The sequence below is a fragment of the Pseudomonas viridiflava genome, from assembly GCF_003702045.1.
GTDB classification, from domain to species: domain Bacteria; phylum Pseudomonadota; class Gammaproteobacteria; order Pseudomonadales; family Pseudomonadaceae; genus Aquipseudomonas; species Aquipseudomonas viridiflava_C.
Map to the genome: position 1 here is coordinate 1 of NZ_RBTP01000065.1, position 113,090 is coordinate 113,090.

A 113,090-nucleotide genomic window follows, 5' to 3' on the forward strand; every position below is an offset into this window, starting at 1 on the left:
AGACAGGGCCAGAGCGCTGTGCTGGAGCGGTTGCGTCACGAGATCCAGTTGGTCGGCAACAGCCCGCTGACCGTGCTGGTCACGGGTGAAACCGGGGTTGGCAAAGAGCTGGTCGCCGAAGCCATTCACCTGCATTCACCCAGGGCGTACAAACCGCTGATCAGTCTCAATTGCGCAGCACTGCCGGAGACACTGGTGGAAAGCGAGCTGTTCGGCCACGTCAGGGGCGCGTTCTCCGGCGCAGTGAATGGCCGCAGCGGCAAGTTCGAACTGGCCGACGGCGGCACACTGTTCCTAGACGAAGTGGGCGAGCTGCCCCTTGCCGTGCAATCCAAACTGTTGCGAGTGCTGCAAAGCGGCCAATTGCAGCGCGTCGGCTCCGACCAGGAGCATCGGGTGGACGTGCGCATCATCGCAGCCACCAATCGCAACCTGGCTGAAGAGGTCCGCAGCGGCAGGTTTCGCGCCGATCTGTATCACCGGCTGAGTGTCTACCCGCTGCAGGTGCCTGCCTTGCGCGAGCGCGGCCGCGACGTGTTGTTGCTGGCCGGATATTTTCTGGAGGAAAACCGGCTGCGCATGGGCTTGCGCGGCTTGCGCCTGAACCCAGAGGCGCAGCGGTTGCTGCTGGCGCACCGTTGGCCGGGCAATGTCAGAGAGCTGGAACACCTGATCAGCCGTGCCGTCCTCAAAGCCCTTTCGGTTCACGCGCAACGGCCGCGCATTCTGACCATCGAACCTCAAGCGCTGGGGCTTGACGGGCCTGTCGAAAGAATGGACTCATCGGCGCTCGCACCGGCTGTTTCATCGCCGATTCACGGGCAAGGGCTCAAGGCGGCGGTGGATGCCTATCAACGCGAATTGATTGCCGATTCGCTTCAACGGCATCAGGGAAGATGGACCGAAGTCGCCCGCGAGTTATCGGTGGATCGCGCCAATTTAAACCGTCTTTCTAAACGCCTGGGGATTCGTTGATATATCCCTGACACTGTTCGTTGGTCGCCGATATTAAAAAAAGAGTGAATTTTTTCATAATGACTTGGGTCACCTATCACTCAAGCCACCACTGAAAAAGGATCAGGCTTTCAATGGCACTGCCTAAGCACTATCGCATTGATTACCTATTGAACGGCTCTTTCAAGAGTTTCTACATACGAACGGAACGTATGGATAACGTCGAGGCCTGGCATTACGCAAGTGTCGACGCAGGTCTTGCACGCATCCCCAAATACCGGCTGGAAAAGGTGCCTCGGGTATCCAAGCCGTACGCCGAACATTTCGGTGTGACGGACGTGGAGTGGGCTCAGGCCTGATCCCACTCGTTGTCCGCTTTAGTCTGGCCGGCTAGCGGTGAGCAATATTTTCCAGCGCCAGATTACGGGTGCGCGGCCCGAAGCTGCTGATGGTAACGATCACGATCAGCATGCTGCTGACGATGAACGCCAGCACGCCGGGCGTCCCGAAATGCTCGAGAAAAATGCCGATCAGCAAGCTGCTGAACACCGTCGACAGACGGCTGAACGAATAGCAGAACCCGACTGCGCGCGCGCGAATATTGGTCGGGAACAGCTCCCCTTGGTATGAATGGTAAGCAAAGCTTAACCAGGCATTACAGAACGTGATCATGACGCCGCAGACGATCAGGCCGATGGCGCTGGTCTGAAAGGCGAACAGCGTGCCAAAGATCATCGACCCCATGGCTGAACCTACGATCTGCCATTTGTTTTCGAACCGATTGGCAAACTTGACGAACAACAGCGGACCCAGCGGATACGCCAGCGTGATTACGAAGGCGTAGCTCAGGCTGTGGGTCACGCTCACGCCTTGGCCCGACAACAGCGCGGGCAGCCAGTTGCCGAAGCCAAAAAAGCCGATGGCCTGAAAGATGTGGAACGCAATCAGCATCAAGGCGCGGCGGCGATAAGGTGGTTGCCACATGTCGGCGAAGCGGCCTTCGCCCTCGACCTTCACGTTCTGTGGCTCGGGCTCATCCAGCGGCTTCTGGTGGTCCTTCAGGCAGCGTGCTTCGATGTTTTCCACAATACGCTCGGCTTCTTCGAACCGTTGCTGCTGTGCCAGCCAGCGTGGCGACTCGGGCAATGCCGAACGCAGCCACCAGACGAACACTGCGAACACCGCACTGCTGATCACCACCCAGCGCCAGCCCGAGTAGCCAAACGGTGCCTGCGGTACCAACCACCACGACATCAGCGCCACACTGGGCACCGCCAGAAACTGAATCGCGAAGGCAAACGCGAAGGCTGAGGTGCGCATGCGCTTGGGGACCAGCTCCGACAGATAGGTGTCAATCGTCACCAGTTCCACGCCCAGGCCGATACCGACCAGAAACCGCATGCCGATGACGCCCATTGCCGAGATTTGCAGCCCCATCAACACGGTGAACAGGGTGTACCAGATCAGTGCGCAGGTGAAGATGGCGCGCCGTCCGAAGCGATCAGCCAGCGGGCTGACGAGACTGGCACCGAAGAACAGACCGAGGAACGTTGCCGAGGCAAACGCAGCCTGATCGGAAAAGCCGAAAAGCCCTTGGGCGCCCGTCGCGAAAATGCCGTCCTTGAGCAGCCCTGGGCTGATGTAGGCAGTCTGGAACAAATCATAGAGTTCAAAGAAGCCCCCCATCGACAGCAGCGCGACCAGTTTCCAGATCGTCGCGACGGCGGGCAGCCGATCCATCCGCGCCGAGATAAGCGCGGCGCGATGCGGATCGACGTTGGGATCAGTGGTTGAAGTAGAGGAGGCCATTGGCAGACTGTCCGACAGTATGGGAGAACGCCATCGTACGCGTTTTACATTCTGCAATACTTGCTAAATAAGGCTATTTAAGACGGTTAATGAGTGATTTATTGCTCATAAAAAAGATTAATTGGTTAAATATGAAGACTGCATGACGATTTTTTTAAACAGGCCACTCAACGCTTTTAACCTTCAAATGCATGATCAGTAGCATATGAAAGGCTGTTTTCGACCTCTGATGTATCAAGATATGTCGCCAAACCCCAGGCCAAACCTTAGGATAGCCTCCTTCGTTTTCCAGCTTTCGGGTTCCCGTGACATACAAATTGCCCACCACTGCGACTGCGCCTTTCTGCCCCTCCGCTACCAGTGACAGCGTTGCCATCCCGGCCAATGCGCCGCTGCTGCGCAAACTGATGCTGTTCATCGGACCCGGTTTATTGGTGTCGATCGGCTACATGGATCCCGGCAACTGGGCGACCGCCATCGAAGCGGGGTCGCGCTTCGGCTATTCACTGCTGTTCGTGGTGGTGTTGGCCAGCCTGTCGGGCATGGTGTTGCAGAACCTGTGTTCGCGGCTGGGTATCGCCACTGGCCGCGATCTGGCTCAGTTGTCGGCCGCCCGCTACAGCCGCAATGTTGCGAAAGGGCAGTGGCTGTTGGCCGAGCTGTCGATCATCGCCACCGACCTGGCCGAAGTCCTGGGCGCGGCGCTGGCGTTTCATCTGCTGTTGGGCGTGTCGATCACCACCGGCGTCGCCCTTACAGCCTTTGACACCCTGATCGTGCTGGCTTTGCAGGGGGCCAATTTTCGGCGTCTCGAAGCCATCGTGCTGGGGCTGATCGCAACCATCGCCGCGTGCTTTGCCGTCGAACTGATTCTGATCAAACCGTTCTGGCCGGATGTTGCCGCTGGCCTCAAACCGAGCTGGGATGTGCTGAGCAGCCAGGAGCCTCTGTACATCGCCATCGGTATTCTGGGCGCCACGGTGATGCCGCATAACCTGTACCTGCACTCTTCGATTGTGCAGACGCGGGTCAATGGTTCAGATCAGGCGAGCAAGGCGACCGCCATTCGTTTCGCACGGCTGGACACCATCGGCTCGTTGAGCCTTGCCCTGCTGATCAACGCGTCGATCCTGATACTCGCCGCTGCGGCGTTTCACAAGACCGGTCATACGGAGGTCGTGGAGATTCAGGACGCGTACCACCTGCTCGATCCGCTGGTGGGCGGTGCCATCGCCAGTGTGCTGTTCGGCATTGCCTTGCTGGCTGCCGGGCAGAGTTCGACCTTCACCGGCACCATCGCCGGGCAAGTGGTGCTCGAGGGCTTTTTGCAAGCGAAGATTCCGTGCTGGCAACGACGCCTGATCACCCGGGCGCTGGCATTGATTCCGGCGCTCATTGGCGTGGTCTGGCTGGGCGACAGTTCAGTCGGTCAGATGCTGGTGCTCAGTCAGGTGGTCTTGAGCCTGCAATTGCCATTCGCGCTGTGGCCACTGATTCGCTTCACAAGTGACAAAGGTTTAATGGGGCCATTCGTCAACAGCCGACGGGTGCAAATCGCGGCCTGGAGTCTGTTTGGCCTGATCTCCGCTGCCAACGTCACGCTATTGTGGTTCTGGATCCGCTGAACTTAGGAAGACACTGACGGCTCTCAATCCTGACATTCCGGTCTGCCGTAAAGGATTCCCGACATGACAACGAACCAGACGCTGGAAAAGGGCAAGGTATTCGAAACCGACTTGCCCGCTCGACTGGATCGGTTGCCGTGGGGGCGGTTTCACACCTTTTTGGTGATAGCGCTGGGGATCACCTGGCTGCTCGATGGCCTTGAAGTGACGTTGGCAGGTTCAGTGGCCGGTGCCCTGAAAGCCAGCCCGGCCCTGAATTTGAGCAACAGCCAGATTGGTCTTGCCGGTGCGGTGTACATCGCCGGTGCGGTGTTGGGCGCATTGTTCTTTGGCTGGCTCACGGATCGCCTCGGACGGCGAAAACTGTTCTTCATTACCCTGGCGCTGTACATCAGTGCGACGTTTGCCACGGCGTTCTCGTTCAACGTCTGGAGTTTCATGCTGTTCCGGTTTCTGACCGGCATGGGCATCGGCGGCGAATACACGGCCATCAATTCGACCATTCAGGAGTTCACGCCGGCGCGGTATCGTGGCTGGGTGGACCTGACCATCAACGGCACCTTCTGGCTGGGTGCCGCCCTGGGGGCTGTTGGCTCCATCGTCTTGCTGGATCCCCAATGGGTGGGCGCTGAACTGGGCTGGCGTCTGTGTTTTGGCATCGGTGCGGTGTTGGGCCTGTTTATTTTGCTGATGCGCCTGTGGCTGCCGGAAAGCCCGCGCTGGTTGATGATCCACGGGCGTTCGGAAGAGGCCCGCAAGATCGTCGAGCAGATCGAAACCGACATGCAACGCCAAGGGCACGTGTTGCCTCCCGTCGAAGGCAAACCCTTACGATTGCACGCACGCGACCACACCCCCTTGGGCGAGATCTTTCACACGTTGTTCGTGTCTTTCCGCCAACGCTCGCTGGTGGGGCTCACGCTGCTAACCGCCCAGGCGTTTTTCTATAACGCGATCTTTTTCACTTACGCGCTGGTGCTGACCGATTTCTACGACGTACCTTCCGAGCGCGTGGGCTGGTATGTGCTGCCTTTGGCACTGGGTAATTTCTGTGGGCCGTTGTTGCTTGGCCGGTTGTTCGACGTCGTGGGTCGACGCGTCATGATCAGCCTGACGTACGGCGTGTCCGGGGTTCTGTTGGCGATCAGTGGCTACCTGTTCCAGCAAGGCCTGCTAGGCGTCACCCAGCAGGCGATTGCCTGGATGGTGATTTTCTTCTTCGCCTCGGCCGCTGCCAGTTCCGCCTACCTGACCGTAGCCGAAACCTTTCCGCTGGAGATCCGCGCACTGGCCATTGCCGTGTTTTATGCATTCGGTACGGGGTTGGGCGGGATTATCGGCCCGACGCTGTTTGGCGAGCTGATCGAAACACATGACCGCAGCAACGTGCTGATCGGTTACCTGATCGGGGCGGGGTTGATGCTGCTGGCGGCGTTCGTACAGTCGATCTGGGGCGCGGCGGCAGAACGCAAATCGCTGGAGGAGGTGGCACGGCCGTTGTCGCAGGCGCAGGATGCCTAGCTGCTGAAAACGCCGCGCAGGCCTACCACTGACGCTGTCAGGCCTTGAATCTGCTCGCTGACCGCAAGGGCCTCGCACGACCGGGCGTTGTTTTGCAGGTACGCCAGATGCCCGGACATGTTGCGCGATACGCGCTCGAGGTCGTCAGCCGTACGCTGAACATAAGCCTGAATGTCTTTTAGATGCTCGATGTGCACGAATGCTGTCCTGTTGGGCGCATCCGAGCGCACTGCTTAAAGAGGGTTCATAAACCCGCTGATTGTGTATCGGCGTTGATCGCGATTTGCTTGAGGCCTGCCCGAAAATAAAAGGGCACCTCTTACTCGTCGTCCTCATCGTCCTGTTCCGCGTCGTGCTCACTGTACGAATCCAGCAGCTCTGCCAGCGCCAGGGTGCGTTTCAGCCCGCTCATACTGGACATGATTTCGGCCACTGCCTGAGTGGCAGCAGCCCTGGCGGCTTCGCGTTCTGCAGCAGTGTTATTGGGCGTGGCATCCTGCGCCGCTTCAATAATCGACTGTTCAAAGGTATCCATGTTGCTCGCTCTCGATAATCAGCCGTCTGTGATACAGACAATGACCCCGGGTTTCAAGACCCATCAGTCCCCTTCATAAGGGAAGTCTTGCAACGTCTGCGTCAAGGCGACTTCCTGCGGCCCTTGCAGGTCGTCCAGCGCCCAGCAGCCGTTGGGGTTTTTGACCAGCCGCAAGCGTGAGGTCTGAGTCGCAGGCGCTTGTTGCGGAGCGTCCCTGTAACCCAGCAGGTAAGTCATCTCGACCACCGCCTGCTTGTCTTCGCTGGACACCTGCTTCCAGTCGATGGGCTTCTGCACGTCGCCGTCCTGCGCGTCGGTCCAGGGGTTGGCAGTGATGGCGCATTGATCTGAGCCCGGACCCTGGCATGTCCAGTCTCTTTTAAGCAGGCTCAGCATCGGTTTCGACAGGTAGTCCGCCGAGCCTTTGCCGTTGATGTAGAAGTCCTGATGTTTTTCATAAATCCATTTCGCCGTGTCGGCCGGTGTCGCGGCAGGGCAGGCGGCCTGAGCGGTGGAAGAGAGCAGGCAGGCAATAGCGATCGCAAGAGGTCGGGACATGTAGCAGGCTCGCAGTCTGATAGGGATGATTGCATCTTGATGACACCGCATTTGTAGTCCAACCCGTCTAAAAAGCAATTGTTTTAAGCCCTTGCCGACGGCTTCATCGCCGCTGGCGCATGAAAGGGTAATTTCCTTCAATACACCTGTGTGCCTGCCTACTTACCTTGAGCCGGTCTTTTTCGATCGTTTCAAGGAGTGTTTCATGAGTCTTTTCATGTCAATGGCAGCCTTTGCACTGGCGTCTTCCATCACGCCGGGACCTGTGAACATCGTGGCGTTGAGCACCAGCGCGCGTTTTGGCTTCAGGCCGGGCATGCGCCATGTGTTGGGGGCAACACTGGGCTTCACACTGTTGCTGGTGCTGATCGGTTTCGGCCTGCATGAAACCCTGCGCCAATGGCCGTTCATGACCCGGGTGATTCAGTGGGCGGGCGTGGCATTTCTGTTGTATATGGCGCTGCGGCTGGCGCTGGACGACGGGCAGTTGAGTGTTGCCCAGCAGGCACGACCTTCGTCGATGCTCAATGGCGCGATCATGCAGTGGCTCAACCCCAAGGCCTGGCTGGCCTCGATAGCCGGTATGGGCGTGTTCGTTGCCAACGGCGAGGCGCTGCTGATCGGCCAGTTCGCAGCCATCTATTTCGTCGTCTGCTATGCCTCGTTAGGCTGTTGGGCGTATGCAGGCAGCTTTTTGAGCCATCACCTGCGCAGCGCCAGCGGCATTCGGATGTTCAACCGACTGATGGCTTTGATGCTGGCGGGGTGCGCGCTGTATCTGATTGTATGAAACCGTGGTTTCAGAATCGGTATTGCCCCGGCGTTGCCGCGACGTGCTTCTTGAACTCGCGCTGGAAATGCGCCTGATCGGCAAAGCCGGTGTCCTGCGCGACATCGGCGATCTGTCGCCCCTCGCGCAGTTGCACGCGGGCCTGTTGAATACGACGGTTGAGCAGGTAGGCGTGAGGCGTCATGTGGTAGCGCTGCTCGAAAGAGCGGATCAGGTAGGACGCCGACAGATTCGCCGCTTCGCAGATGTCGGACAGTTTGATCGCCTGGGTGAAGTGCTCGTTGATGTACTCGGCTGCGCGATTCACGCGGGGCGACGGTTTATCAGGGACTGTGGACTGACCACCCAGCGTTGAGTGCATGAGTGCGAAAAACGACACCGCTGCACAGTGTTTCTGCAAGGTGTCGGTTTGCGTATCCACCAACGTGCGATACAGCGCCGTCAGTGCCTCGAACAAAGCGGGATCGCGGCTGTGGGTCGGCGTCAGGCGTTGGAAAGCAGCGCCTGCGGCTTCGCCCTGGATTGCGCCCAGCCACGCGCTGTCCACATACAGCATCCGATACGACCAAGGCTGATCCTGAATCGGGTTGCAGGCATGTACATCGCCCGGATTCATCAGCACCACGGTGCCTGCCATCACGGGTTGAGCTGTCTTTTCGTGCAGGTAGGTGCTTTGCCCGCCGGTGATGGCACCGATGGAAAAGACCTCGTGGGAGTGACGTGCGTAACACACCTGGCGGCCATCCTGCACCGAACGCGCTTCGATGAACGGCAAACGGTCATCTCGCCAGAAAAACGGCATGGCGTTGTATGGAGCGTCAGGAGGGGTGGTCATGGCGGTGTCCCTTCGGCCGGTGCAGTTGTCAGCGTCAGAAGGGTAGCGTATTGCGCTCGAAGATGGCCAACGAGCCCGATGAAGCGGGAGCGAGCGGTGCAGCGCTCCCGCACATGCGGTTATTTCTTGATCGGTACGATGTCTACGATCTGTCCATTGACCTTCTGGAATCGCACGTACTTGTCATTGATCTGCACCCACTCACTTTCCTTGGCAGGCTCTTCCAGACCCTTGGCTTTCCAGTCTTTAATGCTGGAGTCGCTGCGGCGATATTTCTCAGGCACGCGTGAGCCCATTTCCAGCTCATGGGTGTTGTCCTTGGATTCCGCGACCTTGGGCTCCGGCGCCTCTGCTGCGTGAACGGGCAAGGTGGCGACCGAGAAGCAGCCGAGCAAGGTCATGCAGGCGATCAACGATTTGCTTTTCATGTAAAGACTCCCAGTCTTTGTCGTAATGCGATGGCTTTATGCCTCGTAAAGACTGGGACCTTCACCGGTGAAAATCATTCGATCAGGTTTTCCCGCGTCAGCTTTTCAGGGCTTCGGCGATGGTTACGGACAGTGGTGTAGTCGGGCGGCCAATAAGGCGGCTCAACTGGCGCGTATCATCGAACAGTGCGCCCTTGGCGGCTGCGGCGTCCGAGTCGGCAAGCAGATCGGCGTAGACAGCGGGCAGACCTGCCGTCACCAGCGCTGCTTCAAAGTCGGCTTGCGGAAGATTCACGTAAGGAATGGGCTTGCCGCTCTGCCTGGACAGTTCATTCGCGAAATCGGGCAACGTGTATGACTCATCACCTGCCAGTTCGTAAACACGGCCTGACTGATCCTCCCCGGAGGTCAGTACGGCCACTGCCGCCTGAGCGTAATCGATGCGCCCGGCCGAACTGATGCGCCCTTGGTCCGCGCTGCCGATGAACGCATCATGGGCCAGCGCGCCCGGGATGGAGGCGGCGTAGTTCTCGGTGTACCAGCCATTGCGCAGCAAGGCGAACGGCACGCCGCTGGCGCGCAGGTAGGCTTCGGTTTCGACGTGTTCGTCGGCAAGCCCGAGCTGCGAGCTGTCCGCACGCAAAATGCTGGTGTAAGCAAGCAGTTTGACGCAGGCCCGTTTGGCTGCATCGATCACGGCACGGTGCTGGGGATAGCGCTGGCCTATTTCGTTCGATGAGATCAGCAGCACTTTATCGGCACCGGCGAACGCGCTGTCCAGGGTGGCGGGTTGCGAATAATCGCCCTTGCGAACATGCACGCCCAGCGCCGCGAGGTCGGCGGCCTTTTCCGGGCTGCGCACCGCTGCAACGATTTCTGTCGCGGGGACGGTTTCGAGCAGTTGTTGAATGACGAGACGACCCAACTGGCCGCTGGCAGCAGTGACGACGATCATGCAGAGGATCCTTGTATTGGTGTGAAAGAAAGCCGAGCATAGGCGTTGTGCTTACCTTTCGTAAGTACGTACAAAAAGGTAAGTGCCATGATCAAGTCAGACGCCTCAGCAGCGCCCAGTGCCGGCGAGTCCATGCTGGCCACTATTCGTCAGGGGCATGTCCTCGCCAGTGAGTGTCCTTCCCGAATCATCCTTAACCATGTGTGCGGCCGCTGGGGTGTGCTGGTGCTGATCGTATTGCGCGGCGGCATGCATCGGTTCAGCGAAGTGCGGCGCAAGATCGGCGGCGTCAGCGAGAAAATGCTCTCGCAGACGCTGCAACAGTTGGAGCACGACGGGTTCGTGCATCGCAAGGCGTTGCCCGTGGTGCCGCCACACGTCGAGTACCGGCTGACGTCAATGGGAGAAGAGGTGGCGCTGCAGGTCGAAACGCTGGCCGTCTGGGTCGAAACGAATCTGCCACGGATCATGCAGGCGCGCGCAACGTCGGAGCAGGCTCGTGACGAGGCTCAAGCGGAGTCTGCCTGACCGTTTGCTGACAGATTTTTCATTGAGCGATTGTCGGCTCGGGCCCCCTGCAATCGCGAGTTCTTGGTATGGTGCGCGCCGAAATATTTATTTACATGTTGGCTGTATCGTCACTTTCATCGAGAAGCTGTAGAAATGCCCGAACCGATCCCCCTTAAAGACCACGAAAAAGAGACGCGGCTTGTCAACCAGCGCCTGATCGCCTGTGCCATTCTGGTCGCCGTGCTGGCGGGCTGCCTGATCGCGCGAATGTACTTCCTGCAGGTCACCGAATTCGACTATCACTCGACCATTTCTGAAAACAACCGGGTTCACGTGTTGCCGATCCCGCCCGAGCGCGGCCTTATCTTCGACCGCAACGGCGAGGTCCTGGCCGACAACCGCCCCAGCTTCAACCTGACCCTGACCCGCGAGCGCGCCGGTGACTGGCACAAGGTCATTGATGAGCTGATGACTCTGCTGGCCTTGCCCGATGAAGACCGCATTCTGTTCGATAAGGAACTCAAGCAGGTTCGCCATCCTTTTGAACCCGCGACACTGTTGTACGAGTTGACCGAAGAGCAGATTGCCGTGCTGGCAGTCAATCAGTACCTGTTGCCAGGGGTCGATGTGGCGGCGCAGTTTGTGCGTCACTACCCGCTGGGCGACCACTTTGCCCACTCCATCGGCTACGTCGGGCGCATCAACGAGAAAGAAGCCTCGCAACTGGACAACGAGTATCGCGGCACGCAATCGATCGGCAAGACCGGCATCGAGCGGTTCTACGAGTCCGAGCTGCACGGGCATGTGGGCTACGAAGAAGTCGAAACCAATGCGCAGGGCCGTGTGCTACGGGTGCTCAAACACACCGACCCGGTGCCCGGCAAGAACATCACCCTGAGCCTGGACGTACATCTGCAAGAGGCTGCCGAGAAGGCGCTGGGTGATCGTCGCGGATCGGTAGTGGCGCTGGACCCGGAAACAGGCGAGGTGCTGGCAATGGTGAGCAAGCCCAGCTTCGACCCCAACCTGTTCGTGACCGGTATCAGCTTCAAGCAATACGCCGCGCTGCGCGATTCCATCGACCGGCCGCTGTTCAACCGCGTGCTGCGCGGGCTTTACGCGCCGGGCTCGACGGTCAAGCCGGAAGTGGCGATTGCCGGGCTGGACAGTGGCGTGGTCAATGCCTCGACCAAGGTGTTCGACCCCGGTTATTTCCAATTGCCGGACTTCGACCACAAGTACCGGAACTGGAACCACAGCGGCGACGGCTGGGTGGACATGGACACGGCAATCATGCGGTCCAACGACACCTACTTCTATACGTTGGCGCACAAGCTGGGCATCGACCGTTTGCACGACTACATGACCATGTTCGGCATCGGTCAGAAAGTCTCGCTGGACATGTTTGAAGAGTCCGCGGGCCTGATGCCGTCCCGAGAATGGAAACGCGCCACGCGGCGTCAGGCCTGGTTCCCCGGCGAAACGGTCATTCTCGGTATCGGCCAGGGCTACATGCAAGTGACGCCGCTGCAACTGGCGCAGGCTACCTCGCTGATCGCCAGTAAAGGCGTCTGGCACCGCCCGCACCTGGCGATGGACGTGGGCCATGTGGCGCCGGTGGACGAACACCCGATGCCCAACATCGTGCTGCACGACCCGCGTGAGTGGGAGCAGGTCAACGAAGGCATGCAGATGGTCATGCACGACCCGCGTGGCATTGCGCGGGATGCGGCCAAAGGCGCGCAATACCGCATCGCGGGCAAGAGCGGTACGGCGCAGGTCGTCGCGATCAAGCAGGGCGAGCGTTACAACCGCCTGAAAACACTGGAGCGCAACCGGGACAATGCCCTGTTCGTCGGCTTCGCTCCGGCAGAGCATCCGAAGATCGTCGTCTCGGTGACCATCGAGAACGGCGAAGCGGGCGGTCGCGTAGCGGGGCCTGTGGTGCGCGAAATCCTCGACGCGTGGCTGCTGGACAACGACGGCAAGCTCAAACCGCAATACGCCACGCCGACCAAGGCAACGGGCAACCCGCACGCCTGATCGTGCCTCCACACTGATCATGCCCACCGCTCCGCGTGGGCATGCATCCCGTGACGCTCTGCGCCACAAAAGGCACAGACTGCGGATCGAGTGAACCTTGCGCTCGGCTTCATCTATCTCCGGTTTTCCAATCTGAACACCCTGCAGTTTCCCGGAACTGTCGAGCGCGCATCAGGTCGACCACAACAGGCGCAGCAGAGCGCTGCGCCTGTTTCTTCCAGTATGGAAGCTGAACCCCTTTGCCTCGACAAGGAACCCCGCATGTCCAAGACCATTGCCGACCATCTTGCGCAAACCCTCGCAGCGGCAGGTGTTTCTCACATCTGGGGCGTTTCCGGTGACAGCCTCAACGGCCTGACCGACAGCCTGGAACGCATCGACTCGATTCGCTGGATGCACACCCGCCATGAAGAAGTTGCCGCCTTTGCCGCAGGCGCTCAAGCGGCCAGCAGCGGCAAGCTGGCCGTGTGTGCCGGCAGTTGCGGACCGGGCAACCTGCACCTCATCAACGGCCTGTACGACTGCCATCGCAATCGCGTGCCGGTTCTCGCCATCGCTGCGCACATCCCGTCCTCGGAAATCGGCCTGGATTATTTCCAGGAGACTCATCCGCAGGAGTTGTTCAAGGAGTGCAGCCATTTCGTCGAGCTGGTCAGCAATCCCGAGCAGTTCCCGCGTGTGCTGGAGCGTGCGATGCGCGCCGCGATCAGCCAGAAGGGTGTGGCGGTGATCGTGCTGCCAGGCGATGTCGCACTCAGCGCAGCGCCCGACGTTCCGGCCAAATGGGTCGAGCCCACGCCGCCAACGGTCGTGCCGGCTGAAACCGATTTACAGGCGATGGTCGAGCTGCTCAACGATTCAAAAGCCACGACCCTGCTGTGCGGTGCCGGCTGTGCGGGTGCTCACGAACAGGTCGTCGCGCTGGCCGAAAAGCTCGGCGCTCCGATCGTTCATGCCCTGCGCGGCAAGCAGCATGTCGAGTACGACAACCCGTTCGACGTCGGCATGACCGGCCTGATCGGCTTCAGCTCCGGCTACCACGCCATGCTGTCCTGCGACACGCTGGTGATCCTGGGCAGCAGCTTTCCGTACCGAAACTTCTATCCGGAGAAGGCCAAGGTCATCCAGATCGACCTGGACCCGACCCAGCTTGGCCGCCGCACGCCGGTGACGCTGGGGCTGACTGGCGGCGTGCGGGAAACCCTCGACGCGCTGCTGCCCAAGCTCAAACCCCATTCGGACCGCCGCTTCCTCGACAAAGCCCTCAAGCACTACGCCAAGGCCCGCGAGGAACTGGACGAACTGGCCACGCCGACGCCTGCCGACACGCCGATCCACCCGCAGTACCTGACGCGCCTGATCGACGAACAGGCCGACGCTGACGCCATCTTCACCGTTGATGTCGGCACGCCGACACTGTGGGCGGCGCGCTACCTGCACATGAACGGCCAGCGCAGCCTGTTGGGCTCGTTCAACCACGGCTCGATGGCCAACGCACTGCCCCAGGCACTGGGCGCCAAGGCCGAACACCCTGATCGCCAGGTGGTTGCGCTGTGCGGCGACGGTGGCTTGTCGATGCTGATGGGCGACCTGCTGAGCATTCGTCAGCTCAACCTACCGATCAAAATGGTCGTGTTCAACAACAGCTCATTGGGCTTCGTTGACATGGAAATGAAAGCCGCTGGCTACGTGCCCCACGGCACCGATTTCCACGAAACCAATTTCGCCGGCGTCGCGCTGGGCGCCGGTATCCTGGGCCTGCGCGTACAAAGCGCTGAAGAACTGCCCGGTGCGCTGCGCAAGGCCTTCGACCATCCTGGTCCCGTGCTGATTGACGTGGTGACCGCCAAACAGGAACTGGGCATTCCGCCAAAGATCAAACTCGCCCAGGCCAAAGGCTTCAGCCTGTACATGATGCGCGCCGTATTCAGCGGCCGTGGCAGCGAAGTGCTGGAACTGGCCAAAACCAACCTGCGTTAATCACACAAGGGCAGGGGCTCGTCAGGCCGGTCGGCGGGGTGATTGACCCCGTCACTGGTCTGCACCGGCCCCAGATCGAACGGGTTCACTCCTTCCAGGCACGCGACGTTGTAACCGAATTCGTGCGGATTGGACCGTCGCCGATGGTGCGTATAAACCCCGCATCGGCCACAGAAATAATGCTCGGCCGTGCGGCTGTTGAACTGGTACAGCTTGAGCACCGTCTGGCCGTGAATCACGCGGACACCGTCTTCGGCCACCGTCGCAACGATGGCACCTCGCCGCCGGCATAGCGAACAGTCGCAGCGTCGGGGGGCTACGATGCCGTCCGGCAAATCCAGCTCCAGCACGACCGCGCCGCAATGGCAGGATGCGATGTGGACGGGTTTGATCTCGGTTGGGCCGACTGATTTGATCATGGAGATCCCTCCTTGTTGTGTATTGAGGTTACCCCGCAAGCATTGTTTTACTGACACCTTTGGTCAGGCAAATGACCCGTCGACGCCTATCAAGGACTGCGCCAATCATTCAGGGAATGTGATCACCTCCTCGGCGACATCGGCCCGTAGGAGCGGACTTGTCCGCGAAAAGACCCGTAGCGCTATTCGCGGACAAGTCCGCTCCCGCGAATAATGTTCTTCAGGGTGGGCGAGTTGTTCGATAAGACGCGGACGGCGATTCGATCCTCAAGCTTCCACTCAGCACACCCATACAATCCTCCCGCCCCACATTCGTGCCTACTGACGTCAAAGCCTCGCCTCGCAGGCACCTTGATCATCAGCCCACGGAATCCTTCTCATGAATCGCAACGACCTGCGCCGCGTCGACCTCAATCTGCTGGTGATTTTTGAAGCGTTGATGTTTGAGCGCAATCTCACCCGTGTGGCGGAAAAGCTGTTCATCGGCCAGCCCGCCGTGAGTGCGGCGCTGGGTCGGTTGCGTGATTTGTTCGATGACCAATTGCTGCTGCGCAACGGGCGGGCGATGGAGCCGACGATGCGTGCGCTGGATATCCTCAAGGAGATACGCCCGGCGCTGGACACCATTTCCGGGGCGGTGAGTCGGGCCAAGGAGTTCGATCCTTCGACCAGCAATGATGTATTCCGTATCGGCCTGTCCGATGACGCAGAGTTCGGCTTGCTGCCGCCGCTGCTCTCGCGTCTGCGGGAAGAGGCGCCGGGCATCATTGTGGTGAATCGTCGGGCCAACTATTTGTTGCTGCCTGCGCTGCTAGCCTCTGGTGAGATTTCGGTCGGGGTCAGTTACACCGTGGATCTGCCGGCCAATGCCAAGCGCAAGAAGCTGCGGGACATTGGCTGCAAGGTGATTCGCGGGGACTCGCGTCCTGAACCGTTGACGCTGGACGAGTACTGCGAGCGGCAGCACGCGATGGTGTCCTTCTCCGGTGATCTGAGCGGCAATATCGATCTGGATCTGGCACGCGTCGGACGCGCGCGCAGGGTGGTGTTGGCTGTACCCCAGTTTAATGGCCTTCGGGCGCTGCTGGCAGGCACCGAGTTGATCGCCACGGTGCCGGACTACGCGGCGTGTGCCCTGATTGAGGGCTGTCAGTTGCGTGCTGAAGAGCCGCCGTTTCCGATCGTGCCTGCCGAGCTGTCGATGGTCTGGAGCGGGGTTCACGACAACGACCCGGCCGAGCGCTGGTTGCGTGGACGTATTGCCGAGTACATGGCAGGGCCGCTGGACGTCAAAGCGCCACTGTAAACCGGGCAAAAAAACAAGACAGCACATACGTTCAATTTCTGACGCTGGTTTGACGGCAGTATCGTCGACATCCTGAGCCGTACAGATTCGACTGGCCAGGACCCGATTTCAATTTCTGTTTCTGGAGCCGCTGGCCATGTCCGATCCCATCCGTCTTGATACCGAAGCCCGTGTCGTCGGCAGTGCGGTCTTCAACGAGGTCGTCACCCTGGTGATCAAACACCGGGTCAAGACCGGGCAGGAGAGTGCCTACGAAAGCTGGCTGCGTCGCATCGTGACCATTGCCAGTGGCAAGCCCGGTCACCTGGGTGTCGATGTGATCCGCGCCAAGGAAGGCGGGCTGCAGATGTTCACCAGCGTGCTGCGTTTTCATTCGACGCAGGCCATGCAGGACTGGCTGGACTCCGACGAGCGAAAAAAGCTGGTGCAGGAAGCTGAGCCCATGCTCGCTGATGGCGACCAGACAGTGGTCAATCCGCACAACGAATTCTGGTTCACCCCGACCACCGAAGAAGGCAGTCCGCCGCCGCGCTGGAAGCAGGCGTGCGTGTCGTTCATGGTCATTCTGCCGCTGACGCTGTTCGTGCCCCTGTTCTGGGGACCGATTTTTGCCCGCGTCCCCTGGCTGTCCAGCTACTTCGTCAGCACCGCGCTGGTGACCATCACCATTGTGCTGCTGGTGGTGTACCTGATGATGCCGGCCGCGACCCGTCTGATGGCACCGTGGCTCAACGCATCCGCGAAAAAATCACAAGGGAAGTGATCCGATGACAGACGACAAAACCGATCTGCAACGACGTCGCTTCATTGCCAAAGGCTCGTTGCTGAGTGCTGCTGCGGCCATTCTTCCTTCCTTGTCTTTCTCCGGCCTCGCCGGTGCCTCTCAATCTTCCGCCAAAGGTGTAGCGATGAATGTCGAACTGATTCTGTTCAATGGTCAATTCCATACGGTTGACCGCGAAAAGCCCAAAGCCAGTGCTGTGGCGATTAGCGGCGGCCGGTTTGTCGCGGTGGGCAGTGATGCTGAAGTCATGGACATGCGCGGCAGTGCGACACAGGTGATCGACCTTAAAAAACGCACGGTAATCCCGGGCCTCAACGACTCTCACCTGCACCTGATTCGTGGCGGTCTGAACTACAACCTTGAACTGCGTTGGGAAGGCGTGCCGTCCGTGGTCGACGCGCTGCGCATGCTCAAGGATCAGGCGGATCGCACGCCGACGCCGCAATGGGTGCGTGTGGTGGGTGGCTGGAACGAATTCCAGTTCGCCGAAAAGCGCATGCCGACGCTTGAAGAGCTGAATCAGGCGGCGCCCGATACGCCGGTGTTCGTCCTGCATTTGTATGACCGTGCGTTGCTCAACCGCGCTGCGTTGCGCGTTGCAGGTTACACCCGCGACACGCCGAACCCGCCGGGTGGCGAGATCGTGCGTGATTCGCAGGGCAACCCGACCGGCATGCTGGTGGCCAAGCCTAACGCCATGATTCTGTATTCGACCCTCGCCAAGGGGCCGAAGCTGCCGCTGGAGTATCAGGTCAACTCGACGCGGCAGTTCATGCGTGAACTCAACCGTCTGGGCTTGACCAGCGCCATCGACGCCGGCGGCGGCTTCCAGAACTATCCCGATGATTACGCGGTGATCGAACAACTGGCGCGGGAAAAGCAGTTGACGGTGCGTATTGCCTACAATCTGTTCACCCAGAAACCCAAGGAAGAACTGGCCGACTTTAAGAACTGGACCAGCACCGTCAAGCTGCATCAGGGCGACGACTTCCTGCGGCACAACGGGGCAGGGGAGATGCTGACCTTCTCGGCCGCTGACTTCGAAGACTTCCTTGAGCCTCGCCCGGACCTGCCGCCTGGCATGGAGGGTGATCTGGAGCCTGTGGTGCGGCATCTGGTCGAGCACCGCTGGCCGTTTCGTCTGCACGCCACCTACGACGAATCCATCAGCCGCATGCTGGACGTGTTCGAGAAGGTCAACCGCGACATTCCGTTCAATGGCCTGCCGTGGTTCTTCGACCACTGCGAAACCATCACGCCGAAGAACATCGAGCGTGTTCGTGCGCTGGGCGGCGGTATCGCTATTCAGGACCGCATGGCGTTCCAGGGCGAGTATTTCGTCGAGCGCTACGGTGCCAAGGCGGCCGAAATGACGCCGCCGATCAAGCGCATGCTGTCCGAAGGCGTGCCGGTCGGTGCGGGCACCGATGCCACCCGAGTCTCCAGTTACAACCCGTGGACTTCGCTGTACTGGATGGTCAGCGGACGCACTGTCGGCGGTATGGAGCTGTATCCGGAAGGGCTGCCACGCGAGACGGCGCTGGAATTGTTCACCCACGGCAGCGCCTGGTTCTCGTCGGAGCAGGGCAAGAAAGGCCAGATCAAGGTTGGGCAACTGGCCGACGTAGTGGCGCTTTCGGCGGACTACTTCAGCGTTGAGCCTGAGGCCATCAAATGGATCGAATCGGTGCTGACGGTGGTTGACGGCAAGGTCGTTTATGGCAGCGGTGACTTCGAAGCGCTGGCGCCGCCAACCCTTCCGGTGCTGCCGGACTGGTCCCCGGTGGCCAAGGTCCCGGGCCATTGGCGTCCGACGTCGCCGATGGTTGCCCAGGTTCACCAGTGCAGCGGCCCTTGTGCCGTGCATTCCCACAGCCATGAGAAGGCCCGGCTTTCGAGCGCACCCGTCAGCGATTTCCAGGGTTTCTGGGGCGCGTTCGGCTGTTCCTGCTTCGCTTTCTGATCGAATTACCCAGAGCGCGCGGGGACGCTGCGCCCCGTGCCATTCGCGACAACCTCAAAGGAGTCAACCATGAGCACCGCCACCCCTTACAACCGTTTGAACAAAGACGACGCTGCGGTTCTGCTGGTCGATCATCAGACCGGCCTGATTTCGCTGGTGCAGGATTTCTCGCCTAACGAGTTCAAGAACAACGTACTGGCGTTGGGCGATCTGGCCAAGTTCTTCGACCTGCCGACCATCCTGACCACGAGCTTTGAAACCGGCCCGAACGGCCCGCTGGTGCCCGAGCTCAAGGAAATGTTCCCGGACGCACCGTACATTCCGCGTCCAGGGCAGATCAACGCTTGGGATAACGATGATTTCGTCGCGGCAGTCAAAGCGACCGGTCGCAAGCAATTGATCATTGCCGGTGTAGTGACCGACGTGTGCGTGGCGTTCCCGACCCTGTGTGCACTGGCTGAAGGTTTCGACGTGTTCGTGGTGACCGACGCTTCTGGCACCTTCAACGAAACCGTGCAGAAAGCGGCATGGGCACGCATGAGCGCGGCCGGAGCCCAACTGGTCAACTGGTTCTCGGTGGCCTGCGAGCTGCAAGTCGATTGGCGCAATGACATGGAAGGCCTGGCCAACCTGCTGTCCCAGCGCATTCCGAACTACCGCAACCTCATGAACAGCTACAGCGCGTTTACGGCCAAGTAACGTGCATTTATAACCCCCACGCATCAATGGCGCAGTGACCAACCGGTCACTGCGCCATTTTTTCTATCTTGTCCGACAATTATGTAGTGCTTGAAAAAAATCACTACATAAGCGTTGACGCCCCCGGTTTCCTTTTGCATTATGCAGCTGTCTCCCTGATCGGGAGCACCGCAACGAGGTATTGAACAGGCTCGGCAAGCCGTCGAGATGTTCCCGGATGTAGGCTGCCCACAAGGCAGATTGATGAAGCTGACCTGGCAGGATCGTCGATACAGGCGAGAAGCTGGCGAGACATTCTCATGACGCTTGTGGTTGATCGCTGAATGATCATCAGGCCTTTGGGTTTCGCAACTTCTTCTCTCCGATGACGCTGCTATGTAGTGGCTTTGCATCAAGGCTACCTGCAATTCCTTGAGGGCTGGATCTGTATTCGACGAACACTCCATCGTGTTTCGTGCATGAATTGTCTGGCACATAAACTTGATGTATCAACCATTGAACTGCTTACGAGCGAAGGAGCATCAACATGAACATGAACAATCAACCGAACATTGATGAACTGGCTCGTCTGTTTGCCGCCCGTAAAGACACGCTGGATAACCATATCGCCTGGATCTCCGATTCCGGTGAGGTTCATCTGGACCCCATGAGGCCACATACTCTGGAAGATGAGTTCCGCGACGCTCACCCTGAGCTGCGCGCAGCGCTGGGCATGTTCCGTCGGGGTTTGGGCTACGTCGGCAAGAAGGCGGCGGCTGATCGGGCCTACATGGACAGTACGCTGCAAGCGCTCAAGAACGAGTGGCAGAACAGCCGTCGTCATGCTCAAAGTCGAGTGGCTTGATCGCCTCGGTTTTTCTAACGCCAGGTTGTTCATAGGCGCGTGCGGCGTTCAAACATGTCTGTTCTCTTAATCAGGAGGGAACAGACTGTTCAGTCTGAAACAGCACGTTGGGGTGTGCACTTCGATAACCCTGTGTGCAGTGCCTTTATGGACTCCCTTGTCCCACTTGCATTTTCGCGATGAGCGTTCATGTACAAGACCGCAATGGGTCAGTCCCTGAAAAGGCGCCGATGCGTGTTCTGGAAACGCGATACCCCGTCATGCCGAACGCTTTCAGTAATGCCAATTTTTGGCGTCGCAGGCGCCGCTTGTGTAACAAGGTTGATAAGCGTCTGTTTCAAGAATGAAAAAAAATCTTGTCTTATTGTTGTACAAAGTGTTTTGAGTGGTATAGATTTTTAGTCATGGATCAGCGTGTATGGCGCTGTTTTTGCCGGTTTCGGTATAGACCACACCGCTGATCCACCTCATTTTTATCCGTTGGTGTCGATGCCGACGGGTTCCTCCCGAGGCATACGATGGTAGCGCCCCGATGGTTACTCATCCTTCTATTGCTCAGCGGCGGCGTTCAAGCCAGTTGGCGTGAAGCGCTGCCCGATGCTCAGGTGGTCGGCTCCGGCGAACTCACGCTGTACGGATTTCGAATCTATACCGCCAGGCTCTTGAGCCCGGCCAGTCCCTTTACCGTGGACTCGCCTATGGCGCTGGAACTGACCTATCACCGCGACATTGACCGGGAAGACCTGGTCGACGCCAGCATCGATGAGATCAAACGCATCTCGGGGCCAGCTATCACTGCCGAGCAGGTCAAGACGTGGCGTCAGCAGATGGACAAGGCGTTCGTCGACGTGACCCCTGGCATGAAGATCACCGGTGTTTATCTGCCCGGACGCGAAGCGCGCTTTTACGTCGGCGAGAAGCTCCAGCACGTGGTGCGCGACAGTGCGTTCGCCAAAGCGTTTTTCTCCATCTGGCTGGACCCCAAGACGCGTAATACTGAACTGCGCGACCGTCTGCTGGGCACGGCACCTTGAAAGTCGTTGGAGGGCTTATGCTCAGAAAGTGGTTATTGTTGATGTGCCTTGGGGCGGTGCTGGCGGGCTGCGGCGGTGTACCGGTCAGTCGTTACAGCCAGGAGACGCCAAAACTCGACCTGCGCGACTACTTCACGGGGCGCGTCGAAGCCTGGGGGATGTTTCAGAAACGCTCAGGCGAAGTGACCAAACGTTTTCATGTGATCATCAATGGGCATAGCGAGGGCGAGGTGCTGGTCATGCATGAAGCTTTCAGCTACAGCGATGGCACAAAGCAGGTGCGTGAGTGGCGCTTGCGTCCAGATGGGCCCGGTCGCTGGACCGGTACGGCCGGCGATGTGGTCGGCGTGGCCAGCGGCGAAGTGGCGGGTAACAGCTTTCACTGGCGCTACGTGCTGAGGCTGCCGGTGGACGGCACCGAGTATGACGTCAGCCTGGACGACTGGATGTACCTGATCGATGAACAGACAATGGCTAACCGTTCATCCATGACCAAGCTGGGCGTCGAGGTGGGGCAGATTACCCTGTTCTTCCGCAAGGACGACATGCCGAAGAAATAGCGCAAGACCGGCGTCAGCCGCCGGTCATGTTCATGAAGCGAACCACCTGCACGCCGTCGTCGTGAGTAAAGTTGTGGCTCCACGGCTTGATCTGCATAGCGTCGATGATCGCTTTCTCCAGCTTGTGCGGCTGACCGGGGTTGGCGCGCAGCACCGACTTGAGGTCCACCGAGTGCTCATTGCCAAGGCACAGCAGTAAACGACCTTCCACCGTCAGGCGAACCCGGTTGCAGGTGCTGCAAAAGTTGTGGCTGTGCGGCGAGATGAATCCGATACGAATCCCGGGTGCTTCAGCCAGTCGCCAGTAGCGAGAAGGGCCTTGCGTGGAGTCCGTGGAGGGCACCAGCGTGTAACGTTCTGCGATGCGCTCGCGAACCTGATCGCTGGAGCAGAAGGACTCGGCGCGGCTGTGCTCGCTGATGATGCCCAGCGGCATCTCTTCAATGAACGAGACATCCAGGTTGCGATCGATGGCAAAGGCCAGCAGATCGTTAACCTCATGGTCGTTACGACCCTGCATCACCACGCAGTTGAGCTTGGTATGGGTGAAACCTGCGGCCTTCGCCGCGTCGATACCGGCGATGACCTTGTTCAGATCCCCGGTACGGGTCAGCTCACGAAAGCGGGCAGGGTCCAGGCTGTCCAGGCTGATGTTCAAGCGTGTGACACCCGCGTCGAACAGTGGCTTGGCCAGTCTGTCGAGCTGCGAACCATTGGTGGTCATGCACAATTCGCGCAGGCCGGGCAGGGCGGCGATTCGCTCGCACAGGCCCACGACCCCGGCACGTACCAGAGGCTCGCCACCGGTCAGACGAATCTTGCGGGTGCCCAGCGCCACGAAACGCTCGGCCACCTGAAGGATTTCTTCCAGGGACAGGATCTGTTGCCGAGGCAGAAACGTCATCTCTTCGGCCATGCAATACACGCAGCGGAAATCGCACCGGTCGGTGACCGACATGCGCAGATAATCGACTTTGCGGGCAAAGCGGTCCATCAGGACGGGTTCTGACATTTCACCTTCTTACTTGATCGATCAATGAATTGACTGCCCGATGTTGGACGACAACACACCAAAGGAGTTTGATTTTTCGAGGCAACCGTTAAGACCCATAGTAGTCAAGGGTTACGGCTATTGCACTGGCTTCATGCCAGCCACGCTACCGAGTCGAAATGCCGCAGTCCAATCGCTTGTTCCAATGGCCTGATCGAATTGATCTATGGCCAATCCTTTCAACGTCATTCAGGGGCTGTATTGGCCCGGGAGCTGCGTTCATAACGTTCCAGTAACGGCTGAATACTGATGCCATGCACCAGAATACTGAGTGCAACTACCGAGAGCGTCATGCCGATGACGAGATGACCCACATCCGGGGCCAGCCCATGTGAAAGCGCAAAGCACAGGTAATAAAGGCTGCCGATACCGCGTATGCCGAACCAGCCAACCAAGGCTTTTTGTCGTTTATTGAGCAGGCGCTTGCTGACCAATAGCCAGACACTCACAGGCCGGATAATGCAAAACAGCGCCAGTCCCAGCCCGATGGCGCGCCAATCCCAGTAAATGGCCAGCGCGGCGCCCAGCAGGGTAATCAGCAGCACTTCCATCGCACGTTCCACCAGGCTGCCGAACGCCAGCATGTCGCCCATCATGACCCCGGCCGCCAGTTGAGAGTCGCTCAGATCGTCGGCTTCTGCCAAGGTGCCTTTTTCCAGCGAGGCCGTCATGTGTCCAAGCACTGGTTGCGCCACGTGTTCCGAAGGCACCTCTGAGCGGGTGATGCGTGCTTCCGCCTGGCGCAGACCCACACCGGCCGCGAACACGGATAGAAAACCGAAAGCGCTGACGCTCTGCGCCACCACGTAGGAAAGCGCAATCAATGCCAGCGCCAGGTAGTCATTGGGGGAGGAGGTGCTATCGGCGTTTCTGACGCGCAGGAAAATCATCAAATGCCCAACGCCGCGACCCATTCCATAGCCGATCAGCAGCCCAGCAGGCACTGCCCAGATCAGGTGCTTGAAGAACCACAGTTGCACCCAGTCCGTGGCGCTCTCGCCCGAGCTGAGGTACAGCAATGCGAAGATCACGAATGGGAACGCCGTGCCATCGTTCAGGCCCGCTTCGCCAGACAGCCCGAAGCGCAGACGGTCCTGATCCTGAGCATTATTGACCTGCACCATCCCGGCCAGTACCGGGTCGGTGGGCGACAGCATCGCGCCCAGCAGCAGCGCGATCCCCCACGTAAGGCCAAACAGATAATGCGCAGCGACCGACACGCCGGCGATGGATGCCAGCATGACCGGCCCTGCCAGCCAGTAGGCCGAGTGCCAAGCCTTGCCGCGCAACGGCAAGCGCAACTTGATCCCGGTGCTGAACAATGAAAACAGCACTGCAGCCTCGGTCAGGCGCTCCAGCCATTCATAAGACTCTTTGAAGTCCAGATCCAGCGCACCCAAGCCCATCGGGCCGATACCGAAGCCGAAGGCCAGGCATACCGCCGAGGTGGTCACCGGCATCCAGCGCAGATAGGAAGACGTCAACGCCAATAGCATCAACAGCGCGCCAAGCACGCTCATGCAGACAATAAAACTCATAGTGGGAGGGTCGCCGTGAAAGCGCCTTGAAAAGAGGGCGTAACCTTGGGACTGCACTCAGGGGAAATAAGTTGAAATAATTTGTTCACGGATTGATGAGCGTGCTGTTCGCTGATCATTACCGAGTTCTTACGGGGTAAATGATTGCTCCTAAGCTACTGCTCATTAACGCCGCCCAGGACACTCCGCGTCCGCTTTCGAGTGTGACGCAGAGCATTGTGGGCACGATCAGGGTTGAGACAGACAGTCGTTACTACCGCTCGATACTACGACTCCAGCGCGCATTCCACTCCGGACGGATCTGATTCACCTGATCCCAGTCGATGGTGACAGCCGTTTCCAGGTATTTATTCATCGCCTCGACCTGAGCGCGGGTCTTGTCAGTGGTCGGGGTTTTCGGATTGGACGGGATCTGATCACCGAATTCCAGCGCAGGCGCCTGCGCCTCAGGGGTCAGCAGATAAGCCGCAAGTTTTTGCGCCAGCTCCGGCTGTGTATTGTTGGCAATGGTGCATTCCGCGACGTTCAATACCACCCCGCCTTCCTTAGGTGCTGCATATTCCACCGGAACGCCTTTGATCTTAAGGGCGGTCACTTGGGTTGGGGTGAGCGGGAAGAGGGCGGCCTCGTCGGTCTGCACCATCTCGGAAATTTTCGCCGAGCTTGCGATGTATTCCAGCACATTCGGCCCGACGGTTTTTGGCCATGCCTTGAAGCCCGGCTCGACATCCTTCTCGCTACCGCCCTGAATGCGGTTGAACATCAGAAAACCATGCAGACCGAAGGTCGACGAGGCCAGCGACTGAAACACCACCTTGTCCTTGAAGCGTTTGTCAGCCAGGTCCATCCATGATGTCGGCGCGGCCCAGCCTTGTTCCTTGAACATGCGCGTGTTGTACGCCAGACCCGTCACGCCGAGGCTGACGGCTGCGGCCTGTTCCTTGATTTTCGCTTTGGCTGGCAGGTCGCTGAGCGCGGCGCTGGGTTGCAAGGTGTCGCACAGGCCCATCGAAATTGCCCGGTACATGATGCCGTCATCAAGGAACATGACGTGCATCTGCGGGTTGTCTTTGCTGGCCTGTACCTTGGCCAGAATATCTGCCGAGGTGCCCGGCACGATCACCACTTTCACGTTGTTGGCTTTCTCGAAAGCGGGCAATACCTGATCGGCGTACAGCCGCTCCATCGTTCCGCCGTTCATGCCCAGATAGAGCGTGGTCTCGGCGCTGGCGGGCATGGACGCGAGCAATGCAGCCAAGGGCAGACAAGACAGACCGGTGAGGGCGACACGTTTGGCGATGTTCATAAGGGCGACCTTCCTCTGTGCAATGGGATGACGTTCGAAACGGGTTCAGGGGCAGAGCGGGGTGAGGCGACGAGCGTTGAATCGGTAACGGGTAGAGCCGGCTTAGTCCGGAACCGGCCAATGGAAAACGCATCGAGCGAGATCGACGAGCGGCCGGCGCAGACCCATTCGGCCAGCGCTTCGCCTGCGGCAGGTCCGACCTGGAAGCCAGCGCCCGCAAAACCGAAACCGTGCAGCAGGCCCGGTTGGGTCAGACTGGGACCAAGTATGGGTTCTCGATCCGGCAGATAACCTTCGGTGCCGCTCCAGGTGCGAATCGCCTGGGCGCCCTTGAGCGGCGGATACAATTCAACGGCATTGCGCAGGATGTCGAGCACGGCGGCCTGACCCGGCCTTGCACGCGCCGGATCCAACGCAAAACCCTGACCGCCACCCAGCACGCAATTGCCTCGTGACACTTGGCGCGCATAGATGCCGCCGCCTTCCACCCCGGTGCTGACATCCATGAACATCGGCAGCGGTTCGGTCACCAGCATGGCCGGATGGCCCGAATACATAGGCACCGGCTCGTTGAATTGTGCGGCGAGTTGTCCGGCCCAGGCACCCGCGCAATTGAGCAACCACGGCGCGCGCAATGTCAGGCCGTTGGCGGTTTCGACGGTGAACGCCTGCCCGTCGTGACTGACCTGAATCACCTGCGCCTGCTCGAAGACCTGAGCACCGGCCAGCCGGGCGGCGCGGGCAAACGCCGGTGAGACCAGCCGCGGATTGGCGTGTCCGTCCTCGGCGCACAACGAAGCCCCTACTGCGACATCACCCGCCCAAGGGAAACGTGCGCGCAACTGAGTGCGATCCAGCAACTGAAGATCCAGCCCGAAACCCTGACTGGCTTGCGCATAAGCTCGCAGCGCGTCCATGTCCTGCTCCGAGCGCGCCAGTTTGAGGTGCCCGGAGCGCTGGTATTCGCCCTCTGTGCCGATCAGCTCACGCAGGCTGCCCCAGATCTGATGGGCACGCTGGGACAGCGGCAACTGGGACAGCGGTCGACCCTGGCGGCGAACGCCACCGTAATTCACGCCGCTGGAGTGCGACCCGCAGAAGTCACGCTCCAGCAGCGCGACGCGTTTCCCTTTCAGGGCCAATGCCAGCGCTGCTGAAGCGCCGACAATGCCGCCGCCGATGATCAGTGCATCGGTTTCGATCAGCGTGCTCATGGCTGTGTCTCCACACCAAACGGAATCGGCTTGATCGGCGATTGCCCGCGCAGACGGCCGATCTGCTGCACCGCACGTCCGCTCTCGCAAGCGATCAGCTCTGCCGCCGCCAACCCGCACAGGCGACCCTGGCAGCGTCCCATCCCGACCCGGCACATGGCCTTGACGCGGTTCATCTCCCAATGCCCGTCCTGCACCGTGCGGCGAATATCGCCTGCACTCACTTCCTCGCAGCGGCAAATCAGGGTTTTATCGGGCACTTGAGCAGCCCAGTCTTCCGGGAACGGAAAGGCGGTTTCCAGCCCATGACGAAAGCGCGTGATGCGCTTGAGCTGTGTTTTCAACCGGTCGATACGCTGCCCATCCACCCCGCGGCCACAGTCTTGCAACAGGCTCATCGCGGCCAGTTCACCGGCCATTTCGGCGGCGTCCGCGCCCATGATTCCGGCGCCGTCACCTGCCAGGTACACCTGATCCACGCTGCTGCGCCCGACGTCGTCGCGAACCGGCAGCCAGGCGCGGTTCAAGGCGCTCCACTCGAATGCACACCCCAGCAAATCGGCCAACTGCGTCTCGCTGCGCAATGCGTGGGCAAACGCCACGGCGTCACACGCCAGACGGTTTGTCTGGCCGTTTCGCTCCCAACTGACACCGCCGACTCGTTGGGAGCCCTCGACATGCGTCAGCCGAGCACCCTGATGCACGGGAATGCCGTGGGCCGTCAGCCAGGCGCGGTAATACAGGCCCTTGGCGAGGGTCACGGGCTGGCCTAGCAGGGCGGGAAGGGCGCGGCACTGCGCAGAGAACGGCGCGCTGTCCAGCACCGCCAGTACATTGGCCCCGGCTTGGGCGTATTGATAGGCCACCAGATACAGCAGCGGTCCGCTGCCGCAGAACACCACATGTTCTCCAATGGCGCAGCCCTGATATTTCAAGGCCACTTGCGCCGCACCAAGGCTGTAAACGCCGGGCAGAGTCCAGCCCGGTACAGGTAGAACCCGGTCGGTTGCCCCCGTGGCCACGATCAAGTGGGAATAGTCGACATGCCCGGCACACCCGTCCTGAAGAACGTCGAGCCGACCGTCTTGGGCGCTCCAGACCAGCGTTCGGGGTCGATAGTCAATGCTGTCTGCCAATGCATCCAGCGCCTGATGCACAGCGACAGCCTTGTTCGCCTCGAAGCCGTAAAGTGCCTTTGGCGAACGCTTGAAGTGTTCAGGCTGGCGACGGTAGATCTGCCCGCCACCGCGCAGACCCTCGTCTATCAAGCAGGCTTTGATGCCGTGGGCCGAAAGCGTCTGTGCCGCCCGGGCTCCCGCGGGACCGGCACCGACGATGACTACCTTTTCGGTGCTCACCATTGCGGCTCCTCAGAAACGCGACGCCCCGGCTCACGGTTGACGCTTTGACCGGCTTCCAGCAGGGTCGAGCAGGCACGCACCCGCTGACCATCGCCCAGGCGCACCCAACAGTCCTGACAGGCTCCCATCATGCAGAAACCTGCACGCGGTTCGGCGCTGAAGTCGCTGCCGCGCAAATGTTCGCTGCTCGTCAGTACAGCTGTCAGCAGTGTATCGCCCAGCAGACCGCTGGCCGGCTGGCCATCGAGAGTGAAGGGCACCGCTGGGCGGTCGTGCTCGGCCAATCGTTTAAGCAGTGCCATCACTGACCTCCAGGCCCATCATCAATGTTTGCCAACCAGCACGCGATCCAGCCCATAGACTCGGTCGAGCAAAATCATGGTGGCGGCGGTGAGGGCGATGACCAGTGCCGAGACGGCGGCCATCATCGGATCGATGGATTCAGTCGCGTACACGTACATGCGAACTGGCAGGGTCTGTGTCGCGGGGGACGTGACGAAGATCGACAGCGTCACCTCGTCGAAACTGTTAATGAACGCCAGCAGCCAGCCACCTGCAACACCGGGCAGAATCATTGGCAGCGTGATTTGGCGAAACAGTGTGAAACGACTGGCTCCCAGCGATTCGGCCGCGTGTTCGGCACTGCGATCAATGCCGATGGCCGCTGCCAGCACCAGCCGCAACACATAAGGCGTGATCACCAGCACGTGGGCGAATATCAGCCAGGTGAAGCTGCCGTTGACGCCCATCAGGGCGAACAGGCGCAGCATCGCAACACCCAGCACCAGATGCGGAATGATGATGGGCGACAGAAACAGGGCGTTGAAAAAGTTGCGTCCCGGAAAGTTATGCCGGGTGATCGCCAGCGCAGCGGGCACGGCAATCAGTGTCGCCAGCGTGGCCGAAACGAACGCCAGAATCAGGCTGTTGTAGAACGAGTCAATAAAGTCTGCCCGTTCGAACACCGCTTTGAACCAGCGCAGCGAGAACTCGGTAGTGGGCAGGCTCAGGGTGTTTTCGGGGGTGAACGCCACCAGGCAGACAACCACCAGTGGCGCCATCATGAACACCACGACCAACGCATGAAACGACAGGGCCAGAGGACCGTTCTTGGACATGGATCATTCCCCCAGGGATTTCTTGTAGCGGCCTTCGATCATTCGGTTCCACGACAGCATCACCAGCAGGTTCACCAAGAGCAGCGCCACCGCCAGCGTCGCCCCCATCGGCCAGTTCAGCTCCGACAGGTATTGGTCGTAGATCACGGTCGCGACCATTTTCAGGCGTCGTCCGCCGAGCAGGCCGGGAATGGCGAACGAGCTGGCGGCAAGGCCGAAGACGATCAGCGAGCCTGACAGCACGCCCGGCATGACCTGCGGCAGTACTATCAGGCGCATGACTTTGGCCTGGCTGGCACCCAGTGACAGCGCCGCCTGTTCTGCGGTGGGATCAAGCTTTTGCAGCGAGGTCCAGACGGGAATGATCATGAACGGCAGCATCACGTGCACTAACGCGATGATGACTGCGAACGGCGTGTACAGCAGCTTCACCGGGCGTCCGCCCAATGCCTGTATGCCTTGATTGATCAGCCCGTCCGCGCCCAGCAACAGGCTCCAGCCGAACGCCCGAACCACCACTGAAATCAACAGTGGTGTGAGGATCAGAATCAGAAAGATTGAGCGCCACGGGGTGCCCATGCGGCTGAGGATGTAGGCCTCGGGCACACCGATTACGACGCAGAGCAGGGTGACCAACGCGCTGATCCAGAAGGTGCGCAGAAAGATCTCGTAGAAATAGCTGTCGGTCAGCACTGCACCATAGTTTTCCAGGGTGTAGCTGTCGCTTTTCACGCCCACCTGATAATCGAACACGTTGAACGACAGCAGCAACGTAAGGCCCAGCGGCAACACCAGAAGGCCGATAAACAGCGCCAGCGCCGGGGCGGAGAGCCAATAACCGCGCCGGCCCTGACGCATTTGAGTCAGCAGGCTCATGCACGCACCTCGTCGGCGTCCAGCACGCGCAGCAACTCGGACGGCCAGTCCAGACCCACCGCCGCCCCTTGTTCCAGTGGCGCTTGACCATCGTTGCGGCGCACCACGGTCAACTCACCGATGCCGGTCTGGATGCTGTACAGCCATTGGCTGCCGAGAAAGTATCGGGTGACGATGCGCCCCGACAGGCGACCGCAGCCCGGCGCGACCAGATCGATCTTTTCCGGCCGCAGGCTCAGCGTCAGAGCACCTTCGCCCGGCAACTGACGTATCTGTGGGACGCCGCTGCTGTCCAGGTCGCCCTGCAGCATGTTCGCCTTGCCGACGAAGCCGGAGATAAAGCGCGTACGCGGGTGTTCGTAGAGGGCGTAGGGGTCGCCGATCTGGGTAATGCGTCCGGCCTGCATGACCACCACCCGGTCACTGATCGACAGCGCTTCGGCCTGATCGTGGGTGACCATGAGTGTGGTAATGCCCACTTCGTTCTGAATGCGGCGAATCTCGAACTGCATTTCTTCACGCAGGTTGGCGTCGAGGTTAGACAACGGCTCGTCGAGCAGCAGCACCGGCGGCTCGATCACCAGGGCACGGGCCAGCGCCACACGCTGCCGCTGTCCGCCAGACAACTCACGTGGATAGCGTTCGGCATGCTGATCCAGGCGCACCAGCTTCAGCACGTTGTTCACTCGGCTCTGGATCTCGGCAGCGGGCACCTTGCGCATGCGCAGGCCGAACGCCACGTTGTTGGCAACCGTCATGTGCGCAAACAGCGCGTAGCTTTGGAACACCACGCCCAGGCCACGGCTGCTGGGCTTGGCATGAGTGATGTCGCGCCCGTCGAGCACGATGCGCCCGTCACTGACGTCGACGAAGCCTGCGATCATCTGCAAGGTGGTGGTTTTGCCGCAACCGGACGGGCCCAGCAGCGAAACGAACTCGCCCTTGTCCACGTTCAAGTCGGTAGCCACCACGGCGTCGATTGAACCGTAGCGTTTGGAGAGACCTTCGAGCTGCAAAAATGCCATGCCTGCGTCCACCTTGTGTGCGGGCGTGCCGGGGGCACGCGTTTGTCATGGGCAGATGCGAAGTGAAGTCATGCAGCTATGGACGTTGGCGCTCGTTCTAAGTCGGCTACCGCTGATTGTTCAAATCGCCCCTGTGGACTGAGAGTAGGACGAAGGCTAGGATGCGCTCAATGAGGAATTTCACTGAACAACATCTTTTTTCAGATTCATTCATTGAGTGAAAGAAAGTATGGTCGAGCGGTTAAATAATTCCGTTGATCGGAATACTGAGCTGAAGGATGTGGGCGTTGGCGCAGTATCGCGTTTGTTCGCGGTGTTGCGCTGCCTCGGGGATTGCGATGAAGGCGGCGAGCGGGTCACGCAACTGGCCCAGCGTGTCGGTCTTTCTCAACCCACCACTCACCGCCTTCTGCGCAGTTTGATGGACGAAGGTATGGTCGAGCAGGATCTGCTCAGCAAACGCTACCGGCTGAGCATCGAGTTTTTCGCGTTGGCAGCCAAAGCGGGCAACGCCGGCAACCTGCGAGATCTGGTCAGACCCAGCCTGCTGCGCTTGTCCGCTTCGCTGGGCGACTCGCTGTTTCTGTTGGCACGCAGCGGTTTTGACGCGATTTGCCTGGATCGCAGCGAGGGGCCTTACCCGATTCGCACCTTCACCGGTGATATCGGTGGGCGCGTTGCGCTGGGCGTAGGGCAGGGTAGCCTGGCGATTCTCGCGTTCCTGCCCGAGGACGAGCGTGAAACGGTGATTGCCTACAACTTGCCCAGGCTGAAGGATTTCCACTTATACGACGAAGTTTTCCTGCGCTCGGAGGTGGAGAATGTGAGGCGCCTGGGTTACGCCGCACGCAACACCGGTGCGCTGCCGGGGATGGCCGGGCTTGCGGTGCCGATCCTTGATCGTAACGGCCGTGCGGTCGCAGCGCTCAGTGTCGCCACCCTCAGCGACCGACTGGGGCCGGATCGGCTCATGACCGTGGTTGAATTGCTCAAACGTGAGGCAACGGCAATCAGCGCGCGGATCAACCCGTTCGATCCATCGCTGCGCCGCCCGAGTCAGGTGTTTGGGCAGGCCGATTAACGTTGCACCAAGGTGATTTACGCCCAGCCCGACCGGCTCAATCCTTCTGCCTTGAACACCAGCGCCTTCAAGCCGCCGTCCTCGCGTGCATCGGGAAACTCCGGCGGGTTTTCCAAGCGTTGCTCGAAGCGCAGACAGGGTGCTTCGATTGCGGTGTGCTCAATCAAAAACGTAGGTCCCAGCGCAGGATCATTCATGCAGGCCAGCACCAGACCGTCCTCCTCCAGCAGTTCCGGCAGACGTCGCAGAACGCGCTGATAGTCCTTATCGAGCATAAAGCTGCCTTTTTGAAAGGAGGGCGGGTCGACGATGATCAGGTCGTAAGGACCCGAGCGCGTGACCTTGGCCCAAGACTTGAACAGGTCGTGGCCCAGGAACGTGACGCGGCTCAGGTCATGCTCATTGAGGCGATGATTTTCACGCCCGCGGTTGAGCGCGGCGCGGGCCATGTCCAGGTTCACCACATGATCGGCACCGCCTGCAATGGCCGCGACCGAGAAGCCGCAAGTGTAGGCGAACAGGTTGAGTATTCGCTTGCCCTTGGCCTGAGCCTGCACCCATTCGCGGCCGTAGCGCATGTCCAGGAACAGGCCGGTGTTCTGCTTCTTGCCGAAATCAATGATGTAGCGCAGGCCGTTTTCAGTGATGACCCACTCATCGACCTGTTCGCCACACAGCCACTGGGTTGTACTTTGTGGCAGGTAACGGTGCTGCAACAGCAGGGTATGGGCCTGGCTGTGTTGCCATTGAGGCGTCTCGATCAGATCCAGCAGCAGATCATTCAACGCCGCAAGTTCGGACGCTTCGGGCTCCTTGAACAGCGACACCAGCACCACGCCCTGCATCCAGTCCACCGTGACGTGCTCCAGCCCCGGCCAGACACGACCTCGTCCATGAAACAAACGGCGCGTTTCAGTGGGAACATGGCTCAGAGCATTGAGCAGGTGCTGTTGCAGGATGGCGAGTGTGTCGGGAGTCATGAGCGGGGTCGGTCAGAAAAAGGCGGCGTATGGTAAACCTATTTGCGCCAGTGCGAAGCGCAGGTTTCTGCTGCTCGCACTCATCGACGGCTTTCTGGAATACCAAGCCTGAAGAATCAAAGAGGGTTGTGATCAGTGATTCAAGGCAGCTTGGCGCGCACGATCCGCTTGGCTTTGACCTCGTCGGCGTAAGCCTTGAGCTGATCGGCGTCGCTGTAGAGTCGGTTGACCATCTGCAGAATGGCTGTGACGTCGACGTCTTTCATCTGCGAGGCGAGCTTGAGAATTTCGTCTGCGGTGTATTCAAGATTGGTGGCCGTGCCCTTGAGGTGCTTTTTAAGCTCCTGGGTCGACTTGTTGAGCGCCATGAGGTGTCCTGTCAGAAGTCATTGAATTCCATACCCTGAGCATGGCTTTTTCTGCGCCTACGCGCAATCCGACAAACAAGGGGCGGCCTGGGATGTTGAAAATAAACCGCCAGTCCCGGCGTGCTCGTTTCTCAATCCTCGCGGGTCAACACTTCCAACAGTTCTATGTCGAAGCTCAAATCGGAGCCTGGCTGGATGTGGGCACCCATTTTTCGGTCGCCGTACGCGAGATGGGCGGGCACCAACAGTTTGCGACGACCGCCCACTTTCATGCCCATCAGACCCTGGTCCCAGCCTTTGATAACTCGCCCCGTGCCGATCACGCATTGAAACGGCTTGCCGCGCTCGTGAGAGGAGTCGAAGACCGTGCCGTCGGTCAGGGTTCCGGTGTAATGGGTAGTGATCAAGGCACCCTTGACCACGGCTTTGCCTTCGCCGACCTGCACATCAATTATCTGTAGTTCATCGTTCATTGCCAGACACCTCTTCACTATGTACGCCACTACCTGGGCCATCCTGCGGGCCGCTTTTTCGCAGAAAACCAGGCGACTGACAACCGCTAAAACGCAAACGGGGAAGCCTCAGCTTCCCCGTCCGGTGCTGCGCAGATGATTGCTTAAAGGTTCTGCGAGCTCACGACCATCGCTTGAGCGATGTTGGCTTTCTGTTCCTGGGTAAAGCCGTCCCATACATTGACCTTTGCGTAGTAGCCCAGGCCCGCGAGGCAGTAGAGGCTCAAGGTCAGAATGATGGCGATCGAAACGAAGGTCCAGCGACCTTCGTCGTTTTCACGGGTGAAGTCACGGGACTCACTGTGGTGCGACCCGCGGGACAGCAGGCCGGAAGAAAGACGTTTGAACCATTGAAACAGGTGAAGTACAACGATGCGCAGCATGGGAACAGGTCCTCAAAGGTAAAAAAATAGGGTGGGCTATGACGCTTGCGATGTTCATCGCCTGCGTCGGGTGCAAAAGCTGAAAACGAAAAAAGCCCGTCTATGACGGGCTTTCTTTTTATGATTCTTGTCTGCGGCTTTCGGTTTCAATTAAGAGCAGCTACTGCTTTTCAATTCCCGCGCCTGCATGACGTTCTGGCAACATTTTAAAACAATTCAGATTGATCAGCCACTGTAGACCCTGCGCCGTCAGACAACTGGTCGTGAATCTGGGTGCGACAAAACGTCGCCCGGTGAAATTTGAGGGAAAAGAGAGCGGCCATTTTTCAGTCAACTCTTGTAATACTTATTCGGAGAGTGAAACGTATCTGTGTATTGTAGGATCATCTCCCGTATCCAATTTCAGGACAGTATGAACACCCGCCAGGAACCTCCGAGTTGTTTTCCTTCTTCAGCACCCTTTTGGCCAATCAACTGCATTCCATGCGGAAATGCGCCTGATTCAAGCCTTGGCCTCGTACCCGTCTTGCTTTCTTCCCCTGCCAATAGCCTTCAATCGCTTTTAGACGCTGATTTTCATCCAGACAAGATTGACTGTGCCCGGCTCAAAGCATCAAGCGCCCCCGCTCAATACTCTGTTCAGAAGGCTGAATAATTCCCATGGAATGGATTGCTGACCCTACGGCCTGGCTTGGCCTGCTGACCCTGATCGTTCTGGAACTGGTACTGGGTATCGATAACCTGGTGTTCATCGCCATTCTGGCCGACAAACTGCCACCGGCACAGCGCGATAAGGCACGCGTGATCGGCCTGTCGCTGGCCTTGATCATGCGCCTTGGCCTGCTGGCCAGTATTTCCTGGATGGTGACGCTGACCGAACCGCTGTTCGAGGTCTTCGGCAAGACGTTTTCCGGCCGCGACCTGATCATGCTGTTTGGTGGTGTGTTCCTGTTGTTCAAGGCCACTATGGAGTTGCATGAACGACTCGAAGGACACGTCGCGCAAAAGGCTGGCAATGCTGGTTATGCGCTGTTCTGGCCTATCGTGGCGCAGATCGTCGTGCTTGACGCTGTGTTCTCGCTGGACGCGGTGATTACAGCCGTCGGCATGGTCGAGCATTTGTCGGTGATGATGATCGCCGTGATCTTCTCCATCGGTCTGATGATGATCGCCAGCAAACCGCTGACCAAATTCGTCAACAGTCGCCCAACAGTCATCATGCTGTGCCTGGGCTTCCTGATGATGATCGGTTTCAGCCTGACGGCAGAGGGCTTGGGCTTCCATATTCCGAAGGGCTACCTGTACGCGGCCATCGGCTTTTCGATCCTCATTGAGGTGTTCAACCAGATCGCCCGCAAGCGCAGCAAGAAGTCGGCTCATGGTCATCTTCCACGCCGCGAGCGCGCTGCCCATGCCGTCATGCGCCTGTTGGGTGGCCGCAGGTTGGAGTCGGGTGATGTCGACGAAGAAATCATCGAAATGATGGAGGGCGAGGGCACTGAGCCAGTGTTCGACCGTCGCGAGCGCGTGATGATCAGCGGCGTCCTGCAGCTGGCAGAACGCCCGATCCGCACCGTCATGACGCCTCGTGCCGAAATCGATTACATCGACCTGAGCGACGACGCGGAAAAAATTCGCCTGAAGCTGATGCATTCTTCCTATTCGCGTTTGCCATTGATCGGCGAGGGCGGCATTGATGAGCCGCTAGGCTTCGTCCACAAGAAGGAACTGCTCAAGGAACTGCTGTCCGGTAATGAGCCCGATCTGAAGCTGTTGTCCCGCAAAGCGATCAACCTGCTGGAGAACTTCACGATCCTCAATGCGTTGGAACAGATGCGCAAGGAATCGACTCACATTGCGTTCGTGGTCAACGAGTTCGGCGACTTCATCGGCGTGCTGAGCATGACCGATATTCTGGAGTCGATTGCGGGTCAACTGCCTGACGCCAGCGAAGTGGAAGGGCCGGACATCGTGGCGCAGGGTGATGACTTCATCGTTTCAGGTGCCTTGAACCTGAGCCTTATTCGTGAACGAACCGGTTTTCAGGCCAAGGCCACCGATGACTATCAGACGCTGGCGGGACTGGTCATGAGCCTGCTGGATCGTCTGCCGACGATGGGCGACAGTCTTCAGTGGCAGGGGTGGGACCTCAAGGTCGTGGGCGTTGAAGAACGCCGGGTTACCCGGGTGCTATTGCAGCGCCAGGCTGGAGAACACACGGGTAAATAACGACACGAAGCGATAAGTGAAAACGGGCCGAAAGGCCTGTTTTTCATGGGTTTGCGGTTTGTCGTCCGGTCGCAACGAAGGAATTCCACGCGTGGTCTATTCTGCGAAAACCCCGTGGCTTCACTGAGCAGTCAGCCACTCCATGAACGGAGACCGTCATGACTGCTGCCTTCATCTTCAATCCCAACCTGACCTACGACGTGATTTTCAGCGGCAAGCGCTATCCGGTATGGCGCATTCGCGAACGCAAGGTCTACGCCTACCTCGAACATGACCCTCGACGTGACTGGAGTGGCGAAGTAGGCACTTTGAGCCTGGGCACTTTACAGCGCCTGGTCGACCATGAGGGGCAGACCATCGCTTACATCTTGGGCACCGAAGTGCGAGACACCAAGGGGCACCGTTTCTCGCTGACGGAGGTCAAGGATTAGGCAGCAACGCTTCTGGCGATGAAACGCTGAGGGATTCAGGGAAGATGGCTCCCTTCAAGGTTGTAACCGGACCTGAGGTGAGGGAGCCTGCACCAGAATCGCTATTTGCGACGAGGGCGTGATACGACAGACTCGATGTTCTTGCGACCGATCAACATGGGCCGTGCAGGCTCCTTGATCTCAGGCGCATCGCCCAACCACTTGAACATCACCAGACAATCCACCAGCCCTAGGCGAGCATGCCGGTAAGCCTTGGGCAAGCGACCCACTGTTTCAAAGCCGAGCTTGCGCCACAGCGCGACGGCCACCTCATTGGCGGCCACCACCGAATTGAACTGCATGGCCAGAAAACCACTGCCCCGCGCCAACTGCTGCGAATGCTCGCACATCAGCCGCGCTATGCCCCTGCCACGTGCAGCCTCCGTCACCATGTAACCGCAGTTGCACACATGGTTCCCGGGACCTGCCGCATTGGCTTTCAGGTAGTAACTGCCCAGCAACTGGCCGTCTTCTTCCGCAATCAGCGTGTGCTGGGGCAGATTGAGCCACACGTCACGCGCCTGCTCGAATGTCAGCGCCGGGTCGTAGGCGTAGGTTTCCTGCGCCTGGACGACTGAATGGAAGGTGGGCCAGAAGTGGTCGAAGTCGGCTGGGGTCATGGGGCGGATGTGGATCATGCGGGGCCTTTGGTGGAGATGTTCAGGTGCTGGGCTTGGGGGTGGGAGCACCTTATTCGTTGGGGGAGGTGGGTGCAAGGCTAAGGGACGGTATTGCCAACAGGGTGCGACTTGTCGCGAGACGCTCACCAACAGAGACTGACGTCTGGAATGTTTACGTTACGCAGAAGAAGTACACCTCGGCTCTTGCAGTTAATGCTAACAACCTGCAGTCCATCAACCCTTGCGGGTCGATGGCGCTGTTAGTTAGCGTCAGTCCGAGATAGGAGTGCGCCAGTCGTCAGAACCGGAGGTACCGCATGCCTCGTGGGTCCAGGTGATCTTGCGATAGGTGAAGTGCACGTCTTCAAGGTGTGTGAAATGGGAGTTACCGGGGTCCTGACAGTTATGCATATAGTCCTTTATTTCAACGATCGTCGCGTCTTCCAGATGGGTCGTGTAATAAAGCTCCTGATTACCTTTGATTGACGTGCGGTACCATTGAATGGTGACTTCACTCAGGCGCTCGCCCGATGTAAGTGCCGCTAGCAGCAGAGGCGATGCTTTATCAAACACTTTGGTAATGCACAAAGCTTTGTGCACGCGTTGTCCCGTGGGCTGGCCCGATTGAGGGTCACGGGGAACAGTGATTTCATGGCTGAACGCTTGCACCATCGCCTGGTCTTCATGACCTTCCTGATAGACATTTCCAACTGACTGCGCTGTGAATGCATTTGTAGTGATCAGCCCCTGTTTTTCGCCAGTGATTGAGATGTAAGCAGGTGTTGCCATTGCACGTTCTCCTACAAGTATCGATTGTTCCAGCGAACAATGTGAACGCTGGTGTTCGTTCGATTAACAAGAACTGTGCCACTCGATAGACGCTTGATGTATTGCTTGGCTTTGCTCAGGTCATGAGTAAGTTCGAGCGTTTCGGAGGCTGTTCTTTTTGTAAAAGTGGTGCAAGTTATTGCGCGGCGTGTAGGTAATCTGCGCAGTACACCAATGTGCTTGATATTATTGATTTAAAAAGAGTAGAGGGTAATGATGATCGCAAAGTGGTGCGCAAAGAATTGCACGACAGCCTCTCACGGTCAGGCATTAAGTAGTGGGATAAGGTTTGATGCTTCCGAATAAATATTCAGAGATGCAAAGTGTTCGTCTCTCGAGAATCCTACATGTGGTTGCTTGCATAGTGTAGGAAAATTCTGAAAGAGCTTTTTGTGCAAGATGGATGCTTGTTAAGTTCGCGTTTGGTCGTTAGTGTGCGCATCGTATTCGAGATAGCTGATTGCTTATTAGGGAAATAGTAGTGGCTCGCATGGACAAATTGTCTGCTGTTTACCGCCTTGTGGGTGAACAGCCTGTATCGAGCCACGATTATGCTGGCGAAGATATTCGTTATTCGGGGGATTTCGAGGCGCTGGAGGCTCACCTGAACAGCGAACACGCCGTGCTGGGTAACGGTCATGTTGATTGGGCGAAAGTTCTTGAGCTGTGTGAGCGTATATTGCGTCAACACTCCAAGGATTTGCGCGTCGCCTGCTGGTTAACGTGGGCACTCTATAAGAGTGAGGCGTTTCCAGGGCTATTGGCAGGTATTGGTCTACTGCGGTATTTGTGTGAGAACCATTGGCACGTTTTGTATCCGCGTAAGCTCAGAACCCGCGGTGCAGCGATTTTGTGGCTATTGCCTCGGCTTGAAGGCGCGCTTGCCAAAGACGTATCCATCAGAAAGCAGCTCCCGTTGTTTAAGAAGCTGTCAGAGAATTTGGAGGCTCTGGATGTGCTTCTGGGACAATACCTGGGTGAAGAGTCGCCTTTATTGTTACCCCTTCGTCGGCGATTGTCGCGCATGCTCGATCTTGCGTCTCAGGATGAAAAAGAGCCATTCACTATTGCGACGCAAGTCAAGGAAATTACATCGCAGCTTTTCAGCCCTCCCTCTGTCGACAATGAGAAAGAGGCCCGTAAAGCGCTTGCGGTTCATCAGGAAATCACGCAGTCGCTATGCGCCTGGTGGCTGAGGCAGAAAGCGACAGATCCACGAGCCCTGCGCCTTAGCCGGACGGTGCTTTGGCTAACAATTGACGTCGCTCCCGTTTGCAATGCTGAGCATGTGACGGTTTTGCGTGGGATACCGTTGGACCGATTGAATAATTACAAGGAGCGTCTTGAACAGGGGAAATATGCCGACCTCATCGTGGATCTGGAACTGAGTATCGCGCGGTCGCCGTACTGGCTTGATGGTCAGCGGATGGTCTGGGAGTGCCTGCAGGCAATAGGCGCTGATGGTGCGACTCGTGAAGTAGAAGTGCAGTTAGCGCTGTTTCTGCAAAGAGTACCCGGCATCGTTGAGCTGCGGTTCCACGACGGCCAGCCGTTCGCAGAGGATACAACGCGCAGTTGGATACGGAGTCACGTGATGCCCCATGTGATACCGCCTCAGCTTGAGGGCGCTCCAAGTAAAAAACATACCCGGCAGGCGTGGGACGTCGTGCTGGAAGAAGTGATTCCCATGCTGCCGGGAAACGGATTCAAAAACGCGGTCTATGTATTGATTCAACATTTGAAAGATGCAAGCAGTGAACGGGCTCGTTTCTTCTGGCAGTTAGGGATTGCTCGTCTTTGCTACCAGGCAAAACGATACGAGTTGGCCCGTATTCAGTTGGAAATTCTTGAACATCGGCTTCGCAGCGCAGGTCTTGAAGCTTGGGAGTCTGAGGCTTTTCTGGACGTGTCATGGTTGTTATATCGCTGTTACGAAGCGCTGCCGATCAGTCCTGAATTATTGGAAAGTAAAGACTTACTGTATCGGCGGTTGTGTCAGTACGATTTCGAAACACTATTGAATAATCAATAATGGCTACACTGATAAGGAGGTAGCGCGATGGCCAAAGAAGGCTCTGTTGCGCCCAAAGAACGCATCAATGTTACATTTAAACCGGCAACGGGTGATGCGCAGGAAGAGATTGAACTGCCGCTTAAACTATTGGTGTTAGGAGATTTTACTCAACGGCTCGATGAGCGAAAGCTCGAAGATCGAAAGTCGATCAGCATCGACAAGAGTAATTTTGACGAGGTGCTGGCAAAGCAGGCGCTGAAGGTCACATTGAACGTCCCTAATCGGTTGCAACCTGAGGGTGATGTCGAAGAGTTGGCAGTCAGCATCAATATCAGCGCCTTAAGCGATTTCAATCCGGCCAGTCTTGTCGATCAGATACCTGAACTCAGGAAGCTTATGGAATTGCGTGATGCACTCATGGCACTCAAAGGGCCATTGGGTAATACGCCTGCGTTCCGTAAGGCAATAGAAAAGGTCCTTGCCGATGAGGCATCACGTCATCGGGTGCTTGGAGAGCTCGGCCTTGATGCAGGGAAGTAATGAAGTGTCTGGAACATCAGGGAGAAATCTATGAGCATGCAAACCAAGCAACAATTCGAACATGAGTACGGAGAACACGGCATTCTCGATCAAATTATTGCTGAGACAAAGATGTCACCGGGTGATGAGGCTTACGCGATAGCAAAACGCGGCATCGCAGCGTTTATCGAAGAGCTGCTGAAACCCCACAATAGTGCCGAACCTGTAAAAAAGGCGCTTGTCGATAGAATGATTACCGAGATCGATGGCAAATTAAGCGCTCAAATGGATGAAATTCTCCATCACACTGAATTTCAAACGCTTGAGTCGTCATGGCGTGGGCTGAAGTTGCTGATCGACAGAACCGATTTTCGGGAAAATATTAAAGTCGAGATGCTGAGCGTCTCCAAGCAAGACTTGCTGGATGACTTCGAGGATTCGCCCGAAGTGTTCCAGTCAGGCCTCTATAAACATATCTACACCGCGGAGTACGGACAGTTTGGGGGCAGTCCGGTAGGGGCAATCATTGCGAACTACTACTTCTCGCCCAGCTCCCCTGATGTGAAGACCATGCAGTACGTGTCCAGCGTAGCCTGTATGGCTCATGCGCCCTTCATCGCTGCAGCCGGGCCTGGTTTTTTCGGTTTGGAGCAGTTTACGGGACTGCCTGATCTTAAAGACTTGAGGGATCATTTCGAGGGCCCACAGTTTGCAAAATGGCAAAGTTTCCGTCAGCAGGAAGATGCGCGCTATTTCGCGCTGACCGTTCCTCGTTTCCTGCTGAGAAGCCCCTACGATCCTGAAGAGAACCCGGTAAAGACCTTTGCTTACCGAGAGAGTGTTGCCAATGACCATGAGCATTATCTCTGGGGTAACACCGTCTATGCCTTCGGAACACGCTTCACCGAAAGTTTCGCTAGGTTTCGGTGGTGCCCCAATATCATAGGTCCTCAAAGCGGAGGCGCAGTAGAAGACCTGCCGTTGCATCATTTTCAGAGCATGGGGGAGATCGAAACAAAAATACCGACCGAGGTACTGATCTCCGATCGTCGGGAATATGAGCTGGCGGAAGAAGGATTTATCGCACTGACTATGCGAAAGGGGAGTGACAATGCGGCCTTTTTCTCTGCGAACTCAGTACAAAAGCCTAAGTTTTTTGGAAATAATCCCGAAGGTAAAACAGCAGAGCTGAATTACAAGCTGGGCACCCAGTTACCGTACATGATGATTGTCAATCGTCTGGCTCATTATCTAAAGGTACTGCAGCGCGAGCAGATCGGGTCATGGAAGGAGCGAACCGACCTTGAACTTCAACTGAACAAGTGGATACGACAGTATGTTGCTGATCAGGAAAATCCAAGTGCTGAAGTTCGTGGTCGTCGTCCTCTGCGGTCTGCACATGTGACCGTCAGTGATGTCGAGGGCGATCCAGGGTGGTACCGGGTGGGGCTGAATGTACGCCCGCATTTTAAATACATGGGGGCCGCCTTTACTCTTTCACTTGTCGGAAAGATGGATAAGGAATGAGTCGGTGCGGAAGTCTCTTTGAGCGGCTCGGCGGTCTGTCTGAAGAATGGCGCGGTCTGGATCGTGAGGCTTGTTCATTGGCCTCCATCGCCGCGCACCTTTCTCGGCTGTTAAGTACTCGGGAGGGCAGCGTTAAAATGCTCGCCGATTATGGCCTGCCTGACCTGAATGATAGGCAACTAAGCCTTCACGATACCCTGCGGCAGTCTCAGAAAAAGATAGAGCATTTCGTCCGAACGTACGAGCCGCGCTTGAGCGATATAAGGGTGGTCGCAGAACCACAGGCTAGCGACGCACTTGTGCTGACATTTTCCATCAGGGCTTTACTGAATGTTGATGGCTTGAAGAAAGACGTGGTGTTTCATGCTTCACTGAACGGCCGTGGGATGACAGCCGTCAGTTGTCATTAACCGTTGGCTACATGAAGAGTCTTTGTGTATCGCAGCACTAAGCGAGCAGTGCTGTTCACGGGGTCGGCACCCTCAGTTTAATGTGAACTCAAACCAGGTAAATGAACGTTGTCTTTTAATGACTACTATCAGGATGAACTGTCAGCGTTGCATAAGCTGGGTCGTCGTTTTTCCGAACGAAACCCTGCGCTTGCGCCATTTTTAGGACAGACGGGAAATGATCCGGATGTTGAGCGGCTGCTTGAAGGTTTTGCGTTTCTGACAGGACGACTGCGTCAGAAACTGGATGATGAATTACCCGAGCTGACCCATTCGCTGATGCAGTTGCTATGGCCTAATTACATGCGGCCGCTGCCATCGGTCAGTATGCTCCAGTTCGAGCCGTTGCTCAGGTCTGGGCCTGCCGTGCTTGTAGAGCGTTCAACGCCTGTCGAAAGCGAGCCCGTCAATGGGCTGGCCTGTCGTTTTCGCACCTGTTTCCCAACCGCAGTGCTGCCCCTTCAATTACAAAGCCTGAATCACTCGCCAACAGGCTGCGGTGCAACGTTGAAATTGCGTTTCGTGATGACGTGCGACGGTCATATGGGTGAGCTCGAAATGACCCGACTGCGTCTACACTTCGCGGGTGACACGCATGTCAGTCAGGCGTTGTATCTGGCATTGATGCGCAAGCTCAAGAGGATTGCTCTCTATCCCCTTGATGCCGATGGTCAGCCGTTGCCTAACAGCGATGGGCAGCCGATCAAGTTTCATATTTCAATCAGCGAGATCCACGCAGTGGGCTTTGCAGAAGAAGAGGCATTGATACCTTACCCATTGAACAGCTTTCGTGGGTATCGCCACTTGCAAGAATATTTCTTTTTTCGAGAGAAGTTTATGTTTGTGGACGTTACGGGGTTGGGTGTCCTCAATGCTCTGCCTGACAGTGTGCTGAAACATGTGAAGGGCATGGAGTTGGTGTTCGATATCGACTGCCCCAGCATCCAGCGTGTGCGTCCAACCCGGGATAACGTACAATTGTATTGCACGCCCGTTGTCAACTTATTCAAGCAAGACGCATTGCCCATCTTGGTCGATGCCAGACGAGATGAATACTTGCTATTACCCTCTGGGGACGGAATCGAAGGTTGCGCGGTCTACTCAGTTGACAGAGTGACAGGTTGGCAGTCAGGTGGGCTGGGTCATCGCGAGTATGTTGTATTCGAGTCCTTTGAACATGAGCCCGGTATGGTGCCTGGGAGCGTAAGACCTTTTTATAGTGTCCGACAACGTGCATCTGTGCAGCATGAGGGGCTGGACACTTATTTGAGCTTTGCCCATCACGGTACCGAATACGATGAAACAGTGTCCATCGAACTCACCTGCACGAATAACAACCTTCCGTTAAAGATCAAGCCCGGCGGAATTTGCCATGCGTGTGAGGGGACGCCGGATTTTCTTCGATTCCGTAACATCACCCCCACAACCCCCAGTTATCCGCCACCCGTCAGCGGGGATTTCCTATGGCGTGTGATTAGCAATATGTCACTTAACTACTTGTCGCTGACCAATATTGATGCGTTGAAAATTATTCTAGAGACGTATGACCTGCCACGCCATTACGACCAGCAGGCTTCAAAAGCAAGTCAGCACTTGCTCAAAGGTCTCCAGTCTATCCGTCATCAATCTGCCGATCGGCTTTATAAGGGGCGGCCGGTACGCGGTGTTAAAACGGAACTGACGATCAATCCTGACGGCTACGGAGGTGAGGGCACGCTTTTTTTACTGGCGTCTGTGCTCAACGAGTTTTTCGCCTTGTATGCCAGCCTCAATTCATTTCATGAGCTGACAGTAATAAGTACGCACGGAGACACCTACACATGGATTCCTCGCATGGGGCTTCAGCCGCTGCTTTGATCGCCCTGAGTCGTACAATTCGCGAGTATTCAGTCTATCAGGCCATTCCTCTGATTCTGAACGTGCTGCGCGGTATTCATCCCGAAATGGATGATGAACAGTTACATGGTTTTCTTGAACTGAGGGCCAATCCAAGTCTTGGTTTTCCCGGATGTGATATTGAACGTCTCGACCTGTTTCAGGAAGGCGGCCTTACGCACGTGCGACTGTGCCTGAACGTCATCAGCCTCGTCGGGTCGGGTTCTCCGTTACCCGCTTTTTACGTTGAGCAGGCGTTGGGTGATGGAGGAAGTTCCAATACGACATGTGATTTTCTAGATATTTTTCATCACCGGCTTCAGAGGTTATTGCCGCAGGTGTGGCGAAAATATCGTTATAACACCGTTTTCATCCCCGGCGCGAAAGACCGATTTTCCGAACATTTATTTGCTCTGATTGGACTTGGCGGAGAAAGGATCAGAGCGACAACCGAGCTGGACTGGAAGCGGCTCTTGCCTTACTTGGGGCTTCTGAGCTTGCGGGCGCATTCTGCGGCGTTGATCGAATCCGTTCTTCGCTACTACTTCAAGCATGAGGCGGTGTTTATAGAACAGTGCATGGAGCGTGTCGTACTCATCAGTTCAATTCAGTGCAATTCGCTGGGCAAGGCCAACCATCGGCTTGGGGAGGACGCGGTACTGGGAGAGCGCATTCGAGATCGAAGCGGAAAATTTCGGGTTCACATAAAAGCACTTTGTTGGGAGCGCTTTCATGAGTTTCTTCCCACTGGCGCCGGGCATCAGCCTCTGAGGGCGCTCGTACGTTTTACCCAGCGCGATTTTCTGGATTACGACGTTGCTCTTGGATTGCGGCGAGAAGAAATCCGGGAACTGCGCGTCGGACAAGGCAACGTTTGCCTCCTCGGTTGGACCAGTTGGCTTGGGCGCGAGCGGGCGGACGGTATCGTGACGCTAGGCCAGTCGAATCTATAAGGACAACTATCCATGATCAACGTAGATCTGCAACAACGGGTCAGTGTGCTCAATGACCCGATTCGAAACGATCTCGAAAGCTGCACCGTGCGTTGCGTGGCGAGAGGTGGCGTAAAGATTCTTGTGGAAGATCTGCTATTGGCGCTGTTGGAGCGTGTCGGAAACCGTTTGGAATGCAGAGGGGTTAAGTTCGAGTACTCCAAGCCTTTGGTCACTTATTTACACGATCAATGTACTCAGGACGACAAAGGCGCGCGCAGAATTGACCGCTTGCTGGATTCCCGCGTGACTCCTTTTATTGCTGACCGCTTGCTCCTCGCCATGTTCAATGGCTTACAGACAAGTGGTGTTCATGCAACGCTTGACGCTGCTGGTCTCGTAACCTGTGAGTTCAATTAGGATGAGCCCCGATTTCACTTCAGCACCAAATTCTGCGACGTACGCGCATGCCCTGTGTTCGGCCTATGCGCGGTTATCTCAAGCGGCTGACAGCACGTTGCTTTTAAATGACTTTGTCTGCTCTGCTTGCCGCCTCAACGGCTGCGAGTTGGGCCTGCTCTTCCTGTTCGATATGACGCTCGGGCATCTGAACCTGAGTGTGCAAGTGCTCGACGGAGCCATCCAGGCAGACGCCTCCGATGGCAACGCCATTGATTACAGCTCAGAAAGCTTGCTCAAGTACACACTCTCCCAGGGCAAGCCTGTGAGTGTGAATGAAGTGGATTGCAGGCTTTACGAAACCGGCTTTCTACCCGGCGGTCCATCGGTATGGAGAACATTGTTATGCATTCCTCTGACGAACCGAGACACGGCAGTCGTCGGGCTTCTGGTATGTGCCAGTAGCGAAGGCCGGTCCTTGGAGGCGTTCGCAGAGTCGCTGGCTGTACTGGGCTCTTTCGTGCTTTCACAGCATTCACTGCTCGAACTTCGCCGGCCCCGTGCCGCATTGCCTAGTACTGAGACGGATGTATCACACTACGGACTGATCAGTGAGAGTGTAGCCATGCGAGAGACCTGTCGTCTTGTTGGCAAGGTTATACAGAGTCCTTACACCGTCTTGCTCACCGGCGAAACCGGAACAGGAAAAGAAGTCATCTCCCGGGCGATACATGAACACGGTCCACGGCGAACCAAAGATTTCGTTGTGCAGAACTGCGCAGCACTTCCTGAGAGTCTTCTGGAAAGTGAGCTGTTTGGTTATCGAAAAGGCGCGTTCACGGGGGCTGATCGTGATCGTCGCGGTTTGTTTGATGTTGCCCACGAGGGCACGCTGTTGCTGGATGAGATCGGCGATATGCCAATGGGCCTCCAAGCCAAGCTTCTTCGTGTATTACAGGAGGGCGAGATCCGTCCGTTGGGCTCTAATACGGTGCGAAAGGTCAATGTGCGCATCATCGCTGCCACGCATCGCGATTTGCCAGCGTTGATCGCTGAAGGTCGTTTTCGCGAAGACCTCTATTATCGACTTGCTCAGTTTCCTATCGCATTACCCCCTCTGCGAGAACGCATTGAAGATATTGAACCAATGGCCAGGCATTTTGCGGCATCCGCTTGTATTGCCCTTAAGCGTGAGCCGGTTCAATGGTCACACCCTGCGCTCGCGGCGCTATCTGGGTACGCTTTTCCGGGCAATGTCCGGCAGCTGAAAGGTTTTGTCGAGCGCGCTGTGTTGCTTAGCGAGTGCGGTGAATTGTTGCCCGAACACTTTTCGGTGGGACAAGGCACTGAAGTTTCCTGTCGGGGGCTTACGTTTCGTGAGCGGATGGAACAGTTTGAAAAAGGCCTGTTAATTGAATACCTGCGCAGCCATAACGGTAATCGTACGTTGACGGCGCGAACGCTGGGATTATCCCGGCGTACCTTACTCTATCGCATGGCTCATCTAAATATCGGTAAAGCCAGGCAATAACGTCATCAGCATCAGTCACTCACTGACGCAGTGAGTTTATGGAGAACGAATGAAGGCATTCAGTCGCGGATTTTCTGTGCTTTTTTTAATTGTTATAGCCGTATTTTCCAGCGGATGCAGGGGGCCCCTAAAGTTCAATGATGACGCGTATAGGCTGTTGGGTAATACGAGCCCAATCGATCACGGCCACCAATAGAAAGAGATCTGTTCATGGAGCTGTTACTTGAAGTAATTAATGGGTCTGAGCTGAAAAGTGGCTGTTCGCCCTCATGGGCGTTCAGGCCGGCTGGCGGCATAATAGGGCGCAATTTTGATTGCGAGTGGTGCATCGACGATCAGGATTCATATATATCCAGGCAGCACGTATGCATCACATCTGAACACACTGCATTCTATCTGACCGATCTCAGCCGTAATGGAATTATCGTAAACGGTATCGAGACGCTAAAAGCTGGAGTCAGGCATCGCGTCGGGCAAGGAGACACCTACCTGTTGGGAACTCTAGAGGTTCATGCACGACTCATTGAGCCTCGGGGAATGCACAGTGGTCGACAGCACCCATTACCCATTTTTGAAGGCGCGGTCGTTGGCGCGCATGATCCTTTTTTCATGCGACAGTCACCCAATAACGGTGACTGCAGTGTCGATGATTTTTCATCGTTGGCCGAGAGGCGTCTAGACACTGAAATCACCTATGTCCAGACACGCGTAGACCGCGAACAGGTGCGCTTGCCGACATGGGTGCCTGAGTCGACTCCTGTTCTGCATGAGCCGTTCTTGCAGACGCCAGATGAGGAGAACGGAACGTTCTGGCAACGGTTTGGCGAAGCGCTCGATGTGGACCTCACCAATATCGAGCCTTCGGCTTGCGAAGCATTGGCAACTCATGTCGCGCGTCTGTTCAAGCAGTGTATTGAAGGACTTGAGCACGCTTCATCGACTCGGAACGAACTCATGTCCGAATGGCAATTATCTGCGCCTGCGGTAGGTGAGCGCGACGACGCATCTGCCGAAGTACGTTTCGATTCGGTTATCCGGCAGCTTCTGCTGCGCCAATCCACGCAGGTTGCTCAAACGATTATTCGTTCATTTCGTGACTCGCAGGCCCATCAGGTCGCGCTTCTCGCGGGATGCAGGGCAATGGCGCGCTCGACACTGGAGCATTTCTCGCCACAGCGGCTGCACTGGCAATTCGAACATGAGCGTAAATCCCGCCTACGCACATGCGGAAGTCGTTGGCGAGCTTACGTGAGCCACCATCGCACACTGGCTCAGGACGACACCTGGAGCGCAGGTTTGTGGGCTCGAGACTTCACGAGCGCCTATGACGAGCAGATTCGCTTAATCAACAGCCTTTAACCGGATCGATGGAGATCACGTAATGCCTTTTTATTTGGCGGGGCCCGTCCTGCTGACTGCATTCATGCTTCTTGGCGGTTGCGCCGTACTTTCACCCTACACCGCGCAAACCCGATTGGAGGTCAGCCTGACGGGAAGCGATCAACTTAATCCTGATCTGAATGGTCGACCTTCACCTGCTGTTCTGCGCTTTATGGAACTCAAGCATCCTGCTGCGTTTCAGAGCATGGATTTTTTTGCGCTCTTTGAGCGTGGCAAGGATGTTCTCGCCCAGGATCTGGTTGCCAGTGAAGAACTGGAGCTTCGTCCGGGTGAGCGTGTTGATCTCAAGCTGAGGGTGACACCGGGTAGTCGTTATGTCGGCGTGCTTGCGGCCTATCGCAACCTGGCGCAATCGCGATGGCGTTATGTGATTGAACTGACACCCCGGCAATTGACACGTGCCGACTTCACGCTTGATGAGGCAGGGCTGCATCGCAGCGACGAAGCCGCTGGAGCAGGGAGCTGAGTATGAATTCGCATAAGGTTATCTGGCATGAGGGCATGCTGCTTCGCCCCCAGCATTTTCAGCATAACGACCGTTATTACAACGATCAGATGAGGTTGCGTACACAACTGGCCGGTACTTATATCTGGGGCTTCACCAAGATCGAGATTGATCGGCAATTTCTGGGGTCTGGTCAGGTCGTAGTTAATCAGGCAGCGGGCATACTTCCCGACGGTACGGTCTTTGATCTCGGTGACCGGGACAGACCATTAGTGCTCGATATACCTCCAAACACTGCCCATTCGGCCGTGTACCTGGCATTGCCGCTAGTGGCGGGTAATTGTATAGAGACGCGAAGCCCGGAACAGCCGGATGTGATTGCGCGCTTTACGTCCTATACCGCCACTGTGGCCGATTCCAATGCGGGTGAAAATGCAAGTACGGAGATACTTTGCGCTCGACCTGAGTTTCAGTTGCTGTTTGGAGAACCAGGCAACGATCACGCTTATGTGAAACTCAAGGTGTGTCACGTTCTTGTCAGTACGCCTGACAAAACTGTAAGCCTGGACGCCGAATTCGTTCCCTCTTTTATCAATGTTGGAGGTTCGGCTTACTTGATGTCGTACCTCAAGGAAACCGTAAGTCTGCTTGAGCACAGAGGTGACGCTATCGCCGCACGGATCCGTTCCAGCGGCCAAGGGGGCACTGCTGAAGTCGGTGACTTCATGATGCTGCAGTTGATCAACCGCACGCAGTTGGTTTTTCAGCATTACTTGACGACCCGTTCCGTTCACCCCGAAACCCTTTACTGCGCCCTGTTGGCGTTGTTGGGCGAGTTGGCGACATTTGGTACGCAAAGCAAACGACCTCTGCTGGACGGTCAATATCAGCACAGCGACCAGGGTGCTACTTTCGGGAAGGTGATGCACGCCATTCGCCAAGTGCTGTCGATGGTGCTCGAACAACATGCCACTGAGCTGGCCTTGCAAAAACGTCAGTACGGTGTGCTGGTATCACCGCGTGTTGACCCACAAATGCTTGGCTCGGTCTTCTTCGTTCTCGCGGCATCGGCTCAGTGTGAGGCTGAGGAATTGCGCCATCGTCTGCCTTCGAATTTGAAAGTCGGGTCGGTTGAAAGCATCCGTGAGCTTGTCACTCTGCATCTGCCAGGTATCCGCATCAGGCCCTTACCGGTAGCTCCCCGCCAGATTCCGTTTCACTCTAAGAAAACCTATTTCATATTGGAACTCAACGACAACGAGCAAGCGCAAGTGGCCACATCGGGAGGCTTTGCCTTTCACGTCTCGGGTGAATTTTCCGGGCTTGAGCTGCAATTTTGGGCGATCAGAAACTGATGGGCGGGATACCGATTATGCAAACCGATGGGGATGACCTGACCGTACTCCAACAGCGCTCAGGCGATCATAGGCACGAGCGACTGACCACCTGCGTTGACTCGCACCCTTTCGAGAGTCTTCAGGAGCGGCTGACTTACAGTGCCAAGCTGGCTCCGGAGAAACGCCTCGACATTTATATCAATCCGCTGATCGGTTCGGCCAATGATCTGCTTGTTCAGCTTTCAAGACTCTGCGCGGCACCGGCTGCAATGGATATTCGTCCACTGAACAGGCAATTGATCGAGCAAGTGAAGCTTTTTGAAGCTCATGCGCATCACCATGCGATAGCGAACGAGCAGATGCTGGCTGCTCGCTATGTACTTTGTACCGTGCTGGATGAGGCTGTCCTCACAACGCCCTGGGGCAGCGCAAGCGATTGGTCGACCATGAGTCTGCTGAGTCACTTTCACAAGGAAACCTTCGGGGGCGAGAAATTCTTTCAGTTATTGGAAAAGCTGTACGGCAATCCTTTAAGGCACTTGCACATGCTTGAACTGATGTACCTCTGTCTGGCGTTGGGGTTCGAGGGCAAGTACCGCGTCATGCCTCGTGGAGGTGATGAACTGGACGGTATCCGTGATGGCCTTCATCGGCAGATACGCCAAATGCGGGGCGATACACCGCTGACGCTTTCACCTCACTGGCAAGGCTCACATGGAAAATCCAAGGCCCAGCCAAGGCTCGTTCCGATAGGGCTGGTGGCAATTTTCACGCTGATGACGCTGACCGTGCTGTATTCGGGCTTCGCATGGGTTTTGGGCAAGCAGCGCGAAACGGTCCTCAGACCCTATCAATCAGTTGATTCAGCAACGCTCAGGTTGCAGTCGCAAAACAGAGATGCACGATGAAGACTTTATTTAAACCCCTGTCATCCCTGCTACGCAAAACCTGGTTCTGGTCGTTGTTGCTGGTGCTCGGCATGATTTGTCTGATCTGGCTTTTTGGACCGTTGCTGGCGGTCGCTGATTACCGATTTTGGGAAAGCGCTGTTTCGCGTCTGGTGGCAGTCAGCATGTTGCTGTTGCTCTGGGGGCTGACAATGGTGTTCGTGAGCTGGCAGGCAGGCGCGCGCCACAGACGAGAGGAGAACAGTGAGGCGGGAAAGGAGCGTTTGCAACAGAGCATTGCGATTGATCAGGAACGTCAGGAAGTGACCCGGCGGTTCAAGGACGCCTTGCGACGGGTCAAACGCTCGACGCTTTATGACAGTCAAAAGCAATCATGGCGTCAGGAACTGCCCTGGTTTTTGCTGATCGGTCCCGAAGGTAGTGGCAAGACCAGTCTGCTGGATTTTTCCGGGCTTGACTTTCCGTTCAACAAAGTGGAACGCAAGCTGACGCGTGATACAAAAAGCACGGCCTGCTGTGATTGGTACCTGACTGATCAGGCCGTGATCATGGACACCGCCGGTCGTTATTTGAGCCAGACACGGCCCGAAATAGACGGCAGTGCATGGAGCCACCTGTTGTCGCTTCTGCGTGAACGTCGGCGTTCACGCCCGCTCAACGGCGTACTGATCGCGTTGCCGGTAGATACGCTGCTCGACAGACAACCGCATCGCCTGGAGTCCCTGGCAGAGAGCGTTCGCGGTCGTCTGGACGAGGTCCATCGGCAGCTGCACATTGAGGTGCCGGTGTACCTGGTGCTGACCAAGGCCGATGCGATCGAGGGTTTCGACGAGTTCTTCGAGCAATTGTCTCGAGAGGAAAGTCGGCAAGTACTGGGTTCGACATTTAGCAAGGAGCAGCGCGGCAGCGACATTGATGTCGTTGGAAAGGCGTTCAGTGCATTGCTGAAAAGACTAAGCCGTCAGATGATCACTCGGCTTCATCATGAGCGCGACGTTCAGCGCCGTGGGCGGATGCTTGAGTTTCCCGATCAATTGGGGCGAATTGGCCAAGGCTTGAACATCTTTGTGGAGATGGCCTTTTCAGGAAATCGCTATCAGCGTGCCAGTCATCTGCGCGGTTTTTATCTGACCCGTGCGCCTCATCTTGCCGACCCGCAGGCCGCTGATGAAAAAGACGCAGGTCATGAAAACATCGGTCTACCGTTGCGGCATGCGGGCCGTCCCAGGTTTATCCATGATCTGCTGACCCGCGTAATTTTTGCAGAGTCCGACCTGGCAGTGCTCAACAAGGATGAGCGTCGCAGTTTTGATTGGCGGCGACGTTTGATGTATGGCAGCGCTGCACTTTTGGTGGCGGTCTTTGGCGTGTTGTGGGTGGTGGGATTCAGTGCCAATCACGATCGTCTGGAGACGCTTCGTATCACCGCACAACAATGGGGCAAGCAACGATTACAGCTCACGCCACAGGACGACGCGCTGGCCGTACTCGACGCGTTGAACACCCATTACCGGGCCACCCAGGTATTTCCTGAAGGCTCGGAGCTTGCCCTCTACGAGCGCACGGGTCTGTATCAGGGCCGGAAGGTCAACCAGGCTCTGCTTGCCAGCTACCATGCAGAACTTCAGCGCTGGTTATTGCCCCGTGTGGCGCACATGCTTGAGGCGCAAATGCACGCCGGTACAAAGGATCGTGAGCAATTGCTGGACAGTCTGCGTGCCTACTTGATGCTCACTCGGCAGGCGCGTCGGGATCAGGTGTGGTTGAAAGAGAGGATCGCCGCCGACTGGTCAATACGCTACGCAGGTCACGCCGAGGGGCAACGTCAACTGAACCAGCATCTCCAGCGTTTGCTGGAGCTCCCGTTCGACTACCCGGGCAACGAGTCACTGGTGGCTCAGACCCGCCAGATCCTGCGCACTGAGTCTTTGGCCAACGTGGTTTATCACGTGTTGCGCGACAAGGCGCGCAGTCTTCCTGATTACAGCTTGTCCCGGCGAATCGATCCGCAGAAAAGGTTGCTGACGGGAACCGATCACCGGATCCCCGGTTTTTACACTCGCGAGGGCTATCAGCACTACTTCCTGACGCAAGGCGCTGGCGTCGTGAGCGATATCTTGAGGGACAACTGGGTGTTGGGAGACAGCGCAGAGCAGAGCACAGCGGACATGCGCAGGCTGATGGTCGAGTTGGAACAGCTGTATTTTCGCGATTATGCCAATCACTGGTCCGAGATACTTGGCCAGACGTCCCTGCAACCTTTCGAAGGGCCAAGGCAGGGGGCGTTGCAAATGGCGGGCCTGACCGCAGCCAACTCGCCTTTGGTGCAGCTGTTGATAGAGGTTCGAGAAAATACCCGGTTCCCGACGCTTGTCCTGCATGCCGGCCCGGTGGAAGCACCGAACGACGCCGCTACACCGTCCGCCACGTTGGGCACGGTCGCTTCAGCAGTTGGCGGACAGGTACAGCCGTCGCTTTTCAACAGTTTGCCGGATGCCGCTAAACGAGCATTGCAACGCCGTTTCGATCCACTGCATCGGCTGCTCGACGAGGAAAATGCTCCCGGGCTCGAACTGGTGGCATTGTTCAATGCGTTGGATGAAGTGCAGGTGCAAATGGCAACACTTGGGCGTGCGGGGCAGCCTGATCTGGCCGCGTATGAAATGGCTCAAGGTCGTATGGGGGGGCAACGTGACGCGTTGAGCGGTCTGCGCACTACGGCTGCGCAACTGCCACAGCCTCTTGCGGGCTGGCTGAACCGTATGGCGGAAGACACATGGAGCTTCGTGCTGCACCAGTCTTATCGGCACGTCAACCAGCGCTACAAGGACGAGCTTTACAGTTTTTACGTGAGCGCGCTCGACAAGCGCTATCCGTTTCATGCGCACAGCAGCAGTGATGTTGTCTTGGATGATTTTCGTGAGTTCTTCAAATCCCAAGGGGTAGCCGAGCGCTTTTTCGATCGTTACCTGAAGCCCTTCGTCAGTGGCGAGCCGGGTCATTTTCGGTTGCGCAGCATCGATGGCTACAGCCTACCGATGAGCCGGACCTACCTTGATCAGATGGGCGGCGTGCACGCCATTCGTAAGCGCTTTTTCGCAGGCCCCGACCAAGAACTGCTGGTGCAGTTCAAACTGGAGCCCCACACCCTGGATTCAACTGTCAGCCGCGCCGAGTTTCGTCTTGGCGACCAGTCGATGGTCTATCGTCACGGCCCCATCGTCCCCGTCGCATTCACCTGGCCGACCGAGATTGAAGACGGTCGGGCCAGTCTTGTGCTCGACCGAATGACCGGCAGTCCAATCGGTATCGAAAAAAATACCGGTCCCTGGTCGCTGTTCCGTTTGCTGGACCTTATGCAGACCGAACCGTTGAAGGGACGTGATGTGCACGTGCTCAAGGCTGATGTAGGCGGGATGCGCGCCAATTACCTGTTGCTCAGTCAGCGCGCTGCGAATCCTTTCGATATGTCGGTTTTGCGTGGGCTGCGCATGCCTGCGCAACTCTGATGGAGGCGTCTTGTGTACCGAACTATGTGGTGCGCAAACCGCTGCCCGACTTACTCTCGGGCCGTTACAGGCTCGAGCGTGTGCTTGGGATGGGAGGAATGGGCGTCGTCTGGCAGGCACGCGATCTGCTGCATGATATGGCTGGCGAGCCTGACCCGCTTGTCGCGATCAAGCTGCTTAAGGATGACCTGGTCGAGGCACCGGATTCAGCCCGTCTGCTTTACAGCGAGTTTGCCATGACCCGCCATTTGCATCATCCCAACGTGATACGTGCTTATGCGTTCGAGCGCGACAGCGAATCGAATCGGACCTTCATGACCCTTGAGTTCATGAGAGGCATCAGCCTGGACCGATTGCTCCGCGAACGCGTTGAGCGATTGCCTTGGGACGAATGTCGACAGATCGCAGTGGCGCTGCTGGACGCGCTGACGCATGCCCATGAAAAAGGCGTACTTCATGGGGACGTGAAACCAGGCAACATCATGCTCACCGCGAAAGGCTTGCGACTCTTCGACTTTGGCCTTGGACAACCCGTTGAGGGCGAACTCTGCGGGCTGCCGTGTTTAGACAGGCAGCGTTTGCAGGCCAGTACAGCTCGTTACGCAGCACCGGAAATGGGTGAAGGCGGCCCGCTTACTGCCCGAGCTGATCTCTACGGCGTAGCGTTATTGCTTTACGAAATGTTCGTCGGAAGAAAGGCATTCACGGAGCTGAGGGCCATTCAGCTGCGCTCCGAACGTGTCGGTGTTGTGCTTGAAAAGCCACCAGCTCTGCCCTCAAGGTGCTGGCCTGCCTTGCGCTCGGCGCTAACGCTGGAGGCCAGCGACAAACACGGCAGCCTTCGTCGACTGCTGGAGGTATTTCAGGACGCACCCAAGAAACGCTTTGGGCTCTGGCGCTAAGCACCTTTTCTTAAAATTTCCCCGCAACGTCTATCTTAATTCTGGACCCTACCGCATCGCTCCCTAAAGGACTCTGCATGCACCGCCTGGACTGGCTCATCAATCACATGAACCACAGCGACACGATGGCGCAGTGGCTGCACCGGCAGTTCAACTACGAGTTCGCGCAGCAATCGCTGGCTGACTGGCAGGCAGAGTTCGCCGAGGGCCAGTCCAACAAAGAGTGGAAATGCCTGATCGCGCTAGAAGACGGGCTGCTGCTCGGTGGCGCAGCGTTTGCCGATAACGACCTGTCTGACCGCCCCGAACTCGGCCCTTGGCTGGCGTGTGTGTTTGTCACGCCGGGAGCGAGGGGCAGGGGGCTGGCTGCCGAGTTGATCGAAGGCATCTGCCAGCATGCCAAGTCTGTCGGCGTGTCACGTCTGTACCTGCACACCCATGATCAGCAGGCGTATTACGCCAAGCGTGGCTGGCGAGCGGTGGAACGCTTCGACGCGTGGGGAATGGAGCAGTGTCTGATGGAGCGTAATGTGTAGACGGATCCATACTTATTTCGTCGAGCCCGGCGTGGCTTCAATCCAGTAACTGAACCAGTTCCGGCTCAAGTGCAGAAGCCCGGACCTCCAGCACAACCAGCGTGACCGGTAACTTGAAACGACGTCTCCCCGCGCTGCCTGGGTTGATATACAACCTGTCTCCGCGCCATTCAATAAGCGGCTTATGCGAATGCCCGGTGATCACCAGCCTCGTACGCTCATCCAGAAGCGCAGGGGCATCGGCGATGTCATGCACCAGCAATGCATGCCAGCCGTTCAGGTCGAAGAGCAGGTGATCAGCAATGTCGCTTGCCCAAGGTAAGTCCACGTCATTGTTGCCACGCACGATGTGCAGCGGGGCGATGGATTTCAGTTGCTCGACAATCTCGGCGCTGCCAATGTCGCCTGCATGAATGACCTGCTCGCAACCTTGCAGCGCGTTTACTGCTTCAGGGCGCAGCAAGCCGTGGGTATCGGAGATGATGCCGATTTTCATAAGGGCCTCGTGACCGGAAGTGGATACGTAAGACATTCAAGGCGTGAAAGCGTGCCCGGCAGTGCAGGGGCATAAGCCGGGCGTTCGAAGCGTTGCTCTAGAGACTGCGTTCAGTGCTCGTTTCGGGTAGTTGAAGTGCCAGCACCAGACGTTCCAGGCCGATACCGAACCCTGCTCCTTCTTTGTAAGGGCCGCCGCCGACGACTTGCTGCTGAGCGCCAAGCCCTGGGCACCGAACTTCGAAGCCATTGCCTTCGAGGTAATAGCTCAATCCGCGTTTGACCGACACGTCGAATTGGTAATCAAGCCCTATTGAATCGAGAAAGCCGAGGCAGATCTGCTGACTGCGCAGCAATGCTTCTTGTGGCTCGGGGCTTAGAACTTCCAGCCCCAATTGCGTGAATTCACGGTAGCGTCCCGCTTGAGGACGCTCGTACCGGTAGCAGCGCGCACTATAGAAAAACATGGCTTGCTGGCGAGAGCCCAACAGCTCGCGGCTTCGTTCCTGGAACAATGCAGTGGCTTCGGGAATAAGGCAGCAGGGCCGACCTGCTTTGTCACCAAAGGCCCACATCTGGCCAATAATCTCGCTTGCGCCTGCCTTTTCAATGAATGTGTCTTGACCCCATAACGCAGGGACGATTGCCTCCTCAGCGCCAGCATCGGTGAAGATAGCTCCGGAAAAGATTTTCCGTTTGACGAAGGATGGACGCTTCCTGGCCGGTCACGATGCGCGTTCCACGTAGCATGGTCATGTTTATTTGCTCCCTGTGTACAAACAATAAAAAAGGCGCCTGAGGCGCCTTGGTTGGTTTCATTGAACTCAGAGCTTCTGAGTGATCAACGAGCATAAGCAACCCCGACGCGATGAGCGAAGTTCATGATGGTGGTGGTTGCTAATGAAAATGTAAGTCATGACTGATCCTTGCATGCTTATAGCGTGTATTTCAAGCGGCATTCAGCCACGGCTCGCACAGTGATTTTTATGAACGTACCCAGTGGGCGACGCAAGCGTCGTTCGGCTACAGCCATGAGTGGCAGGTGGGCGATCTGGTGATCTGGGACAACACGGGCACCCTGCATCGCGCAGAGGCTTATGATCCCGCGTGTGACCGCCTGATGCATCGCACCAGCTTGAAGGTGACGAGCCGTTCGAGGGAGCCGGGATGGCTGCGGTTGTTCGAAAATGAACGGCGCGTGCTCGCAAGCGTTGACTAACCCTCGTTGAAGGCCTAGAAATACACGCCTTGGTACGGTTCTGGAAGGCTGGCGCGTGTTCACATGCTCGCGACATTCGGGCGCTTATACTCGCTCAGTCACTGGTGTAACGGGGCCGTCTTCAGTCGGTCGGAGGAAAAACCTATGTGCGGATCCAAGGAGCCTATCGCGGGCGTATTCGTTTTACTGCTACTAGCGGCTGGAAGCTGGGCGGCGCAGGAGCCGTTTCCACATTTTGGAAGCGACATCGCGCCTGATTCGCAAACCAGCAGCAAGGTCATCTTGAAACCGGTTCAGTTGCGCCAGCTTCCGCCTCTCGACAAGCCGCGTTTCAGTGACGCCGGGCTCAAATCCGATCATGTATATGCAGTCGCCAGCACCCTATTAACGGCGCGATCTCATCAAGGTCTGAACAGGTGCGCATGACCGGCTCGATACAACGATGATTCGCTGAACGTATCGTTTGCCAGCACTCGCCCGACCAGTATCAAGGCAGTGCGCCTGAAACCCTTGAGCTTCACTTTTGCTTCGATATCAGCCAGCGTGCCTTGAACCCAGTCCTGATCAGGCCAGCTTGCGCGATGGACCACGGCAATCGGGCAGTCGGCGCCATAATGCGGCGTCAACTCCTCGATGATCCGGTGCAGGTTGTTGACCCCCAGATGAATCGCCATCGTTGCCCGATGCTGGGCGAGGCTCGCCAGTTCCTCGCCCGCAGGCATGGCGGTCTTGTCGGCGTAGCGGGTCAAAATCACGGTTTGTGAAATATCCGGCAGGGTGAGTTCTGTGCCCAGTAACGCGGCGCAAGCTGCCGTGGCGGTCACGCCTGGAATGATTTCAAAGGGTATGCCCAGCTCGCGGAGATGGCGGATCTGCTCGCCGATGGCGCCATACAGACTAGGATCGCCTGAATGCACCCGCGCCACATCCTGACCCTGTGCGTGAGCGGTCTTGATCAGGTCGATGATCTGTTCCAGATGCAGCTCGGCGCTGTTGACGACCTGAATAGCCTGGTTGCCTTCCAGAACTGCGACGGGCACCAGCGAACCGGCATAAATGATGACCGGGCAACTGCGAATCAGGCGCTGACCTTTGACGGTGATCAGCTCCGGGTCGCCAGGGCCTGCGCCGATGAAAAAGACAGTCAAGGGAGTCTCCTGAAATGAGTCATTGCCGGGATTATCCCCCTGTAGCCGGGCTGGTTGCCAAGGCAAATGTGGCATGGGGGCTTTTCTGGCGTTCGATCACCAGCGTCGCGGTCCCATCACCCAGTTGCGCGGCGAGCGCCAGCGCCGAACCTTCGGCGACGCCGTGGCAGCCGGTGTGCTGCAGAACGTTGGTCGAGCGATGGGTGAGGTGAAGGTCCCAGTACACCAGTTGTGCCGCGTTGAAGAACACCAGCGGTACGGACAGGTGCCGAGCGAGCTCCAACAGGCCAGGCTCTTCGCTTTTAAGGTCGATGGAGGCCAGCGCGGTGACATCGGCAAGCTCCAGACCTTGTGCGCCGAGGTGCTGTTGCAGCAGGTCACGCAACAGAGACGCAGGGCAACCCCGTCGACAGCCCAGGCCCGCGACGATGACCGGCGCGGGCAGGGCGTTGATGGGCTCAGGCCAGATGCGGTTCGGCATGCTGCAGGTCAGTGTTATTACGACGGAAGAGCCAGGCGCTGATCAGACCCAGCGCCACCCAGAACACGGCATTGGTCAGCAGTGAAGCGAGGATGAACTGCGATTCCAGCGCTTCTGGCGCAAGGCTTTCATAAACGAGTGGCTGCGGCGCGCCGATGACATGCGGCGCAATCAGAATGGCGACGCCCAGTACTTTGAGCAGCAGGTTCTGGCCGGAGATCAGCAGCGCAAGGCCTGCGGCTGTGGACGCTGCGGTGCCGATCCACCAGAACTGGCGCTGACTCAGTTCGGCGGCTGCCGTGCCCGGTAGCTCCGGCGGCAGACCCAGAGCGGGTGCCAGCACGAATACGGCGAAGCCGGCCAATCCCCATACGGCGCCCTGAAGGACGCTGCCCGGTGCGCGCAAGGTGTAGAGCCCGGCAAGCATCAGCGCAAAACCCACTGCGACCACCAGATTGCCGCCGGTGGTGGACAGCACGCGCTGCCAGCCGTTTTCCGGTTCCCAGGCGGCTTCGTCATGCTCATGACTGTGTTCGGCTACGATGCCATTGGCGTGCTCATGCACCTGCTCCGACGGGGCGTTTTCGTAGGTTTCAGCCTGCTGGATCAGTGGGACGACCCAGAAACTTTGCAGTAAGGTCAGCAGCAGCGCGGCGAGCAGGCCGGTGAAGCCTGCGGTGTGCACGATTCGCTTGAACATTGTGGTGTCCTCAATGGCAAGGGAAGGCAGCGCTGTGACGGGTGTCGTGTGCCGCGTTGTGTACGGCGGCGATGTGCGAGAACCCGGCGAAATAGACCAGGCACGCGCCCAGTAGGGCTGCGCTGATCGCGGCTGTGAGGCGTTGGGTGTGGGTGGCGCTGGTTGTTGTTGAGTGGGGGGTGCTGATAGTTGTCATGGCGTTCCCTCTGAAATCGTTGGGTAAAAGCGGGCCATGCGCACAGGGACCCCCTGACGGACGTCAGAGGTTTCAACGGCGCCCGCCCACCGCGGGTGTGTCATTTGCAAACGTAGCGGGCCGGTCTCCGGGCTCGCGAGGGGGCGTGACAGCACTGTCCGTCCTTTGAAGTCACCTTCCCATGCCTGAGCACAGTGGATCTGACTTCCTCTCGCTTACCGTTGCGGGGGCAGCACCGGACTTGCTCAGTGATTTGAGCGCACCGGTTTCCCGTTTCACCCCGTGAGGGGCACCCGTAACAAGGCGCACAGGAGATCACGCGTGATGGGGGATCGTCAATCTCAGCGATTGACCTGCCTGCGGTCACTGCGTAGCCTTGCCTGTTCGAGGTTCTTCACCGGTAGCCCAGCGCTGAGGTGGAGCTAAGACGGGAATGCGGTCGATGCCGCAGCTGCCCCCGCAACTGTAAACGGTCATGTTCATCGCACAGCCACTGCTCAGGCGGGAAGGCGCAATGAATGCGTGTCGGCCAGGCTTGAACGCCTGCGATGCGCCGCCGTGAGCCAGGAGACCTGCCTCGAACCGGGCCAAGGCCTGAGAATTCTCATTACAACCGGGCGGGGTGATCCGGTGGCGATTTGATCCGTGTGCATCGCGCGCGGCTCTCGTCCTGTTCGCCCGCCGCATTGCCACAAGGGCACCTGATGAAAACACTGGCCAAGCTTCCCGTTACCATCGTCACCGGCTTCCTCGGCTCGGGCAAAACGACCCTGTTGCGGCACATGCTCGATAACGCCGAAGGGCGTCGTATCGCGGTGATCGTCAACGAGTTCGGCGAGTTGGGCATCGACGGCGAAATCCTCAAACAATGCACCATCGGCTGTACCGAAGAAGAAGCCAACGGCCGCGTTTATGAGCTGGCCAACGGTTGCCTGTGCTGCACGGTTCAGGAAGAGTTTTTCCCGGTGATGCGTGAACTGGTTGCCCGCCGTGGCGACCTGGACCATATCCTGATCGAAACCAGTGGCCTGGCGCTGCCAAAACCTCTGGTTCAGGCATTCCAGTGGCCGGAAATTCGCAATGCCTGCACCGTTGACGCAGTCATCACCGTAGTCGACAGCCCCGCAGTACTGGCAGGCACCTTTGCCGCCTTTCCGGATCAGGTTGACGCTCAACGCAAGCTGGACCCGAACCTTGACCATGAGTCGCCGCTGCACGAGCTGTTTGCCGATCAGTTGGCCAGCGCCGATCTGGTCATTCTCAACAAGGCCGACATGATTGATGCCGAAGGTCTGGCTGCGGTACGCGCTGAAGTCGCCGAAGAGTTGCCGCCAGCGGTGAAGGTGATCGAGGCCAGCAGTGGCCGACTGCCGATCAGCGTCTTGCTGGGCGTCGGTGCCGAATCCGAAGTCCATATCGACGGTCGCAAGACCCATCACGATCACCACGACGGTGAAGACGATGACCATGATCACGACGCCTTCGACTCCATTTCCATCCAGCTGCCGCAAGCGGACGAAGCAGTATTGCTCAAGGCGCTGACCCAGTTGGTGGTGCAGCACGGCATCTTGCGCGTCAAAGGTTTCGCGGCCATTCCCGGCAAGCCGATGCGCTTGCTGATCCAGGGCGTGGGCACGCGTTTCGACAAACATTTCGACCGTGCCTGGCGTGCCGATGAAGCGCGCATGACCAACCTGGTGTTGATTGGCCAGGAACTGGACGCCGCTGCGCTGGAAGCTCAGCTCAACGCTGCGATCGCGGGCTGATCCATGCACCTGCTGAGAACCCAACCGGGCGGTTTCGTACCCGACGACAGCATCGCTGACTTGGGACAGACCCCGGCCGAACTGGTGATTCTCTGCAGCGGCGATTCAAGCCTTGCGTTGCTGGCCGAGGCTGCTCGGCAGTTGCCCGATGATTACCCCAGCCTGCGTCTGGCCAACCCGATGCAGGTGCAGAACCACGCCTCGGTCGATCTGTATGTCGATGAAGTGCTGCGTCACGCCAAAGTGATTTTGCTTTCCCTGCACGGCGGCATTGGCTACTGGCGTTACGGTGTCGAGCGGCTGATGGAGCTGGCAGCGCAAGGCGTCACGGTGATTATGGTGCCGGGTTGTGACCGGCACGACCCTGAGTTGATTGACCTGAGCACCGTTGCGGCGACTGACTGCAACCGCCTGTGGCAGTTCCTGCGTCAGGGCGGCCTGCAGAATGCGCTGGACCTCTATCACTGCATGGCGAGCACTTGGCTGGGGCACGATTACGCCTGGGCCGAGCCTCAGCCGCTGCCGCGCACCGCTGTTTATCATCCGAAGCGGGCAACGGCCGAACTGGCCGACTGGCAGGCCGATTGGCTCAGTGATCAGCCAGTGGCGGCGCTGCTGTTTTATCGTTCGCACTTGCAGGCGGCCAATACCGGCTTCATCGACGAATTCTGTGCGCGACTGCAGGCGCAGGGCCTCAACCCTTTGCCGATCGCCGTCGCCAGCCTCAAGGAGCCTGGCTGCTTCACGCAGGTGGAAGACTGGCTGGACGAGGCCGGCGTCGAGCTGATCCTCAATACCACAGGCTTTGCCCAATCGAGTCCTGAAACGCCGCATCTACGACCGTTTCGGCGCGATGTGCCGGTGATTCAGGCGATATGCGCGCAGGACAACGAGCCGGCGTGGCAAGCCAGTGCGCAAGGCCTGGGCGCCCGCGATCTGGCGATGCACATTGCCTTGCCGGAACTGGACGGACGCATCATCAGCCGCCCCATCAGCTTCAAGGACCTGGCCTGGCGCAGTGAGCGCAGCCAGTCCGATGTGGTCTGTTACCGCGCTCATCCCGAGCGGATGGATTTTGTCGCACAGCTGGCGCGGCGCTGGATTCTGCTGGCGCGACTGCCCAATGCCGACAAGCGCGTGGCGCTGATTCTCGCCAACTACCCGACTCGGGACGGCCGCATTGGCAATGGCGTAGGGCTGGATACGCCGGCAGCTGCGCTGAACATCTTGCGCGCCATGCAGGCGGAGGGTTATCCGCTGGCCGAACTGCCTGACAGCGGCACCGACCTGATCAAGCAGTTGTTGGGTGGCGTGACCAACGACCTGGACAGCATCGACCAGCGGCCGTGTCACCAGAGCATGGCACTGGACGAATACCTGGACGCGTTCAACGCATTGCCGCAAGCCAACCGCGACGCAGTGAACGCCCGCTGGGGGGCGCCGGATGCCGATCCGATGTTTCGCGGCGGGCGCATGATGATCGCGGGCATACGCTTTGGCCTGACCTTCGTGGGCATTCAGCCCGCACGCGGTTATCAGGTCGACGCGAGCGCGGTCTATCACGACCCGGATCTGGTGCCACCGCACGGCTACCTCGCGTTCTACTTCTGGCTGCGCAAGGCCTACGGAGCCCATGCGGTGGTGCATGTCGGCAAGCACGGCAACCTGGAGTGGCTGCCCGGCAAAGGTGTCGGCCTGTCCGAAACCTGCTGGCCGGACGCCATTTTGGGCCCCATGCCGAACATTTATCCGTTTATCGTCAACGACCCGGGCGAGGGTGCCCAGGCCAAGCGGCGTACGCAAGCAGTGATCATCGACCACCTCATGCCTCCGCTGACCCGTGCCGAAACCTACGGCCCGCTGCGGGACCTGGAGTTGCTGGCGGACGAATATTACGAAGCGCAACTGCTCGACCCGCGCCGTGCCCGCGAGCTGCAACGCGATATTTTGAACCTGGTTCGCGAAACCCGAATTGACCGCGAGTTAGCGCTGGACGAGGCGATCGACAGCGATGCCGATGCTGCCGTCTGGCTGCCGCGTCTGGACACCTACTTGTGCGATTTGAAGGAGTCGCAGATCCGCGACGGTCTGCACATATTTGGCCAGTCACCCGAAGGCCGCTTGCGCATCGATACGCTGTTGGCCCTGTTGCGTATCCCTCGTGGCGATGGCCGCGGCGCGCAGTCGAGCCTTTTGCGTGCGCTGAGCAAGGCGTTCGATCTGGGGTTCGACCCGCTGGATTGCGCGCTTGCCGAGCCTTGGCAAGGCCCGCGTCCTCCTGAACTGTTGACCTTGAGCGTCGATCCTTGGCGCACGGCGGGTGACGCCCGTGAGCGTCTGGAACTGTACGCGGCTGTTTTGATCGAGCGCATCACCGATGGTCAGGACGTGACGGATTTGTCGGAGCATGCCGATCTCGCTCTCATTCTCGACAGCCTGCGTGACGTGGTCGCCCCCCGTCTTGACGCGTGCGGACCCGGTGAAATGCAAGGCATGCTCGATGCGCTGAGCGGTCGTTTCGTGCCTGCTGGTCCCAGCGGTGCGCCGAGTCGCGGACGGCTGGATGTGTTGCCCACCGGGCGCAACTTCTTCAGCGTGGACGTGCGTAACCTGCCGACCACCACCGCTTGGCGGATCGGCTTCCAGTCTGCCAACTTGCTGTTGGAGCGCCATCTGCAAGACCACGGCGATCACCTGCGACAGTTGGGCCTATCGGTCTGGGGAACGGCGACCATGCGCACCGGTGGCGACGACATCGCGCAGGCAATGGCGCTGATGGGGGTACGTCCAGTCTGGGCGACGGGCAGCCAGCGCGTCGATGACTTCGAGATTCTGCCCGTCAGCCTGCTGGACCGCCCGAGAGTGGACGTCACGCTGCGGGTTTCCGGCTTTTTCCGCGATGCGTTTGCCAACCTGATTCGCTTGTTCGATGCGGCGGTACAAGCCGTGGCTGCACTGGACGAGCCGGATGACCTGAACCCGATCGCTGCCCGGGTGCGCGAAGAGCGAGAGCTTTTTATCACCGAGGGCCTGAACGAGGAAGACGCGGCGCGCCAGGCGGGCTGGCGGGTGTTCGGTGCCAAGCCCGGCGCTTATGGCGCAGGTGTACAGGGAGCCATCGACGGCCGCCTGTGGCAGAGCCGTGAGGATCTGGCCGAGGTGTATCTGAACTGGGGCGGCTATGCCTATGGTGTTTGCGACGAGGGCACGCCTGCGCGGCAACGTTTCGCCCAACGACTGTCTCGGGTGCAGGCGGTGGTGCAGAACCAGGACAACCGCGAACACGACTTGCTCGATTCCAATGATTATTACCAGTTTCAGGGCGGCATGCTTGCAGCGGCCGAAACCCTCAGCGGTCAGAAAACGGCCAGCTATCACGGCGACCATAGTCAGCCGGACCTGCCGAAAATACGGACTTTGAAGGAAGAGCTGAACCGCGTGATCCGTTCGCGGGCGGCGAATCCCAAATGGATCGAGGGCGTCAAACGCCACGGCTATAAAGGCGCGTTCGAAATGGCGGCCACCGTGGACTTTCTGTTCGCCTTCGACGCCACGACCGAACTGATCGACGATCATCAATACGCACTGCTGGCTGATGCCTATCTGCTCGACCCGTCGACACGTGAATTCATCGAACAGCACAACCCCGATGCCCTGCGAGACATGACCGAGCGCATGCTCGAAGCTCAGCAGCGCGGCCTCTGGCAGGAGCCGGGCGATTATCAGCAAGCCCTGGAAGACCTGTTGCTGGATATAGAAGAGAACTGATGACCTTGCCTGACGCACGCCTCACCGAAACGCCGCATTTCCCGCTCGCTGCCGTAGTGGGAGCCGATGACCTGAAATTGGCGCTGTGCCTGACGGCCATCGATCCGCGCATTGGGGGCGTGTTGATCGAAGGGCCACGGGGCATGGCGAAATCGACTCTGGCGCGCGGCCTGGCGGACCTGCTCGCCAGCGGGCAGTTTGTGACGCTCCCGCTGGGTGCAACCGAAGAGCGGCTGGTCGGCACGCTGGACCTGGACGCCGCACTGTCGGAAAGCCGCGCGCGGTTCTCGCCTGGCGTGCTGGCCAAGGCCGATGGCGGCGTGCTGTACGTCGATGAGGTTAATCTGCTGGCGGATCATTTGGTCGACCTGTTGCTCGACGTGGCAGCCAGCGGCGTCAATCTGGTGGAGCGTGACGGTATCTCTCATCGTCACCCGGCTCGTTTTGTCTTGATTGGCACCATGAACCCGGAGGAGGGTGAGCTGCGCCCGCAGTTGCTCGACCGTTTCGGCCTCAATGTGGCCCTGAGCGGGCAGACGCAACCTGCCGAGCGTAGCCAGATTATCCGCCGCCGCCTGGATTTCGATACCGATCCGCTGGCATTTTGTGCCCACTGGCATTCAGAGCAGGACGCCCTAAAACAACGCTGTGAGCAGGCTCGTTTGCGGCTAATGGACATTGAGCTGGATGACACCTCGCTGGTACTGATCACCGAACGCTGCTTTGCTGCGGGCGTTGATGGCATGCGCGCCGATCTGGTCTGGCTGCGTGCTGCACGGGCTCATGCGGCGTGGCGTGGCGTCGGGCAGATCGAGACGCAAGACATCGACGCCGTGGCCGAGTTTGCCCTGCGTCATCGACGTCGCGAGCCGTCACCGCCACCCCCGCAATCGCCCGAAACACCGCCCTCCGGTTCTCCTGAAAAACAGGACAAGCCAGGCGGGCAGGGCAGTTGGGGCGAGCTACCCGCGCAAGCCGTGCCTACCGGATCGCGTCGTGACGTGCCGAGCTGGCCAAAAAAGCCCTAGGCGTCCGCCCTCAGCGATCACAGGGGACGGACGCCGTGCCCCGGCCCGGTCGTCTCGCGTCGGGCAAATCAGGCGCATTGCGCGCAAGTTCGCAAGGGCCGGTTCAATGGTTGCCGACGTTAATGAAAGGTCGTCCAAAAAAGGCTGCCGATCTGGTCCGCCAGCCGCGCAGTAGTCGCCCGAGCGAGCTTTTGCTAGTGATTGTCGATGCGTCGGCGTCGACCAAGCGTCATCAGGCGCTCAGCCAGGCAAAGGGCGTGTTGTCTCAAGTATTTGACGATGCCTATCGTCGCCGCGCTCGCCTGGCCTTGCTGACGGCCAGTGGCAACGCACCACGCTGGCAGCACCAGGGCTTGAAAGCCTCCTCGGCATTGAAGCCGTGGCTGGATGCGCTGGGGGCGGGCGGCGGAACGCCCTTGGCCGAAGCCTTGGAGCAAGCTCGGATCTGGCTGGCGAAACGCAGCAAGCGCTATCCATCCGAACAACAGCGGATGCTGGTGCTGACCGATGGCAGGCTCAAGCAACTGCCTGCGCGCTCGGCGTTTGACTGTGCGAGTCTGTTGATCGATCTGGAAAAAGGCCCTGTCCGGTTGGGAAGAGCGCGAGAACTGGCGCGTGGCCTGGGGGCGGAATATCGGCATATCGATGAGCTTGGCTCAGCCGACTGACACCGAAAGATGATTCAAGTGGCGCGCTTGGCTCGCTGAATCTGCACACTTCGCCAGAGGGGACGCGTGCCCATGCGAGCGATGGGCACGGTCAACCAAGTACTCAGGCCGGCATGGTCCAGGGCTTGAGGTCGTACCCTTCGTTACTGATTTCAGCGCGGGCCTGCTCCAGAGCGCTGGCCAACTGCTGCTTGTCCGAGTAGGTGCTGCTCGGAATCTGCTTGCGGCCAATACGCGTGCTGGTGCGGTCTATTACGGTCAGGCTCAGTTCGCCGTTCCCGTCCTGTGGTGCCCAGGCAACACACTGGAAGGGTTCAAAAGCGTGTCCAGCGATCAGAAGTGCATCGTTGAAGCGCAGTGGGGCGTTCATGGTCAATTCCTCAAAGTGCCCATATCAATTCAGTCACGTCGGCGGGCTTACCGTCCGGCTGGTTACTTGTGTTGATGAGCGGGAGGGGCACATGAGTCACACACTTTTTTGAAAATTTTTCGATTCCCTTGCAGCGCACCTGCATCAATCTCGCGTTACAGCACTCATGACGTTTGGTTATTGCCATTAGACGCAAACGGTACAAGGCGGTGTCAAATATTTGCTAACGTAAGTATCGGGCTCGCCAACATACTGTTTATAAAACGTTTTTCATAACTCAAATTCGACGCCGGGCGCCAAGGAACTTTCATGCATGAATCGGCCCCATCGCGACGTTTGTTAATTGTTGACCCCTGTGATGACTGTCATCAATTGATCCCCGTCTTGCATGCTGCCGGATGGACGGTGGACAGCAGTTCGCTCGAATCGGCGCTCAATCTCAGCTGTGATGTCGGATTAATACGCCTGATGCCGGACCACTTCGAACACCCCGAGGTGGTCAAGGAGCTTATTACCCGGACCAATACCCAGTGGATTGCAGTGCTGTCACCGGATGATTTGCGCCGGGAGAAGATCGGGGATTTTGTCTGTGAGTGGTTCTTCGATTTCCATACCCTGCCATTCGATGTTGCCCGTATGCAGGTCACGCTGGGCCGTGCCTATGGCATGGCGCGCCTGAGGGCACAGGGCTCCACGCAGACGTCCAGCAGTGAACACGAGATGCTGGGCGAGAGCCGACCGATTCGCGAGTTGCGGCGGTTGCTCGGCAAGCTGGCGCCTACCGAGTCGCCCGTCTTGATTCGGGGGGAGCGCGGCACGGGCAAGGAGCTGGTGGCGCGCACGCTGCACGCTCAGTCTCAGCGCCGTAACAAACCGTTCGCGGCCGTCAATTGCGGCGCTATCGCCGCACACCTGATTCACGCCGAGCTGTTCGGCTATGAGAAAGGTGCTTTCAACGGCGCGCAGGAACGCAAGATCGGGCGCATAGAAGCGGCGGATGGCGGTACGTTGTTTCTGGATGAGATCGGCGATCTGCCGCTTGAAACCCAGGCGCATCTGCTGCGGTTTTTACAGGATCGCCAGATCGAACGCATCGGTGGCAGTGAGTCGATTCCCGTGGATGTCCGGGTGCTGGCCGCCACCCATGTGGACCTTGAGGCAGCCATTCGCAAGAAGCGCTTTCGGGAAGACCTGTATTACCGGCTCAACGTGCTGCAGGTCGGCACCGCGCCGCTGCGGGAACGGCACGGTGATCTGGCGATGCTGGCCAATCATTTTGCCCATTTCTACAGCCAGGAAACTGGCCGGCGCGCACGCAACTTCAGCCAGGATGCATTGATCGCGATGGGCAAGCATGACTGGCCAGGCAACGTGCGGGAGCTGGCCAATCGGGTGCGACGCGGTCTGGTGCTGGCTGAGGGGCGGCAGATCGAAGCGGCTGATTTGGGATTGTTAGGGGGGGAGGACGTCGCCAGCAGCATGGGCACGCTGGACGATTACAAGTCCCGCGCTGAGCGTCAGGCGTTGTGCGATGTGCTGACGCGTCACAGTGACAACCTCAGCGTCGCGGCCAGGGTATTAGGCGTCTCGCGCCCCACGTTCTATCGGCTGCTGCACAAGCATCAAATCCGGTGATGCATTCAGCAGTCGAGTTACCGCAGTCATGGCTTGTTCGTGGCGCTGTTGCCAGTCGCCGTCAATCATTTGGTAGCGTTGCGCATGTTGATCGAGCCATTGCCTGCTGGCCTGGAAGAATGCCTGGCGTTCAGCCAGTTCTGGCTGGCAGCGCTGGCCATCGCTGATCCATTCCACACCTTCAGGAGACAGCAGCAGATGCAGGTCATAGTGCCTGTCCAGCAGTCGCTGTTCGATCCACTGAGGGCAATCGCCGAACAGGGACCGACTCCACAGCAGGTTACTCAACAGGTGCGTGTCGAGAATCAGCAGCTCGGGCCTGGTTGCGCGCGCTGCGTCCTCACGGTCAAGCTGACCCTGGGCGATGGTCGGGACGTCCGCATATACCGTATCGCGACCCTGCTCTTCGATGAAAAGGCGTACGTACTCGTCCACCAGAACGCCGCCAAAACGTTTCTGTATCGCAGCACAAAGCCAACTTTTTCCGCTGGACTCAGGGCCGGTCAGCACCAGGACTTTCATCGTGTCAGTGCCAGGTCGTTGCGCCATTCGCGCCAGCCTTGCACGGCCAGGAGCGTGAAAAGCGCGTAAAGCGCGGCCGTCAGGTACAGGTCCTTGTAGACGAACAGGCCGACGAAAATAACGTCAAGCACGATCCACAGCGGCCAGCATTGGACGCGTTTCTGCGCCATCCAGACTTGCGCCACCAGGCTGAAGCCTGTCAGCGCGGCATCCAGCCACGGCTGTGCTGCGTCGGTGAAGTGGGCCATAGCGGCACCCAGCGCTCCGCTGAGGACCGCGCCAATGACCAGGCCGGTGGCGACCGAGCCGCCACGCAACACCGTGACGGCACGCACCGGCAGGCCGTTGCCATGTCGGGTCCACTGCAGCCAGCCGTAGACTTGCAGCCCGGCGTAAATGCCCTGCAACAGCATGTCCGAATAGAGTTTTACGTCGTAGAAGATCCAGATGTAGATCACCACCATCACCAGCCCGATCGGCCAGCACCAAGGGTTTTGCTTGACCGTCAGCCAGACCGCGATCACGCCGATGGCGGCAGCGAAAAGTTCAAGCCCGGACATGGCGGCTCCTTGGGAAGTGAGGTGTTCAGGGGCGGCGATTGTAAGCGCTTATGGGCGCCACGTGGAGGATCTGATGGCAACGTGATGCAGGCGAGGGGCTTTGCGCTGAAAGGTCTGCTAGCATTTGGCGTTTTTGCAACGCTTCTTCAAGCTTCGTTCAGGCTCGCGGCGGCATAGTGGCAGGCATTTTTTTACAACAACGTTAACAAGTGGGCCTCGGGCACCGCTGTATGGGGGAATGATGGATCTTTGGACCGCTGCTCAGGCGTTGATATTGGGTGTTGTAGAAGGGCTGACGGAGTTTTTGCCGATTTCGAGCACGGGTCACCAGATTATCGTCGCCGACTTGATCGACTTCGGCGGCGACCGGGCGGCGGCGTTCAATATCATCATTCAGTTGGGCGCCATTTTGGCCGTTGTCTGGGAGTTTCGGCGCAAAATTCTGGACGTGGTTGTGGGCTTGCCCAAAGAGCAGCAGGCACAGCGCTTCACAATCAACCTGCTGATTGCCTTCATGCCAGCGGTGGTGCTGGGTGTGATTTTCGCCGACCTCATCCATCACTATTTATTCAATCCCATTACTGTGGCGACTGCGTTGGTCATCGGCGGTGTGATCATGCTGTGGGCCGAGCAACGCCAGCATGTGGTGCGCGCCGAAACGGTTGACGACATGAAGTGGAGCGATGCGCTCAAGGTCGGGCTGGTGCAATGTCTAGCGATGATTCCGGGCACGTCGCGTTCCGGCTCCACCATTATCGGTGGCCTGCTGTTCGGCCTTTCACGCAAGGCAGCCACCGAGTTTTCGTTCTTTCTGGCCATGCCGACGATGGTGGGGGCTGCGGTGTACTCGGGCTATAAGTACCGTGACATGTTTCGCCCCGACGACGTTGCAGTCTTCGCCATCGGTTTCATCACCTCGTTCATCTTCGCGATGATTGCCGTGCGAGGTCTGCTCAAGTTCATCGCCACCCACAGCTATGCCGTGTTCGCCTGGTATCGCATTGCGTTTGGCCTGTTGATTCTTGCAACCTGGCAGTTCGGCTGGATCGACTGGGCAGCAGCCAAGGCATGAAGGTGGCGCGCAATACTCGGTCGTCTGCCCGGCAGCGCAAGGCACCGGTTCAGGCGCTGGGCCTCAAACTCCTTGTCCTGATGCTGCTGTGCGCGCTTCCGGTGTACGGATCAGCCTTGCTGTGGGTCGGAAACGGCCTGATGATTCCGGCTATTGTGCTCGGTGTGATGAGCCTGCTGGCGTTTGTGTTGTATCGGCACGACAAGCTACAGGCCGGTCAAGGCGGTCAGCGCACGCCGGAGAACGTGCTGCACGCCGTTGAACTGCTGGGTGGGTGGCCGGGAGCGCTGTTGGCGCAACAGGTCTTCCGGCACAAGACCCGCAAAGTGTCTTTTCAGATCGTGTTCTGGTTGATCGTGCTGGTTCATCAGGCGCTGTGGATCGACTGGCTGTTTATGGGTCGCCGCGTCTGGCAGTGGTTGCCGTTGCCTTTATAGCTTCAATGCAATCTGCTGGCGTTTGGGCAGCTTCGCGACCACCAGCTGGTGCGAGCATGTCAGCAGATCACGGATCTCTTCAGCGCCCAAGGCGTGGGGGTCGGTCACGCTGATCCAGTGCGCACGGGCCAGATACGGGGCAGGGCGGATGCCGGGGCGGTCGACGTAGCCCAGAAACAGGTCGGTACTGACCTTGAAAGACAAGCCCTGACCCGCCAGGTCCATGACTGCAAACATCTTGTTACTGGCGATGGAGAAGACGCGCATGCCGCCCCATTTGTAGTCTTCGCGCGCGCCGGGCAGGTCCAGGCAGAAGGTGGCGATGTCTTCGGTTCGCATGTAGCGCTCCTTTTTGCGGGTTAGCGATGTGCAAGGTGTTCGATAGCCGCACGGATATTCGATCAGCCGATTGTATGACGCCGCCGCACTCACTAGTGTTCAGGTTTTGCTTTTCATGGAGCGTCGAATGTCTGCCTTGCTACTCCCCGGTGGCCCACTGAACTATCTGCTCGAAGGCCTGCATGATGCACCAGTCGTTGTGCTGTCCAACTCGCTGGGCACTGATTTGCATATGTGGGACAACCAGATCACCGCGTTGACCCGGCACTTTCGCGTGCTGCGTTACGACACGCGTGGGCATGGGCAGTCATTGGTCAGCAATGGCCCATACAACATCGAGCAGAATGGCCGGGACGTTTTGGCGCTGCTGGATGAGCTGGGTCTGGAAACCGTGTCGTTCTGCGGGCTGTCGATGGGCGGGCTGATTGGCCAGTGGCTGGCGATCAATGCCCCCGAGCGGCTTGAGCGTGTCGTGCTGTGCAATACCGCGGCGAAAATCGGCAATCCCGACGTCTGGAACCCGCGCATCGAAACCGTACTGCGCGAGGGTGAAGCTGCCATGATCGCGCTGCGCGACGCATCGGTCGCCCGCTGGTTCACGCCATCGTTCGCGCAGACTGAACCGGCCACCGTTGACGCTATTGTCGGCATGCTCGCGCAGACGTCGCCCCAAGGCTACGCCGCCAACTGCGCGGCGGTGCGTGACGCAGATTTTCGTGAGCAGATCGGCTCGATCACTCTGCCGGTGCTGGTGGTTTGTGGGACAGAAGACGCCGTGACTACCCCGGTGGATGGGCGCTTCATGATCCAGCGCATCGCCGGTGCACAGATGGTTGAGCTGCAGGCGGCGCACCTCTCCAGTGTCGAAGCCGGTGATGCGTTTTCCACGCCGGTGCTGGCGTTCCTGACGGCGGGTCAATAGCGGCACAGGTCTTGCGAAAAACGCATCACGGCATGTCCGGAGCTGGCGTCTTTCCGATCAGTCGTGCCCTGTGAGCTTGCCCTCAACCGCCCGGTTCAGCTCTTTGAGCTTCTCGGCGTCCTGCTCCTTTTCGCGGTTGGACGTCGGCGTGATGACCTTATCGACGCCTTCAGTGGGCGAATCCTGATGTTCAAGGTCCTTGCGCACGACCTCAACGGGCTCGCCCGACTGGTCGACTGTTGGCGTGTAAGGCTTGTCCTCAGAGGCGCTGCCTTGCGGTTTTACGTGCGGGTCACTCATGTCGTTTCCTCGTTAATGGCTGTAGTGATTGGAGGACGCAACGGAACCGTGAGTTCGATCATTTTCAGAGGAAGTACGTTGGCTGCTGTCATTCATGGCGCAGTGGTGTGCGTCTTGAGCAGTTCAATGAGTGTCACTGTGGGTTCATCGAGGGTCTTTGGATCGCGATGCACCAGCCCTACATCCCGATGAAAGGTCTGCTGACCAAGGCCCATTCCGCGAATACCTTCAGGCCAGGCGTTGTGACTGGCTGTTTGTGGAATCAGGGCGACGCCCAAGCCGCGGTCGACCAGTTTGATGATGGCTTCCAGCTCGTCCAGTTCACAGACTTCCCGGACGCTAAAGGGCAGTTGCCGTAGAAAACGGTCTACCTGACGCCCCCCGAACGAAGAGCGGTCATAGCGAATGAACGCCTGCGAAGCCAGTAGCGTGCGCCAGTCGTCCCCAGGCATGTCGCCAGGCAAGATCAGCCGGTAGGGCTCTTGCGCAAGGCTGGTCCAGCGCAGGTCGCTTTGCAGCGAGAAGGGCGGTCGAATGATGGCCGCCAGATCGATCTCACCGGCATCCACCTGATTGGCCAGGTTCATGGACACCCCCGGAATCACTCGCGTGCGGCAGTGCGGCCAGGCCTGGTGGAACGCGGACAGTGCATCCGGCAGCAGTGAGCATTGCATTGAGGCAATGGCCCCGAGGGTGAGGTGCCGCGCGGCGGGCTGACCGGCGGGTGATGACCCCAGGTTGTGGTAAAGCCGAATCAGCTCCTGAGCCTGCAGCAGCGTTTGATGCCCCATGCGGTTCAATTGCGCCGAGCGGCCCTTGCGGTCGAACAATGCAAAACCCAGTTCAGCCTCCAGACGTTGCATCTGTGCGCTGACGGCGGCCTGAGTCAGTCCGATCCGGTTGCCTGCTGCGGCAAAGGTGCCGGCTTGTGCAACGGCCACCAAGGTCTTGAGTTCGCGAATCATTGATAAATCTCTTTTGTGTATCGGAGAAATATATATTGATTTTCGTGTTCAGTCCTCGGGCATATGATCTGTCGCGTGGCAATAAAAGGGCGCTTAACGACGTCCTGCCGTCCAGACCTGAACCCGGAGCCCGCAATGAGCCTTTCACCTTTTCATTTGGCAATCCCTGTGTACGACCTCGCTGCCGCGCGCCGCTTTTACGGCGAAGTGTTCGGTCTGGCGGAGGGCCGCTCCAGTGAGCAATGGGTCGACTTCGATTTCTATGGTCACCAGTTGGTGATTCACCAACACCCGAAGACTTCGTCTCAGGAGCACGTTCACAGCAATGCAGTGGATGGGCACGATGTGCCGGTCCCGCATTTCGGCATTATCCTGCATTGGGACCAGTGGGAAGCGCTGGCCGAGCGTTTGAGATCGTTGGGGACGGCGTTCGTGATCGAGCCCTACATCCGCTTCAAAGGGCAGGTGGGCGAGCAGGCAACGATGTTTCTGTTCGATCCGTGCGGCAATGCGCTGGAGTTCAAGGCGTTCAAGGACATGAGTCAACTGTTTGCCAAATAAGCGCTGCGCTTCTGGTCGGGCAAACCGCTCAGGCACACAGCAGTCGTAAAAAAGCCCCGCCAGACACGGTCTGGCGGGGCTTTTTACTTCAAGCGCCGTAAGGCCTTAAAGTGCCATGTCACTGGCAGGGTTGCTTTCACGCTTTTCTGCAGGCTTGGCAGCAGGTGCCGGAGCAGCTGCGGCAGAAGCCTTGTTCACTGGCGGCGGAGGCGTCAGTTGCAGGGTTTCAGCGGTGTATGCCCATTCCTGTGCAACACGGTCCGGGTTTTCGTTCAGCTTGGTGCCGTAGCTTGGAACGATCTGGTGCAGTTTTTCCTGCCAGGCTGGTGTCGCTACTTTGTCCTTGAACACTTTCTCAAGCACGCCGAGCATGATCGGAGCAGCAGTCGAAGCACCTGGGGATGCACCCAGCAGGCCGGCGATGGAGCCGTCCTTGGACGCCACGATCTCGGTGCCCAGTTTCAGGACGCCGCCTTTCTCTTCGTCACGCTTGATGATCTGAACGCGCTGACCGGCCTGCATCAGGCGCCAGTCTTCTTTCTTGGCGTTCGGGAAGTACTGCTGCAGCGCCGCGAAGCGATCGTCATCGGACATCATGACCTGACCTGCCAGGTATTCGATCAGTGGGTACTGAGCGATGCCGACACGGGTCATTGGCCACACGTTATGCGTCGTGGTGCTGGTCAACAGGTCCAGGTAAGAACCGTTTTTCAGGAACTTCGTGGAGAAGGTCGCGAATGGGCCAAACAGGATCACGCGCTTGCCGTCCAGAACACGGGTGTCCAGGTGTGGAACCGACATGGGTGGTGCGCCTGTGGACGCGATGCCGTATGCCTTGCCCATGTGCTGCATGGCCAGGGTAGGGTTCTCAGTCACCAGCCACGAACCGCCGACCGGGAAGCCGCCGTATTCCTTGGCTTCAGGAATGCCCGACTCTTGCAGCAAATGCAGCGCCGCACCGCCAGCGCCGATGAACAGGAACTTGGCGTCGGTCTCGGTTTCAGTACCGTCTTTCAGGTTCTTGTACTTGACGCGCCAGCTGCCGTCTTCGTTGCGGGTGATGTCCTGGACTTCACTCGACAGCTTCAGGCCGAAGTTGGATTTGGTCTGCAGATTGGCCACGAACTGACGAGTGATTTCGCCGAAGTTGACGTCTGTACCAATCGGGCTCCAGGTCACGGCCAGCTTCTGCGCCGGGTCACGACCTTCCATCATCAGTGGAACCCACTTCTTGATCTGCTCGTGGTCTTCGGAGTACTGCATGCCGCTGAACAGCGGGCTCGATTGCAGTGCTGCGTAACGCTTGCGCAGGAACTCGATGTTGTTGTCGCCCCACACGAAGCTCATGTGCGGCGTGGAGTTGATGAACGAACGCGGGTTCTTCAGAACGCCGGTCTTGACTTGCCAGGACCAGAACTGACGCGAAACCTGGAAGGCTTCGTTGATTTCGATCGCCTTGGAGATATCGACGTTGCCGTTCTTGTCTTCCGGGGTGTAGTTCAACTCGGCCAGGGCAGAGTGACCGGTACCGGCGTTGTTCCAGCCGTTGGAGCTTTCTTCGGCCACGCCATCGAGGCGCTCGACCATTTCCATCGACCAGCCAGGCTCCAGCTCATTGAGCCAGACCGCCAGGGTCGCACTCATGATGCCGCCACCGACAAGCAATACATCTACTTTCTTGGCTTCGGCGGAGTGCGCGGGCATCATCCCAAGCGACAGCGCCAGACCCAGAAGGGCCGTGTTCACTTTCTTCAACATGCTGTAATCCATTTGATAAATGCCATCCGCCGACTGCTCCTGGGGATCCGGATTCTGCATCTGCCGCAACGCATGCGACAAACGCCCGCACCTTCAGGGGCTAGAGGTGGACATACAAGGCCAATACAATACTGCTCAAGACCTCATTTTATGCCCGACTGCGCTGGCTTCTTATCATCATTGGATTCAGCGTCATGAAGCGACATGTGCTAACGGGTGCCACGCAAGATCGGGAAACAAATCCCGTATTCATTGCGCAATGCGCACCTGATCAGCCTGTTCACGGAGTCTTGGACGCCGCATGGGGGTCATGGGGACACGCTCTGAGGCGTTTTTTTGTGCTCACGCAATGCGGCACACCATGATGCCATATCGGCAAGACGCGGCATTTTCGCATATTGTGAGGTGTCGACGCGAGGTGTTATCTATACACCGACATCTCTGCGTTAGCGCACATGAAACAAGGCATGTCCAGCCTTTATCGTCATGCAGACCCTTACCTTGAGCCCACGCCCGTGTTTTGACCGAAATGCGGCATGCGTGGCGGCCCTGAATCCGCTTCGTTCTCTCGATTTAACCGGCGCAATCGCAGTGATTGTGCTCAATGCCTGCGATTGATGAGCCCCGCTCAGTACTTCAAGTAACGCCACGCAGCTAATGCCCTCTGACGGTAGCTGCTAAGGTCATTTGAAGCCCTCTGTATTTCGGGAACTCTTCTTTAAACGCAAGGAGTGGAACGACGACTCGCCAATATCCAGTAACAGCGGCATGACCCCAGCGCCAACCGAAACGTTGAACTTTCAATGTTCCAGCCAGTTAAACACTTATCCGAACCGTAATGCCAAAACGCTTCTAGCTCCTGTTTCCTGATCTGCACACGTTACAGAGACTTGAACCGGCCCTGATAGAACACACGCTGCCCAGCACAATGACGCCCGCCACTTCATAGCAGTGACGGCCATGACAAGGTGATTCTGATGAGTGAAACCAAGACGCACAAAGGACCTGTTGCCGACGATGCCGTGCAGCCTTCACGACGCAATTTTTTGAAGTTCGGTGCGTCCGGGATCGCTGCCGCAACTCTGTCGACCTGGATACCCGCTGACGGCATGGTGCAAGCCGCACCTGCGCCTGCGAAGCCTGTGGTAGAAGACACCGATGCCCCTGGCGTGGGCGAGCACCGTATCCAGTTGAAGGTGAACGGCCAGACGCACGCCTTGAACGTACCGGCCAATGCCGTGTTGCTCGATGTTTTGCGCGACCGTCTGCAACTGACAGGCACCAAAAAGGGGTGCGATCACGGTCAGTGCGGTGCCTGCACGCTGCTGGTCAACGGAGTGGCAATCAACTCGTGCCTGTCGATTGCCATTCAGCACGACGGCGACAGCATCACCACTATCGAAGGGCTGGCTGAAAACGGTACGTTGCATCCGGTGCAGGAAGCCTTTTGGGAACACGATGCGTATCAGTGCGGTTACTGCACATCGGGCCAGATCATGAGCGCTGTGGCGATTCTCAACGATCCGAATATTCCTTCGGACGACGCCAGCGTCCGCGAAGCCATGAGCGGCAATATCTGCCGTTGCGGGGCCTACAAGAACATCCTCTCGGCGGTCCAGTCTGCGCGCACGAAAATGCCGACCCCGAAAGCCGGAGGAGTGGCCTGATGAGAACGTTCGACTACGCACGGGCCACGTCGCCCGCACAGGCTGTGAGCAGCGTTTCAGGTGAGGGCGAGCGATTCTACCTGGCGGGCGGCACGACGCTGCTAGACCTGGTCAAGCTCGACATCATGCAGCCACAACAACTGGTGGACATCAATCATCTGGCGCTCAAACAGATCGAGTCGCTGCCCGACGGACGCCTGCGCATCGGTGCGCTGGTCAGTAACACGGACATGGCCAACCATGCGCTGGTGCGAGAGCGCTATCCGGTGTTGTCCCAAGCCATCCTGGCGGGCGCTTCTACCCAATTGCGCAACAAGGCCACCACGGCGGGCAACCTGATGCAGCGCGTCCGTTGCCCTTATTTTCGCGACGGAATTTCGGCCTGTAACAAGCGTGAGCCGGGCTCAGGCTGTGCAGCCATCGGCGGGATGAACCGGAGTGTGCATGCCGTGTTGGGCACCAGTGATCATTGCATCGCGACCCATCCCTCCGACATGTGTGTGGGTATAGCTGCGGTGGGCGCACAGGTTACCGTCCGGGGGCCTGATGGCAGCCGTGACATTCCCTTTGCCGACTTTCATTTGCTGCCGGGCAACACGCCTGAGCGCGAGCATGCGCTGGCACCTCATGAGCTGGTCACCCATGTGACGCTGGACGCGCCGTTGGCCGGCAGTTATTCCAGTTACCTGAAGCTGCGCGACCGCACCTCGTATCAGTTCGCACTGGCTTCCAGCGCGATCATTCTGGTCATGAACGGCAAGCGTATTGCCGATGCGCGGATTGCGCTGGGTGGCGTGGGCACCAAGCCTTGGCGCGCCGTCGAGGCCGAACGTGCGCTGATCGGCCAACACGCCGACCTGGACACGTTCTCCAAGGTGGCGGCACTGGCCATGAAAGGCTCCAAAGCCTATGAACACAACGCCTTCAAAATCCCGTTGGGTGAGCAGGTCATCGTCCGCAACCTTCGTGACCTAACGGCGTAGGATTTTTCCATGAGCGATCAGATCATCGGTGTTCCCCAGCGTCGTATCGACGGTGGCAAGAAAGTCAGTGGCGAGGCGCGTTATGCCGCCGACCATCCCATCAAAGACATGCTGTACGCGTATGGCGTTTACAGCACCATTGGCAGCGGCCGGATACTTGCCGTAAACGATCAGGAGGCGCGCAAGATGCCTGGCGTCGTCGAGGTCTTCCACCACGGCAATTTTCCGGATTTGCACCGCACGCCTGAATCTGCGTTCAGCTTCGCGACGATATTATCGGCGAGCAAGGCTGACGAGCATCGTCTGCCGTTCGAAGATGATCGGGTGTACTACCCCGGCCAGTTCGTGGCACTGGTGGTTGCAGAAAGTTTCGAGCAGGCCAGGGCGGCGGCGCATCGTGTGAAGGTCGACTACCAAGAAAGCAAGTCGATCAAGAATTTGCAGGAAGCGCTGCGTAACAATGGCGCCCGCGAAGGCGGGCCCGGACATACGCGCGGTAATCCGGACGGTGCATTTCTGAGTGCGAGCCGCAAGGTCGATCAGACCTACACCACACCTGTCGAAGTTCACAACCCGATGGAAATGCACGCCAGCACTGCATGGTGGCAAGACGGCAAGCTGTACGTGTACGAAAGCACCCAAGGCGTGGTCAATCACCGCAATCTGCTGGCCAATGTGTTCGATCTGCCGCCAGACCGTGTCGAGGTGCGTGCGCCGTTCATTGGTTCCGGATTCGGTGGCAAGCTTTGGCCGTGGCCGCATTCGGTGGCCGCCTGCGCCGCGTCGCGAGTGACCGGGCGTCCGGTCCAGTTGGTACTGCCTCGTGCGCAGATGTTCACCACCGTTGGCCATCGCCCGGAAACCCGGCAACGCCTGCGTCTGGCCAGTGACGCGAATGGCAAGCTGGTGTCGATCCGTCATGAGTCGTTCAACAGCACCTCCACACTCGACGATTACACGGAAACCTGTGGCAGTGTGACCAAGAGCCTGTACGGCTGCGACAACGTGCTGGTCAGCCATCGTGTGGCGTCGGTCAACCGCGGCACGCCAACCTCGATGCGTGCCCCCGGCGCAGCGCCAGGCTTGTTCGCGCTGGAGTCGGCCATCGATGAGCTGGCGCTGGCCAATGGCATGGACCCCGTGGCGTTTCGCAAGCTCAACCTTTCGGACAAGGACCAGAGCCAGGGCTTGCCGTGGTCGAGCAATCATTTGCCCGAAGCCATCGATCAAGCCGCCGAGCGTTTTGGTTGGCAGGCGCGCAAGGCCGAAGTCGGCTCGATGCGCGACGGCGATGAAATCATTGGTTATGGCGTGGGTGCATGTAACTGGGAGGCCTTTCAGGTGCCGACCGATGCTCGCGTGATCCTGCGTTCGGATGGCACAGCGCTTGTGCAATGCGGCCTTCAGGACATCGGCACCGGAACCTACACCATTGTTGCCCAGACGGTTAGCCAACTGACGGGTATCCCGATGGACCGCGTTGAAGTCGAATTGGGCAGTTCGTCGTTCCCGGCGGGTCCGGTTTCCGGCGGCTCCTGGGTGACTGCCAGCGTGATGCCAGCGGTTGCCGGTGCCACGCGTGAGGCGCTGCAGACGCTTCGTCAGTATTCGGTGGGCAAGCATGCAGTCTTTGCCGGAAAAAATGCCGAGTCGATTACGGTCGAAAACGGTCAACTGGTTTCAGGTGAACAGCGCGTCAGCTTCGTTGACGTGCTCAAGGGACAGCGGTTGTCCCGCGCGGAAGGCAACTTTCACAGTGGGATGCCTGAAAACGATAAGTTTTCGTTTCGCTCGTTCGGTGTTCACTTTGTCGAAGTGCGTTGGGACCCGGGCATCTCCAGCCTTCGCGTGGCGCGTGTGGTCAGTGCCATCGACGTGGGCAAGGTGGTCAACCCGTTGGCGGCGCGCAACCAAGTGGAGGGCGCAATCGTCATGGGCATCGGTATGGCCATGTTCGAAGCCGCGGAGTATGACCCCCGTACCGGCTTGCCGGTGAATAACAACTACGCCGAGTACGTGGTGCCGGTGCATGCCGATCAGCCTGAGATTGACGTGATCCTGCTGGATTACCCGGACCACAATCTGGGTGAGTTCGGCGCACGGGGTATCGGTGAAATCGGTGTGACGGGCCTTGCCGCAGCTGTGGCAAACGCCGTGTATCACGCCACCGGCAAACGGGTGCGCAATTTGCCCATCACCAAAGAAAAGCTGATGGCAGGGCTGTAGACATGAAACAACTAGATTTGCAGGTCATTCAGCAGGCACGCGACTGGCTGGCGACCGGCAAACCCGTGTGGCTTTGCACCGTCCTCTCGACCTTCGGTTCCGCCCCGCGCGGACCGGGGGCGATGCTGGTGGCGTTGGGCAGTGGTGAGCATCGCGGTTCTCTGTCCGGTGGCTGCGTGGAAGAGGATTTTCTGGAGCGACTGGCGGCTGGCCAGTTCGAACCTGTCAACCAGGTGGTGCGTTACGGCGAGGGCGGTCTGGCACCGACCCTGGCGCTGCCGTGTGGCGGCGTGCTGGATGTGCTGATCGAGTGCATCACGCCCAGCCCCGAGGCTGATCGGCATCTGGCGACCGTGGAACACGCGCTGGCCGGACGCACGCTGGTGGGGCGCGAGGTTGTGCTGGGCAGTGTGCAGCGCAGTACGGGCTCTGCGGTGCTGGGTGAGTCGAAAGTGCAGGTCGAAGGCGAGCGCATCAGCATTCGTATGGGGGCTGTCTACCGGGTGCTGTTGGCCGGTTTGTCGCCAGTGGCCGAGTTTTGCGCCAGCTTCGCCGTCGCGATGGGCTATGAAGTTATCGTCTGCGATCCGCGTCACGAGGTCACAGGGGGCTTCTCGATGCCGGGCGTCGAGGTACTGGATGTGCTGCCTGCGGTGTTTATCGCTGAGGGTGGCTGCCATGCGTCAACGGCGGTGCTCGCGCTGACGCATGATCCCAAGCTGGACGACCTGACCATGCTCGAAGCCGTGCGCACCGAAGCATTCTATATCGGTGCGATGGGGTCGATGCGCACGAGCAGCAAGCGTAAGGAGCGGCTGGCGAGGATTGGCGCACTGAGTGAGGAGGCGTTGGCACGCATTCATGCGCCGATCGGTCTGAATCTGGGCAGCAAAACCCCCGCTGAGATCGCCGTCGCGGTGATGGCCGATATCCTGCGGGTTGCCAACGGAATCAATCGTCAACAGCTCTAGCTTAGGCCTGAAAAGCGAGCGCCAGTGCCGCTTGCGTGTCGGCATCGCGAAGGATTCCGGGATCATCGCAGGCCAGCACATCGCAATGCTCGGGGTGGCTTTTGATAATCGATCTGGCGCCCTGATCGCCCTCAAGTTTCAGCAATAAAGGCCAGAAATCACGTCCGATGATCACAGGATGCCCGCGTTGCCCGTCGTGGCCAGGCAGCACGATACGCCGCGAATCGGATATCGCCGCAAGGTTGTGCAGCGTGGCAGGCTGTATCCACGGCATGTCTGCCAGCAGAACCGCAACGGCGTTGGCATCGGATGGCATCAATGCGGCGATGCCGCTGGCCAGGCTGTGACCCATGCCGAGGTCCGCCTGCGGGCTTCTCACGACGGTCACCTCTGGCGGAATGCCAAGCAGATCTGCGTCATCCTCTTCTCTTAATACCACCCATACGTCGCTGAACGCCTGCTGCGCGTTGTCGATGCTGGCGCGCAGCAAGGTACGCCCGCAGGGCAGGGTGGCGCGACGCTTGTCACCGTCGAAGCGTCTGCTGCGGCCAGCGGCCAGCAGCAGGGCGAACACTCGGGGAATTGGGCTGTCTATGCTGGTCAATCCGAAGCCTTTTGGACAGGTGAAGGAAAAACACGGGGCCTGCATCATGATGCCCTGCGACGCACGATGGCCTACGCGTGAGACACGCACAATGCCTTATCTCCCTGCCTTTTTGCAGTGACAAGATTTACATTTTCGGGAGTTTCACGTGAACAATCATATTCACCCAGTCGAACTGGAAAAGGCCTACCGCCTGCTCAATCATGGCCCTACCGTGCTGGTGTCATCCGCCCACGACGGTGTGCTTAACGTCATGGCAGCCGCCTGGGCCTGTGCGCTGGATTTCTCGCCTCCGAAAGTCACGCTGGTGATCGACAAGATGACCAAGACCCGTGGCCTGGTGGAGAACAGCGGTTACTTTGCGCTGCAGGTTCCCAATCTGGACCAGTTGCAACTGACCTTCGACGTTGGCACTCAGAGCCTGATCTTTACGCCGGACAAGCTGGACAAGGCCGGCGCCGAGCTGTTTCGCATCGAAGGATTCGACACACCGCTGGTGGCCGGCTGCTCGGCCTGGTTGATCTGCAAAGTCATCCCCGAGCCGCATAATCAGCAGACCTACGACCTGTTCATTGCCGAAGTGGTCGGCGCCTGGGCGGACAGCCGAGTGTTTCGTGACGGTCACTGGGAATTCGAAAAAGCCGATCCGAAGTGGCGCAGTCTGCACTACGTGGCCGGTGGGCATTTCTACACCATTGGCGATGCGGCAGTGGTGGAGACGGAAGCGGAGTGAGCGTCGCCACCTCGCGTGAAAAGGGACGCAGAGCGTCCCGGCGGCAGGCCCACGCAGAGCATGGGAACGATCAACATATACTGATCATTCCCATTCATTGAGCATCAATGATCAGGCATCCCTCAGTTGCGATCTCGCCACACGGTCTGTGCATTGGTGAACTCGCGTACGCCAAAGTGCGACAGCTCACGCCCGTAGCCGCTTTTCTTCACGCCACCGAAGGTCACGCGAGGGTCTGAAGCGCTGTAGCCGTTGATGAAGACGCCGCCGGTATCCAGTTCTCCTGCCAATTGCTCGGCCAGTTCCAGATTGCGTGTGTAGACGGTTGCGGTCAGCCCAAAGTCGCTGTCGTTGGCCAACGCCAGCGCATGACGGGCGTCGCGGGCGGTGATGATCGACGCAACGGGGCCAAACAGCTCCTGTTTGAACGACGTCATCTGGTCGGTCACATCACCCAGTACCGTTGGCGCATAGAAATTGCCCGTACCCGCGATCTTTTCTCCACCCAATAGCAGCGTTGCACCTTCAGACAGCGTGGCCTGCACCTGAGCATCGAGCTCATCGCGCAAGTCGAAGCGCGCCATCGGGCCTATGTAGGTGTCTTCCGCCAGCGGATCACCGATCGCCAGCTTGCGGGTTTCTTCAACGAATCGGCGGGTGAATTCTTCGACCACACCGTCTTCGATGATCAGGCGCTTGGCCGCTGCGCAAACCTGCCCGGTGTTCTGGTAACGACCGATCACCGCCGCTTTAACAGCCTGATCCAGGTCCGCGTCGTTAAGCACGATGAACGGATCGGAGCCTCCCAGTTCCAGCACGCTCTTTTTGAGCGCCGCGCCCGCTTGTGCGCCGATGGCCTGGCCCGCGCGTACGCTGCCGGTCAGGGTGACCGCAGCAATCCGAGGGTCGGCAATGGCTTTCGAAACACCCTCCTGAGTGGCGTTGATCACCTCGAACACACCGTCGGGAAAGCCAGCGCGCTTGAAAGCTTCAAGCATCAGGTACGCACTGCCCATCACGTTGGGCGCGTGCTTGAGGACGTAAGTGTTGCCGGCCAGCAACGTTGGCACTGCGCCGCGCAGCACTTGCCAGATCGGGAAGTTCCAAGGCATGACCGCCAGAATCGGACCCAGCGGACGGTACTCGATCCGCGCCTTGTCGTTTTCGACCTGAGTGGGCTCGGCAGCCAACATGGCCGGCCCCTGGGCCGCATACCAGTCGCACAGCTGCGCGCATTTCTCGACTTCACCGCGGGCCTGTTTGATCGGCTTGCCCATTTCCCGGCTGATCATCTGTGCAAAAGTGTTCGCGTCTTCACGCAGGGTCTTGCCCAGCGCAATGATCAACTGCGCACGCTCGTCGATGGTTTTGCGCTTCCAGACCGAGAAACTCGCAGCCGCGCGGGTGAGGCTGTTCTCAAGCTCTGCTTCGGAGGCAAACGCGTAATGGCCGATCTGTTCACCAGTGGTGGGATTGATCGAAATCGCGTGGGTGTTGCTGGATACAGCAGTCATGGCGCCATCCTGTTCAGGTGGGGAATGAAACCAGAATAAGCCCGTGACATGCTTTGCGAAACTGAATAATACTGATCGTATCTTTCACATTTGGAGAATGATGTGGATCTGGTCCAGTTGGAAATTTTCAAGGCTGTTGCCGACCACGGCAGCATCAGCGCCGCTGCGCAACACATCCATCGGGTGCCTTCCAACCTGACCACTCGAATCAAGCAGTTGGAGCAGGACCTGGGTGTCGAGCTGTTCATCCGTGAAAAGCTGCGACTGAGATTGTCGCCTGCCGGCTGGAATTTTCTGGATTACACACGGCGCATTCTGGACCTGGTCCAGGAGGCGCGGTTGTCGGTGTCCGGCGAAGAGCCGCAAGGTCCGTTTTCGCTGGGATCGCTGGAAAGCACGGCGGCGGTGCGGATTCCAGGGCTGCTGGCGTCCTATAACCAGCAGTACGCCAAGGTCGAGCTGGACCTGAGCACCGGGCCGTCCGGTACGATGATCGATGGTGTGCTGGCGGGGCGTCTGGTGGCGGCCTTCGTCGACGGTCCGGTGTTGCACCCGTCCCTTGAGGGCATGCCGGTGTTCGAAGAGGAAATGGTGGTGATCGCGCCACTGCAACATGCACCGGTGACGCGAGGGCGGGATGTGAGCGGGGAGAGTATTTACGCCTTTCGCGCCAACTGTTCGTACCGGCACCACTTTGAGCGCTGGTTCACCGATGACGCTGCCGTGCCGGGCAAAATTCATGAAATGGAGTCTTACCACGGGATGCTGGCTTGTGTGAGTGCTGGAGCCGGTCTGGCGCTGATGCCGCGCAGCATGCTGGAGAGCATGCCCGGCTGCACCACGGTGAGTATCTGGCCGATGTCCGAGGCGTTCCGTTACCTGCAAACCTGGCTGATCTGGCGTCGTGGCACCGAGTCGCGCAGCCTGACGCGGTTCATCGAGCTGGTGCAGGCACAGGGCGAGGCGCTCAAGCCCGCATGAGCGCTCGCCTGCTGTAACCGCCGATTACGCCTGCGAAAGCAGGTCGACGATGGCCTTGCCCACCTCTTGCGTCGAGCGTTTGCCGCCCAGGTCCGGGGTGATATCTGCGCGGGCGATCACCTGTTCGATGGCGCTGACAATCTCGTCGTGCGCTGCGGTGAAGCGGTCGTCTCCTTGACCGAGAAATTCCAGCATCAGCGCGCCTGACCAGATCATGGCAATCGGGTTGGCGATGTTCTTGCCGAAGATGTCCGGCGCCGAGCCATGCACGGGTTCGAACAGGGACGGGAAATTGCGCTCCGGGTTGAGGTTGGCCGACGGCGCGATGCCGATGGTCCCTGCGCACGCCGGGCCCAGGTCGCTGAGGATATCGCCGAACAGGTTCGACGCCACTACCACATCGAACCGCTCAGGTTGCAGCACGAAACGCGCACAGAGGATGTCGATGTGCTGCCGGTCCCAACTGATCGCCGGGTACTGGCTGGCCATCGCTTCGGTGCGCTTGTCCCAGTACGGCATGCTGATCGCCATGCCATTGGATTTGGTCGCCGAGGTCACGTGCTTGCGCTCGCGTTTGCTGGCCAGTTCAAAAGCGTACTTGAGGATGCGGTCGACACCACGCCGGGTGAACACCGATTCCTGCAGGACGAATTCGTTTTCGGTGTTTTCGAACATGATGCCGCCCAACGACGAGTATTCGCCCTCGGTGTTTTCCCGTACAACGATGAAGTCGATATCGCCAGGCTTGCGGCCCGCCAGCGGGCAGGGCACACCGGGGAACAGGCGCACGGGACGGATGTTGGCGTACTGGTCGAACTCGCGACGGAACTTGAGCAGCGAGCCCCACAGCGAAATGTGATCGGGCACTTTGTCCGGCCAACCCACGGCGCCGAAGAAGATCGAGTCGAAGCCCTTGAGCTGCTCGAACCAGTCATCGGGCATCATCTTGCCGTGCTCCAGGTAATAGTCGCAGCTGGCCCACTCGAAGTATTCGAACTCAAGCTCGATGCCGTGACGTGCGGCGGCCGCCTGGACGACGCGCACACCCTCGGGCAGCACCTCCTGACCGATACCGTCCCCGGCGATGGCAGCGATGCGTAGCTTCTTATTGTTCATGGCGAGGCTCTCTTGGTGGATGGGTTGCTCAGAGGCGTTATGCTATAAGCACACGATGCAAAGATAATCAGTGGCTTAATGTATTCAAGGAACACGTATCGTGAATAATTACCCCAGCCTTGATGACCTGAATGTGTTCATTCACGTGGCACGCCGATCCAGCTTTGTCGGCGCGGCCAACGAGCTGAGCATGTCTGCGGCTTACGTGAGCAAACGCATTCGTCTGCTGGAGCAGGGCATGGGCGTGGTGCTGCTGCACCGCTCGACGCGTCAGGTGTCGATTACCGAAGATGGCGAGCGGGTCTACGAGTGGGCCAAGGGCATTCTGGAGTCTGTGCAGCAGATGGGCGACGAAGTGGCGGCCCTGCATGACGAACCCAGTGGCCTGCTGCGCGTGGTCAGCAGCCAGGGGTTCGGGCGTCGCTTCGTGGCACCGGCGCTGTCGGAGTTGGCAGCGCGGTATCCGAAGCTGGATATCCGTCTTGATATCCAGGACCGGCTGATTGATCTGATCGAAGAGGGCGTCGACCTCGACATCCGGGTGGGCAACGAAATCGCGCCGCACCTGCGCGCCCGGCATCTGGCGAGCAACTGGCGGGTGCTGTGTGCCAGTCCAGAGTACCTGGCGTCACGCGGCGCGCCCATGAGCCTGGCAGAGCTGACCAACCATGACTGTCTGGTGATCAAGGAGCGGGACCGGCCGTTCGGGATCTGGCACTTGAGCGGGCCGCAGGGGGCGGAAACCGTCAAGGTGACGGGCAGCCTGTCGACCAACCACGGCGAGATCGCCCGGCAATGGTGCCTGGACGGGCGGGGCGTGTTGTTGCGTTCGCTGTGGGATGTGCGCGCCGACCTGGCCGAAGGGCGGCTGGTTCAGGTGCTGAGCGACTACCGTCAGGATGCGGACATTTGGGCCGTGTACACCTCACCACTGATGCGCTCGGCCAAGGTGAGGGTCACGGTGGAGTTCCTGCGCGAGTATTTTGCACAGGGTCAGGTTGGAGCGGGTGGGCAATAGCCAGTAGACCGTGGGAGCGGACTCGTCCGCGAAAAGGCCAGTACATCCGACGAAGATCAGTCGACTGAAATGCAGTATTCGCGGACAAGTCCGCTCCCACAGATAGTATGTTTTTCAGCCAATAACGCGTATCGGGAAAGACAGGCTCGTCTGCTGACAGATCAATGCGCTCCGGCCGCCTTGTTCAGGTCGCCATCGGCCCATTCGGTGTAGATGCACGCATCTGCCGCTGCCCAGCGTACTTTCACCGCATCGCCCATCTGCATCGGCATGCCGGTGGCAGACAACGCCTTGACGGTCATGGCCGTACCGCCTGCCGTGACCACCGAGCAGGTCTGACTTTCACCGAGAAACAGCACTTCGGTCACCGTGGCGTTCACCTCGTTCCAGCCTGCCTCCAGTGGGGTGGCCACCGCTTGTTGCAGGGTTAACGCCTGCGCTTTTTCAGGGCGGATCATTGCCAGTATGTCCTGATCGGTTTTCAAGCCCGACTTCAGGCGAATCGCCAGCGTCGTGCCCTCAAACGTTGCCACCGCGTTGCCCTGGGCCTTGATCCTGAGGAAGTTGGAGTTGCCCAGGAACGAGGCGACGAAGGCACTTGGCGGGTTCTGGTACAAGTCATAGCCGCTGCCCAGACCGACGATCTTGCCGTGACTGAAAATTGCGATGCGTTGTGACAGGCGCATGGCTTCTTCCTGGTCATGGGTCACGTAGACGATGGTGATGCCCAGACGCCGATGCAACTGACGCAGTTCGTCCTGCAAGTCCTCGCGCAGCTTCTTGTCCAGTGCGCCCAGCGGTTCGTCCATCAGCAGAATGCGCGGTTCATAAACCAGCGCTCGAGCAATGGCGACACGCTGTTGCTGGCCGCCAGAAAGCTGAGAAGGGCGGCGATGGGCAAAGGCTTCGAGTTGCACCAGCTTGAGCATGGCGTCGACGCGCTTCTCCCGCTCGGCCGCAGGTAACTTGCGGATGGCCAGCGGGAAGGCGATGTTGTCGCGCACGCTCAAGTGAGGAAACAGTGAATAACGCTGAAACACCATGCCGATGTCGCGCTTGTGCGGTGGCACGTTTACCAGCGACTGACCCTCTACCAGAATTTCGCCGCAGCTTGGCGTCTCGAACCCGGCCAGCATCGACAGCGTGGTGCTTTTGCCCGAGCCGCTGGAGCCCAGGAAGGTCAGAAACTCACCGTTCTGAATATCCAGCGAGATGTCGTCGACAGCTGCAAAGTCGCCGTAATACTTGTTGAGGTTGCACAGACTGACCAAGGTTTTCTGATTCGGTTGTGCGGGGGCTTTGATCACGGCGCTCATGAGGTACTCCTTGCTTCGTTGCGGCGACGCAGGGTCGCGGCGATGAACATGACCAGCACCGACAGGGCGATCAGCAGTGTCGAGGCGACTGCGATGACCGGGGTCAGGTCCTGGCGCAGCGTGGTCCACATTTTGACGGGAAGGGTCTGCAGGGTCGGGCTGGCCATCATCACGCTCAGCACCACTTCGTCCCACGACACCAGGAACGCGAACAGCGCGCCTGCCATCATGCCGGGGCGAATGCCGGGAAAGGTGACCTTGTAAATCGCCTGCAAGCGAGACGCACCGCAGATCACCGCCGCGTCCTCGATGGACTGATCGAACAGCTTCAGCGAGTTGATGATGGAAATAATGGTGAACGGCAGCGCAACGATCACATGGCTGACCACGAACGAGAACAGCGTGCCCGTGTAGCCGAGCTTGAGAAACAGTGCATAGACCGCCACCGCGATGATCACCAGAGGCACGATCATCGGCAGGGTGAAAATACCGTACAGCATGTCGCGGCCCGGGAACTTGCCACGCACCAGGGCGAATGCGGTGGGCAGCCCCAATGCCACGGCGCAGATCGTGGTGAGGATGGCGACTTTGAAGCTGGACATCGCCGCGTCCATCCATTCGGGGTTGGAAAAGAACTGCTGATACCACTTGAACGTCCAGCCCGGCGGCGGAAACACTAGCCACTGGGAGGAGCCGAAAGACAGCAGCACGATGAACAGGATCGGCAGCAACAGGAACAGCGCGATCAGCCCAGTGGTCAGATACAGCCCCGACCGCAGGCGAAGGCTCATGGCATTGGGTGTCAGGAGCATGGTGGCTTACCTCCCGTTGCTGGCGCCGACCGGAGATTCCGGCTGGAGCTTGAGATAGAAGTAGAACAGCACCAGCGTGATCAGGATCAGCAACGCAGCGGCAGCGCTCGCCAGCCCCCAGTTGAGAAACGACTGCACTTGCTGGACGATGAACTCAGGCAGCATCATGTTCTGCGCACCGCCAAGCAGCGCGGGCGTGACGTAGTAACCCAGCGACATCACGAACACCATCAGGCCACCGGAAAACAGACCCGGGCGGCACAGCGGCAGAAACACCCGAAAGAAGTTGGTCCAGGGGCTGGCGCCGCAGATGGAGCCTGCCTGAAGCACCATCGGGTCGATGGCCTGCATGGTCGCCTGCAACGGCAGGACAATGAACGGAATCATGATGTAGCTCATGCCGATCACCACGCCGGTCAGGTTGTGCACCATTTCCAGCGGCTGATCGATGATGCCCATGCCCATCAGCGCTTTGTTGATGACGCCCGAGGCTTGCAACAGCACCAGCCAGGAGTAGGTGCGTGCCAACAGGCTGGTCCACATCGACAGCAGCACGATGTTGAAGATCCAGCGTCCCCAGCCACGCGGCACCAGGGTAATCACCCAGGCCAGCGGAAAGCCCAGCAGCAGGCTGAACAGCGTGACCAGACCCGCGACCGAGAAGGTGTTGAGCAGTACGCGCGAATAAGCGGAGTTGGCGAACAGTTGCTCATAGTTACCCAGACCCGGAACGGGTTCGAGCACACCGCGCAGCAGCAGGCCAATCAGTGGCGCGAAGAAGAACAGTCCCAGGAAGAACAGCGCAGGAATCAGGTTGCGACTGCCGCGCCAGCGTTGTGCCAGAGAAGGGGTTGGCTGCATGTTGGCCGCCTTGCCTGAAACCGCGCCGGCGATGCTCGAAGCACCCCCGGCCGGTTGAGAATGACCGGACGCAACAGCCGTCATTTTTACTTGACCAGCCATTCGTTCCACCGTGTCGCGATGTCCGGACCGTTCTTGGCCCAGTATGCGAAGTCGAGAGTGATTTGGTCTGCGCCGTAAGCCGTTGGCAGATTCTTGGCCAGGGTCGAGTCAAGACGCGGCACGCTGTCCAGATTGACTGGGGCGTACGCGCTCAGGTTGGAAAAGTCGGCCTGGCCTCTGGGGCTGGTCGCTTCGGCGATGAGCTTCATCGCCGCGTCCTTGTTCTTGGCGCCTTTGGGCACGACCAGAAAATCGGCCATGACCAGGTTCTGCTTCCAGCTCACGCCCACGGGCGCGCCATCCTGCTGAAGGGCGTAGACCCGGCCGTTCCACATCTGGCCCATCGAAGCCTCGCCGGACGCCAGCAGTTGTTGCGATTGCGCGCCGCCACCCCACCAGACAATGTCTTTCTTGATGGTGTCGAGTTTCTTGAAGGCTCGGTCCAAATCCAGGGGGTAGAGCTTGTCGGCGGGGACGCCGTCAGCCAGCAACGCGAGTTCCAGCACGCCGGGGCTAGGCCACTTATAGAGCGCACGCTTGCCGGGATAGGTCTTGGTGTCGAACATCGCTGTCCAGTCCACAGGCTTTTTGCTGCCCAGCTTGTCTTCGTTGTAGCCGAGGACGAACGAGAAGAAGAATGAGCCTGCGCCGTGGTCGGAAACGAAACGAGGGTCGATGCGGTCACGCTTGATGGTGTTGAAGTCCAGCGGCTCCAGCAGGCCTTCGGCGGCTGCGCGCAAGGCGAAGTCGGCTTCGACATCCACCACGTCCCACTGCACGTTGCCGCTTTCGACCATCGCCTTGAGTTTGCCGTAGTCGGTCGGCCCATCCTGCACGACCGTGATGCCGCTGGCTTTGGCGAATGGAGCCGCCCATGCCTGCTTCTGGGCATCCTGGGTTGAGCCACCCCAACTGACGAAGTTGACGCTTTCGGCGGCCAGGGCGGCAACGCTCGAGAAGGCCAGCACGCCAGCCATCAGGACTGCCGTTGCACGTTTGTTCAACACCATTTTCACGCCCTCATTGTTGTGTTTTGAGCGGGCATTTCACGCCCGCGTAATCGGGAGCAGTAGGTCCAATGGGCCTTTTTTAAGCAGTCACTGGTCAGCGCTTTTTGCCGGAGCTGTCCTGATCGGGTGCGTTTGACAGATCGTTGCAGCTGTGGAATGTCATATTATGGTATTCCAAACTTTGTGCAAGTATTTTGCCTATGCGCGGTCATCTGCCTGTCGCCTGATGTGTCTGTAAGTCAGGCGTAACGGGCGTCTTACGCATGTTTTGCACATGATCACCCTGACATCAAGCCAAGCACTTAACCCGGAAACGGAATGCTTTCCACCACCTCCAGATCGTAGCCGGTGAGGCCTGCGTACTTCAGCGGCGGGCCCAGATGGCGCAGTTTACAGACGCCCAGGTCCTGCAATATCTGCGCGCCGGTACCGACTTGCGAATAGATTCGCGATTGCGAGCGGGTGTACTGACGCGGCGGTTGAGTCAGGTGCGGAATTCGCTCCAGCAAGGCCTGAGACGATTCATGATTGGCCAGCACCACGACAACGCCGCGACCTTCTTCGGCAACCTTCTGCAACGCTGCCCAGAGCGTCCAGTTGGCCGGCCCTGTGTATTCGGCACCGACCAGATCACGCAGCGGATCGACCACGTGGACCCGCACCAGCGTCGGGTCTTCACGGCGGATGTCACCCATGACCATCGCCATGTGTACGCCGCCCTCGATACGGTCCTCATAGCTGAACAGCCGGAAGGTGCCATGCACCGTGGGCAGGTCACGTTCGCCGATCCTGACGATGGTGTGTTCGGTGCTCAGGCGATAATGAATCAGGTCGGCGATGGTGCCGATGCGAATCCCGTGTTTCTCGGCGAAGCGCTCCAGGTCGGGGCGACGGGCCATCGTGCCGTCATCGTTCATGACTTCGACGATGACCGAAGCCGGTGCAAAGCCCGCCAGACGAGCCAGGTCGCAGCCGGCCTCGGTATGGCCAGCACGGGTCAATACACCGCCTTCACGGGCACGCAGCGGGAAGATATGGCCGGGTTGCACCAGATCCTCTGGCACCGCTTGCGGGTTGACGGCCGCTTGAACGGTGCGCGCCCGATCTGCTGCGCTGATGCCGGTCGTCACGCCTGTGGCCGCTTCGATGGACACGGTAAAAGCGGTGGCGAAGACGCTGCCGTTGCTGGGCACCATCTGCTCCAGGCCCAGGCGCTGACAGTGCTCGTCGGTCAGGGTCAGGCAGATCAGTCCACGCGCTTCGCGGGCCATGAAGCTGATGGCTTGCGGTGAACAGCGATCTGCGGCGAGCAGCAGGTCGCCTTCATTTTCACGGTCTTCGTCATCTACCAGCAGGACCATGTTTCCCTGACGGTAGTCTTCAATGATGTCTTCGATGCGATCGAATGCCATGCTCGGATCCCGGTGTTATGGATGAATTATTGTGGTATACCATAAGACAGAATATTTCATAGATTCCCTATCATTGAAACAGTGAGATCACGATGAAGGCTTACTGGATTGCACACGTTGACGTGACCGACCCTCAGCAGTACAGCGAATATACCCAGAGCGCGCCAGCCGCTTTCGCCTTGTTTGGTGGCAAATTCCTGGCTCGTGGTGGCCGCTCCGAAGCGCTGGAAGGACGAGCAACCCCGCAACGTACGGTGGTGATCGAATTCGAGTCGTATGAACAGGCGATGGCCTGCTATCGCTCGCCTGAATATCAGCACGCCATGAGCCATCGACAGGGCGCGTCGAAGGCCGACATCGTGATCGTTGAAGGAATGGAGTAGGGCCTTGGTAAGGGCTGGTCACGGGCAGGCCAAGGCCTCTAGACTGTGCCACCCTCTGCCTGAAAGGACGACACACCGTGCATGCGCCTGCTTCCACTATCGCCATCCAGTGCCTGGCTGAAACACACCTTGAGAGCCTTGCCGCGCTTTATAACGATCCGGCGGTCTGCCGCCAGGTATTGCAGATGCCCTACCAGTCGGTCGAGGTCTGGCGCAAGCGTCTGGCCGCGAGCAACGAGCGCCAGATCAAGCTGGTGGCCGTGCACGGCAACGAAGTGATCGGTCATATAGGTCTTGAGCAGTACACACGTATTCGCCAGAGTCACATAGGCAGTATCGGCATGGTCGTGACTCCTGCCTGGCACCGCAAAGGGGTGGGCTCGAAGCTGCTGGCTGCCGTGCTGGACGTCGCCGACAACTGGATGAACCTGCGCCGGGTCGAACTGACAGCGTATGTCGACAACCAGGCTGCCATCGGCTTGTACGAGAAATTTGGTTTCGAGACGGAAGGGCGGCTGCGTCATTACGCGGTACGGGATGGCGTGATGGTCGACGCACTGACGATGGCGCGTTTGCGGTGAAGTACGCAAAGGTGATTGATCTGATACGTGGGAGCGGACCGGGCGGCGCTCCGTTTGTCCGCGACAAGGCCAGTACATTCGGCGCAGATGCAGTGGCTGAAATTCTGCGTTCGCGGACTTATCCGCTCTTATCAAACAACCTGTAATCCACTGGAGAACACGGTGCGTGGGAGGCGGCTTGCCGGCGATCTGCCGGGAACCGGCAGCAAAACCTGCACTTGCGGTGTGTCAGATGCAACCTGGGCCCGCTGCGCAGGCCATCGCTGCCGTCGTAACCTCCGAGAGCTTCCACGCCCTCCGGGCAGAAGCAGGTGTGCGCATTTCAGTAAATTACAAAGTGTTTGATAAGGGCAGATTTGTCCGCGAAAGGGGGGGGTACAGCCGATGACGGTTCAGTGAATGAGATGCGGCATTCGCGGACAAGTCCGCTCCTACGGTGTTTGCTGCGTGACGGCGCTAGGTCGAAGACGTGGTGGGACCTCCTACAGCCTGGCCACCTTTAACGAATGAAATGTACCTTTCCGCTGTCATCGTTGCCGATATAGAGGCCGTACACACCGGCCTGGCGCTCTTCAATATAGCGCTCCAGGATCTGGCGGATGGCGGGGTAGTAGATGCTGTCCCACGGAATGTCTTCGGGGGCGAAGAATGTGTAATCCAGGGTTTCGGGACCGAATTGCCCGGTGATCTCCAGCGCGATGGCGCGGAAGATGATGTAGACCTCACTGATCTGCGGCACGCTGAAAATGGAGTAGGGCGAGAGGATCTCGGCGCGCACGCCGCTTTCTTCCCATACCTCGCGAAGCGCTGCCTGTTCAGTGGTTTCGCCGGTTTCCATGAAACCTGCAGGCAGGGTCCAGGTGCCGGGTCGTGGCGGGATTGCACGCTGGCACAGCAGGTACTTGCCTTCCTGCTCGATGATGCAGCCAGCGATGATCTTCGGATTGACGTAATGGATGTACTGACAACGGCCGCACATCAACCGCGCATGGGTGTCGCCCGAAGGGATACGCTGATCGAGATCAGCGCTGCCGCATTGAGGACAGAAGCGCGGCAGTGCCATTTCATCGACCTATGCGGGGTTCTTTGAGTGCGACGGGGGCCACGATGTCACGGACCTTGGCGTCGTCGTCCTGCTTGGATTTGAGGTATTCAAGCGCCACTCGGGCGGCATTGCGCACGTGATCGACCGAAGCCTGATGCGCGGCCAGCGGGTCGCCGCTCTTGATGGCGTCCACCATCAGTTCCATCTCCTTGTTGCTGTCGCCGCGACGGTTTTCCTGCGAAACCGAGGTCGCGCGCAAGTAGCTGATACGTGCCTGCAATTGACGAAGCTGGGTGGCGGCGATGTGGTTGCCCGAGCCTTCGAGCAGCACATCGTAGAAGCCTTGCACCGAGTCGATGACCTGCTGCAGCTCGCCTTCCTTGAGCGACTGACGATTCACTTCCAGCGCTTTTTCCAGCGCCTTGATGTCCTTGGGCTTGGCGCGCAGGGTGAACAGTTGGACGATCAGCCCTTCCAGCACGCAACGCAGCTCGTAAATGTCGCAGGCGTCTGCGAGGGTGATGATGGCCACTCGCGGCCCTTTGGCATCGGCAAACTCCACCAGCCCTTCGGACTCCAGATGACGCAACGCCTCGCGCACCGACGTGCGGCTCACACCCAGACGATCACACAAGTCTCGCTCGACCAAACGATCCCCCGGCAACAGCTGGAAATTCATGATCGCGCTGCGCAGTTTGTCCAGCACGATCTCCCGCAGGGTAACGGGGTTGCGGTTGACCTTGAAGTTGTCGTCGAGTGGCAGGCGTTTCATCGGGTGTGCTCGGCATGGGGCTGTCAGATAAAAAACACGACCTTTACAGGGTGGCCGCATTCATGTCGGCAGCCCGCGGTTCATGCGGGCTGCTGCATGGCCCGGAGGTGAAACCGGGTCGCGGCCGAGTTTATCACGCTGTAGCCTGCATCCACCAAAACCGCCCGGCTCGGGTTCAGACCAGCGCGGGCAGGGCGCCCATTTTGCCCCGGTGGTAAACCATCGGCGTGACAGGCGTCGCTGGCAGGATCAGGTTTTTCACCGCGCCGACGATAATGGCGTGGTCGCCGCCATCGTATTCGCGCCACAACTCACACTCGATGATCGCCGTGGCGTTGTTCAGCAGCGGGTTGCCCAGCTCGCTCAAATGCCACTCGATCCCCTTGGTCTTTTCCTTGCCTTTGCTGGCGAAGGCATAAGCCTCGGCCTGTTGATCTGCCGAGAGCAGATGGATGGCGAATTTCTTGCCGTCGCGCAGCACGGGGTAGGTGTCCGACGCATAGTTGGGGCAGAACAGGACCAGTGCCGGGTCGATGGACAGTGCGCTGAACGCGCTGGCCGTGATGCCCACCAGATTGCCCTCCGGGTCCAGCGCGGTGACGATGGTGACGCCTGAAGGAAACGACGCCATGACTTCTTTATAAATACCGGGTTCGATCATCGCAGCGGCCTCGTTAACGCATGACAAATGGATCAGGCATGGGCGCCTGCGAAAGGTTGATCCACACCGTTTTCAGTTCGGTGTAAGCCAGGACGGAGTCTATCCCGCTCTCGCGGCCATAGCCGCTATTTTTGAAACCGCCGATAGGCGCCATCGCCGAAACTGCGCGATAGGTGTTGACCCAGATGATCCCCGAGCGGATATCCCGCGCCAGACGATGGGCGCGTCCCAGATCACGTGTCCAGATGCCTGCCGCCAGGCCAAATTGCGAGTCGTTGGCAATCGCCAGCGCCTCGGCTTCATCCTTGAAGCGAATGACGGATGCCACTGGGCCGAAGACCTCTTCCTGCATGATCTTCATCGAGTTGCGATCGCATTCGAATAACGTCGGCTCGTAGAACCATCCTTCACTCGCCAGTGCCGGGCGCTTGCCACCCAGGCGCAAGCGAGCGCCTTCGGCCAGCGCGTCGGCGACCAGCCCTTCGACCACCGCCAGTTGTTGGGCTGTGGCCATCGGACCCATTTCGGTGGTTTCGTCTTGCGGATTTCCGATGCGGATACGGCTGGCGCGTTCAACCAGTCGTTCGACGAATTCATCGTAAATCTCGTCCTGCACCAGCAGCCGGGAGCCGGACACGCAGCTCTGTCCCGACGCAGCATAGATGCCTGCGACGGCACCGTTGATGGCGCTGTCCAGGTCGGCGTCGGCGAAAATGATGTTGGGCGACTTGCCCCCCAGCTCCAGGGACAGTTTGGCGAAGTTCTCCGCGCTGCTTCGCACTACGTGACGCGCCGTGGCCGCGCCGCCCGTGAACGCAATCTTGCGCACCAATGGATGACGGGTCAGCGCGGCACCCGTGGTCGGGCCATAGCCAGTGATCACGTTCACCACACCCGGCGGAATACCGGCTTCCAGTGCCAGACGCGCCAGTTCAAGCACGGTGGCGGAGGCGTGTTCGGAGGGCTTGAGCACAATGGTATTGCCCGCCGCCAGCGCCGGGGCCAGCTTGATGGCGGTCAGGTACAGCGGGCTGTTCCACGGAATGATTCCGGCAACCACACCCATCGGCTCATGCACGGTGTAGGCAAACAGATCGGGTTTGTCGAGGGGCAGGGTGCCGCCTTCGAGCTTGTCGGCCAGGCCCGCCGTGTAGTGAAAAAACTCGGGCAGGTAGCTGACCTGGCCGCGGGTTTCGCGAATCAGCTTGCCGTTGTCGCGGCTTTCCAGTTGCGCCAGCTGCTCCTTGTTCTCGGCAATCAGGTCGCCCAGTTTGCGCAGCAATTTACCGCGTGCGGTGGCCGTCAATCCACGCCAGGCCGGGCTTTCGAATGCTTTCTGGGCGGCCTGCACGGCTCGCTCCACATCCTCTTCGTCGGCGTCGGGCAATTGCGCCCAAGGCTGGGCCAGCGCAGGGTTGAGGCTGGCGAAGGTCTTGCCTGAACGCGCGTCGACCCAGAGGCCGTCGATGCACATCTGGAAACGGGTGAGGCTCATGCAACGATCCCCTTTATCGAGTTGTGAACGGACGCCGACTTGTCGAGGAAGTCCAGCAGCACCTGATTGACCAGGCGCGGTGATTCCACCGGCATCATGTGGCGTTGGTCAGGCAGTATCGCGATTTCCGCGCCCTTGATGCGCATGGCCAGTTCCCGTGCCATTTCAGGCGTGGAGCCAGGGTCCAGCTCGCCGGTGGCGATCAATGTCGGTGCGCGAATATCGCCTAGATCGTCGGCGCGGTACATATCCTGCGTGGCGAACAGTTTATAGGTGGTCAGGTAGCCCTGCGGATCGTTGCTCGCCAGGTTCTGGCGAATGGCTGCGATCTGCGCCGGATTGGCCGCCTGGTATTCACGGCTGAACCAGCGCGAGAGTGCTTCGGCCGCATTGGCATCCGGTCCGTGTTCGGCCGCCTGACTGGTACGGGCAATGACCCCCGCCCGCTGTTCAGGGCTGCGATTGAAGACGCTGTTGAGGATGACCATGCCCGACAGGTACTGGGGAAAATGCAGTGCGAACGCCCGGGCGACCAGGCCTCCCATCGAGAAGCCAATGATCGTGGCCTGCGGCAGGCCCAAGTGTTCCAGCAGTTCGCGCAACTGCTCGGCGTAGCCTGGCAGACCCGCGTCCGGATCCGGGCGTGGACTGGCTCCGTGCCCCAGCATGTCATAAGCGATAACCCGATAATGCGGAGCAAGGCCGACGATCTGGCCACCCCACATTTCCTTGTTCAGGCCCACCCCGTGAATCAACACCACGGGGTGGCCTTGGCCGGTGGCCAGATAACTGGTACCCGCCGGCGTGCATTCAGCGGTGAGCTGATTCATGGATCGCTCCTGCGCAGACAGAGAGAAAAGAGATCACTGCGCTTTTTCAGCGGCCAGTTCTTCCAGGTCGATATAGCGATTGCCGATGCGCGGGTGCAGGCGCCCGCCGTTCGCAGCACCCAGCACGACGATGATTTCGTCGGCGCGAGGCGAGTCTTCGATGTGCATTTCCAGCGTGATGTAGTGCGAACGCAGACCTTCGTCGTCCTTGTGCATCATCGGGATCTGGATGGAAGTGCCTGGACCGCCGCGCTTGTTGGTGAAACTCAGGTAGCTCTTGGCCTTGACCGCTTCACGGTAGTGATTGCCAAAGCGCAGGGTGTGGATGACGGCCGATGCGTGCTCGATTTCGCCATCGACGCCCACTACTGCGGCTTTGCCATATGCTTCGATCTTGTCGGCACCGCCAATGGCATCCGTCAGACGCTTGACCATCAGCTCGCCCAAATCCGAGCAATTGGCGCGGATCTCAGGCTTGAGGTCTTCGACAAACCCCTTGCCTAGCCAAGGGTTCTTGATCACCACAGCCAACCCGACCATCGTCACAGGTTTGTCAGTGGCCTTGCCGCCTTCGATAAAGGTTTCTTCGGTGTAATTGACGATCTTGCGAATTTCAAAGCTCATGAAGGACTCCCGTATCGAGCACTATTGTATTTCGTATGATGGTATACCATAAGATTGCTTGCGCAAGGGTTTTTCTTCTCGTGTGCGGGCGCATCGCTTGCAGGGCTATGAAGTGACCATTCGTCAGGTCTTGGGACAATCGTTTTGAACACGTGCCTTCGCGTCGTGACAGATATTCGGTGGGCTATTAACAGCCCGACGAATTATTCACTTCAGGAGAGCTACGAATGAAAGCCATCGTCTACAACGGGCCGCGCGACGTCAGTGTCAAGAACGTGCCGGACGCGAAGATCGAGAAGCCGACCGATGCTCTTGTCAGAGTGACGACCACCAATATCTGTGGCTCTGACCTGCACATGTACGAGGGGCGCACTTCGTTCGAAACCGGGCGTATCTTCGGTCACGAAAACATGGGCGAAGTGATCGCCGTCGGCGCAGGCGTGGACCGTATCAAGGTGGGCGACCGGGTCTGCCTGCCGTTCAACATCGGCTGCGGTTTTTGCGAAAACTGTGAAAAAGGCCTGACCGGTTTTTGTCTGACCGTCAATCCGGGCAGTGCAGGTGGCGCCTACGGGTTTGCCGACATGGGTGACTACGCAGGTGGGCAGGCTGAACTGCTGCGTGTGCCTTACGCGGACTTTAATTGCCTGTTGCTGCCAGAGGATGCCGTCGAGAAGGAAGATGACTACGTCATGCTGTCCGACATCTTTCCCACCGGCTGGCACGCCACTGAGCTGGCAGGTTTGCTGCCAGGCGAAAGTGTCGCCATCTATGGCGCAGGCCCCGTCGGCCTGATGGCTGCGCACTCGGCCATGATCAAAGGCGCATCGCAGGTGTTCGTGGTCGACAATCACCCGGATCGCCTTGCTCTGGCCGCGAAGATGGGCGCCACACCGATCAATTCGGTCGAGCAGGAAGCCGTCGAGCAAATCCTCAACCTGACCCACGGCAAAGGCACCGACCGTGGCTGTGAGTGCGTTGGCTATCAGTGCTGCGACCGACATGGCCATGAAGCCAACCACCTGACCATGAATAACCTCGTGGCGTCGACCAAGCCTACGGGTGGCATCGGTGTCGTGGGCGTATTCGTGCCGCAGGATCCGGGGGCCAAGAATGACCTGGCCAAGGAAGGCAAGATGGCCTTCGATTTTGGCGCTTTCTGGTTCAAGGGTCAGCAGATCCGCACCGGGCAGGCCAACGTCAAGGCTTATAACCGTCGCCTGGCCGAGCTCATCCATCACGGACGCGCCACGCCGTCGCAGATCATTTCCCACCGTTTGAAGCTGGAAGAAGGACCCGACGCCTACCAGCATTTCGACGCTCGCGATAACGGTTGGACCAAGGTAGTGCTCAAGCCTGCTGCCTGATTGCCTATCGCGCCGACCGCTCCTCGTCCACTCGACGGCGAGGGGCTTTATCCTCAAGGAGATGTGCACATGAAAGATTTCGAGAGCTATCCAAAACCTCCTTTCCCCAAGCAGCCTCAGAACGTCCCGGGTGAGCAGGGCAGAATGGAACCGTATCCTGACTGCGGTGAACAGAGTTACACCGGACACGGTCGTCTGCAGGACAAAATTGCGCTGATTACCGGTGGCGACAGCGGGATTGGTCGTGCTGTCGCGATTGCCTTCGCGCGTGAAGGTGCCCAGGTTGCAATTTCGTACCTGGACGAGCATGAAGATGCCAAGGAAACCGCACGCTGGGTGGAGGAGGCTGGAAGGAAGTGCCTGCTGTTGCCGGGTGATCTGGCGCAGAAGCAGCAGTGTGAAGACATTGTGAGCAAGACCGTTGAAGAGTTCGGTCGGATCGACGTACTGGTGAACAATGCCGCTTTCCAGATGAGCCACGAAACGCTGGAAGAGATCAGTGACGAAGAATGGTTGATGACGTTCGATGTCAACATCACTGCCATGTTCAGGATCTGCAAGGCCGCGGTGCCCCACATGGGGCGCGGCGGCTCGATCATCAATACCAGTTCGGTGAATTCCGACATGCCCAAGGCGACGTTGCTGCCCTACGCCACCACCAAAGGGGCGATTGCCAACTTCACCGCCGGCCTGGCGCAGATGCTGGGCGAGAAGGGCATCCGGGTGAACAGCGTTGCACCGGGACCGATCTGGACGCCGTTGATCGTCTCGACCATGCCGGAAGAAGAAGCGGCGAACTTCGGCGGTCAGACGCCGCTTGGCCGTCCGGGTCAGCCGGTTGAAGTGTCGCCCATTTACGTGCTGTTAGCTTCGGACGAAGCGAGCTATATCTCTGGCACGCGCTATGGCGTGACAGGCGGCAAACCTATTCTGTAACGCCCCTCAATACCGTGTGGCAAGGCGGCGTCAGCCTTGACGCCGCCTGAACCCAATCCGGTTTCCAACACTTTTCCCCGGTTTTCACACTTTCTTGCCATCAGGTCAGGCACCCTTGAATCGAGTATGGTCGTCAGTGGCCCACAAAGTCGCTTGACCATTAGGGGTATACCCCCCTAAATTCGTTTCAGTTTTTTTGAGCGCGCACCTCACGCTCCTTCGCAACGACCTATGGAGAGTTGCCATGTACCCTGATGTACAGCTTTATGTAGACGGCCAATGGCGCGCAAGTCGCGATGGCCGTACGATTCCGGTGATCAACCCGGCCACCGGCGAATCCATCGGCACCGTCGCCCATGCTGGCGTCGCCGACCTTGACGAAGCGCTATCTGCCGCCGAAAAGGGCTTCGCCACATGGCGCAATACCTCGGCTTACGACCGTTACAAAGTCATGCAGAAGGCCGCCAATCTGGTCCGCGAACGCGCAGACAGCATCGCCCGCATCATGACGCAAGAGCAGGGCAAGCCCTTGGCCGAGGCGCGCATGGAGGCCATGTCCGCTGCCGATATCATTGACTGGCTGGCTGAGGAAGGGCGTCGCAGTTACGGGCGTATCGTGCCGTCACGTGGTGTGAACATCGAACAGAAGGTGGTCAAGGAGCCGGTCGGTCCGGTGGCGGCGTTCACGCCGTGGAATTTCCCGATCAACCAAGTGGTGCGCAAGCTGTCGTCGGCGCTGGCTGCCGGTTGCTCGATCATCGTCAAGGCGCCGGAAGAAACGCCGGGTTCTCCTGCCGAGCTGATCCGCGCCTTTGCGGACGCGGGTGTTCCTGCGGGTGTGATCGGCCTGGTGTACGGCGATCCCGCCGAAATTTCCGGTTACCTGATTCCGCACCCGGTAATTCGCAAGGTGACCTTTACCGGTTCCACCCCGGTCGGCAAGCAGCTCGCGGCGCTGGCAGGCAAGCACATGAAGCGCGCGACGATGGAGCTGGGCGGCCACGCGCCGGCGTTGGTGTTTGACGACGCTGACATCGACCTCGCGGCGCGCGTCCTGTCGACTGCCAAGTTCCGTAACGCAGGCCAGGTGTGTGTATCGCCAACGCGGATTCTGGTGCAGCGCACGGTGCTGGATGCCTTCACCGAGAAGTTCGTCGGCCTGACGCGTGAAATTAAGGTCGGCAACGGCCTGGAGTCGGGCACGACGATGGGGCCGGTGGCCAATGATCGCCGCATCCCTGCGTTGGTGGATCTGCTGGAAGATGCCGTCAAGAGCGGAGCCACCGTGTCAGCCGGAGGCAAGGCTGTCGATGGCCCGGGCTACTTCTTCGAACCGACTGTACTGAGCGGCCTGACCCCCGCCATGCGCATCATGAACGAAGAGCCGTTCGGCCCTGTCGCGCTGCTGGTGCCGTTCGATACCGTCGAGGAGGCGATTGCCGAATCCAATCGCGTGCCATTCGGTTTGGCGTCCTACGCCTTTACCACGTCGATGAAGACCGCTCAGGCGCTCAGCACGTACATCGAAGCCGGCATGTTGTCTATCAACCATCAGGGCATTGGCTTGCCGGAAGTCCCGTTCGGCGGGATCAAGGATTCGGGCTACGGCTCGGAGGGGGGCACGGAGGCCATCGAGGCGTATCTGAATACCAAGCTGGTGACCCAGTACAACTGATACGCCACTCAGTAACGAAAACGGCCGCGATGTTCGTACATCGCGGCCGTTTTTTATTCTGCTCCGGTCAGTCCCGAGCCTGAATACCGCTCTGTTTCATGACCAGATTCTTTTCTTTCTTGTATTGCAATGCCACTTCCGGCGCCGGGCCGCTCTGGCCGGTCTCCATCCACTTGCGCAGGCGACTGGCGTCGGCGAAGTGTGTGTACTTGCCGAAGGCGTCGAGAATGACCACCGACACGGGACGGTTGGCCATTGTCGTCAACAGCACCAGGCAGTGACCGGCCTGGTTGGTGAAGCCGGTCTTGGTCAGCTTGATGTCCCAGTTTTCCTTGCGAACCAGGTGATCGGTGTTGTTGAACACCAGGCTGTAGGTTGGCTTGCGGAACGTCACAGTCTTGTTTTCGGTAGTGCTCAGCTCGCTGAGCATCGGGTACTTGCGGGCAGCCATCACCAGTTTGGTCAGGTCGCGGGCAGTGGAGACGTTATAAACCGAGAGCCCGGTGGGTTCGACGTAGGCCGTATGTTTCATGCCCAGCGCCTTGGCTTTGGCGTTCATCGCCAGAATGAACGCCGGGTAACCGCCCGGATAACTGTGCGCCAGGCTGGCCGCTGCGCGGTTTTCAGAGGACATCAGGGTGATCAGCAGCATGTCGCGGCGGTTCATCTCGCTGCCGAGCTTGACGCGGGAGAACACGCCTTTCATTTCCGGTGTCTGGGAAATGTTGACCGGAATGACTTCGTCCATTGACTGCTTGGCGTCCAGCACCACCATCGCCGTCATTAACTTGGTGACCGAGGCGATGGGTACGATGACGTCCGGGTTGCTGGAGTACAGGACTTTGTCAGTCTGCAGGTCGATGACCATCGCACTGCCGGAGGCCAGGTGCAGGTTGGAAGGATCGCGATTCAGAGCAGCGGTTTCGTTTGCCAGGATGGAAGTGGAAAAAGCTGAACCTGTAAGTACACATAATAGGCCCAGAACGGACAGACGAATTTTCAAGAGCAAGGCTCACTCGATAAGGTGTATTAGTGGAAGGAATAGGCGTAAACCCAGCATTTTAGAAGCAGGCTTCAACCAATGTCGATGGGCGCTGTAGGGCGTTTCGTCAATAAAATCGGAAAACGCCCTTTCGTTAAGTCGCTGTTAAGTTGGAAAACCGTGCAAAACAGCGGGCACGTTGAATATTCATGGTGTCTGAAGCTGGCACCGATTAGCATTCCCAGCCATCGAAGATTATGGATTCAAGGAGTCGCACAATGCTCAAGGGGTTTATCGGCAAGGAGTACGTCGTTCTGGTAATCGCCGCGTCTTTGGTGACCGTACTGCTGTTATTGGCCGGGTTTTTCTTGCGCCCATCGGACTGGGCTGGCTGGATGCAGGCCATTGCATTGATTGTCGGCATGATGGTCGCCATCGCTGTGCCCGGCATCCAGCGCAAACAGGAGGCTAAGCTCGCCCACAAGCACGTGCGCGATCGCGAGACAGGCTATGCGCGACGTATGCAATACCTGTGCGGCGAGTTGAGCGAGCTGCATGCACGCATCAACCTGAACCTTGCGCACCTGCGCGCCAGTGATCGTCATAGCCTTAAGTTCACCTTGCAGGACTACCTGCATCGGCTGTTCGAGTCCCACAAACTGGATCTGAACGATGACCGCGTGGTGCTGGCGTACGAGTTGCGGCAGGTGGCCAACGACCTGATCGACGAGCTGGACAGCGGTCGCACCGATCGCGTGGTGTTCATGGCGCTGGAAAAGCGTTTGCAGAAGCTGACGCATCGGTGTCAGGTCAACGCAGCGATGGCAGAGCGAACGTGATTAGGAAGTTCGGGCATGCGGTGAACGCATAAGTCACTGAATAAGAAGGTTCTTTGTGGGGGCGGACCGGGCTGCGTTCCGCTTGTCCGCGAAAGGCCGGTACATCCGACGCAGATACACTAGCTGCGTTTCTGCATTCGCGGACTAGTCCGCTCCCACGAAATTTGCCGCGCGACAGCGCTACGTCGAAGACGTGGCGAAGCCTCCACAGACCGATGTCTGTTGCGCAACCGCGCTGCGTCAAATACGTGGTTGAGTCTTCTTCTGTAATTTCAACGCTCGAATAAAAAAACCGCATCAGTCGATGCGGTCAAGGGAGAGTGCGGAGCAACGCACGAAGTACGCCAAGCAACCGGTCAGTGCGTCAGCTATCCAAAACGCGGCTTTTCAGTTCCTCGGAAAAGGCTTGGGCTACAGGCAATGATGCGAAGGGGCCGCTGACCGGTTCACCATCCTGAATCAGATACCAGCACGCCAAAAGTCCGCGCTCTCTGAGCGGGGCCGGGACTGCGCTGCCTACCACGGACATGATTTGAACGTTACTCATAGCGACCTCCATCTGTTCATGAGGCCACTTTACGGGGTCGACCGTGCAGGCAGAAATCGACGCTCTCAATAGTCGTCATTGACAGCAACGAGGGTTGAATGCGTTGCAGCGCGGTGCAGGGGTGTGCGCAAGAAATGAAAAACCCGCCGGTGAAGGCGGGTTTTTTGCTGTTACCAGCGGCCGTGTGGGCCATAGCCCTGGTAATAACCTGGAGGCGGGCCGCCGTAAGGACGATAGTAGCGTGGCGGCGGTGCCGGATAACGCTCTACAACCTCATACGCTGGCTGGTAATAGACTACCGGCGGCGGAGGTGGCGGTGCGTAGTAGACCTGCTGCACGGGCTGCTGATAGTAGACCGGCTGGCGTTCGACATAGACCGTTCTGTCACGGCTTGAAGATACCGCTGCGCCCACCACGGCGGCGCCGACCAGCGCACCTACCACGGCTGGGCCACCCCAGCCACGATGATCGGCGTTCGCCTGACCTGCCAGGGCCAACGCACCTATAAACAAGGCAATCTTGGGGAGTTGACGAATCATGAGTGTTCCTCGCTTTCAACCCGTTGTCGCGGGCCTGCATTAAGCTCAAGCACTGCCACGGGATAACTCTAAGACATCGTTTTTTTTAAAATCTGCGAAATCGTTGAGTAAATTTTATGTAAGGTGCTTTCCATCCAGAGGGCCGGACAACTTTCGTCCTGCCGGCGAGGCGCAGTGTACGCCTGGCGAACAGATTAAATCCAATACCGTTCAGGAGAAAAACATGGCCATTACTGCCAACAAGGACACCGTATTGTGTATGTCGATGGCAGCGCGCCCGGGAAACTTCGGTGTGCGTTTCCATAACCATCTTTATCAACAGTTGGGCCTCAACTATTACTACAAGACCTTTGCCCCCAATGACCTGAAGGCTGCGGTGGCCGGTATTCGCGCGCTGGGCATTCGCGGCAGTGCCGTGTCGATGCCGTTCAAGGAGGACTGCATCGCGCTGGTGGATGAACTGGATGCCTCGGCCGCCGCGATCCAGTCGATCAACACCATCGTGAACACCGACGGCCACCTGAAAGCGTTCAATACCGATTACATCGCAGTCGCTCAACTGATGCAAAGCCATGCCGTACCGCACACCGCGTTTGCGTTGCGCGGCAGTGGCGGGATGGCCAAAGCGGTGGCCTTTGCGTTGCGCGACGCAGGTTTCACCGACGGGTTGATCGTGGCGCGTAACGAGCAGGCCGGTAAGCGCCTGGCCAATTCCTGTGGCTTTCGCTGGCAGGCCGACCTGAACGATGAGCGACCTGCCTTGCTGGTGAATGTCACGCCTCTGGGCATGAGCGGCCCGCAGGCTGATGAGCTGGCGTTCGACGAACAGGCCATCGAGGCAGCGCACACGATCTTCGATGTGGTGGCCACGCCTGCGGATACCCCGCTGATTCAGGCCGCCCGACGTCTGGGCAAGAAGGTCATCAGCGGGGATGAAGTCGCGGCGATCCAGGCACTTGAACAGTTCGTGCTGTACACCGGCATTCGCCCGACCGACGAGCAATATCAGCAAGCGGCGGCCTTCGCCCGAGGCTGAGCCGTCCGCCTGTCAGTGCGGCTCCAGTTTCGCCAGCCGCTCTTCGAGGGCGGCGACCCGGGCTTCGAGTGCTTCGATGCGCTCGTTCGACGCCGTACCGACTGCACTGCGCTCGGGCGCAGCCTGGCGATGGGCGAGCAATGCCTGCAGGTCCTCCGGATCACCCAGGGCGTGCATGTAACGGTCTTCGCGCTGGCCCGCCTGACGCGGTATCAGCATTGCCAGGCCTCTGGCGATCAAGCGCTCCAGTTGATGGACGACCTGCTCGGCATCTTCGAAGTCATGCATGCGGTTGCTGCGGGTCAGCAGTTCGCTCACCGTCTGCGGACCGCGCAGCAGGAGCAGGCCGGTCAGAATGACCTGCGCAGGCACCAGTTCCAGCCCCTTATCGACCTTGTGTTCCCATCGATCGGCGCGGCTGCCCATCACCAGTCGTGTCAGCCCGCGACCCTCCAGCGCCCGTAGGCTTTGGCCCACCTGGCCCTGAGTCAGGTTCATGACAGGATCGCGACTGGTTTTCTGGTTGCAGGCCAGCACCAGTGCATTGAGTGTCAGCGGGTAGGTTTCGGGGTTGGTCGCCTGCTTTTCGATCAGGCAGCCCAAGATGCGCACTTCGACGCTGGTGAGCTGCAAGGCCTCGGCAGTATCGGGCGCTTCGGTCGAGGAGGGTTCGGTGGACATGGACGCTTCCCTGGATAATAACGGTGAATCAGCCTATGGCGTGATGCGTTTTTTTGCCAGTGCGTCAGCACATACGTTGAAAAGACTCGCGGTCTTTCGCGCAGGGCAGGTCTATAATTGCGCCTTTATCACTCAGGATATGTCATGTCTATTTCCCTGTATGCCGCTTCGATTCCTGTCTTTCAGCAGATGCTCAACGCGCTGAGCGATGTTCTGACCAAAGCTGAAGGCCACGCGACCGAGAAGAAAATCCAGCCGCCAGCGCTGTTGCAGGCTCGTCTGTTCCCGGACATGCTACCGTTTACCCGCCAGGTGCAGATCGCCGTGGACTTCGCCAAAGGGGCGTCGGCGCGTCTGGCGGGTGTCGAGATTCCGCAGTACGAAGACACCGAAACCAGCTTTGCCGAATTGCAGGCGCTGCTGGCCAAGACGCTTGAATTCATCGGCACCATCAAGCCTGAGCAGGTCGATGGCAACGAAGGCATCGAAATCGTGCTGCGTCCCGGCACCGATAAAGAGCGTCGCCTGAACGGTCAGGCCTACCTGCTGAGCTACGCCTTGCCGCAGTTCTTCTTCCACGTAACCACCGCTTACGACCTGCTGCGCCACAACGGCGTCGAGATCGGCAAGCGCGATTTCATGGGCAAGTTCTAACCGCCCGTATTCAACGCACAGGTCCCCTCTGCTGATACCGTTGCGTGCATTAGGTGCAGGCAACGGTATCTGCTTGGCGTCGATTCATTTCTAATTTTCAGCTGTTTAACGCGGGCGCATCCATTGGATGAGCCGGTGTCGTTGTTGTGGAGTTTTGATGTTACTGCCCATTCTGCTGTTGTCGGCCGCTGGATTCACCGTGCTGACCACAGAGTTCGTCATCGTCGGCCTGTTGCCTGCGATGGCCCGTGACCTGGCTGTCACCGTACCGCAGGCCGGATTGCTGGTGACGCTGTTCGCTTTTACGGTCGCAGCGTTCGGGCCCTTTCTGACGGCGTACTGCTCACGGTTCGATCGCAAGCGCCTGTTCGTCGGCATCCTGATTCTGTTTGGCCTCTCGAATGCGTTGGCGTCAGTGGCCCCTAACATCGCGGTGATGGGGCTGGCGCGGTTGATCCCCGCGTTGGGCCTGCCCGTGTTCTGGGCGTTGGCCAGTGAAACGGCGGTGGACATCGTCGGGCCGCAGTTCGCCGGGCGAGCCATTGCCAGGATCGGTTTCGGAATCGTGTGCGCCACCGTGTTCGGCATTCCAGTCGGCACGCTGATTTCCGATGCATTCGGCTGGCGAACGGCGTTTGCGGCGCTGTCGGTACTGGCCTTCGCCAAGGCATTGCTGCTGACGATCTACCTGCCCCAGACCCTGGTCAAAAAAGAGCCGGTTTCCATCCTCAGCCAGTTCGGCATCTTGCGCAGCCGACTGATGCTGGGTCATGTGTTGCTGTCGGTGCTGGTGTTCAGCGGCATGTTCACGGCCTACACCTATCTGGCCGACATGCTGGAAAGTCTGGCCGGGTTCGATGGCGCGTTGGTGGGCTGGTGCCTGATGGGCTTCGGTGCAGTCGGGCTGCTCGGCAACTCCTTGGGCGGCCGTATGGTGGATCGTCATCCGTTGATCGCCAGCCTGGTGTTCTGCGCGTTCATGATTGTTGGCATGGTCGCGGTGGTGCCAAGCATTCATTCCTATGTCGCGCTGGCGTTTGCGCTCGCAGTGTGGGGCGTGACTCAGGCGGCGTTGTTTCTGGTCAGCCATGTGCGTCTGATCAAGGCCGCACCTCAGGCACCGGCCTTCGCCGCATCACTGAACATCGCCGGTGCCAACCTGGGCATTGGCATCGGCGCGCTCATCGGCGGCAGGGTGATCGACCACCTGGGGCTGGACAACCTGGGCTTCGCTGCGGCTGGCATCATCTTTCTGGCGATCCTGCTGGCCTGGCTATTGATGCGCAGCAGACCGCTCCGGATTACTGCTTAATCGCTGTCAGTGAATAACTGGTTCCGCGCACCTTCGGCAATGGCGACGACGCCGGGGTGCCGGACCTTGCGCTCGACCGTGATGGCATAGAAAGACTCGGTCACGGCATTCGTCTGGCCGATGACCCGCACGCCATACTGGCTCTGTACCTCCTCGGCGATCACGCTGGGCGCCACGAAAACGCCGCTGCCTGATTTTCCGAAAGCCTTCATCAGTGCGCTGTCATCGAACTCGCCGACAATGCGTGGCTGGATTTTTGATTCGGCGAACCAGCGCATCAACCTGCCGCGCACCACCGTCTCCTGGCCAGGAATCAGCAGCGGTGCGCCATGCATGCAGTGGGGGAAGTCGCCGCATAAGCGCTCAGCCACCTCCCGGGTGGCGAAGAACGTTACGCCGCACTCGCCCAGTTTCTGGCTGTGGCCTTTGATGTCTAGGTGCTGTGGCATCGGGCTGTCGGAAATCACCATGTCCAGACGCTGAATCGCCAGGTCCGCCA

113 protein-coding genes, 1 pseudogene and 2 riboswitches (1 of these 116 running past the window's edge) are annotated in these 113,090 nt (G+C 58.7%); of the genes and pseudogenes, 59 read left to right on the forward strand and 55 right to left on the reverse strand.

Annotation, left to right across the window (positions count from 1 at the left end):
- Together norR and ALP40_RS18610 are read left to right on the forward strand one after the other, a co-directional pair.
- Positions 1-975, forward strand: a 975-nt coding sequence (norR, locus tag ALP40_RS18605; RefSeq protein ID WP_122209660.1) for a nitric oxide reductase transcriptional regulator NorR, incomplete at its 5' end; no start/stop codon positions are given.
- A 113-nt stretch (positions 976-1,088) separates the two neighbouring features.
- Entirely contained in the window at positions 1,089-1,313 is a 225-nt protein-coding gene (locus tag ALP40_RS18610) for a DUF6555 family protein (protein ID WP_122209661.1), read from the forward strand.
- A 31-nt stretch (positions 1,314-1,344) separates the two neighbouring features.
- Here ALP40_RS18610 and ALP40_RS18615 read toward each other — a convergent pair whose 3' ends face one another.
- A complete protein-coding gene (locus ALP40_RS18615; RefSeq protein WP_122209662.1) occupies positions 1,345-2,763 on the reverse strand; it encodes an MFS transporter in 1,419 nt (472 codons plus the stop codon).
- A gap of 317 nt (positions 2,764-3,080) precedes the next feature.
- Between ALP40_RS18615 and ALP40_RS18620 the strand changes: the two genes are divergently transcribed.
- A complete protein-coding gene (locus tag ALP40_RS18620; protein ID WP_183136068.1) occupies positions 3,081-4,388 on the forward strand; it encodes an Nramp family divalent metal transporter in 1,308 nt (435 codons plus the stop codon).
- Positions 4,389-4,451: 63 nt separating this feature from the next.
- The gene (locus ALP40_RS18625) at positions 4,452-5,909 is read left to right on the forward strand and encodes an MFS transporter (RefSeq protein ID WP_122209664.1); all 1,458 of its coding nucleotides are present in this window, start codon (positions 4,452-4,454) and stop codon (positions 5,907-5,909) included.
- Here ALP40_RS18625 and ALP40_RS18630 read toward each other — a convergent pair.
- The 3 genes from ALP40_RS18630 to ALP40_RS18640 form a co-directional block, all read right to left on the reverse strand.
- Entirely contained in the window at positions 5,906-6,106 is a 201-nt protein-coding gene (locus tag ALP40_RS18630; RefSeq protein ID WP_122209665.1) for a hypothetical protein, read from the reverse strand. The two genes, ALP40_RS18625 and ALP40_RS18630, sit on opposite strands and share 4 nt — an antisense overlap.
- A gap of 122 nt (positions 6,107-6,228) precedes the next feature.
- The gene (locus tag ALP40_RS18635; RefSeq protein ID WP_122209666.1) at positions 6,229-6,444 is read right to left on the reverse strand and encodes a hypothetical protein; all 216 of its coding nucleotides are present in this window, start codon (positions 6,442-6,444) and stop codon (positions 6,229-6,231) included.
- A gap of 63 nt (positions 6,445-6,507) precedes the next feature.
- Complete coding sequence (locus ALP40_RS18640; protein WP_122209667.1) at positions 6,508-7,002, reverse strand: DUF3828 domain-containing protein; 495 nt, start codon at positions 7,000-7,002, stop codon at positions 6,508-6,510.
- Positions 7,003-7,207: 205 nt separating this feature from the next.
- On the opposite strand from ALP40_RS18640, the gene ALP40_RS18645 reads away from it, so the two are divergent.
- Positions 7,208-7,792 (forward strand): LysE family translocator, encoded by a 585-nt coding sequence (locus tag ALP40_RS18645; RefSeq protein WP_181115647.1) that lies wholly within the window; start codon positions 7,208-7,210, stop codon positions 7,790-7,792.
- Positions 7,793-7,802: 10 nt separating this feature from the next.
- On the opposite strand, the gene ALP40_RS18650 is transcribed toward ALP40_RS18645, so the two are convergent.
- From ALP40_RS18650 to ALP40_RS18660, 3 genes are all read right to left on the reverse strand, one after another.
- Positions 7,803-8,627 carry an AraC family transcriptional regulator gene (locus ALP40_RS18650; RefSeq protein ID WP_122209668.1) on the reverse strand — a complete coding sequence of 275 codons (825 nt, stop codon included), beginning with the start codon at positions 8,625-8,627 and terminating at the stop codon, positions 7,803-7,805.
- 119 nt (positions 8,628-8,746) lie between these two features.
- Positions 8,747-9,055: an RcnB family protein gene (locus ALP40_RS18655; RefSeq protein WP_122209669.1), complete on the reverse strand. Its 309-nt coding sequence runs from the start codon at positions 9,053-9,055 to the stop codon at positions 8,747-8,749.
- A gap of 97 nt (positions 9,056-9,152) precedes the next feature.
- Positions 9,153-10,010 carry an SDR family oxidoreductase gene (locus tag ALP40_RS18660; protein WP_122209670.1) on the reverse strand — a complete coding sequence of 286 codons (858 nt, stop codon included), beginning with the start codon at positions 10,008-10,010 and terminating at the stop codon, positions 9,153-9,155.
- 87 nt (positions 10,011-10,097) lie between these two features.
- Between ALP40_RS18660 and ALP40_RS18665 the strand changes: the two genes are divergently transcribed.
- The 3 genes from ALP40_RS18665 (at position 10,098) to poxB (ending at position 14,543) form a co-directional block, all read left to right on the forward strand.
- The gene (locus tag ALP40_RS18665) at positions 10,098-10,538 is read left to right on the forward strand and encodes a helix-turn-helix domain-containing protein (RefSeq protein WP_122209671.1); all 441 of its coding nucleotides are present in this window, start codon (positions 10,098-10,100) and stop codon (positions 10,536-10,538) included.
- 135 nt (positions 10,539-10,673) lie between these two features.
- On the forward strand, positions 10,674-12,563 hold the full coding sequence (mrdA, locus tag ALP40_RS18670; protein ID WP_122209672.1) for a penicillin-binding protein 2: 1,890 nt from the start codon (positions 10,674-10,676) through the stop codon (positions 12,561-12,563).
- A gap of 261 nt (positions 12,564-12,824) precedes the next feature.
- The gene (gene poxB / locus ALP40_RS18675; protein WP_122209673.1) at positions 12,825-14,543 is read left to right on the forward strand and encodes a ubiquinone-dependent pyruvate dehydrogenase; all 1,719 of its coding nucleotides are present in this window, start codon (positions 12,825-12,827) and stop codon (positions 14,541-14,543) included.
- Here poxB and ALP40_RS18680 read toward each other — a convergent pair.
- Entirely contained in the window at positions 14,540-14,962 is a 423-nt protein-coding gene (locus ALP40_RS18680; RefSeq protein ID WP_122209674.1) for a GFA family protein, read from the reverse strand. The genes poxB and ALP40_RS18680 overlap by 4 nt on opposite strands.
- A 379-nt stretch (positions 14,963-15,341) precedes the next feature.
- On the opposite strand from ALP40_RS18680, the gene ALP40_RS18685 reads away from it, so the two are divergent.
- The 7 genes from ALP40_RS18685 (at position 15,342) to ALP40_RS18715 (ending at position 22,152) form a co-directional block, all read left to right on the forward strand.
- Entirely contained in the window at positions 15,342-16,268 is a 927-nt protein-coding gene (locus ALP40_RS18685; RefSeq protein ID WP_122209675.1) for a LysR substrate-binding domain-containing protein, read from the forward strand.
- Positions 16,269-16,404: 136 nt separating this feature from the next.
- Positions 16,405-17,031: an antibiotic biosynthesis monooxygenase gene (locus ALP40_RS18690; RefSeq protein ID WP_122209676.1), complete on the forward strand. Its 627-nt coding sequence runs from the start codon at positions 16,405-16,407 to the stop codon at positions 17,029-17,031.
- Positions 17,032-17,176: 145 nt separating this feature from the next.
- Positions 17,177-19,015 carry an amidohydrolase gene (locus tag ALP40_RS18695; RefSeq protein WP_122209860.1) on the forward strand — a complete coding sequence of 613 codons (1,839 nt, stop codon included), beginning with the start codon at positions 17,177-17,179 and terminating at the stop codon, positions 19,013-19,015.
- Positions 19,016-19,084: 69 nt separating this feature from the next.
- The gene (gene ycaC / locus ALP40_RS18700) at positions 19,085-19,714 is read left to right on the forward strand and encodes an isochorismate family cysteine hydrolase YcaC (protein ID WP_122209677.1); all 630 of its coding nucleotides are present in this window, start codon (positions 19,085-19,087) and stop codon (positions 19,712-19,714) included.
- A 526-nt stretch (positions 19,715-20,240) separates the two neighbouring features.
- Positions 20,241-20,558: a hypothetical protein gene (locus ALP40_RS18705; RefSeq protein ID WP_122209678.1), complete on the forward strand. Its 318-nt coding sequence runs from the start codon at positions 20,241-20,243 to the stop codon at positions 20,556-20,558.
- 518 nt (positions 20,559-21,076) lie between these two features.
- Positions 21,077-21,592 carry a chalcone isomerase family protein gene (locus ALP40_RS18710; protein ID WP_122209679.1) on the forward strand — a complete coding sequence of 172 codons (516 nt, stop codon included), beginning with the start codon at positions 21,077-21,079 and terminating at the stop codon, positions 21,590-21,592.
- A gap of 17 nt (positions 21,593-21,609) precedes the next feature.
- The gene (locus ALP40_RS18715) at positions 21,610-22,152 is read left to right on the forward strand and encodes a DUF3833 domain-containing protein (protein WP_122209680.1); all 543 of its coding nucleotides are present in this window, start codon (positions 21,610-21,612) and stop codon (positions 22,150-22,152) included.
- Positions 22,153-22,165: 13 nt separating this feature from the next.
- On the opposite strand, the gene moaA is transcribed toward ALP40_RS18715, so the two are convergent.
- The 9 genes from moaA to ALP40_RS18760 form a co-directional block, all read right to left on the reverse strand.
- Entirely contained in the window at positions 22,166-23,164 is a 999-nt protein-coding gene (gene moaA, locus ALP40_RS18720) for a GTP 3',8-cyclase MoaA (protein ID WP_122209681.1), read from the reverse strand.
- Positions 23,165-23,388: 224 nt separating this feature from the next.
- Positions 23,389-24,741 carry a sodium:proton antiporter gene (locus ALP40_RS18725; RefSeq protein ID WP_122209682.1) on the reverse strand — a complete coding sequence of 451 codons (1,353 nt, stop codon included), beginning with the start codon at positions 24,739-24,741 and terminating at the stop codon, positions 23,389-23,391.
- Between the two features lie 253 nt (positions 24,742-24,994).
- On the reverse strand, positions 24,995-26,047 hold the full coding sequence (locus ALP40_RS18730; protein WP_122209683.1) for an ABC transporter substrate-binding protein: 1,053 nt from the start codon (positions 26,045-26,047) through the stop codon (positions 24,995-24,997).
- On the reverse strand, positions 26,044-27,261 hold the full coding sequence (locus tag ALP40_RS18735) for an FAD-binding oxidoreductase (protein WP_122209684.1): 1,218 nt from the start codon (positions 27,259-27,261) through the stop codon (positions 26,044-26,046). Before ALP40_RS18735 ends, ALP40_RS18730 begins: the two co-directional genes overlap by 4 nt.
- Complete coding sequence (locus ALP40_RS18740; RefSeq protein WP_122209685.1) at positions 27,258-28,622, reverse strand: NAD(P)/FAD-dependent oxidoreductase; 1,365 nt, start codon at positions 28,620-28,622, stop codon at positions 27,258-27,260. The genes ALP40_RS18735 and ALP40_RS18740 overlap by 4 nt, the downstream gene beginning before the upstream one ends.
- Positions 28,616-28,924 carry a (2Fe-2S)-binding protein gene (locus ALP40_RS18745; RefSeq protein WP_122209686.1) on the reverse strand — a complete coding sequence of 103 codons (309 nt, stop codon included), beginning with the start codon at positions 28,922-28,924 and terminating at the stop codon, positions 28,616-28,618. The genes ALP40_RS18740 and ALP40_RS18745 overlap by 7 nt, the downstream gene beginning before the upstream one ends.
- Before the next feature lie 21 nt (positions 28,925-28,945).
- Positions 28,946-29,740: an ABC transporter permease gene (locus ALP40_RS18750; protein WP_122209687.1), complete on the reverse strand. Its 795-nt coding sequence runs from the start codon at positions 29,738-29,740 to the stop codon at positions 28,946-28,948.
- 3 nt (positions 29,741-29,743) lie between these two features.
- Positions 29,744-30,616 carry an ABC transporter permease gene (locus ALP40_RS18755; protein WP_122209688.1) on the reverse strand — a complete coding sequence of 291 codons (873 nt, stop codon included), beginning with the start codon at positions 30,614-30,616 and terminating at the stop codon, positions 29,744-29,746.
- Positions 30,613-31,641, reverse strand: a complete 1,029-nt coding sequence (locus ALP40_RS18760) for an ABC transporter ATP-binding protein (protein WP_122209689.1) — start codon at positions 31,639-31,641, stop codon at positions 30,613-30,615. The genes ALP40_RS18755 and ALP40_RS18760 overlap by 4 nt, the downstream gene beginning before the upstream one ends.
- Before the next feature lie 229 nt (positions 31,642-31,870).
- On the opposite strand from ALP40_RS18760, the gene ALP40_RS18765 reads away from it, so the two are divergent.
- Positions 31,871-32,722, forward strand: coding sequence for an IclR family transcriptional regulator (locus ALP40_RS18765; RefSeq protein WP_122209690.1), 852 nt, complete (start codon positions 31,871-31,873; stop codon positions 32,720-32,722).
- Between the two features lie 17 nt (positions 32,723-32,739).
- Here ALP40_RS18765 and ALP40_RS18770 read toward each other — a convergent pair whose 3' ends face one another.
- The 4 genes from ALP40_RS18770 to ALP40_RS18785 form a co-directional block, all read right to left on the reverse strand.
- Positions 32,740-33,702 carry a class I SAM-dependent methyltransferase gene (locus ALP40_RS18770; RefSeq protein ID WP_122209691.1) on the reverse strand — a complete coding sequence of 321 codons (963 nt, stop codon included), beginning with the start codon at positions 33,700-33,702 and terminating at the stop codon, positions 32,740-32,742.
- A gap of 140 nt (positions 33,703-33,842) precedes the next feature.
- Positions 33,843-34,070: a hypothetical protein gene (locus ALP40_RS18775; protein WP_122209692.1), complete on the reverse strand. Its 228-nt coding sequence runs from the start codon at positions 34,068-34,070 to the stop codon at positions 33,843-33,845.
- A 131-nt stretch (positions 34,071-34,201) separates the two neighbouring features.
- A complete protein-coding gene (locus ALP40_RS18780; RefSeq protein ID WP_122209693.1) occupies positions 34,202-34,543 on the reverse strand; it encodes an FKBP-type peptidyl-prolyl cis-trans isomerase in 342 nt (113 codons plus the stop codon).
- 143 nt (positions 34,544-34,686) lie between these two features.
- The gene (locus ALP40_RS18785) at positions 34,687-34,965 is read right to left on the reverse strand and encodes a hypothetical protein (RefSeq protein WP_122209694.1); all 279 of its coding nucleotides are present in this window, start codon (positions 34,963-34,965) and stop codon (positions 34,687-34,689) included.
- A gap of 660 nt (positions 34,966-35,625) precedes the next feature.
- Between ALP40_RS18785 and ALP40_RS18790 the strand changes: the two genes are divergently transcribed.
- Complete coding sequence (locus ALP40_RS18790; protein ID WP_122209695.1) at positions 35,626-37,194, forward strand: TerC family protein; 1,569 nt, start codon at positions 35,626-35,628, stop codon at positions 37,192-37,194.
- Positions 37,195-37,352: 158 nt separating this feature from the next.
- A complete protein-coding gene (locus ALP40_RS18795; RefSeq protein WP_122209696.1) occupies positions 37,353-37,625 on the forward strand; it encodes a hypothetical protein in 273 nt (90 codons plus the stop codon).
- A 101-nt stretch (positions 37,626-37,726) separates the two neighbouring features.
- Here the strand turns inward: ALP40_RS18795 and ALP40_RS18800 are convergent, their stop codons facing one another.
- Both ALP40_RS18800 and ALP40_RS18805 read right to left on the reverse strand, forming a co-directional pair.
- Positions 37,727-38,302, reverse strand: coding sequence for a GNAT family N-acetyltransferase (locus tag ALP40_RS18800; protein WP_122209697.1), 576 nt, complete (start codon positions 38,300-38,302; stop codon positions 37,727-37,729).
- A gap of 252 nt (positions 38,303-38,554) precedes the next feature.
- Positions 38,555-39,073: an Hcp family type VI secretion system effector gene (locus tag ALP40_RS18805; protein WP_122209698.1), complete on the reverse strand. Its 519-nt coding sequence runs from the start codon at positions 39,071-39,073 to the stop codon at positions 38,555-38,557.
- Between the two features lie 520 nt (positions 39,074-39,593).
- On the opposite strand from ALP40_RS18805, the gene tssA reads away from it, so the two are divergent.
- From tssA to ALP40_RS18880, 15 genes are all read left to right on the forward strand, one after another.
- Entirely contained in the window at positions 39,594-41,144 is a 1,551-nt protein-coding gene (gene tssA, locus ALP40_RS18810; protein WP_122209699.1) for a type VI secretion system protein TssA, read from the forward strand.
- 27 nt (positions 41,145-41,171) lie between these two features.
- Positions 41,172-41,666: a type VI secretion system contractile sheath small subunit gene (gene tssB, locus ALP40_RS18815; RefSeq protein WP_122209700.1), complete on the forward strand. Its 495-nt coding sequence runs from the start codon at positions 41,172-41,174 to the stop codon at positions 41,664-41,666.
- A gap of 30 nt (positions 41,667-41,696) precedes the next feature.
- A complete protein-coding gene (gene tssC / locus ALP40_RS18820; protein ID WP_122209701.1) occupies positions 41,697-43,172 on the forward strand; it encodes a type VI secretion system contractile sheath large subunit in 1,476 nt (491 codons plus the stop codon).
- A complete protein-coding gene (tssE, locus tag ALP40_RS18825) occupies positions 43,169-43,582 on the forward strand; it encodes a type VI secretion system baseplate subunit TssE (RefSeq protein WP_122209702.1) in 414 nt (137 codons plus the stop codon). Before tssC ends, tssE begins: the two co-directional genes overlap by 4 nt.
- Before the next feature lie 108 nt (positions 43,583-43,690).
- Positions 43,691-45,478 carry a type VI secretion system baseplate subunit TssF gene (gene tssF / locus ALP40_RS18830; RefSeq protein ID WP_122209703.1) on the forward strand — a complete coding sequence of 596 codons (1,788 nt, stop codon included), beginning with the start codon at positions 43,691-43,693 and terminating at the stop codon, positions 45,476-45,478.
- Complete coding sequence (gene tssG, locus ALP40_RS18835; protein WP_122209704.1) at positions 45,442-46,449, forward strand: type VI secretion system baseplate subunit TssG; 1,008 nt, start codon at positions 45,442-45,444, stop codon at positions 46,447-46,449. Before tssF ends, tssG begins: the two co-directional genes overlap by 37 nt.
- 12 nt (positions 46,450-46,461) lie before the next feature.
- Positions 46,462-46,848, forward strand: coding sequence for a hypothetical protein (locus ALP40_RS18840; protein WP_122209705.1), 387 nt, complete (start codon positions 46,462-46,464; stop codon positions 46,846-46,848).
- Position 46,849: 1 nt separating this feature from the next.
- Positions 46,850-48,358 carry a sigma 54-interacting transcriptional regulator gene (locus ALP40_RS18845; protein ID WP_122209706.1) on the forward strand — a complete coding sequence of 503 codons (1,509 nt, stop codon included), beginning with the start codon at positions 46,850-46,852 and terminating at the stop codon, positions 48,356-48,358.
- Positions 48,359-48,568: 210 nt separating this feature from the next.
- On the forward strand, positions 48,569-49,717 hold the full coding sequence (locus ALP40_RS18850) for a type VI secretion system-associated FHA domain protein (RefSeq protein ID WP_122209707.1): 1,149 nt from the start codon (positions 48,569-48,571) through the stop codon (positions 49,715-49,717).
- 22 nt (positions 49,718-49,739) lie between these two features.
- Entirely contained in the window at positions 49,740-50,225 is a 486-nt protein-coding gene (tssJ, locus tag ALP40_RS18855; RefSeq protein ID WP_122209708.1) for a type VI secretion system lipoprotein TssJ, read from the forward strand.
- 2 nt (positions 50,226-50,227) lie between these two features.
- Positions 50,228-51,559, forward strand: a complete 1,332-nt coding sequence (tssK, locus tag ALP40_RS18860; RefSeq protein ID WP_122209709.1) for a type VI secretion system baseplate subunit TssK — start codon at positions 50,228-50,230, stop codon at positions 51,557-51,559.
- A 17-nt stretch (positions 51,560-51,576) separates the two neighbouring features.
- On the forward strand, positions 51,577-52,449 hold the full coding sequence (gene icmH, locus ALP40_RS18865; RefSeq protein ID WP_409077533.1) for a type IVB secretion system protein IcmH/DotU: 873 nt from the start codon (positions 51,577-51,579) through the stop codon (positions 52,447-52,449).
- A complete protein-coding gene (gene tssM / locus ALP40_RS18870) occupies positions 52,446-55,958 on the forward strand; it encodes a type VI secretion system membrane subunit TssM (RefSeq protein ID WP_122209711.1) in 3,513 nt (1,170 codons plus the stop codon). The genes icmH and tssM overlap by 4 nt, the downstream gene beginning before the upstream one ends.
- On the forward strand, positions 55,958-56,860 hold the full coding sequence (locus tag ALP40_RS18875) for a serine/threonine-protein kinase (RefSeq protein WP_122209712.1): 903 nt from the start codon (positions 55,958-55,960) through the stop codon (positions 56,858-56,860). The genes tssM and ALP40_RS18875 overlap by 1 nt, the downstream gene beginning before the upstream one ends.
- A gap of 77 nt (positions 56,861-56,937) precedes the next feature.
- Positions 56,938-57,396, forward strand: coding sequence for a GNAT family N-acetyltransferase (locus ALP40_RS18880; protein ID WP_122209713.1), 459 nt, complete (start codon positions 56,938-56,940; stop codon positions 57,394-57,396).
- 37 nt (positions 57,397-57,433) lie between these two features.
- Here ALP40_RS18880 and ALP40_RS18885 read toward each other — a convergent pair whose 3' ends face one another.
- A complete protein-coding gene (locus tag ALP40_RS18885) occupies positions 57,434-57,892 on the reverse strand; it encodes a metallophosphoesterase family protein (protein WP_122209714.1) in 459 nt (152 codons plus the stop codon).
- Positions 57,893-57,989: 97 nt separating this feature from the next.
- Positions 57,990-58,580: an ATP phosphoribosyltransferase regulatory subunit gene (locus ALP40_RS18890; protein ID WP_122209715.1), complete on the reverse strand. Its 591-nt coding sequence runs from the start codon at positions 58,578-58,580 to the stop codon at positions 57,990-57,992.
- A gap of 308 nt (positions 58,581-58,888) precedes the next feature.
- Here ALP40_RS18890 and ALP40_RS18895 point away from each other — a divergent pair.
- Positions 58,889-59,082: pseudogene (locus ALP40_RS18895) on the forward strand (TauD/TfdA dioxygenase family protein); the annotation flags it as partial.
- Between the two features lie 429 nt (positions 59,083-59,511).
- On the opposite strand, the gene cobM reads toward ALP40_RS18895, so the two are convergent.
- Genes cobM through ALP40_RS18920 form a run of 4 tightly spaced genes read right to left on the reverse strand, consistent with a single transcriptional unit; the run spans position 59,512 to position 61,635 of the window.
- Positions 59,512-60,258 (reverse strand): precorrin-4 C(11)-methyltransferase, encoded by a 747-nt coding sequence (gene cobM / locus ALP40_RS18905; protein ID WP_122209717.1) that lies wholly within the window; start codon positions 60,256-60,258, stop codon positions 59,512-59,514.
- Between the two features lie 31 nt (positions 60,259-60,289).
- Positions 60,290-60,739 (reverse strand): cobalamin biosynthesis protein, encoded by a 450-nt coding sequence (locus ALP40_RS18910; protein WP_122209718.1) that lies wholly within the window; start codon positions 60,737-60,739, stop codon positions 60,290-60,292.
- Entirely contained in the window at positions 60,717-61,439 is a 723-nt protein-coding gene (locus ALP40_RS18915) for a CbtA family protein (RefSeq protein ID WP_122209719.1), read from the reverse strand. Before ALP40_RS18915 ends, ALP40_RS18910 begins: the two co-directional genes overlap by 23 nt.
- Before the next feature lie 10 nt (positions 61,440-61,449).
- The gene (locus ALP40_RS18920; protein ID WP_122209720.1) at positions 61,450-61,635 is read right to left on the reverse strand and encodes a CbtB-domain containing protein; all 186 of its coding nucleotides are present in this window, start codon (positions 61,633-61,635) and stop codon (positions 61,450-61,452) included.
- Between the two features lie 100 nt (positions 61,636-61,735).
- A riboswitch (cobalamin riboswitch) is annotated at positions 61,736-61,947 on the reverse strand.
- Positions 61,948-62,005: 58 nt separating this feature from the next.
- A riboswitch (cobalamin riboswitch) is annotated at positions 62,006-62,230 on the forward strand.
- Between the two features lie 109 nt (positions 62,231-62,339).
- Between ALP40_RS18920 and cobW the strand changes: the two genes are divergently transcribed.
- From cobW to ALP40_RS18940, 4 genes are all read left to right on the forward strand, one after another.
- Complete coding sequence (cobW, locus tag ALP40_RS18925) at positions 62,340-63,401, forward strand: cobalamin biosynthesis protein CobW (protein ID WP_122209721.1); 1,062 nt, start codon at positions 62,340-62,342, stop codon at positions 63,399-63,401.
- A gap of 3 nt (positions 63,402-63,404) precedes the next feature.
- On the forward strand, positions 63,405-67,169 hold the full coding sequence (gene cobN, locus ALP40_RS18930) for a cobaltochelatase subunit CobN (RefSeq protein ID WP_122209722.1): 3,765 nt from the start codon (positions 63,405-63,407) through the stop codon (positions 67,167-67,169).
- Positions 67,169-68,197, forward strand: a complete 1,029-nt coding sequence (locus ALP40_RS18935) for an ATP-binding protein (protein WP_122209723.1) — start codon at positions 67,169-67,171, stop codon at positions 68,195-68,197. Before cobN ends, ALP40_RS18935 begins: the two co-directional genes overlap by 1 nt.
- A gap of 122 nt (positions 68,198-68,319) precedes the next feature.
- Entirely contained in the window at positions 68,320-68,865 is a 546-nt protein-coding gene (locus ALP40_RS18940) for a VWA domain-containing protein (RefSeq protein ID WP_375140040.1), read from the forward strand.
- 103 nt (positions 68,866-68,968) lie between these two features.
- On the opposite strand, the gene ALP40_RS18945 is transcribed toward ALP40_RS18940, so the two are convergent.
- A complete protein-coding gene (locus ALP40_RS18945; RefSeq protein ID WP_004879734.1) occupies positions 68,969-69,235 on the reverse strand; it encodes a hypothetical protein in 267 nt (88 codons plus the stop codon).
- Between the two features lie 309 nt (positions 69,236-69,544).
- Between ALP40_RS18945 and ALP40_RS18950 the strand changes: the two genes are divergently transcribed.
- Positions 69,545-70,870, forward strand: a complete 1,326-nt coding sequence (locus ALP40_RS18950) for a sigma-54 dependent transcriptional regulator (RefSeq protein WP_122209725.1) — start codon at positions 69,545-69,547, stop codon at positions 70,868-70,870.
- Here ALP40_RS18950 and ALP40_RS18955 read toward each other — a convergent pair.
- Both ALP40_RS18955 and pnuC read right to left on the reverse strand, forming a co-directional pair.
- The gene (locus tag ALP40_RS18955) at positions 70,814-71,392 is read right to left on the reverse strand and encodes an AAA family ATPase (protein ID WP_122209726.1); all 579 of its coding nucleotides are present in this window, start codon (positions 71,390-71,392) and stop codon (positions 70,814-70,816) included. The two genes, ALP40_RS18950 and ALP40_RS18955, sit on opposite strands and share 57 nt — an antisense overlap.
- Entirely contained in the window at positions 71,389-71,952 is a 564-nt protein-coding gene (pnuC, locus tag ALP40_RS18960; RefSeq protein WP_122209727.1) for a nicotinamide riboside transporter PnuC, read from the reverse strand. The genes ALP40_RS18955 and pnuC overlap by 4 nt, the downstream gene beginning before the upstream one ends.
- Before the next feature lie 241 nt (positions 71,953-72,193).
- On the opposite strand from pnuC, the gene ALP40_RS18965 reads away from it, so the two are divergent.
- Both ALP40_RS18965 and ALP40_RS18970 read left to right on the forward strand, forming a co-directional pair.
- The gene (locus tag ALP40_RS18965; protein ID WP_122209728.1) at positions 72,194-73,024 is read left to right on the forward strand and encodes an undecaprenyl-diphosphate phosphatase; all 831 of its coding nucleotides are present in this window, start codon (positions 72,194-72,196) and stop codon (positions 73,022-73,024) included.
- A complete protein-coding gene (locus tag ALP40_RS18970; RefSeq protein WP_122209729.1) occupies positions 73,021-73,461 on the forward strand; it encodes a DUF1294 domain-containing protein in 441 nt (146 codons plus the stop codon). Before ALP40_RS18965 ends, ALP40_RS18970 begins: the two co-directional genes overlap by 4 nt.
- Here the strand turns inward: ALP40_RS18970 and ALP40_RS18975 are convergent.
- Positions 73,456-73,800, reverse strand: coding sequence for an MmcQ/YjbR family DNA-binding protein (locus tag ALP40_RS18975; RefSeq protein WP_122209730.1), 345 nt, complete (start codon positions 73,798-73,800; stop codon positions 73,456-73,458). The genes ALP40_RS18970 and ALP40_RS18975 overlap by 6 nt on opposite strands.
- Before the next feature lie 127 nt (positions 73,801-73,927).
- Between ALP40_RS18975 and pcaD the strand changes: the two genes are divergently transcribed.
- A complete protein-coding gene (gene pcaD, locus ALP40_RS18980) occupies positions 73,928-74,722 on the forward strand; it encodes a 3-oxoadipate enol-lactonase (protein WP_122209731.1) in 795 nt (264 codons plus the stop codon).
- Positions 74,723-74,779: 57 nt separating this feature from the next.
- Here pcaD and ALP40_RS18985 read toward each other — a convergent pair whose 3' ends face one another.
- Together ALP40_RS18985 and ALP40_RS18990 are read right to left on the reverse strand one after the other, a co-directional pair.
- Positions 74,780-75,022, reverse strand: coding sequence for a hypothetical protein (locus ALP40_RS18985; protein WP_122209732.1), 243 nt, complete (start codon positions 75,020-75,022; stop codon positions 74,780-74,782).
- A 92-nt stretch (positions 75,023-75,114) separates the two neighbouring features.
- Positions 75,115-75,987, reverse strand: coding sequence for a LysR family transcriptional regulator (locus ALP40_RS18990; protein WP_122209733.1), 873 nt, complete (start codon positions 75,985-75,987; stop codon positions 75,115-75,117).
- Between the two features lie 135 nt (positions 75,988-76,122).
- Here ALP40_RS18990 and ALP40_RS18995 point away from each other — a divergent pair, with 135 nt between their 5' ends.
- Positions 76,123-76,548: a VOC family protein gene (locus tag ALP40_RS18995; protein WP_122209734.1), complete on the forward strand. Its 426-nt coding sequence runs from the start codon at positions 76,123-76,125 to the stop codon at positions 76,546-76,548.
- A 105-nt stretch (positions 76,549-76,653) separates the two neighbouring features.
- On the opposite strand, the gene mqo is transcribed toward ALP40_RS18995, so the two are convergent.
- Positions 76,654-78,306 (reverse strand): malate dehydrogenase (quinone), encoded by a 1,653-nt coding sequence (gene mqo / locus ALP40_RS19000; protein ID WP_183136067.1) that lies wholly within the window; start codon positions 78,304-78,306, stop codon positions 76,654-76,656.
- 977 nt (positions 78,307-79,283) lie between these two features.
- Here mqo and ALP40_RS19005 point away from each other — a divergent pair.
- From ALP40_RS19005 to ALP40_RS19020, 4 genes are read left to right on the forward strand one after another with little or no spacing between them, the layout of a single operon-like run.
- Positions 79,284-79,973, forward strand: coding sequence for a (2Fe-2S)-binding protein (locus tag ALP40_RS19005; protein WP_122209735.1), 690 nt, complete (start codon positions 79,284-79,286; stop codon positions 79,971-79,973).
- A complete protein-coding gene (locus ALP40_RS19010; RefSeq protein WP_122209736.1) occupies positions 79,973-80,956 on the forward strand; it encodes a xanthine dehydrogenase family protein subunit M in 984 nt (327 codons plus the stop codon). Before ALP40_RS19005 ends, ALP40_RS19010 begins: the two co-directional genes overlap by 1 nt.
- Positions 80,957-80,965: 9 nt before the next feature.
- Positions 80,966-83,182: a xanthine dehydrogenase family protein molybdopterin-binding subunit gene (locus ALP40_RS19015; protein WP_122209737.1), complete on the forward strand. Its 2,217-nt coding sequence runs from the start codon at positions 80,966-80,968 to the stop codon at positions 83,180-83,182.
- Positions 83,183-83,184: 2 nt separating this feature from the next.
- Positions 83,185-84,153 carry an XdhC family protein gene (locus tag ALP40_RS19020; RefSeq protein WP_122209738.1) on the forward strand — a complete coding sequence of 323 codons (969 nt, stop codon included), beginning with the start codon at positions 83,185-83,187 and terminating at the stop codon, positions 84,151-84,153.
- A gap of 1 nt (position 84,154) precedes the next feature.
- Here ALP40_RS19020 and ALP40_RS19025 read toward each other — a convergent pair whose 3' ends face one another.
- Positions 84,155-84,757: a nucleotidyltransferase family protein gene (locus ALP40_RS19025; RefSeq protein WP_122209862.1), complete on the reverse strand. Its 603-nt coding sequence runs from the start codon at positions 84,755-84,757 to the stop codon at positions 84,155-84,157.
- Positions 84,758-84,905: 148 nt separating this feature from the next.
- Here ALP40_RS19025 and ALP40_RS19030 point away from each other — a divergent pair, with 148 nt between their 5' ends.
- A complete protein-coding gene (locus tag ALP40_RS19030) occupies positions 84,906-85,490 on the forward strand; it encodes a flavin reductase family protein (protein ID WP_122209739.1) in 585 nt (194 codons plus the stop codon).
- A gap of 122 nt (positions 85,491-85,612) precedes the next feature.
- Here ALP40_RS19030 and ALP40_RS19035 read toward each other — a convergent pair whose 3' ends face one another.
- A complete protein-coding gene (locus ALP40_RS19035) occupies positions 85,613-87,004 on the reverse strand; it encodes an aldehyde dehydrogenase family protein (RefSeq protein WP_122209740.1) in 1,392 nt (463 codons plus the stop codon).
- Positions 87,005-87,106: 102 nt separating this feature from the next.
- On the opposite strand from ALP40_RS19035, the gene ptrR reads away from it, so the two are divergent.
- Positions 87,107-87,985, forward strand: a complete 879-nt coding sequence (gene ptrR, locus ALP40_RS19040; RefSeq protein ID WP_122209741.1) for a putrescine utilization regulator PtrR — start codon at positions 87,107-87,109, stop codon at positions 87,983-87,985.
- 24 nt (positions 87,986-88,009) lie between these two features.
- On the opposite strand, the gene ALP40_RS19045 is transcribed toward ptrR, so the two are convergent.
- Complete coding sequence (locus tag ALP40_RS19045) at positions 88,010-89,101, reverse strand: tartrate dehydrogenase (RefSeq protein ID WP_122209742.1); 1,092 nt, start codon at positions 89,099-89,101, stop codon at positions 88,010-88,012.
- Positions 89,102-89,201: 100 nt separating this feature from the next.
- Here ALP40_RS19045 and ALP40_RS19050 point away from each other — a divergent pair, with 100 nt between their 5' ends.
- Entirely contained in the window at positions 89,202-90,119 is a 918-nt protein-coding gene (locus ALP40_RS19050; RefSeq protein ID WP_122209743.1) for a LysR substrate-binding domain-containing protein, read from the forward strand.
- Between the two features lie 161 nt (positions 90,120-90,280).
- On the opposite strand, the gene ALP40_RS19055 is transcribed toward ALP40_RS19050, so the two are convergent.
- The 5 genes from ALP40_RS19055 to ribBA all read right to left on the reverse strand — a co-directional run bounded on the left by ALP40_RS19055 (position 90,281) and on the right by ribBA (position 95,632).
- Positions 90,281-91,435, reverse strand: coding sequence for an ABC transporter ATP-binding protein (locus ALP40_RS19055; RefSeq protein WP_122209744.1), 1,155 nt, complete (start codon positions 91,433-91,435; stop codon positions 90,281-90,283).
- Positions 91,432-92,247: an ABC transporter permease gene (locus tag ALP40_RS19060; RefSeq protein WP_122209745.1), complete on the reverse strand. Its 816-nt coding sequence runs from the start codon at positions 92,245-92,247 to the stop codon at positions 91,432-91,434. Before ALP40_RS19060 ends, ALP40_RS19055 begins: the two co-directional genes overlap by 4 nt.
- 6 nt (positions 92,248-92,253) lie before the next feature.
- Positions 92,254-93,210, reverse strand: a complete 957-nt coding sequence (locus ALP40_RS19065) for an ABC transporter permease (RefSeq protein WP_122209746.1) — start codon at positions 93,208-93,210, stop codon at positions 92,254-92,256.
- Complete coding sequence (locus ALP40_RS19070; RefSeq protein WP_122209747.1) at positions 93,195-94,220, reverse strand: ABC transporter substrate-binding protein; 1,026 nt, start codon at positions 94,218-94,220, stop codon at positions 93,195-93,197. The genes ALP40_RS19065 and ALP40_RS19070 overlap by 16 nt, the downstream gene beginning before the upstream one ends.
- Positions 94,221-94,522: 302 nt before the next feature.
- A complete protein-coding gene (ribBA, locus tag ALP40_RS19075; RefSeq protein ID WP_122209748.1) occupies positions 94,523-95,632 on the reverse strand; it encodes a bifunctional 3,4-dihydroxy-2-butanone-4-phosphate synthase/GTP cyclohydrolase II in 1,110 nt (369 codons plus the stop codon).
- 92 nt (positions 95,633-95,724) lie between these two features.
- On the opposite strand from ribBA, the gene ALP40_RS19080 reads away from it, so the two are divergent.
- Entirely contained in the window at positions 95,725-96,015 is a 291-nt protein-coding gene (locus ALP40_RS19080; protein WP_122209749.1) for a DUF1330 domain-containing protein, read from the forward strand.
- Positions 96,016-96,092: 77 nt separating this feature from the next.
- Positions 96,093-96,596, forward strand: a complete 504-nt coding sequence (locus tag ALP40_RS19085) for a GNAT family N-acetyltransferase (protein WP_122209750.1) — start codon at positions 96,093-96,095, stop codon at positions 96,594-96,596.
- A 499-nt stretch (positions 96,597-97,095) separates the two neighbouring features.
- Here ALP40_RS19085 and ALP40_RS19090 read toward each other — a convergent pair whose 3' ends face one another.
- From ALP40_RS19090 to ALP40_RS19115, 6 genes are all read right to left on the reverse strand, one after another.
- Complete coding sequence (locus ALP40_RS19090) at positions 97,096-97,659, reverse strand: NUDIX hydrolase (RefSeq protein WP_122209751.1); 564 nt, start codon at positions 97,657-97,659, stop codon at positions 97,096-97,098.
- Position 97,660: 1 nt separating this feature from the next.
- On the reverse strand, positions 97,661-98,413 hold the full coding sequence (locus tag ALP40_RS19095; RefSeq protein WP_122209752.1) for a GntR family transcriptional regulator: 753 nt from the start codon (positions 98,411-98,413) through the stop codon (positions 97,661-97,663).
- Between the two features lie 175 nt (positions 98,414-98,588).
- Positions 98,589-99,074: a flavin reductase family protein gene (locus ALP40_RS19100; protein WP_122209753.1), complete on the reverse strand. Its 486-nt coding sequence runs from the start codon at positions 99,072-99,074 to the stop codon at positions 98,589-98,591.
- A 13-nt stretch (positions 99,075-99,087) separates the two neighbouring features.
- Positions 99,088-100,569: an aldehyde dehydrogenase gene (locus ALP40_RS19105; protein WP_122209754.1), complete on the reverse strand. Its 1,482-nt coding sequence runs from the start codon at positions 100,567-100,569 to the stop codon at positions 99,088-99,090.
- The gene (locus ALP40_RS19110; protein WP_122209755.1) at positions 100,566-101,399 is read right to left on the reverse strand and encodes an alpha/beta fold hydrolase; all 834 of its coding nucleotides are present in this window, start codon (positions 101,397-101,399) and stop codon (positions 100,566-100,568) included. The genes ALP40_RS19105 and ALP40_RS19110 overlap by 4 nt, the downstream gene beginning before the upstream one ends.
- A 33-nt stretch (positions 101,400-101,432) precedes the next feature.
- On the reverse strand, positions 101,433-102,023 hold the full coding sequence (locus ALP40_RS19115; RefSeq protein ID WP_122209756.1) for an amino acid synthesis family protein: 591 nt from the start codon (positions 102,021-102,023) through the stop codon (positions 101,433-101,435).
- A 227-nt stretch (positions 102,024-102,250) separates the two neighbouring features.
- On the opposite strand from ALP40_RS19115, the gene ALP40_RS19120 reads away from it, so the two are divergent.
- From ALP40_RS19120 to ALP40_RS19130, 3 genes are all read left to right on the forward strand, one after another.
- Positions 102,251-103,390, forward strand: a complete 1,140-nt coding sequence (locus ALP40_RS19120; protein ID WP_122209757.1) for a glutathione-independent formaldehyde dehydrogenase — start codon at positions 102,251-102,253, stop codon at positions 103,388-103,390.
- Between the two features lie 69 nt (positions 103,391-103,459).
- The gene (locus tag ALP40_RS19125; protein WP_122209758.1) at positions 103,460-104,326 is read left to right on the forward strand and encodes an SDR family oxidoreductase; all 867 of its coding nucleotides are present in this window, start codon (positions 103,460-103,462) and stop codon (positions 104,324-104,326) included.
- A 244-nt stretch (positions 104,327-104,570) separates the two neighbouring features.
- Positions 104,571-106,001 carry an NAD-dependent succinate-semialdehyde dehydrogenase gene (locus tag ALP40_RS19130; RefSeq protein WP_122209759.1) on the forward strand — a complete coding sequence of 477 codons (1,431 nt, stop codon included), beginning with the start codon at positions 104,571-104,573 and terminating at the stop codon, positions 105,999-106,001.
- A gap of 67 nt (positions 106,002-106,068) precedes the next feature.
- Here ALP40_RS19130 and pbpG read toward each other — a convergent pair whose 3' ends face one another.
- Positions 106,069-107,010: a D-alanyl-D-alanine endopeptidase gene (gene pbpG / locus ALP40_RS19135; RefSeq protein ID WP_122209760.1), complete on the reverse strand. Its 942-nt coding sequence runs from the start codon at positions 107,008-107,010 to the stop codon at positions 106,069-106,071.
- Between the two features lie 251 nt (positions 107,011-107,261).
- Between pbpG and ALP40_RS19140 the strand changes: the two genes are divergently transcribed.
- Positions 107,262-107,822 carry a hypothetical protein gene (locus tag ALP40_RS19140; RefSeq protein ID WP_122209761.1) on the forward strand — a complete coding sequence of 187 codons (561 nt, stop codon included), beginning with the start codon at positions 107,262-107,264 and terminating at the stop codon, positions 107,820-107,822.
- 364 nt (positions 107,823-108,186) lie between these two features.
- Here ALP40_RS19140 and ALP40_RS19145 read toward each other — a convergent pair whose 3' ends face one another.
- Together ALP40_RS19145 and ALP40_RS19150 are read right to left on the reverse strand one after the other, a co-directional pair.
- Positions 108,187-108,369 (reverse strand): hypothetical protein, encoded by a 183-nt coding sequence (locus ALP40_RS19145; RefSeq protein WP_122209762.1) that lies wholly within the window; start codon positions 108,367-108,369, stop codon positions 108,187-108,189.
- A 170-nt stretch (positions 108,370-108,539) separates the two neighbouring features.
- Positions 108,540-108,908 carry a hypothetical protein gene (locus ALP40_RS19150; protein ID WP_122209763.1) on the reverse strand — a complete coding sequence of 123 codons (369 nt, stop codon included), beginning with the start codon at positions 108,906-108,908 and terminating at the stop codon, positions 108,540-108,542.
- 223 nt (positions 108,909-109,131) lie between these two features.
- Between ALP40_RS19150 and ALP40_RS19155 the strand changes: the two genes are divergently transcribed.
- Positions 109,132-109,944 carry a shikimate 5-dehydrogenase gene (locus ALP40_RS19155; protein WP_122209764.1) on the forward strand — a complete coding sequence of 271 codons (813 nt, stop codon included), beginning with the start codon at positions 109,132-109,134 and terminating at the stop codon, positions 109,942-109,944.
- A gap of 12 nt (positions 109,945-109,956) precedes the next feature.
- Here the strand turns inward: ALP40_RS19155 and ALP40_RS19160 are convergent, their stop codons facing one another.
- Positions 109,957-110,625, reverse strand: coding sequence for a YceH family protein (locus ALP40_RS19160; RefSeq protein WP_122209765.1), 669 nt, complete (start codon positions 110,623-110,625; stop codon positions 109,957-109,959).
- Positions 110,626-110,769: 144 nt separating this feature from the next.
- On the opposite strand from ALP40_RS19160, the gene ALP40_RS19165 reads away from it, so the two are divergent.
- Positions 110,770-111,279, forward strand: a complete 510-nt coding sequence (locus tag ALP40_RS19165) for a DUF1993 family protein (RefSeq protein WP_122209766.1) — start codon at positions 110,770-110,772, stop codon at positions 111,277-111,279.
- A 157-nt stretch (positions 111,280-111,436) separates the two neighbouring features.
- Positions 111,437-112,591 (forward strand): MFS transporter, encoded by a 1,155-nt coding sequence (locus ALP40_RS19170; protein WP_122209767.1) that lies wholly within the window; start codon positions 111,437-111,439, stop codon positions 112,589-112,591.
- Here ALP40_RS19170 and nhaR read toward each other — a convergent pair.
- Positions 112,588-113,090 carry the 3' portion of a transcriptional activator NhaR gene (nhaR, locus tag ALP40_RS19175; RefSeq protein WP_122209863.1) on the reverse strand. Its footprint extends 400 nt past the window's final position, so 503 of the gene's 903 nt are visible here — the last part of the coding sequence; its start codon lies off the right edge, out of view — the gene reads right to left on this strand; it ends in the stop codon at positions 112,588-112,590. The two genes, ALP40_RS19170 and nhaR, sit on opposite strands and share 4 nt — an antisense overlap.

Coding starts and splice junctions, on each gene's coding strand:
- ALP40_RS19155 (WP_122209764.1), top strand. CDS start 109,132: ATGGCCATTACTGCCAACAAGGACACCGTATTGTGTATGTCGATGGCA.
- ALP40_RS19005 (WP_122209735.1), top strand. CDS start 79,284: ATGAGTGAAACCAAGACGCACAAAGGACCTGTTGCCGACGATGCCGTG.
- tssC (WP_122209701.1), top strand. CDS start 41,697: ATGAGCATGCAAACCAAGCAACAATTCGAACATGAGTACGGAGAACAC.
- ALP40_RS19115 (WP_122209756.1), bottom strand. CDS start 102,023: ATGAGCTTTGAAATTCGCAAGATCGTCAATTACACCGAAGAAACCTTT.
- ALP40_RS19165 (WP_122209766.1), top strand. CDS start 110,770: ATGTCTATTTCCCTGTATGCCGCTTCGATTCCTGTCTTTCAGCAGATG.
- ALP40_RS18730 (WP_122209683.1), bottom strand. CDS start 26,047: ATGAACATCGCCAAACGTGTCGCCCTCACCGGTCTGTCTTGTCTGCCC.
- ALP40_RS18775 (WP_122209692.1), bottom strand. CDS start 34,070: ATGGCGCTCAACAAGTCGACCCAGGAGCTTAAAAAGCACCTCAAGGGC.
- ALP40_RS18745 (WP_122209686.1), bottom strand. CDS start 28,924: ATGGCACTGCTTAAACGATTGGCCGAGCACGACCGCCCAGCGGTGCCC.
- ALP40_RS18790 (WP_122209695.1), top strand. CDS start 35,626: ATGGAATGGATTGCTGACCCTACGGCCTGGCTTGGCCTGCTGACCCTG.
- ALP40_RS18755 (WP_122209688.1), bottom strand. CDS start 30,616: ATGAGCCTGCTGACTCAAATGCGTCAGGGCCGGCGCGGTTATTGGCTC.
- cobN (WP_122209722.1), top strand. CDS start 63,405: ATGCACCTGCTGAGAACCCAACCGGGCGGTTTCGTACCCGACGACAGC.
- ALP40_RS18770 (WP_122209691.1), bottom strand. CDS start 33,702: ATGACTCCCGACACACTCGCCATCCTGCAACAGCACCTGCTCAATGCT.
- ALP40_RS18850 (WP_122209707.1), top strand. CDS start 48,569: ATGGAGCTGTTACTTGAAGTAATTAATGGGTCTGAGCTGAAAAGTGGC.
- ALP40_RS18785 (WP_122209694.1), bottom strand. CDS start 34,965: ATGCTGCGCATCGTTGTACTTCACCTGTTTCAATGGTTCAAACGTCTT.
- ALP40_RS19100 (WP_122209753.1), bottom strand. CDS start 99,074: ATGATCGAACCCGGTATTTATAAAGAAGTCATGGCGTCGTTTCCTTCA.
- ALP40_RS18840 (WP_122209705.1), top strand. CDS start 46,462: ATGATCAACGTAGATCTGCAACAACGGGTCAGTGTGCTCAATGACCCG.
- ALP40_RS19105 (WP_122209754.1), bottom strand. CDS start 100,569: ATGAGCCTCACCCGTTTCCAGATGTGCATCGACGGCCTCTGGGTCGAC.
- ALP40_RS18625 (WP_122209664.1), top strand. CDS start 4,452: ATGACAACGAACCAGACGCTGGAAAAGGGCAAGGTATTCGAAACCGAC.
- pnuC (WP_122209727.1), bottom strand. CDS start 71,952: ATGTCCGGGCTTGAACTTTTCGCTGCCGCCATCGGCGTGATCGCGGTC.
- ALP40_RS19125 (WP_122209758.1), top strand. CDS start 103,460: ATGAAAGATTTCGAGAGCTATCCAAAACCTCCTTTCCCCAAGCAGCCT.
- icmH (WP_409077533.1), top strand. CDS start 51,577: ATGCAAACCGATGGGGATGACCTGACCGTACTCCAACAGCGCTCAGGC.
- ALP40_RS19065 (WP_122209746.1), bottom strand. CDS start 93,210: ATGGCTGGTCAAGTAAAAATGACGGCTGTTGCGTCCGGTCATTCTCAA.
- ALP40_RS18940 (WP_375140040.1), top strand. CDS start 68,320: ATGAAAGGTCGTCCAAAAAAGGCTGCCGATCTGGTCCGCCAGCCGCGC.
- ALP40_RS19120 (WP_122209757.1), top strand. CDS start 102,251: ATGAAAGCCATCGTCTACAACGGGCCGCGCGACGTCAGTGTCAAGAAC.
- ALP40_RS19010 (WP_122209736.1), top strand. CDS start 79,973: ATGAGAACGTTCGACTACGCACGGGCCACGTCGCCCGCACAGGCTGTG.
- ALP40_RS18955 (WP_122209726.1), bottom strand. CDS start 71,392: ATGAAAGTCCTGGTGCTGACCGGCCCTGAGTCCAGCGGAAAAAGTTGG.
- tssB (WP_122209700.1), top strand. CDS start 41,172: ATGGCCAAAGAAGGCTCTGTTGCGCCCAAAGAACGCATCAATGTTACA.
- ALP40_RS19170 (WP_122209767.1), top strand. CDS start 111,437: ATGTTACTGCCCATTCTGCTGTTGTCGGCCGCTGGATTCACCGTGCTG.
- ALP40_RS18990 (WP_122209733.1), bottom strand. CDS start 75,987: ATGATTCGCGAACTCAAGACCTTGGTGGCCGTTGCACAAGCCGGCACC.
- ALP40_RS18645 (WP_181115647.1), top strand. CDS start 7,208: ATGAGTCTTTTCATGTCAATGGCAGCCTTTGCACTGGCGTCTTCCATC.
- tssK (WP_122209709.1), top strand. CDS start 50,228: ATGAATTCGCATAAGGTTATCTGGCATGAGGGCATGCTGCTTCGCCCC.
- ALP40_RS18945 (WP_004879734.1), bottom strand. CDS start 69,235: ATGAACGCCCCACTGCGCTTCAACGATGCACTTCTGATCGCTGGACAC.
- tssE (WP_122209702.1), top strand. CDS start 43,169: ATGAGTCGGTGCGGAAGTCTCTTTGAGCGGCTCGGCGGTCTGTCTGAA.
- ALP40_RS18935 (WP_122209723.1), top strand. CDS start 67,169: ATGACCTTGCCTGACGCACGCCTCACCGAAACGCCGCATTTCCCGCTC.
- ALP40_RS19090 (WP_122209751.1), bottom strand. CDS start 97,659: ATGGCACTGCCGCGCTTCTGTCCTCAATGCGGCAGCGCTGATCTCGAT.
- mrdA (WP_122209672.1), top strand. CDS start 10,674: ATGCCCGAACCGATCCCCCTTAAAGACCACGAAAAAGAGACGCGGCTT.
- ALP40_RS18665 (WP_122209671.1), top strand. CDS start 10,098: ATGATCAAGTCAGACGCCTCAGCAGCGCCCAGTGCCGGCGAGTCCATG.
- pcaD (WP_122209731.1), top strand. CDS start 73,928: ATGTCTGCCTTGCTACTCCCCGGTGGCCCACTGAACTATCTGCTCGAA.
- ALP40_RS18795 (WP_122209696.1), top strand. CDS start 37,353: ATGACTGCTGCCTTCATCTTCAATCCCAACCTGACCTACGACGTGATT.
- ALP40_RS18705 (WP_122209678.1), top strand. CDS start 20,241: ATGAACATGAACAATCAACCGAACATTGATGAACTGGCTCGTCTGTTT.
- ALP40_RS19110 (WP_122209755.1), bottom strand. CDS start 101,399: ATGAATCAGCTCACCGCTGAATGCACGCCGGCGGGTACCAGTTATCTG.
- ALP40_RS19140 (WP_122209761.1), top strand. CDS start 107,262: ATGCTCAAGGGGTTTATCGGCAAGGAGTACGTCGTTCTGGTAATCGCC.
- ALP40_RS18765 (WP_122209690.1), top strand. CDS start 31,871: ATGGTCGAGCGGTTAAATAATTCCGTTGATCGGAATACTGAGCTGAAG.
- ALP40_RS18640 (WP_122209667.1), bottom strand. CDS start 7,002: ATGTCCCGACCTCTTGCGATCGCTATTGCCTGCCTGCTCTCTTCCACC.
- ALP40_RS18715 (WP_122209680.1), top strand. CDS start 21,610: ATGCTCAGAAAGTGGTTATTGTTGATGTGCCTTGGGGCGGTGCTGGCG.
- ALP40_RS18740 (WP_122209685.1), bottom strand. CDS start 28,622: ATGGTGAGCACCGAAAAGGTAGTCATCGTCGGTGCCGGTCCCGCGGGA.
- ALP40_RS18760 (WP_122209689.1), bottom strand. CDS start 31,641: ATGGCATTTTTGCAGCTCGAAGGTCTCTCCAAACGCTACGGTTCAATC.
- ribBA (WP_122209748.1), bottom strand. CDS start 95,632: ATGGCATTCGATCGCATCGAAGACATCATTGAAGACTACCGTCAGGGA.
- ALP40_RS19150 (WP_122209763.1), bottom strand. CDS start 108,908: ATGATTCGTCAACTCCCCAAGATTGCCTTGTTTATAGGTGCGTTGGCC.
- moaA (WP_122209681.1), bottom strand. CDS start 23,164: ATGTCAGAACCCGTCCTGATGGACCGCTTTGCCCGCAAAGTCGATTAT.
- ALP40_RS18650 (WP_122209668.1), bottom strand. CDS start 8,627: ATGACCACCCCTCCTGACGCTCCATACAACGCCATGCCGTTTTTCTGG.
- ALP40_RS18985 (WP_122209732.1), bottom strand. CDS start 75,022: ATGAGTGACCCGCACGTAAAACCGCAAGGCAGCGCCTCTGAGGACAAG.
- ALP40_RS18635 (WP_122209666.1), bottom strand. CDS start 6,444: ATGGATACCTTTGAACAGTCGATTATTGAAGCGGCGCAGGATGCCACG.
- ALP40_RS19060 (WP_122209745.1), bottom strand. CDS start 92,247: ATGCTCCTGACACCCAATGCCATGAGCCTTCGCCTGCGGTCGGGGCTG.
- ALP40_RS18695 (WP_122209860.1), top strand. CDS start 17,177: ATGAATGTCGAACTGATTCTGTTCAATGGTCAATTCCATACGGTTGAC.
- ALP40_RS18995 (WP_122209734.1), top strand. CDS start 76,123: ATGAGCCTTTCACCTTTTCATTTGGCAATCCCTGTGTACGACCTCGCT.
- ycaC (WP_122209677.1), top strand. CDS start 19,085: ATGAGCACCGCCACCCCTTACAACCGTTTGAACAAAGACGACGCTGCG.
- ALP40_RS19080 (WP_122209749.1), top strand. CDS start 95,725: ATGAAGGCTTACTGGATTGCACACGTTGACGTGACCGACCCTCAGCAG.
- ALP40_RS18915 (WP_122209719.1), bottom strand. CDS start 61,439: ATGTTCAAGCGAATCGTGCACACCGCAGGCTTCACCGGCCTGCTCGCC.
- ALP40_RS18910 (WP_122209718.1), bottom strand. CDS start 60,739: ATGCCGAACCGCATCTGGCCTGAGCCCATCAACGCCCTGCCCGCGCCG.
- ALP40_RS19070 (WP_122209747.1), bottom strand. CDS start 94,220: ATGGTGTTGAACAAACGTGCAACGGCAGTCCTGATGGCTGGCGTGCTG.
- ALP40_RS19160 (WP_122209765.1), bottom strand. CDS start 110,625: ATGTCCACCGAACCCTCCTCGACCGAAGCGCCCGATACTGCCGAGGCC.
- ALP40_RS18920 (WP_122209720.1), bottom strand. CDS start 61,635: ATGACAACTATCAGCACCCCCCACTCAACAACAACCAGCGCCACCCAC.
- ALP40_RS18685 (WP_122209675.1), top strand. CDS start 15,342: ATGAATCGCAACGACCTGCGCCGCGTCGACCTCAATCTGCTGGTGATT.
- poxB (WP_122209673.1), top strand. CDS start 12,825: ATGTCCAAGACCATTGCCGACCATCTTGCGCAAACCCTCGCAGCGGCA.
- ALP40_RS19020 (WP_122209738.1), top strand. CDS start 83,185: ATGAAACAACTAGATTTGCAGGTCATTCAGCAGGCACGCGACTGGCTG.
- ALP40_RS19145 (WP_122209762.1), bottom strand. CDS start 108,369: ATGAGTAACGTTCAAATCATGTCCGTGGTAGGCAGCGCAGTCCCGGCC.
- ALP40_RS19035 (WP_122209740.1), bottom strand. CDS start 87,004: ATGACTGCTGTATCCAGCAACACCCACGCGATTTCGATCAATCCCACC.
- ALP40_RS18800 (WP_122209697.1), bottom strand. CDS start 38,302: ATGATCCACATCCGCCCCATGACCCCAGCCGACTTCGACCACTTCTGG.
- ALP40_RS18875 (WP_122209712.1), top strand. CDS start 55,958: ATGGAGGCGTCTTGTGTACCGAACTATGTGGTGCGCAAACCGCTGCCC.
- ALP40_RS18710 (WP_122209679.1), top strand. CDS start 21,077: ATGGTAGCGCCCCGATGGTTACTCATCCTTCTATTGCTCAGCGGCGGC.
- ALP40_RS18950 (WP_122209725.1), top strand. CDS start 69,545: ATGCATGAATCGGCCCCATCGCGACGTTTGTTAATTGTTGACCCCTGT.
- ALP40_RS18970 (WP_122209729.1), top strand. CDS start 73,021: ATGAAGGTGGCGCGCAATACTCGGTCGTCTGCCCGGCAGCGCAAGGCA.
- ALP40_RS18880 (WP_122209713.1), top strand. CDS start 56,938: ATGCACCGCCTGGACTGGCTCATCAATCACATGAACCACAGCGACACG.
- mqo (WP_183136067.1), bottom strand. CDS start 78,306: ATGTTGAAGAAAGTGAACACGGCCCTTCTGGGTCTGGCGCTGTCGCTT.
- ALP40_RS18655 (WP_122209669.1), bottom strand. CDS start 9,055: ATGAAAAGCAAATCGTTGATCGCCTGCATGACCTTGCTCGGCTGCTTC.
- ALP40_RS18750 (WP_122209687.1), bottom strand. CDS start 29,740: ATGTCCAAGAACGGTCCTCTGGCCCTGTCGTTTCATGCGTTGGTCGTG.
- ALP40_RS18690 (WP_122209676.1), top strand. CDS start 16,405: ATGTCCGATCCCATCCGTCTTGATACCGAAGCCCGTGTCGTCGGCAGT.
- ALP40_RS18805 (WP_122209698.1), bottom strand. CDS start 39,073: ATGGCAACACCTGCTTACATCTCAATCACTGGCGAAAAACAGGGGCTG.
- tssM (WP_122209711.1), top strand. CDS start 52,446: ATGAAGACTTTATTTAAACCCCTGTCATCCCTGCTACGCAAAACCTGG.
- ALP40_RS18610 (WP_122209661.1), top strand. CDS start 1,089: ATGGCACTGCCTAAGCACTATCGCATTGATTACCTATTGAACGGCTCT.
- ALP40_RS18780 (WP_122209693.1), bottom strand. CDS start 34,543: ATGAACGATGAACTACAGATAATTGATGTGCAGGTCGGCGAAGGCAAA.
- ALP40_RS18885 (WP_122209714.1), bottom strand. CDS start 57,892: ATGAAAATCGGCATCATCTCCGATACCCACGGCTTGCTGCGCCCTGAA.
- ALP40_RS18680 (WP_122209674.1), bottom strand. CDS start 14,962: ATGATCAAATCAGTCGGCCCAACCGAGATCAAACCCGTCCACATCGCA.
- ALP40_RS18615 (WP_122209662.1), bottom strand. CDS start 2,763: ATGGCCTCCTCTACTTCAACCACTGATCCCAACGTCGATCCGCATCGC.
- ALP40_RS19015 (WP_122209737.1), top strand. CDS start 80,966: ATGAGCGATCAGATCATCGGTGTTCCCCAGCGTCGTATCGACGGTGGC.
- ALP40_RS19045 (WP_122209742.1), bottom strand. CDS start 89,101: ATGAACAATAAGAAGCTACGCATCGCTGCCATCGCCGGGGACGGTATC.
- ALP40_RS18965 (WP_122209728.1), top strand. CDS start 72,194: ATGGATCTTTGGACCGCTGCTCAGGCGTTGATATTGGGTGTTGTAGAA.
- ALP40_RS18725 (WP_122209682.1), bottom strand. CDS start 24,741: ATGAGTTTTATTGTCTGCATGAGCGTGCTTGGCGCGCTGTTGATGCTA.
- ALP40_RS19095 (WP_122209752.1), bottom strand. CDS start 98,413: ATGAAACGCCTGCCACTCGACGACAACTTCAAGGTCAACCGCAACCCC.
- ALP40_RS18845 (WP_122209706.1), top strand. CDS start 46,850: ATGAGCCCCGATTTCACTTCAGCACCAAATTCTGCGACGTACGCGCAT.
- tssG (WP_122209704.1), top strand. CDS start 45,442: ATGGATTCCTCGCATGGGGCTTCAGCCGCTGCTTTGATCGCCCTGAGT.
- ALP40_RS18660 (WP_122209670.1), bottom strand. CDS start 10,010: ATGATCGTCGTCACTGCTGCCAGCGGCCAGTTGGGTCGTCTCGTCATT.
- ALP40_RS18735 (WP_122209684.1), bottom strand. CDS start 27,261: ATGAGCACGCTGATCGAAACCGATGCACTGATCATCGGCGGCGGCATT.
- ALP40_RS19055 (WP_122209744.1), bottom strand. CDS start 91,435: ATGAGCGCCGTGATCAAAGCCCCCGCACAACCGAATCAGAAAACCTTG.
- cobW (WP_122209721.1), top strand. CDS start 62,340: ATGAAAACACTGGCCAAGCTTCCCGTTACCATCGTCACCGGCTTCCTC.
- ALP40_RS19130 (WP_122209759.1), top strand. CDS start 104,571: ATGTACCCTGATGTACAGCTTTATGTAGACGGCCAATGGCGCGCAAGT.
- tssJ (WP_122209708.1), top strand. CDS start 49,740: ATGCCTTTTTATTTGGCGGGGCCCGTCCTGCTGACTGCATTCATGCTT.
- ALP40_RS18975 (WP_122209730.1), bottom strand. CDS start 73,800: ATGCGAACCGAAGACATCGCCACCTTCTGCCTGGACCTGCCCGGCGCG.